This is a genomic window from Nocardioides pinisoli (genome assembly GCF_024199985.1).
Classification (GTDB): Bacteria; Actinomycetota; Actinomycetes; order Propionibacteriales; family Nocardioidaceae; genus Nocardioides; species Nocardioides pinisoli.
Map to the genome: position 1 here is coordinate 1 of NZ_JANARS010000009.1, position 113,750 is coordinate 113,750.

108 protein-coding genes and 1 riboswitch (1 of these 109 running past the window's edge) are annotated in these 113,750 nt (G+C 71.6%); of the genes, 66 read left to right on the plus strand and 42 right to left on the minus strand.

Going from position 1 to position 113,750, the window contains the following annotated elements; all coding sequences use genetic code 11:
* Positions 1-315 precede the first annotated feature (315 nt).
* Positions 316-4,026 (plus strand): methionine synthase, encoded by a 3,711-nt coding sequence (metH, locus tag NCI01_RS18100; protein ID WP_254183035.1) that lies wholly within the window; start codon positions 316-318, stop codon positions 4,024-4,026.
* Positions 4,027-4,061: 35 nt separating this feature from the next.
* Entirely contained in the window at positions 4,062-4,841 is a 780-nt protein-coding gene (locus tag NCI01_RS18105; protein ID WP_254182892.1) for a class I SAM-dependent methyltransferase, read from the plus strand.
* A 102-nt stretch (positions 4,842-4,943) separates the two neighbouring features.
* Here the strand turns inward: NCI01_RS18105 and NCI01_RS18110 are convergent, their stop codons facing one another.
* Together NCI01_RS18110 and NCI01_RS18115 are read right to left on the minus strand one after the other, a co-directional pair.
* Positions 4,944-5,141 (minus strand): hypothetical protein, encoded by a 198-nt coding sequence (locus tag NCI01_RS18110; protein WP_254182893.1) that lies wholly within the window; start codon positions 5,139-5,141, stop codon positions 4,944-4,946.
* Positions 5,122-5,577 (minus strand): class I SAM-dependent methyltransferase, encoded by a 456-nt coding sequence (locus tag NCI01_RS18115; protein ID WP_254182894.1) that lies wholly within the window; start codon positions 5,575-5,577, stop codon positions 5,122-5,124. Before NCI01_RS18115 ends, NCI01_RS18110 begins: the two co-directional genes overlap by 20 nt.
* An 86-nt stretch (positions 5,578-5,663) precedes the next feature.
* Between NCI01_RS18115 and NCI01_RS18120 the strand changes: the two genes are divergently transcribed.
* On the plus strand, positions 5,664-6,035 hold the full coding sequence (locus NCI01_RS18120; protein WP_254182895.1) for a hypothetical protein: 372 nt from the start codon (positions 5,664-5,666) through the stop codon (positions 6,033-6,035).
* Between the two features lie 20 nt (positions 6,036-6,055).
* Here NCI01_RS18120 and NCI01_RS18125 read toward each other — a convergent pair whose 3' ends face one another.
* From NCI01_RS18125 to NCI01_RS18135, 3 genes are all read right to left on the minus strand, one after another.
* Positions 6,056-7,477 (minus strand): GntP family permease, encoded by a 1,422-nt coding sequence (locus tag NCI01_RS18125; protein ID WP_254182896.1) that lies wholly within the window; start codon positions 7,475-7,477, stop codon positions 6,056-6,058.
* A 136-nt stretch (positions 7,478-7,613) separates the two neighbouring features.
* On the minus strand, positions 7,614-7,976 hold the full coding sequence (locus NCI01_RS18130; protein WP_254182897.1) for a phage holin family protein: 363 nt from the start codon (positions 7,974-7,976) through the stop codon (positions 7,614-7,616).
* Between the two features lie 138 nt (positions 7,977-8,114).
* Positions 8,115-9,776 (minus strand): alpha/beta-hydrolase family protein, encoded by a 1,662-nt coding sequence (locus NCI01_RS18135; RefSeq protein WP_254182898.1) that lies wholly within the window; start codon positions 9,774-9,776, stop codon positions 8,115-8,117.
* Between the two features lie 249 nt (positions 9,777-10,025).
* Between NCI01_RS18135 and NCI01_RS18140 the strand changes: the two genes are divergently transcribed.
* Positions 10,026-10,517: a DUF1269 domain-containing protein gene (locus tag NCI01_RS18140; protein WP_254182899.1), complete on the plus strand. Its 492-nt coding sequence runs from the start codon at positions 10,026-10,028 to the stop codon at positions 10,515-10,517.
* A gap of 23 nt (positions 10,518-10,540) precedes the next feature.
* Here the strand turns inward: NCI01_RS18140 and NCI01_RS18145 are convergent, their stop codons facing one another.
* Positions 10,541-13,222, minus strand: a complete 2,682-nt coding sequence (locus NCI01_RS18145; protein WP_254182900.1) for a helix-turn-helix transcriptional regulator — start codon at positions 13,220-13,222, stop codon at positions 10,541-10,543.
* A gap of 101 nt (positions 13,223-13,323) precedes the next feature.
* Complete coding sequence (locus NCI01_RS18150; protein WP_504928447.1) at positions 13,324-13,554, minus strand: DUF8691 family protein; 231 nt, start codon at positions 13,552-13,554, stop codon at positions 13,324-13,326.
* A gap of 178 nt (positions 13,555-13,732) precedes the next feature.
* On the opposite strand from NCI01_RS18150, the gene NCI01_RS18155 reads away from it, so the two are divergent.
* The 6 genes from NCI01_RS18155 (at position 13,733) to NCI01_RS18180 (ending at position 20,476) form a co-directional block, all read left to right on the plus strand.
* Complete coding sequence (locus tag NCI01_RS18155; RefSeq protein ID WP_254182902.1) at positions 13,733-14,434, plus strand: HAD family hydrolase; 702 nt, start codon at positions 13,733-13,735, stop codon at positions 14,432-14,434.
* 95 nt (positions 14,435-14,529) lie between these two features.
* Positions 14,530-16,200 carry an ABC transporter substrate-binding protein gene (locus NCI01_RS18160; protein ID WP_254182903.1) on the plus strand — a complete coding sequence of 557 codons (1,671 nt, stop codon included), beginning with the start codon at positions 14,530-14,532 and terminating at the stop codon, positions 16,198-16,200.
* 88 nt (positions 16,201-16,288) lie between these two features.
* Entirely contained in the window at positions 16,289-17,299 is a 1,011-nt protein-coding gene (locus NCI01_RS18165; protein ID WP_254182904.1) for an ABC transporter permease, read from the plus strand.
* A gap of 4 nt (positions 17,300-17,303) precedes the next feature.
* Positions 17,304-18,290 carry an ABC transporter permease gene (locus NCI01_RS18170; RefSeq protein WP_254182905.1) on the plus strand — a complete coding sequence of 329 codons (987 nt, stop codon included), beginning with the start codon at positions 17,304-17,306 and terminating at the stop codon, positions 18,288-18,290.
* A gap of 3 nt (positions 18,291-18,293) precedes the next feature.
* Positions 18,294-19,310, plus strand: a complete 1,017-nt coding sequence (locus NCI01_RS18175; protein WP_254182906.1) for an ABC transporter ATP-binding protein — start codon at positions 18,294-18,296, stop codon at positions 19,308-19,310.
* Complete coding sequence (locus NCI01_RS18180) at positions 19,307-20,476, plus strand: ABC transporter ATP-binding protein (RefSeq protein WP_254182907.1); 1,170 nt, start codon at positions 19,307-19,309, stop codon at positions 20,474-20,476. Before NCI01_RS18175 ends, NCI01_RS18180 begins: the two co-directional genes overlap by 4 nt.
* A 46-nt stretch (positions 20,477-20,522) precedes the next feature.
* Here the strand turns inward: NCI01_RS18180 and NCI01_RS18185 are convergent, their stop codons facing one another.
* Entirely contained in the window at positions 20,523-22,502 is a 1,980-nt protein-coding gene (locus tag NCI01_RS18185) for a RecB family exonuclease (RefSeq protein ID WP_254182908.1), read from the minus strand.
* 190 nt (positions 22,503-22,692) lie between these two features.
* Here NCI01_RS18185 and NCI01_RS18190 point away from each other — a divergent pair, with 190 nt between their 5' ends.
* The 5 genes from NCI01_RS18190 to NCI01_RS18210 all read left to right on the plus strand — a co-directional run bounded on the left by NCI01_RS18190 (position 22,693) and on the right by NCI01_RS18210 (position 27,639).
* Complete coding sequence (locus tag NCI01_RS18190) at positions 22,693-23,862, plus strand: site-2 protease family protein (protein ID WP_254182909.1); 1,170 nt, start codon at positions 22,693-22,695, stop codon at positions 23,860-23,862.
* A gap of 35 nt (positions 23,863-23,897) precedes the next feature.
* Positions 23,898-24,890 carry a tRNA (adenine-N1)-methyltransferase gene (locus NCI01_RS18195; RefSeq protein ID WP_254182910.1) on the plus strand — a complete coding sequence of 331 codons (993 nt, stop codon included), beginning with the start codon at positions 23,898-23,900 and terminating at the stop codon, positions 24,888-24,890.
* Positions 24,887-25,426, plus strand: coding sequence for a GrpB family protein (locus NCI01_RS18200; RefSeq protein ID WP_254182911.1), 540 nt, complete (start codon positions 24,887-24,889; stop codon positions 25,424-25,426). The genes NCI01_RS18195 and NCI01_RS18200 overlap by 4 nt, the downstream gene beginning before the upstream one ends.
* A gap of 102 nt (positions 25,427-25,528) precedes the next feature.
* Positions 25,529-27,274, plus strand: a complete 1,746-nt coding sequence (arc, locus tag NCI01_RS18205) for a proteasome ATPase (protein ID WP_254182912.1) — start codon at positions 25,529-25,531, stop codon at positions 27,272-27,274.
* Positions 27,271-27,639, plus strand: a complete 369-nt coding sequence (locus NCI01_RS18210; RefSeq protein WP_254182913.1) for a hypothetical protein — start codon at positions 27,271-27,273, stop codon at positions 27,637-27,639. The genes arc and NCI01_RS18210 overlap by 4 nt, the downstream gene beginning before the upstream one ends.
* Positions 27,640-27,802: 163 nt before the next feature.
* Here the strand turns inward: NCI01_RS18210 and NCI01_RS18215 are convergent, their stop codons facing one another.
* Complete coding sequence (locus NCI01_RS18215) at positions 27,803-28,426, minus strand: class I SAM-dependent methyltransferase (RefSeq protein WP_254182914.1); 624 nt, start codon at positions 28,424-28,426, stop codon at positions 27,803-27,805.
* Between the two features lie 3 nt (positions 28,427-28,429).
* Here NCI01_RS18215 and dop point away from each other — a divergent pair, with 3 nt between their 5' ends.
* The 4 genes from dop (at position 28,430) to prcA (ending at position 32,232) form a co-directional block, all read left to right on the plus strand.
* Positions 28,430-29,950 carry a depupylase/deamidase Dop gene (gene dop / locus NCI01_RS18220; RefSeq protein WP_254182915.1) on the plus strand — a complete coding sequence of 507 codons (1,521 nt, stop codon included), beginning with the start codon at positions 28,430-28,432 and terminating at the stop codon, positions 29,948-29,950.
* 246 nt (positions 29,951-30,196) lie between these two features.
* Positions 30,197-30,394, plus strand: a complete 198-nt coding sequence (locus tag NCI01_RS18225; RefSeq protein WP_129453979.1) for a ubiquitin-like protein Pup — start codon at positions 30,197-30,199, stop codon at positions 30,392-30,394.
* A gap of 6 nt (positions 30,395-30,400) precedes the next feature.
* Positions 30,401-31,231 carry a proteasome subunit beta gene (gene prcB, locus NCI01_RS18230; protein ID WP_254182916.1) on the plus strand — a complete coding sequence of 277 codons (831 nt, stop codon included), beginning with the start codon at positions 30,401-30,403 and terminating at the stop codon, positions 31,229-31,231.
* Positions 31,232-31,248: 17 nt separating this feature from the next.
* Positions 31,249-32,232 carry a proteasome subunit alpha gene (prcA, locus tag NCI01_RS18235; protein WP_254182917.1) on the plus strand — a complete coding sequence of 328 codons (984 nt, stop codon included), beginning with the start codon at positions 31,249-31,251 and terminating at the stop codon, positions 32,230-32,232.
* 149 nt (positions 32,233-32,381) lie between these two features.
* Here prcA and NCI01_RS18240 read toward each other — a convergent pair whose 3' ends face one another.
* Positions 32,382-32,792: a hypothetical protein gene (locus NCI01_RS18240; RefSeq protein ID WP_254182918.1), complete on the minus strand. Its 411-nt coding sequence runs from the start codon at positions 32,790-32,792 to the stop codon at positions 32,382-32,384.
* Positions 32,793-32,953: 161 nt separating this feature from the next.
* Between NCI01_RS18240 and pafA the strand changes: the two genes are divergently transcribed.
* From pafA to NCI01_RS18300, 12 genes are all read left to right on the plus strand, one after another.
* A complete protein-coding gene (gene pafA, locus NCI01_RS18245) occupies positions 32,954-34,315 on the plus strand; it encodes a Pup--protein ligase (RefSeq protein WP_172261247.1) in 1,362 nt (453 codons plus the stop codon).
* A gap of 110 nt (positions 34,316-34,425) precedes the next feature.
* Entirely contained in the window at positions 34,426-35,385 is a 960-nt protein-coding gene (locus NCI01_RS18250; protein WP_254182919.1) for an FKBP-type peptidyl-prolyl cis-trans isomerase, read from the plus strand.
* A 49-nt stretch (positions 35,386-35,434) separates the two neighbouring features.
* On the plus strand, positions 35,435-36,418 hold the full coding sequence (locus NCI01_RS18255) for a helix-turn-helix transcriptional regulator (protein WP_254182920.1): 984 nt from the start codon (positions 35,435-35,437) through the stop codon (positions 36,416-36,418).
* Positions 36,415-37,410 carry a helix-turn-helix transcriptional regulator gene (locus NCI01_RS22840; RefSeq protein WP_254182921.1) on the plus strand — a complete coding sequence of 332 codons (996 nt, stop codon included), beginning with the start codon at positions 36,415-36,417 and terminating at the stop codon, positions 37,408-37,410. The genes NCI01_RS18255 and NCI01_RS22840 overlap by 4 nt, the downstream gene beginning before the upstream one ends.
* A gap of 46 nt (positions 37,411-37,456) precedes the next feature.
* Entirely contained in the window at positions 37,457-37,750 is a 294-nt protein-coding gene (gene tatA / locus NCI01_RS18265) for a Sec-independent protein translocase subunit TatA (RefSeq protein ID WP_302182287.1), read from the plus strand.
* A gap of 20 nt (positions 37,751-37,770) precedes the next feature.
* Positions 37,771-38,607, plus strand: a complete 837-nt coding sequence (tatC, locus tag NCI01_RS18270) for a twin-arginine translocase subunit TatC (protein ID WP_254182922.1) — start codon at positions 37,771-37,773, stop codon at positions 38,605-38,607.
* A 46-nt stretch (positions 38,608-38,653) separates the two neighbouring features.
* Positions 38,654-39,073 (plus strand): hypothetical protein, encoded by a 420-nt coding sequence (locus tag NCI01_RS18275; RefSeq protein ID WP_254182923.1) that lies wholly within the window; start codon positions 38,654-38,656, stop codon positions 39,071-39,073.
* A 105-nt stretch (positions 39,074-39,178) separates the two neighbouring features.
* Complete coding sequence (locus NCI01_RS18280) at positions 39,179-40,084, plus strand: diacylglycerol kinase (protein WP_254182924.1); 906 nt, start codon at positions 39,179-39,181, stop codon at positions 40,082-40,084.
* Complete coding sequence (locus NCI01_RS18285) at positions 40,081-42,885, plus strand: DEAD/DEAH box helicase (RefSeq protein WP_254182925.1); 2,805 nt, start codon at positions 40,081-40,083, stop codon at positions 42,883-42,885. Before NCI01_RS18280 ends, NCI01_RS18285 begins: the two co-directional genes overlap by 4 nt.
* A 19-nt stretch (positions 42,886-42,904) precedes the next feature.
* Positions 42,905-43,846 (plus strand): 5'-3' exonuclease, encoded by a 942-nt coding sequence (locus tag NCI01_RS18290; protein WP_254182926.1) that lies wholly within the window; start codon positions 42,905-42,907, stop codon positions 43,844-43,846.
* A gap of 10 nt (positions 43,847-43,856) precedes the next feature.
* Positions 43,857-44,309, plus strand: a complete 453-nt coding sequence (locus tag NCI01_RS18295) for an Lrp/AsnC family transcriptional regulator (protein ID WP_254182927.1) — start codon at positions 43,857-43,859, stop codon at positions 44,307-44,309.
* A gap of 145 nt (positions 44,310-44,454) precedes the next feature.
* Positions 44,455-45,099, plus strand: coding sequence for a maleylpyruvate isomerase family mycothiol-dependent enzyme (locus tag NCI01_RS18300; protein WP_254182928.1), 645 nt, complete (start codon positions 44,455-44,457; stop codon positions 45,097-45,099).
* A gap of 170 nt (positions 45,100-45,269) precedes the next feature.
* On the opposite strand, the gene NCI01_RS18305 is transcribed toward NCI01_RS18300, so the two are convergent.
* Both NCI01_RS18305 and NCI01_RS18310 read right to left on the minus strand, forming a co-directional pair.
* Positions 45,270-46,220, minus strand: coding sequence for a type IV toxin-antitoxin system AbiEi family antitoxin domain-containing protein (locus tag NCI01_RS18305; protein ID WP_254182929.1), 951 nt, complete (start codon positions 46,218-46,220; stop codon positions 45,270-45,272).
* 250 nt (positions 46,221-46,470) lie between these two features.
* On the minus strand, positions 46,471-47,937 hold the full coding sequence (locus tag NCI01_RS18310; protein ID WP_254182930.1) for a KamA family radical SAM protein: 1,467 nt from the start codon (positions 47,935-47,937) through the stop codon (positions 46,471-46,473).
* Between the two features lie 173 nt (positions 47,938-48,110).
* Here NCI01_RS18310 and kdd point away from each other — a divergent pair, with 173 nt between their 5' ends.
* From kdd to NCI01_RS18345, 7 genes are all read left to right on the plus strand, one after another.
* A complete protein-coding gene (gene kdd, locus NCI01_RS18315) occupies positions 48,111-49,190 on the plus strand; it encodes an L-erythro-3,5-diaminohexanoate dehydrogenase (RefSeq protein WP_254182931.1) in 1,080 nt (359 codons plus the stop codon).
* Complete coding sequence (gene kamD, locus NCI01_RS18320; RefSeq protein ID WP_254182932.1) at positions 49,190-50,785, plus strand: lysine 5,6-aminomutase subunit alpha; 1,596 nt, start codon at positions 49,190-49,192, stop codon at positions 50,783-50,785. The genes kdd and kamD overlap by 1 nt, the downstream gene beginning before the upstream one ends.
* Before the next feature lie 76 nt (positions 50,786-50,861).
* Complete coding sequence (gene kamE / locus NCI01_RS18325) at positions 50,862-51,617, plus strand: lysine 5,6-aminomutase subunit beta (protein ID WP_254182933.1); 756 nt, start codon at positions 50,862-50,864, stop codon at positions 51,615-51,617.
* Positions 51,614-52,015 (plus strand): 3-aminobutyryl-CoA ammonia lyase, encoded by a 402-nt coding sequence (gene kal / locus NCI01_RS18330; protein WP_254182934.1) that lies wholly within the window; start codon positions 51,614-51,616, stop codon positions 52,013-52,015. Before kamE ends, kal begins: the two co-directional genes overlap by 4 nt.
* Before the next feature lie 443 nt (positions 52,016-52,458).
* Positions 52,459-54,033, plus strand: coding sequence for an apolipoprotein N-acyltransferase (gene lnt, locus NCI01_RS18335; protein WP_254182935.1), 1,575 nt, complete (start codon positions 52,459-52,461; stop codon positions 54,031-54,033).
* A gap of 6 nt (positions 54,034-54,039) precedes the next feature.
* Positions 54,040-54,792: a polyprenol monophosphomannose synthase gene (locus tag NCI01_RS18340; RefSeq protein ID WP_372495206.1), complete on the plus strand. Its 753-nt coding sequence runs from the start codon at positions 54,040-54,042 to the stop codon at positions 54,790-54,792.
* On the plus strand, positions 54,789-55,349 hold the full coding sequence (locus NCI01_RS18345) for an FxsA family protein (protein ID WP_254182936.1): 561 nt from the start codon (positions 54,789-54,791) through the stop codon (positions 55,347-55,349). Before NCI01_RS18340 ends, NCI01_RS18345 begins: the two co-directional genes overlap by 4 nt.
* Positions 55,350-55,382: 33 nt before the next feature.
* Here NCI01_RS18345 and NCI01_RS18350 read toward each other — a convergent pair whose 3' ends face one another.
* From NCI01_RS18350 to NCI01_RS18360, 3 genes are all read right to left on the minus strand, one after another.
* Positions 55,383-55,763, minus strand: coding sequence for an RNA polymerase-binding protein RbpA (locus NCI01_RS18350; RefSeq protein ID WP_254182937.1), 381 nt, complete (start codon positions 55,761-55,763; stop codon positions 55,383-55,385).
* A gap of 262 nt (positions 55,764-56,025) precedes the next feature.
* Entirely contained in the window at positions 56,026-57,378 is a 1,353-nt protein-coding gene (locus NCI01_RS18355) for an MFS transporter (RefSeq protein WP_254182938.1), read from the minus strand.
* Positions 57,375-58,187: a glycerophosphodiester phosphodiesterase family protein gene (locus tag NCI01_RS18360; RefSeq protein WP_254182939.1), complete on the minus strand. Its 813-nt coding sequence runs from the start codon at positions 58,185-58,187 to the stop codon at positions 57,375-57,377. The genes NCI01_RS18355 and NCI01_RS18360 overlap by 4 nt, the downstream gene beginning before the upstream one ends.
* 44 nt (positions 58,188-58,231) lie before the next feature.
* On the opposite strand from NCI01_RS18360, the gene NCI01_RS18365 reads away from it, so the two are divergent.
* Positions 58,232-58,483, plus strand: coding sequence for a TFIIB-type zinc ribbon-containing protein (locus NCI01_RS18365; protein ID WP_302182292.1), 252 nt, complete (start codon positions 58,232-58,234; stop codon positions 58,481-58,483).
* A gap of 166 nt (positions 58,484-58,649) precedes the next feature.
* Here the strand turns inward: NCI01_RS18365 and NCI01_RS18370 are convergent, their stop codons facing one another.
* On the minus strand, positions 58,650-60,173 hold the full coding sequence (locus tag NCI01_RS18370; RefSeq protein ID WP_254182941.1) for a helix-turn-helix domain-containing protein: 1,524 nt from the start codon (positions 60,171-60,173) through the stop codon (positions 58,650-58,652).
* Positions 60,174-60,228: 55 nt separating this feature from the next.
* A complete protein-coding gene (locus NCI01_RS18375) occupies positions 60,229-61,746 on the minus strand; it encodes a hypothetical protein (protein ID WP_254182942.1) in 1,518 nt (505 codons plus the stop codon).
* Between the two features lie 86 nt (positions 61,747-61,832).
* Here NCI01_RS18375 and NCI01_RS18380 point away from each other — a divergent pair, with 86 nt between their 5' ends.
* Positions 61,833-62,849: a zinc-dependent alcohol dehydrogenase family protein gene (locus tag NCI01_RS18380; RefSeq protein ID WP_254182943.1), complete on the plus strand. Its 1,017-nt coding sequence runs from the start codon at positions 61,833-61,835 to the stop codon at positions 62,847-62,849.
* Positions 62,846-64,642, plus strand: a complete 1,797-nt coding sequence (locus NCI01_RS18385; protein WP_254182944.1) for an alkaline phosphatase D family protein — start codon at positions 62,846-62,848, stop codon at positions 64,640-64,642. The genes NCI01_RS18380 and NCI01_RS18385 overlap by 4 nt, the downstream gene beginning before the upstream one ends.
* Before the next feature lie 15 nt (positions 64,643-64,657).
* Here NCI01_RS18385 and NCI01_RS18390 read toward each other — a convergent pair whose 3' ends face one another.
* Positions 64,658-64,804: a hypothetical protein gene (locus tag NCI01_RS18390; RefSeq protein ID WP_254182945.1), complete on the minus strand. Its 147-nt coding sequence runs from the start codon at positions 64,802-64,804 to the stop codon at positions 64,658-64,660.
* Positions 64,805-64,939: 135 nt separating this feature from the next.
* On the opposite strand from NCI01_RS18390, the gene NCI01_RS18395 reads away from it, so the two are divergent.
* Positions 64,940-66,055 (plus strand): DNA glycosylase AlkZ-like family protein, encoded by a 1,116-nt coding sequence (locus NCI01_RS18395; RefSeq protein ID WP_254182946.1) that lies wholly within the window; start codon positions 64,940-64,942, stop codon positions 66,053-66,055.
* 42 nt (positions 66,056-66,097) lie between these two features.
* Here NCI01_RS18395 and NCI01_RS18400 read toward each other — a convergent pair whose 3' ends face one another.
* The 3 genes from NCI01_RS18400 to NCI01_RS18410 all read right to left on the minus strand — a co-directional run bounded on the left by NCI01_RS18400 (position 66,098) and on the right by NCI01_RS18410 (position 68,321).
* Complete coding sequence (locus NCI01_RS18400; protein ID WP_254182947.1) at positions 66,098-66,823, minus strand: 4a-hydroxytetrahydrobiopterin dehydratase; 726 nt, start codon at positions 66,821-66,823, stop codon at positions 66,098-66,100.
* 202 nt (positions 66,824-67,025) lie between these two features.
* A complete protein-coding gene (locus NCI01_RS18405; RefSeq protein ID WP_254182948.1) occupies positions 67,026-67,826 on the minus strand; it encodes an SRPBCC family protein in 801 nt (266 codons plus the stop codon).
* Positions 67,827-67,838: 12 nt separating this feature from the next.
* Entirely contained in the window at positions 67,839-68,321 is a 483-nt protein-coding gene (locus NCI01_RS18410) for a pyridoxamine 5'-phosphate oxidase family protein (RefSeq protein WP_254182949.1), read from the minus strand.
* Positions 68,322-68,484: 163 nt separating this feature from the next.
* Here NCI01_RS18410 and NCI01_RS18415 point away from each other — a divergent pair, with 163 nt between their 5' ends.
* On the plus strand, positions 68,485-70,848 hold the full coding sequence (locus NCI01_RS18415; protein ID WP_254182950.1) for an ATP-binding cassette domain-containing protein: 2,364 nt from the start codon (positions 68,485-68,487) through the stop codon (positions 70,846-70,848).
* On the plus strand, positions 70,848-71,555 hold the full coding sequence (locus NCI01_RS18420; RefSeq protein ID WP_254182951.1) for an alpha/beta fold hydrolase: 708 nt from the start codon (positions 70,848-70,850) through the stop codon (positions 71,553-71,555). The genes NCI01_RS18415 and NCI01_RS18420 overlap by 1 nt, the downstream gene beginning before the upstream one ends.
* 10 nt (positions 71,556-71,565) lie before the next feature.
* On the opposite strand, the gene NCI01_RS18425 is transcribed toward NCI01_RS18420, so the two are convergent.
* Positions 71,566-72,357, minus strand: a complete 792-nt coding sequence (locus tag NCI01_RS18425; RefSeq protein ID WP_254182952.1) for an Fpg/Nei family DNA glycosylase — start codon at positions 72,355-72,357, stop codon at positions 71,566-71,568.
* Positions 72,358-72,431: 74 nt separating this feature from the next.
* On the opposite strand from NCI01_RS18425, the gene mmuM reads away from it, so the two are divergent.
* Positions 72,432-73,334, plus strand: a complete 903-nt coding sequence (gene mmuM / locus NCI01_RS18430) for a homocysteine S-methyltransferase (protein ID WP_254182953.1) — start codon at positions 72,432-72,434, stop codon at positions 73,332-73,334.
* Positions 73,335-73,367: 33 nt separating this feature from the next.
* Here the strand turns inward: mmuM and helR are convergent, their stop codons facing one another.
* Positions 73,368-75,545, minus strand: a complete 2,178-nt coding sequence (helR, locus tag NCI01_RS18435; protein ID WP_254182954.1) for an RNA polymerase recycling motor ATPase HelR — start codon at positions 75,543-75,545, stop codon at positions 73,368-73,370.
* Between the two features lie 64 nt (positions 75,546-75,609).
* On the opposite strand from helR, the gene NCI01_RS18440 reads away from it, so the two are divergent.
* From NCI01_RS18440 to mnhG, 12 genes are all read left to right on the plus strand, one after another.
* A complete protein-coding gene (locus NCI01_RS18440; RefSeq protein ID WP_254182955.1) occupies positions 75,610-76,056 on the plus strand; it encodes a PaaI family thioesterase in 447 nt (148 codons plus the stop codon).
* Positions 76,053-76,409 (plus strand): DNA polymerase ligase N-terminal domain-containing protein, encoded by a 357-nt coding sequence (locus tag NCI01_RS18445; RefSeq protein ID WP_254182956.1) that lies wholly within the window; start codon positions 76,053-76,055, stop codon positions 76,407-76,409. Before NCI01_RS18440 ends, NCI01_RS18445 begins: the two co-directional genes overlap by 4 nt.
* A 62-nt stretch (positions 76,410-76,471) precedes the next feature.
* Positions 76,472-76,681, plus strand: a complete 210-nt coding sequence (locus NCI01_RS18450; protein ID WP_254182957.1) for a helix-turn-helix domain-containing protein — start codon at positions 76,472-76,474, stop codon at positions 76,679-76,681.
* A gap of 32 nt (positions 76,682-76,713) precedes the next feature.
* Complete coding sequence (locus tag NCI01_RS18455) at positions 76,714-77,634, plus strand: methylenetetrahydrofolate reductase (RefSeq protein WP_254182958.1); 921 nt, start codon at positions 76,714-76,716, stop codon at positions 77,632-77,634.
* 634 nt (positions 77,635-78,268) lie between these two features.
* Positions 78,269-79,261, plus strand: coding sequence for a transposase (locus NCI01_RS18460; protein WP_254182959.1), 993 nt, complete (start codon positions 78,269-78,271; stop codon positions 79,259-79,261).
* Positions 79,262-79,328: 67 nt separating this feature from the next.
* The gene (locus NCI01_RS18465) at positions 79,329-79,703 is read left to right on the plus strand and encodes a hypothetical protein (RefSeq protein ID WP_254182960.1); all 375 of its coding nucleotides are present in this window, start codon (positions 79,329-79,331) and stop codon (positions 79,701-79,703) included.
* Between the two features lie 289 nt (positions 79,704-79,992).
* Positions 79,993-82,866, plus strand: a complete 2,874-nt coding sequence (locus tag NCI01_RS18470) for a Na+/H+ antiporter subunit A (RefSeq protein ID WP_254182961.1) — start codon at positions 79,993-79,995, stop codon at positions 82,864-82,866.
* The gene (locus NCI01_RS18475; protein WP_172261324.1) at positions 82,863-83,369 is read left to right on the plus strand and encodes a Na(+)/H(+) antiporter subunit C; all 507 of its coding nucleotides are present in this window, start codon (positions 82,863-82,865) and stop codon (positions 83,367-83,369) included. The genes NCI01_RS18470 and NCI01_RS18475 overlap by 4 nt, the downstream gene beginning before the upstream one ends.
* Entirely contained in the window at positions 83,366-85,060 is a 1,695-nt protein-coding gene (locus NCI01_RS18480) for a Na+/H+ antiporter subunit D (protein ID WP_254182962.1), read from the plus strand. The genes NCI01_RS18475 and NCI01_RS18480 overlap by 4 nt, the downstream gene beginning before the upstream one ends.
* The gene (locus tag NCI01_RS18485) at positions 85,057-85,617 is read left to right on the plus strand and encodes a Na+/H+ antiporter subunit E (protein WP_216659141.1); all 561 of its coding nucleotides are present in this window, start codon (positions 85,057-85,059) and stop codon (positions 85,615-85,617) included. Before NCI01_RS18480 ends, NCI01_RS18485 begins: the two co-directional genes overlap by 4 nt.
* Positions 85,614-85,919 (plus strand): monovalent cation/H+ antiporter complex subunit F, encoded by a 306-nt coding sequence (locus NCI01_RS18490; RefSeq protein WP_172261326.1) that lies wholly within the window; start codon positions 85,614-85,616, stop codon positions 85,917-85,919. Before NCI01_RS18485 ends, NCI01_RS18490 begins: the two co-directional genes overlap by 4 nt.
* Complete coding sequence (gene mnhG, locus NCI01_RS18495; RefSeq protein ID WP_172261327.1) at positions 85,916-86,281, plus strand: monovalent cation/H(+) antiporter subunit G; 366 nt, start codon at positions 85,916-85,918, stop codon at positions 86,279-86,281. The genes NCI01_RS18490 and mnhG overlap by 4 nt, the downstream gene beginning before the upstream one ends.
* A gap of 24 nt (positions 86,282-86,305) precedes the next feature.
* Here the strand turns inward: mnhG and NCI01_RS18500 are convergent, their stop codons facing one another.
* Complete coding sequence (locus tag NCI01_RS18500) at positions 86,306-87,640, minus strand: calcium-binding protein (RefSeq protein ID WP_254182963.1); 1,335 nt, start codon at positions 87,638-87,640, stop codon at positions 86,306-86,308.
* A 116-nt stretch (positions 87,641-87,756) separates the two neighbouring features.
* Between NCI01_RS18500 and NCI01_RS18505 the strand changes: the two genes are divergently transcribed.
* From NCI01_RS18505 to NCI01_RS18515, 3 genes are all read left to right on the plus strand, one after another.
* A complete protein-coding gene (locus tag NCI01_RS18505) occupies positions 87,757-88,596 on the plus strand; it encodes an aldo/keto reductase (protein WP_254182964.1) in 840 nt (279 codons plus the stop codon).
* A 38-nt stretch (positions 88,597-88,634) separates the two neighbouring features.
* Positions 88,635-89,339, plus strand: a complete 705-nt coding sequence (locus NCI01_RS18510) for a peptidylprolyl isomerase (RefSeq protein ID WP_302182277.1) — start codon at positions 88,635-88,637, stop codon at positions 89,337-89,339.
* Between the two features lie 150 nt (positions 89,340-89,489).
* The gene (locus NCI01_RS18515) at positions 89,490-89,939 is read left to right on the plus strand and encodes a GyrI-like domain-containing protein (RefSeq protein WP_254182965.1); all 450 of its coding nucleotides are present in this window, start codon (positions 89,490-89,492) and stop codon (positions 89,937-89,939) included.
* Between the two features lie 9 nt (positions 89,940-89,948).
* On the opposite strand, the gene NCI01_RS18520 is transcribed toward NCI01_RS18515, so the two are convergent.
* Together NCI01_RS18520 and NCI01_RS18525 are read right to left on the minus strand one after the other, a co-directional pair.
* A complete protein-coding gene (locus tag NCI01_RS18520) occupies positions 89,949-90,395 on the minus strand; it encodes an OsmC family protein (RefSeq protein ID WP_254182966.1) in 447 nt (148 codons plus the stop codon).
* Between the two features lie 85 nt (positions 90,396-90,480).
* Positions 90,481-90,624: a hypothetical protein gene (locus NCI01_RS18525; protein WP_254182967.1), complete on the minus strand. Its 144-nt coding sequence runs from the start codon at positions 90,622-90,624 to the stop codon at positions 90,481-90,483.
* A gap of 172 nt (positions 90,625-90,796) precedes the next feature.
* Between NCI01_RS18525 and NCI01_RS18530 the strand changes: the two genes are divergently transcribed.
* The 5 genes from NCI01_RS18530 (at position 90,797) to NCI01_RS18550 (ending at position 98,917) form a co-directional block, all read left to right on the plus strand.
* Positions 90,797-91,621, plus strand: coding sequence for a formate dehydrogenase accessory sulfurtransferase FdhD (locus NCI01_RS18530; protein ID WP_254182968.1), 825 nt, complete (start codon positions 90,797-90,799; stop codon positions 91,619-91,621).
* A 59-nt stretch (positions 91,622-91,680) separates the two neighbouring features.
* A complete protein-coding gene (locus NCI01_RS22845; protein ID WP_254182969.1) occupies positions 91,681-92,865 on the plus strand; it encodes an exonuclease SbcCD subunit D in 1,185 nt (394 codons plus the stop codon).
* Positions 92,862-95,846: an AAA family ATPase gene (locus NCI01_RS18540; protein ID WP_254182970.1), complete on the plus strand. Its 2,985-nt coding sequence runs from the start codon at positions 92,862-92,864 to the stop codon at positions 95,844-95,846. Before NCI01_RS22845 ends, NCI01_RS18540 begins: the two co-directional genes overlap by 4 nt.
* Positions 95,847-96,008: 162 nt before the next feature.
* Positions 96,009-97,529, plus strand: coding sequence for a TldD/PmbA family protein (locus NCI01_RS18545; RefSeq protein ID WP_254182971.1), 1,521 nt, complete (start codon positions 96,009-96,011; stop codon positions 97,527-97,529).
* A complete protein-coding gene (locus tag NCI01_RS18550) occupies positions 97,529-98,917 on the plus strand; it encodes a metallopeptidase TldD-related protein (RefSeq protein ID WP_254182972.1) in 1,389 nt (462 codons plus the stop codon). Before NCI01_RS18545 ends, NCI01_RS18550 begins: the two co-directional genes overlap by 1 nt.
* A 13-nt stretch (positions 98,918-98,930) precedes the next feature.
* Here the strand turns inward: NCI01_RS18550 and NCI01_RS18555 are convergent, their stop codons facing one another.
* The 6 genes from NCI01_RS18555 to NCI01_RS18580 form a co-directional block, all read right to left on the minus strand.
* Positions 98,931-100,217, minus strand: coding sequence for a serine hydrolase domain-containing protein (locus NCI01_RS18555; protein ID WP_254182973.1), 1,287 nt, complete (start codon positions 100,215-100,217; stop codon positions 98,931-98,933).
* A 34-nt stretch (positions 100,218-100,251) separates the two neighbouring features.
* Positions 100,252-103,119 (minus strand): aminomethyl-transferring glycine dehydrogenase, encoded by a 2,868-nt coding sequence (gene gcvP / locus NCI01_RS18560; protein WP_372495207.1) that lies wholly within the window; start codon positions 103,117-103,119, stop codon positions 100,252-100,254.
* 64 nt (positions 103,120-103,183) lie between these two features.
* Positions 103,184-103,290: riboswitch (glycine riboswitch) on the minus strand.
* 469 nt (positions 103,291-103,759) lie between these two features.
* Complete coding sequence (locus NCI01_RS18565; RefSeq protein WP_254182974.1) at positions 103,760-104,053, minus strand: hypothetical protein; 294 nt, start codon at positions 104,051-104,053, stop codon at positions 103,760-103,762.
* Positions 104,053-104,343 carry a hypothetical protein gene (locus NCI01_RS18570; RefSeq protein WP_254182975.1) on the minus strand — a complete coding sequence of 97 codons (291 nt, stop codon included), beginning with the start codon at positions 104,341-104,343 and terminating at the stop codon, positions 104,053-104,055. Before NCI01_RS18570 ends, NCI01_RS18565 begins: the two co-directional genes overlap by 1 nt.
* A 34-nt stretch (positions 104,344-104,377) precedes the next feature.
* On the minus strand, positions 104,378-104,743 hold the full coding sequence (locus NCI01_RS18575) for an Ltp family lipoprotein (protein WP_254182976.1): 366 nt from the start codon (positions 104,741-104,743) through the stop codon (positions 104,378-104,380).
* Between the two features lie 616 nt (positions 104,744-105,359).
* On the minus strand, positions 105,360-105,803 hold the full coding sequence (locus NCI01_RS18580) for an OB-fold protein (RefSeq protein ID WP_254182977.1): 444 nt from the start codon (positions 105,801-105,803) through the stop codon (positions 105,360-105,362).
* 806 nt (positions 105,804-106,609) lie between these two features.
* Here NCI01_RS18580 and NCI01_RS18585 point away from each other — a divergent pair.
* Positions 106,610-107,266 (plus strand): hypothetical protein, encoded by a 657-nt coding sequence (locus NCI01_RS18585; RefSeq protein WP_254182978.1) that lies wholly within the window; start codon positions 106,610-106,612, stop codon positions 107,264-107,266.
* A gap of 120 nt (positions 107,267-107,386) precedes the next feature.
* On the opposite strand, the gene NCI01_RS18590 is transcribed toward NCI01_RS18585, so the two are convergent.
* The 10 genes from NCI01_RS18590 to clsA form a co-directional block, all read right to left on the minus strand.
* A complete protein-coding gene (locus NCI01_RS18590) occupies positions 107,387-107,986 on the minus strand; it encodes a TIGR02391 family protein (protein WP_254182979.1) in 600 nt (199 codons plus the stop codon).
* A 477-nt stretch (positions 107,987-108,463) separates the two neighbouring features.
* Entirely contained in the window at positions 108,464-109,030 is a 567-nt protein-coding gene (locus NCI01_RS18595) for a MerR family transcriptional regulator (RefSeq protein WP_254183040.1), read from the minus strand.
* A gap of 241 nt (positions 109,031-109,271) precedes the next feature.
* Entirely contained in the window at positions 109,272-109,739 is a 468-nt protein-coding gene (locus NCI01_RS18600) for a bifunctional nuclease family protein (RefSeq protein ID WP_254182980.1), read from the minus strand.
* A 53-nt stretch (positions 109,740-109,792) separates the two neighbouring features.
* Entirely contained in the window at positions 109,793-110,533 is a 741-nt protein-coding gene (gene ftsR / locus NCI01_RS18605; protein WP_254182981.1) for a transcriptional regulator FtsR, read from the minus strand.
* A 3-nt stretch (positions 110,534-110,536) separates the two neighbouring features.
* Positions 110,537-111,049, minus strand: a complete 513-nt coding sequence (locus NCI01_RS18610) for a zinc-ribbon and FHA domain-containing protein (RefSeq protein WP_254182982.1) — start codon at positions 111,047-111,049, stop codon at positions 110,537-110,539.
* Positions 111,050-111,168: 119 nt separating this feature from the next.
* Complete coding sequence (gene gcvH / locus NCI01_RS18615) at positions 111,169-111,555, minus strand: glycine cleavage system protein GcvH (RefSeq protein ID WP_254182983.1); 387 nt, start codon at positions 111,553-111,555, stop codon at positions 111,169-111,171.
* A 61-nt stretch (positions 111,556-111,616) separates the two neighbouring features.
* Positions 111,617-112,369 (minus strand): DUF881 domain-containing protein, encoded by a 753-nt coding sequence (locus NCI01_RS18620; protein ID WP_254182984.1) that lies wholly within the window; start codon positions 112,367-112,369, stop codon positions 111,617-111,619.
* A complete protein-coding gene (locus NCI01_RS18625) occupies positions 112,362-112,694 on the minus strand; it encodes a small basic family protein (RefSeq protein ID WP_254182985.1) in 333 nt (110 codons plus the stop codon). The genes NCI01_RS18620 and NCI01_RS18625 overlap by 8 nt, the downstream gene beginning before the upstream one ends.
* The gene (locus tag NCI01_RS18630) at positions 112,691-113,578 is read right to left on the minus strand and encodes a DUF881 domain-containing protein (protein ID WP_254182986.1); all 888 of its coding nucleotides are present in this window, start codon (positions 113,576-113,578) and stop codon (positions 112,691-112,693) included. Before NCI01_RS18630 ends, NCI01_RS18625 begins: the two co-directional genes overlap by 4 nt.
* Positions 113,571-113,750, minus strand: partial view of a cardiolipin synthase ClsA gene (clsA, locus tag NCI01_RS18635; RefSeq protein ID WP_372495208.1) — the 3' end only. Its footprint extends 420 nt past the window's final position; the window shows 180 of its 600 coding nt (coding positions 421-600); its start codon lies beyond the right edge, outside the window — the gene reads right to left on this strand; its stop codon occupies positions 113,571-113,573. Before clsA ends, NCI01_RS18630 begins: the two co-directional genes overlap by 8 nt.

Below are 113,750 nucleotides of genomic sequence, written 5' to 3' on the forward strand. Positions count from 1 at the left end.
TGGGACATGAAGGCCTCCGTTGGTGAGACGTGGTTGCGTGGTAGCTCCACACCTCACCCGGAGGTCTTCGTCATCGTCCACCCGACCCGCCGTGCTCAACGTCCGTGGTCAGAACACCTAGGGCGCGACGCCCAGCCTTCCGTCCTGATTTCGCCGCCCGACGCGCCGAGTGCCACCATGTGGGAATCCAGTCCGCCTGTCGGACGACGTTCCTAGGCTGGCAGCACCGCCACCCGAGAGGAGCCACCACCCGTGGAGCCGCAGCACCGACCAGACGCCACCGCCGCCCTCACGGCGATCCTCGCTGAGCGGATCATGGTGCTGGACGGCGCGATGGGCACCGCGATCCAGCGCGACCGTCCCGACGAGGCGGGCTACCGCGGCGAGCGCTTCGCCGACCACCCCAGCGACCTGGTCGGCAACAACGACCTCCTCACGATCACGCAGCCGCACATCATCCGCACGATCCACGAGGAATACCTCCGTGCCGGCGCCGACGTCATCGAGACCAACACGTTCAACGCCAACGCGATCTCCCTGTCCGACTACGGCCTCGAGGACCTCGCCTACGAGCTCAACTACGAGTCGGCGCGGCTCGCCCGCCAGGCCGCCGACGCGGTGGCCACCGCCGAGCGGCCGCGCTGGGTCGCCGGCGCCCTCGGCCCGACGACCCGTACGGCCTCCATCTCGCCCGACGTCAACGACCCGGGCGCGCGCAACGTGACGTTCGACCAGCTCGCCGACGCCTACCTCGTCGCCGCGCGGGGCCTCGTCGACGGCGGGTCCGACCTGCTGATGATCGAGACGATCTTCGACACCCTCAACGCCAAGGCCGCGATCTTCGCGGTCGAGACGCTCTTCGAGGAGCAGGGCCGACGGTGGCCGGTCATCATCTCCGGCACCATCACCGACGCGTCCGGTCGCACGCTCTCGGGCCAGGTCACCGAGGCGTTCTGGGACTCCGTACGCCACGCCCGCCCGCTCGCGGTCGGCCTCAACTGCGCGCTGGGCGCCCGTGACATGCGGCCCTACGTCGCCGAGCTGTCGCGGCTCGCCGACTCGTTCGTCAGCGTCTACCCCAACGCGGGCCTGCCCAACGCGTTCGGCGAGTACGACGAGACCCCCGACCAGACGGCCGCGGTGCTCGCGGAGTTCGCCGAGGCCGGGTTCCTCAACCTCGTCGGCGGCTGCTGCGGCACGACGCCCGACCACATCGCCGCCATCGCGGGCGCGGTCGAGGGCAAGGTCCGCCGCGAGCCGGTCGACCACCAGCCGGTCATGCGGCTGTCCGGCCTCGAGCCGCTGACCATCACCGACGAGAGCCTGTTCGTCAACGTCGGCGAGCGCACCAACATCACCGGCTCCGCGCGCTTCCGCAAGCTCATCAAGGACGGCGACTACGACACCGCTGTCAGCGTCGCCGCCCAGCAGGTCGAGGCAGGCGCGCAGGTCATCGACGTCAACATGGACGAGGGCATGATCGACGGGGTCGCGGCGATGGACCGCTTCCTCAAGCTCGTCGCCTCCGAGCCCGACATCAGCCGCGTGCCGGTCATGGTCGACTCCTCCAAGTGGGAGGTCATCGAGGCCGGTCTCAAGTGCGTGCAGGGCAAGGCGATCGTCAACTCGATCTCGATGAAGGAGGGCGAGGAGGCGTTCCGCCACCACGCGCGCCTGTGCCGCAAGTACGGCGCCGCGGTCGTGGTGATGGCGTTCGACGAGGACGGCCAGGCCGACAACCTCGAGCGACGCAAGGCCATCTGCGAGCGCGCCTACCGCATCCTCGTCGACGAGGTCGGCTTCCCGCCCGAGGACATCATCTTCGACCCCAACGTCTTCGCCGTCGCGACCGGCATCGACGAGCACGCCACCTACGGCCAGGACTTCATCGAGGCCACGCGGTGGATCAAGCAGAACCTCCCGGGCGCCAAGGTCAGCGGCGGCATCTCCAACGTCTCCTTCTCCTTCCGCGGCAACAACCCCGTCCGCGAGGCGATCCACGCCGTCTTCCTCTTCCACGCCATCCGGGCGGGGCTCGACATGGGCATCGTCAACGCCGGGGCGCTCGTGGTCTACGACGAGGTCGACCCCGAGCTGCGCGACCGCATCGAGGACGTCATCCTCAACCGACGTCCCGACGCTGCCGAGCGTCTGCTCGAGATCGCCGAGGCACACAACCGCTCGGCCGAGGCGGCCGAGGTCGCCGAGGACGAGTGGCGTGGGCTGCCCATCAAGGAGCGGATCACCCACGCCCTGGTGAAGGGCATCGACGCCCACGTCGAGGCCGACACGGAGATCCTGCGCCAGGAGATCGCCGCCCGCGGTGGGCGCCCCATCGAGGTCATCGAGGGACCGCTGATGGACGGCATGAACGTCGTCGGCGACCTCTTCGGCGCCGGCAAGATGTTCCTGCCCCAGGTCGTGAAGAGCGCGCGCGTGATGAAGAAGGCCGTGGCCTACCTCATCCCCTTCATCGAGCAGGAGAAGCTCGACAACCCCGAGTACGCCACCGCCAAGGACACCAACGGCACCATCGTCATGGCGACGGTGAAGGGCGACGTCCACGACATCGGCAAGAACATCGTCGGTGTGGTGCTGCAGTGCAACAACTACGAGGTGATCGACCTCGGCGTCATGGTGCCAGCGCAGAAGATCCTCGACACCGCGGCCGAGGTGGGCGCCGACATCATCGGCCTGTCCGGGCTGATCACGCCGTCGCTCGACGAGATGGTCAACTTCGCCACCGAGATGCAGCGTCAGGGGCTCACCATCCCACTGCTCATCGGCGGCGCCACCACTTCGCGGGCCCACACGGCGGTGAAGGTCGACCCGAAGTACGACGGCCCGGTGGTCTGGGTCAAGGACGCCTCACGCTCCGTGCCCACGGCCGCCGCACTGCTGCACGAGACCGGGCGCGCGACGCTGATGGCGGACGTGAAGGCCGACTTCGACTCGCTGCGCACGCGGCACTCGGCCAAGAACGACCGGCCGATGGTCCCGTTCGAGCAGGCCCGTGCCAACGCCACCCCGATCGACTGGGCCGGCTACCAGCCGCCCACGCCCCGGGTGCTCCAGCAGGACCACGAGTCGTCGACGGTCGCCGGCACCCCGGTGTCACGGCACGTGCGCGTCCTGCGCGACCACGACCTGACGGTCCTGCGCGGCTACATCGACTGGCAGCCGTTCTTCAACGCCTGGGAGATGAAGGGCGCGTTCCCCGACATCCTCAACAACCCGAGCTCGGGTCCCGCCGCGCGCAAGCTCTACGACGACGCGCAGGAGATGCTCGACCGGATCGTGGAGGAGAAGTGGATCCGCGCCCACGGCGTGGTCGGCTTCTTCGGGGCCAGCTCGGTCGGAGACGACGTCGAGCTCTACCTCGACGGCGACCGGACGAGCGTGCACGCGCGCCTGCACCACCTGCGTCAGCAGGGCGCTCACCGCGAGGGCGTGCCCAACCGCTCCCTCGCCGACTACGTCGCCCCCAGGGACACCGGCCTGCCCGACCACGTCGGTGCCTTCGCGGTCACGGCGGGCGACGGCGTGCAGGAGCGGGTGGCCGCGTTCCGCGCCGACCTCGACGACTACAACGCGATCCTGCTCGAGTCGCTTGCCGACCGCCTGGCCGAGGCGTTCGCGGAGCACCTCCACGAGCTGGTGCGCAAGGAGCTGTGGGGCTACGCCCCCGACGAGGACCTCGACAACGTCGGGCTCATCAAGGAGCAGTACGACGGGATCCGGCCCGCACCGGGCTACCCCGCCTGCCCGGAGCACACCGAGAAGCAGACCCTGTGGGAGCTCCTCGACGTCGAGGAGCACACCGGCATCAAGCTCACCGAGTCGATGGCGATGTGGCCCGGTGCGTCCGTCAGCGGCTTCTACTACTCCCACCCGCAGTCGCAGTACTTCGTGGTGGGCCGGCTGGCCCGCGACCAGGTCGCTGACTACGCCGAGCGCAAGGGCTGGACCTTCGCCGAGGCCGAGCGGTGGCTCTCACCCAACCTCGGTTACGACCCCGAGGACTGAGGAGGGCCGGGCTCGGCAACTACGCTCGTGCCACGATGGCGACCGACGACTCCGAGCGCACGACGGCCCTCCACAGCCCCGATGGCGGCGACGCGAGCGGACCGTGGACCGAGCTCGCGACCGGCTATGAGCAAGCCCGAGCCAGGGAGGACTCGCTCGACCGGCTGGTCGAGTGGCCCGCGCAGCGCGACGTGCTCGGGGACGTCACCGGCCTGTCCGTGCTCGATGCCGGGTGCGGCAGTGGTGCGAAGCTCGCGCAACTGGTCCAGGACGGCGCGGTCGCCTCGGTCGGGATCGACATCAGTGGCAACTTCGTGAGTGAGTCACCCGACCTGCGACTCCTGCAGGGCGATCTCTCCGACCTGGCGGCCGTGCCTGACCTCGTCGGTCGGAGGTTCGACCGGATCCTGTTTCTCCAGTCGTTCGGCTATGCAAAGGATCCCGTCCACGCGCTCAGGTCGGCGCGGGCCCTGCTCGAGGACGACGGGTTCGTGCTGCTGACCCGGACCCAGCCGATCCGGTACGCCATCGAGCGCGCCGAGGAGAACGGAACCACGCTCGGTGAGGAGTACTTCTCCACCAGCTCGTTCTCCTACCGCCACCGCAGCTGGAACGACGGCGTCACGCTGACCAAGCGGCCCTACACGATGTCGGACCTGCTCAACATCTTCAGCGCAGCGGGGATGTGGGTCGAGAAGGCCGTGGAGCCGCAGATGTCCCGCGAGATCGCTCAGCGGTATCCCCACAAGCAGGCCGTGCTGGACAAGTACCTCGGCATCCTCGTGTTCAGGTTGCGACCGCTGCCGGGCCGGTAGCCCTGGCGAGGACGACAGCCTCCATCCACCGTCGTGTGGCGGCAGGGGGCCGCCCACGTGCCGCGGCAGGTGCGCGTGGATCGCGGCCCGGGCCACGCAGTGCTAGGCGCGTGCCGTGACGAGCAGGCGGTCCGGGGTGCGCCGCCCGGCTCCGTCGCGCATCTCGATCCGGCCGTAACCCGCGCGGGTGAGTCGACGGTGCATCTCGTCGCGTGTCCAGGGGCGCATCTCGAACAGGAACTCACTCACCTCCGATGTCTCATCGCGGTCGCTGTCGAGCTCATGGCGCTCCTCCACCACGATGCGTCCGTCGTTCCACGTCCAGAGCGCCCTCCCTCTCGTCATCCGTCAGCAGGTCGTTGAGCACGCCCCGAGCGACCACGGCGTCGAACGCTCCGGTGATGGCGGGTGCACAGAGGTCTGTCACGACAGCGGGCGCGCCGGGGCAGCGCTTGCGGGCGATCCTGATCAGCGCCTCCGAGGCGTCGAGCAAGGTGACGTCGTGCCCGCGTTCGACGAGTGCCGCAGCGTGGCGCCCCGTGCCGCAACCGGCGTCCAGCACGCGTGCGTCGCGGAGCCCAGCGTCCCGCAGTGCTTCGTCCACGGCCGCGACCCACGGTTCGACCGGGTCCGAGACCAGGGCGTCGTAGGCGTCGGCATGGCGGTGGTAGAACGGCCGCTCACGGGCCACGTCAGCGGAACGAGATGCCACCCCGACAGCCTGCCACGCGGCCATCGGCACGTGTCTCCCAGGATGGGTGTCCGGCCAGTCGCTACCCTGATCCGCACCACGGCAACGGGCCGGTTCTGCGGGGGGATCTCATGAGTGACGTGACAACGACCACGCGAGCTGCCGCAACGGTGCACGAGGGCGCCCGCTTCCGTGCCTTCACGGCCCTGGGCCTGGCCCTGGCCGCGCTCATGGGTGGCGGCGTCGTCGCGAACGGGCTGCAGTGGCTGCTCACCTACCGGCTCCCGGCCCAGTTCCCGGCCGGCCCCGGAGACCCGTTGTACGGGTTGGTGATCGGAGGCGTTCCTGTGGCGATGAGCCTGGTCGCCCTGTGGTTGGCGTCCGGCGCCACGTCGTCGGCCGACGCCCTCGCGAAGCCGATCGCCCGTTCCAGCCAGGTGCTGTCGGTCATTGCCGTCCTGGGTGCCGTCGTGCTGGTGATCGCGGTGTCGACGCAACCCTGAGGGAGCGGGGGACACCCCCGTCAGAGGACGACGGCCGCCAGCATCACGAGCGGCAACGAGACGACGGAGGCCACCGACGTCACCAGCGTCAGCGTCTTGAGCGTGCCCTTGGTCGACAGGCCGAGCAGCGACTTGAACATCCAGAAGAAGTTGCTGTTGACCTGCAGCGCGAACATCGCGCCCGACGCGATCGCCAGGCCGATCACGATGGGGGAGACGGTCAGCGAGTCGAGGATCGGGGCGATGATGCCGGCGGCGGTGATGGCGGCCACGGACACCGACCCGATGGCGAGGTGCAGGACCGCGGCGATGAACCACGCCAGCAGGATGCTGAGCACGACGGGAGCGCCCGCGTCGGCCTGGAACAGGTCGCCCAGTACGCTGTCGAGACCGGTGGCCTCGATGACCGCGCCAAGCGAGCCACCGACACCGGTGATGAGGAGGATCTCGCCGGTGGTGTGGAAGCCGTCCTCCATCGCCTCGTTGGTGTGCTCGCGTCCGGACGAGGCGCGGGAGAGGCCGTACGCCCCGAGCAGGCCGATGAAGAGCGCGATGTTGGCGTCGCCCAGGAAGGCGATGAAGGCGTTGGACCAGCCACCGAGCTCGGCGAAGGCCCCGAAGGCGATCAGCAGGAGCGGCACCAGGATGGGCAGCATCAGGGTGACCAGCGGGAGCTGGCGTACGCCCTCCTGCTGCTTGACGGCGACGGCCTGCGACTCGCTGCGGGCGACCGCCTCCTCCGAGGAGGCCACCTCGCCCGTCAGGTAGGCGCGATCGGCCGCCTCCTGCTCCGCCATGGCCTCGTCGACCTCCTCGTCGGTCTCGGGGTCCCAGAACCCGCCGGCCGAGAAGAGCAGCCGCATGAGGAGCGTGGAGACGAGGGCGGTGAGCAGGCCGATGACGACGCCGTGGACCAGCCAGTCCCCGAGGCGGATGTCGAGCAGGCCGGCGATGGAGATCGCGGCCAGGCCGGGGATCACGAAGACGTAGCCGGCGAAGATCCCGCAGCCGAGCGCGGAGGCGAGGACGGGGAGGCCGACCTTGCCGATGAAGGGCGACGCGGACCGGGCGACCGGTGCGGCGAGCACGACCTGCACGTCGACGTAGATCGACGGCATGACGACGGCGAGCATCGAGGTCAGGGCGTAGGGCAGCCGCGCGGAGCCGACCCGCTGGACCAGCAGCGCCACCAGGCGCCGGAAGGCCCCGGTGGCGTGCAGCAACGACCCGATGAGCACACCGAAGCCGATCAGCAGACCGACCTCGGCCATGATCCCGCCGAAGCCCGTGGTGATCGCCTCGACCGTCCCCGCGAACCCGACGCCGGCGGCGATGCCGAGGTAGAGCGACCCGAGGATCAGCGAGATGACCGGATCGATGCGTCCCTTGATGATCAGCGCGATCACCAGGACGATCGCGACGGCGGTGTGCAGGGCGACCATGGTCTCTCTCCCAGGGCAGGCGGCATCCCCGAGAGGCCTCCCGAGGGGCCCTCTGTCTACCGGTGCGGGAGGGGCGTTGGCCAGCGGGCGCGCTCGTGGTCCCGCCAGGCGGAACGTCCGGGGGCGCGGTCGGCCCTCAGCGTGCGACGAGCCGCTCGCCCGCCCAGCCGAGTGCCACCGAGAAGACGGTCACCATCAGGGCGAACGTGATCGCAGCGAGGAGGCCGTCGATGTCGAGGCGCGTGGTGAACGCCGAGGCCAGCCACACGATGCACCCGTTGACCACGAGCGTGGTGGCTGCGAGCACCAGCACCCGGTCCGACGTCGGCAACCACCGGATGAGCAGCTGGGCCACGACGTTGGCGGCAGCGACGAGGACGGCCACCACGAGTGCCGAGAGCGGACCACCCGAGAAGTCGACGTCGGGTGTCACCCAGGCGGCCAGGACCACGGCCAGGGCGAGGAGGGACCACCGCAGCAGGAACATCACGATGACCACGCGTCCTCCTCCTGGCCGGGTCGCTGTCCGGCCACCCCGTCCGGCACCCCGCACTCTGCCGCTCACCGACCGGGCGACCTTCACCCGAACCGGGGGAGATGAACCCGCTCCGGTTGGCCCCGCGCCGGTCGACCCCGCTCACCGGGAAATGGTGGCCAGGCGCTCGCGCAGCAGCGCGACCCGCTCCTCGTCCCAGCCCGGTGGTCGCACCACGGCGTACCACGCGCTCAGTGGCTGGGTGCCGTACTTGTGGCCGTGGTCCTCGTCGAAGTCGTTGCTCACCGCCATGTCGACGGCGAGCTGGAGGAAGGTCGTCACCGGCGCCCACCGGATGGCCGGGTTGACCGACGGGTCGAGCGGCTCCTCGAGCCAGTCGGGCTCGTCGGCCAGGGTGTCCCAGTCCCACCACACGATCGGGTCGTCGCCGTGCTGCAGGAACACCGAGTGGGCGGTCCTGCCCTCCACGTCGCCGACCCGGTTGGCGAAGAGGAACGCCTCGCCGTCGCCGACGACAGGACGCACCTGCGGCGAGCCCGGCTCACGCACCCGCTCGGCCTCGCGTCGCAGCCGCATCGTCTCGGGCGGCCCGACCCAGACGGCTCCGTCGACCCGGTCCTGGCTGTCGGCGAGGGAGTCGAAGACCTGCGACCCGCCGAAGGAGCCCAGGCTCTCCCCGGCGATGTAGAGGTCGGGGCGCTCGGAGCCCTGAGCCGCGAGCCGGTCCTCGACCGCCTCGAAGAGGGCGACGGCGGTGTCGCCTGCCGCGGCCGACTCGGAGATGAACGCGAGCGGGCTGGGCAGGTGCGAGTACTGCACGGTGACCGTGGCGATGTCGCCGGCGTGGAAGTACTCCAGCGGCTGCACGAGCTGCTCATTGATCCAGCCCGTCCCCGTCGGGACCACCACCAGCAGCGCGCTGCGCTCGAACCCGCCGAAGCGCTCCAGCTCGCGCACGGCCAGGTCGACCCGCTCCTCGACGGTGTCGGCGGAGGCGCGTCCGACGAACACCCGGACGGGTTCGACGACCTCACCGGTGGCGAGTCCCTCGAGGTCGTCGGTGGTCGGTCCTCGGGTGAGGAAGCGTCGGCCCTCCCGTCCCGCCTCCGCCCAGTCCACGTCCGACGCCGGCCCGCCCGATCGCAGCCGCGACGTCGGAGGGTTGGGCGCGCCCTCGAGGTCCCGGTCGCCGAGCGCGAACCCGGCGTTGAGCCCGTCGAGCGTGCGCTCCAGCACGAAGGTGTTGAGCGAGGCCAGCAGCGCCCAGCCGACCAGGACGAGGGCGAGGCCGCCGGCGATCCAGGCGGGCAGCACCCGGGTCCCCACCCGGGTGACCGCGCGCCAGACGAGCTTCAGCAGGCGGGCCACCACGAACAGGGCGAGGGCCACGACGACGGCCAGCACGAGCGTGCCACCGAAGACGACGCCGTACGACGACCGCGCGTAGCCGAGCCGCTCCCAGGTCCACCGGTGGGCGTCGACCGCGTCGAGCGCCGCCCACGTCGCGTAGGCCAGGCAGAGGCCGAGCACCGTCAGGCGCACCCACCGGTCCGCCGACGGGGTGAAGGGTCGCCTCGGCCACCCGAACCGGACCCACAGGCCCCGGACGAGCCGGGTGAGGCCGAGTCCCACTCCGTAGCCGAGGGCGAACGAGAGGCCGGCCAGCACGCCCTGGAAGACCCACGACCGGACGAGCAGCGACGGCGCCAGCGACTGGGCCGCGAGCCAGGTCGCCAGCACGAGGCCCAGCAGGCTGGGCCGTCGGAGCAGGCGCGACCAGCGGGACTCCACCTGGTTCGCCACCTCAACCCGCCTCGCGCACCCGGACGAGCCCGCACAGCGGGAAGTCGATCACGTCGGGTCCTCCGATCCTCGCCGGTCGGTGCGACCGCACGAACCACGATGACGCGCGCAGGGACCCGTGCATACCCCTGATCCGGGCGAGGTCGACCGCTCACGCCTGCCACGGAGTCGCTCACCCGGATCGGGGGAGCCAGTGGGCTCCCGGCGCGCGCAGCATCGGCGTACACCACGGACGAAAGGGACGCACCCATGGGAACGCTCACGGTCTGGAAGTTCGACACCGCCTCGGGAGCCGATGACGCGACGGAGACGCTGCGGGAGCTGTCCTCGCAGCACCTGATCACCATCCACGACGCAGCCACCGTGCGGTGGGACGAGGGGAAGCGCAAGCCGAAGACCAAGCAGCTGCACAACCTCGCCGGCGAGGGTGCCCTGGGCGGCGCCTTCTGGGGCATGTTGTTCGGCCTGATCTTCTTCGTCCCCCTGCTGGGCGCCGCCATAGGCGCGGCGTCGGGAGCGCTGGCCGGCTCGCTGCGGGACGTCGGCATCGACGACAGCTTCATCGACCGGGTCCGTGACGAGGTGACACCCGGGACCTCGGCGCTCTTCGTGATGAGCTCCGACGCCGTGATGGACAAGGTGCGCGAGGCCTTCTCCACCAACCGGCCCGAGCTGATCTTCACCAACCTGACCAACGAGCAGGAAGACGCGATCCGGCACGCGTTCGCCGACGAGGCCTGATCTTCTCCGCTCCTGCGTGCGGGTCAGATGAGGCGCAGGCGGCGGGCGGTGGAGAGCGCCTCGCTCCGTCGGCCTGCGCCGAGCTTGTTGTAGAGGCTCGACACGTGGGTCTTCACGGTGTTCTCGGAGACGTAGAGCCCGGCAGCGATGTCGGCGTAGGTCGCTCCCCGGGCGAGCTCGCGCAGCACGTCGCGCTCGCGTGGGCTCAAGCGCGTCGTGACGAGCGCGTCGGTGGCTGACGCCCACTCCCTGGTCGTGGCCGTGGACGGCGCGAGGTCGGCCGTGATGTCGGAGTGCTCGCGGGTGAGCTCGCGCAGCGCGCCGAGCCAGGTCGTGGGATCGGCGTCGCCCAGCTCGGTGAGGATGGTGTGGACGGGCGTGCCGTGACGGGACCAGCCGAGGAAGGGCACGTAGTTGCCGCGGCTCTCGGTCGCGCGGACGGCCTCGAGCACGACCTCGCGAGCGGGCCCGTGCTCCCCGAGGGCGTGGAGGAGCTGCCCGCGCCCCACGAGGGCCAGCGCCCGGCACGGAGGCTGGTCGAGCATGCGGTGGCCGACCGCGGCCGCGAGGTGCTCGGCGGCGTGGCGGAGGTCGCCGACCAGGTCGGCCTCGACACCGCGCAGGAGCAGGGCCTCGCCCGTCGAGCCGTGGGCGTCGAGCTCGTCGGCGAGGCTCCTGACGGTCGGGCGGTCGTCGCACAGGGCGGCGAGGTAGGCGCGCTCGACCAGGACGGTGGCCCGCAGGTGGCGGGGCAGGCCGGGCACGTCCATGATCCCCTGGAGGGTCTGCTCGGCGCCGATCACCGATCGTCCGGTCAGGTGCACCCGCGCGTCGTGGACCTGTTGCCAGAACCGTGTCGTGGTGTCGGCGGGGTGGAGGACCGCGGCGGTCGGGATCTGTCCCCCTGGCGACTGGTCCGGCCCGGTGGGGACGGGCAGCGTCGACATGCGCGCGAGCGCGCCGTAGAGCTCGGCCCGGTGGCGGATCACGGGGAACACGGTCGCCAGGTGCTTCATCGCGTGCAGGCTGCGCTCCGCCAGGCGCTGGGCGACGTGCTCGCGCCCGCGCATGTAGTAGAGGCCGGCCAGGTGGGTGAACGCCGATGCCGCATGAGCAGGCATGTCCAGCTCGTCGCCGAGCTGCGCCGCGCGGAGCAGGTTGGCCTCGGCAGGGACCGCCAGGCCGAGCTTGAGCTGGGCGATGCCGAGCTCGGCGAGGACGTGGGGCTGCAGGTCGGACGGCGTGCGGGAGAACGCCGTGGAGCCCACGACCTGCTGCGCCTCCTGCACCACCGGTGCGAGGTCCTCGAATCCGGCGCGTGCGCGCATCAGGTGGGCACACAGCACCTGTGCCGTCAGGCGCGGGCTGGCCGCGACGTCGTCCGCCGACCGCGCGACCAGGCGGTCCAGCCAGTGCATGGTCGAGGTGATGTCGCCGTGGGTCCATCGCTCGACCGCCAGGACGAACCAGCACTCGGGATGTGCGTCGACGACGTCCGGCCACCGGTGGGCGAAGGTGACGACGTCCTTGCCGTGGCCCCGGGTGAGGAGCCGGGTGCCGTCCTCGACCAGCTGGCGCACGGCCGGCTCGGCGAGCCCGATGTCGGCCAGCCGCCCGAAGGCGTCGTCGCGGGCGCCCCTGCTCGCGTCGAGCTGAACGGCTCGCAGGACGCTTGAGCGGGCCCGCTCGACGTCGACCCCGCCGGCGCTGATGCGACGTCGTACGACCTCGGCGAGGAGCGGGTGGATCCGGAAGCGGGGCGTCTCCGCGGGCCGGGGTCCGGTGCGCGGTGGTGCGGCGAGCGGACTGTGCTCGGACCGCGTGACCAGCAGGCCGGTCGACTCGAGGCCGTCGAGGACGAGCCCGGCACCGCGGTCGTGGGTCAGGTGCGCTGCCCGCTCCGCGGACACCTCGTGCTCGCTCGCGGTGCACAGCAGCAGGTGGCGCTCACGGGAGCTGAGCGTGGAGAAGACCTCGTTGACGACCTGGTCGGCGACGGTCGAGCCGCCCTGCGCCAGCCGTCGTACGGCGCCCTGCTGGTCCGGGGACGCCGCCACCAGCCTCGAGGCCAGGACCGCGACCGCACACCAACCGTCGGCGTGGGCGGCGATCGCCGAGACCACCTCGGGCGAGGACGGCCCGACGTGCCGCTCGATCAGCTGCGAGCTCTCGTCGGCCGAGAGGCGCAGCACGTCGCCCCGCAGCTCGGTCAGGTGGCCGCGCAGCTGGGGTGCGATCCGGGTCAGCGGCAGGTCCCAGCGGCTCAGGAGCAGGAGCCGCATGGTGTGCGGTGCGCCGGTGAGCCGGTCGTCGATGAGGCGCACGGCCGACGAGGGCAGGGCGTGGGCGTCGTCGACGACCAGCAGGCGAGGCGGACCTCCGCCGGCGCGCTCCGGGTCACCGAGGGCGGTCTCGACGACCGCGTGGTCCAGGCCGCGCCCCGCGTCGAGCCACAGCACGTCGCCGCGCGACGCGCGCGGCCGCGCGTTGCGGAGCCACCCCGCCACGCCGAGGGTCTTGCCCGCACCGGCCGGCGCGACCAGGGTCACGATCGTCGACCCGGCCGCGGCATCGAGGCGGCGCCACAGGTCGAACCGCGCCACGAAGGTCTGCGGCAGGTGGGGGACACCCGCCTCGTCGTCCCGGACCCCGTCGTCGTGCCGGCCCGGAGCACGGTCCCGAGCCGACCGTGCCGTCTCCCCCATGGCGTCGGGCCTCTCGCCGCAGCAGCGTCGACGCCCGTCCCGCTCGCCCTCGCACCCTCCCGAGTGCCCGATCCCCGGCGACGGCAGGTCGTCCCCGCGCCTCACCCGTTCGGGTGAGACGGGGTCGAGCCTAGTCCAGCAGGCTCGGGCATCGTCAACACGTCGACCACGCCGATGCCGAGGCTGGTCAGCAGGCTGATGACACCCTGGAGCTCCTCCTGGTCGGCGACCTCGCCCGAGAGCACCGTCTGCGGGCGCTGCGGCACGGCGACGAGGTGCGGGAACGCCGTGAGGGCGTCCGGCGACAGCTCGGCATCGACGCGGATCATCATCCTCGGCACCCGGACCCTCCTCGCACCGTCGGGGACCCGGGAGTGGCGGGTCCTCAGCTGGACCGTAGGCCGACGAGTCCCCGGCTGCCTCCCACGGATCGGGCGAGGCACGTCGGCCCCGGCGACGCACCCGAGGGGGCGTCGGAGGCCGCCGACCCGCCTCGGTAGGGTCTCGCGGGTGACTTCTCCGGCGCTGTCGTCCTTGCCCGCCGCGGTCCTCTGGGACATGGACGGGACGCTCGTCGACACCGAGCCCTACTGGATCGCCACCGAGTACGCGATGGCGGAGAAGTACGGCGGCACCTGGTCGCACGAGCACGCGATGAACCTCGTGGGCAACGCGCTGCTGGCGTCCGGCGACTACATCCGGGTCCACATGGGCATCGACCGCACGCCGCAGCAGATCGTCGACGAGCTGCTCGACGGGGTGGTCGCGCGCGTCGAGGTCGAGGTGCCGTGGCGCCCGGGCGCGCGCGAGCTGCTCGCGGACCTGGTGCGGTCGGGGGTTCCCTGCGCCCTCGTCACCATGTCGTGGCAGCGCTTCGTCGACCCGATCCTGGCGCAGCTGCCCGAGGGCGCGTTCGCCAGCGTCGTCACCGGTGACCGCGTCGAGCTCGGCAAGCCCCACCCCGAGCCGTACCTCACCGCGGCCGCCGAGCTCGGCCACGCGCCGGGCGACTGCGTCGCCATCGAGGACTCCAACACCGGTGCCACGTCGGCCGTGGCCGCCGGCTGCACCGTCCTGTGCGTGCCGCACCACGTGCCGATCCTCGAGGGCGAGCGACGGGTCTTCGTCGACACGCTGAGCGGGTTGGACACGGCCGGCCTGGCCCGGCTGGTGAGTGGTGGCGCGCGGGACGTCGAGGTGGCCAACACGTGATCGGACCGTGACCGTGTCGGTGTGGCCCGGGTCACACGAGCCGGTCTAGGGTGCGGGGACGACCCTGATCGGATAACGGACGGAAGGACCTCGGCATGTCTGTGAAACGCACCGTGGCGACCTGGACCACGGCGGTCCTGGCAGCAGCCACCCTCGCGAGCTGCGCCGAGAGCGAGCGCGACGGTGGCGGTGAGGGAGGGGGCAGCGAGGACGCCGGTACCTTCGTGTTCGGCGCCGCCGGCGCTCCCGAGATGTTCGACCCGTTCTACGCCACGGACGGCGAGACCTTCCGTGTGACCCGTCAGATGTTCGAGGGCCTCCTCGGCATCGAGCCCGGCAGCGCCGAGGTCGTCCCCGAGCTCGCCACGGAGTGGGAGCCCAACGAGGACGGCACGGAGTGGACGTTCACGCTCCGCGACGACGTCACCTTCCACGACGGCGAGCCCTTCAACGCCGAGGCGGTCTGCTACAACTTCGAGCGGATGTTCGACCAGAACGAGGCCGGCCAGACCGCGGGCGAGTACTGGGGCTACGTCATGGGCGCCTTCGCCAACGACGCGGAGAACTCGCTCTACCAGGGCTGCGAGGCGACCGACGAGTTCGAGGCCGTCATCACGATCAGCGGCCCCACGTCCGGGTTCCCGACCATGCTGACGCTCGAGTCGCTCTCCATGCAGTCGCCCAAGGCCCTCGAGGAGGGCGACGCCAACGGCATCGCCGCCGAGGGCGAGGGCTTCAGCTTCCCGGCCTACGCCGACGCCCCCGTCGGCACCGGTCCGTTCACTTTCGGCGAGTACGACGAGGCCAACGGCGAGATCACCCTCGCCCGCAACGACGACTACTGGGGCGACACGGCCAAGGTCAGCGAGCTCGTCTTCCGGGTGATCCCCGACGAGAGCACCCGCCGCCAGGAGCTGGAGGCCGGCAGCATCAACGGCTACGACCTCCCCAACCCGGTCGACTGGGCCGGTCTCGAGGAGGACGGCAACAGCGTCGAGGTGCGCGACCCGTTCAACATCCTCTACCTCGGGCTCAACCCCGAGGCCAACCCCCAGCTCAAGGACCTCAAGGTCCGCCAGGCCCTCTACCACGCCCTCAACCGTGAGCAGCTCGTCCAGACCCAGCTGCCCGAGGGCGCCGCGGTGGCCACGCAGTTCATGCCGGACACGGTGAGCGGCTACAACACCGAGCTCGAGCCCTACCCCTACGACCCGGACGAGGCGAAGCGCCTGCTCCAGGAGGCCGGGGCGGAGGGCATGGAGCTCACCTTCGCCTACCCGACCGAGGTGAGCCGGCCCTACATGCCGGACCCGGAGAAGATCTTCGAGGCCCTGCGCACCGACCTCGAGGCCGTGGGCGTCAAGGTCGACGTGAAGACCGCCTCCTGGAACGGCGGCTACCTCGACAACGTCACCGCCGGGCGCTACGACGCCTACATCCTCGGCTGGACCGGCGACTACGACTCGGCCTACAACTTCATCGGCACGTTCTTCGGCAACCTCAAGGAGAACGACTTCGGCACGTCTGCCTATCCCTGGGGCAAGCAGCTCGCCGACGACCTGAAGGCGGCCGACGCCGTCGTGGACGAGGACGAGCGCGGCGCCGCCTTCGAGGAGATCAACGGCCAGATCATGGAGGAGTACCTCCCCGGCCTGCCGATCAGCCACTCGCCTCCTGCCCTCGTCGTCGGTCCCGGGGTCGAGGGCGTGGTGCCCAGCCCGCTCACGGCCGAGGAGTTCGACACGGTCACCGTCGGAGGGGAGTGACTCCCGCCCGTCGCTGACCGACCTGCGCCAGGTCCGGGGGTCGTCGTGACCGACGGCCCCCGACCGGCGCGGGCGTGGGAGGAGATCGATGCTTCGCTTTGTCCTTCGACGACTGCTCCAGATGTGCGTGGTCGTCCTCGTGCTGTCCATGCTGCTGTTCGCGTGGCTGCGCTCCCTGCCGGGCGGGCCGGTCTCGGCCATCCTGGGCGAGCGCCAGACGCCCGAGCGGCGCGCCGCCCTCGAGGCCGCCCTGGGCCTCGACGAGCCGCTGCCGGTCCAGTACCAGAAGTTCCTGCAACGGGTGCTCCAGGGCGAGTTCGGCGTGTCCACGAAGGTGCTGCCCGGCACCGACGCGCTCGACGTCTTCCTCACCAGGCTCCCTGCGACGATCGAGCTGGCGGTCCTGGCGCTGCTGCTGGCCGTCGTGATCGGCATCCCGCTCGGCTACTTCGCGGCGCGACGCGCCGGATCGGCCGTCGACACCACCACCGTGATCTTCTCGCTGATCGGAGTCGCCGTCCCGGTGTTCTTCACCGCATTCCTGCTGAAGTACTTCTTCGCCGTGGAGTGGAACCTGTTGCCGGTCTCCGGACGGCAGAGCACCGGGATCGACGCCACCCGGGTGACCGGCCTGTTCGTCCTCGACGGCATCCTCACGCGCGAGTGGGACGCGGCGTGGGACGCCCTCAAGCACCTGATCCTGCCGGCGCTGGCACTGGCCACGATCCCGTTCGCGGTGATCTTCCGCATCACCCGCGCGTCGGTCCTCGACGTGCTCGACGAGGACTACGTGCGCACGGCCGAGGCCAAGGGACTGAGCACCGGGGTCATCCGGTCCCGTCACGTGCTGCGCAACGCCATGCTGCCCGTCCTCACCACCATCGGCCTCCAGGCCGGCGGTCTCCTGGCCGGAGCGGTGCTGACCGAGACCGTCTTCTCCTACCGCGGGGTGGGGGAGGCGCTGGCCACCTCGTTCCGTGAGAAGGACTACGCCGTGCTGCAGGTCCTGATCCTGGCGGCGGCCGTGATCTACGTCGTGATCAACCTGCTGGTCGACATCGCGTACGCCGTCATCGACCCGCGGATCCGGACGAGGTGAGGGCATGAGCGACCCCATCGACCCAGCCGTCGCCGAGGACGTCCGCCGTCCGTCCTACGGCCAGCGGCGCCGCGACCGGATCGACGCCCTCGCCCAGGCCGGCGCGGTCGACGACACCCCCGGCGTCTCGCTGATCCGCGGAGCGTGGCTCCGCCTGCGCCGCAACCCGGTCTTCCTGACCGGCGCAGCGATCACCGTGTGCTTCGTCGTGCTGGCGATCATCGCGCCGTGGATCGCACCGTGGGACGTCACTGCCCGCCCCCTGCTCGACGAGGTGCGGCCCCAGACCAACCCGGTGCCCGGCCCGCAGCCGGGGCACCCGCTCGGCGGCGACGACCGGGGACGCGACCTGCTGTCCCGCCTCATCGTGGGCAGCCGACAGACGCTGATCGTGGGCGTCTTCGCGACCCTGTTCGGCCTGATCGGCGGCGTCATCCTGGGGACCATCGCCGGCGCCATCGGCGGCGCGGTCGACTCGCTGGTCATGCGCATCGTCGACGTGATGCTGTCGATCCCCTCGCTGCTCCTCGCGTTCACCGTCGCCTCGCTGGCACGCAGCCCCAGCCAGTGGACGCTGATCGTGTCGATCGCGATCATCCAGATACCGATCTTCGCGCGGCTGCTCCGCGGGTCGATGCTGGCCCAGAGGAGCAGCGACCACGTCCTCGCCGCACGCTCGCTGGGCGTCAAGAAACGCGCGATCGTGTTCCGGCACATGCTGCCCAACTCGATCGGTCCGGTGATCGTCCAGGCGACGCTCTCCCTCGCGGTGGCGATCATCGATGCCGCCGCACTCTCCTTCCTGGGCCTCGGCAACCCCGACCAGAGACAACCCGAGTGGGGACAGATGCTCGGCCTGGCACAGCGCTACATCTCCGAGGCGCCGCACCTGGCGTTCTACCCGGCCGGGTGCATCATCGTCGTCGCGCTCGGGTTCACGCTGATGGGCGAGTCGCTCCGCGAGGCCCTCGACCCCAAGACGAGGAGGTGACCTGTGACCCAGCACCAGACGATCCGCAGCTCGCCGCGATCGACCGAGCCCCTGCTGTCCGTGCGCGACCTGCGGGTCACCTTCCAGCGCCGCGACGAGCGGGCGTTCAAAGCCGTGGACGGTGTCAGCTTCGACGTACGCCCGGGGCAGACCGTCGGCCTGGTCGGTGAGTCCGGCTGCGGCAAGTCCGTCACCTCCCTCGCGATCATGGGGCTGCTGCCCAAGCGCGGCAACACCGTGGAGGGAGAGGCGGTCTTCGACGGCGATGACCTGCTGTCACTGTCGCCGTCGCAGATGCGCGACCGCCGGGGTGCCGACATCGCGATGATCTTCCAGGACCCGCTGTCCTCGCTCAACCCCGTCATCACGATCGGCCGCCAGGTCACCGAGGTCATGGAGCGGCACCAGGGCCTCAGCCGCAAGGAGGCGACGCCGAAGGCCGCCGAGCTGCTCGACCGCGTCGGCATCCCGGATCCGAAGGCCCGACTGGCCAACTACCCCCACCAGCTCAGCGGCGGCATGCGGCAACGCGCGCTGATCGCCATGGCGCTCGCCTGCAGTCCGCGTCTGCTGATCGCCGACGAGCCGACGACGGCCCTCGACGTGACGATCCAGGCCCAGATCCTGGCGCTGCTCAAGGAGCTGGTCGTCGACACCGGCACCGCGTTGGTGATGATCACCCACGACCTCGGTGTCGTGGCCGGGCTGTGCGACGAGGTCAACGTCCTCTACGGCGGCAAGATCGTCGAGCGCGGTGGGCGCCACGGGCTGTTCCGGCAGCCGCGGCACCCCTACACGGTCGGCCTGCTCGACTCGATCCCGCGCCTCGACGCGCCGCGCGGGGAGAAGCTCAACCCGGTGCCGGGGTCGGTGGCCGACAACCTGCCCTGGGACTCGGCGTGCGCGTTCGCCCCGCGGTGCTCGCACCGGGTGGATGTCTGCACCCGGGAGATGCCCCGGTGGGACGGCGACGACGTCGTCGGGTTCCGCTGCTTCAACCCGGTGGGAGGACCACGATGACCGACCACGCCGACCACGCCGGCCACGCTGACCACGCGGGCCGCGACGGCGACTCCGACGTCCTCCTCGAGGTCCGCGGCCTCGAGGTCCACTTCCCGATCAAGAGCGGGCTCATCTTCGACCGCACGGTCGGCCACGTCCGGGCCGTCGACGGCGTCGACCTCCGCATCCGGCGCGGTGAGACCTACGGGCTCGTGGGGGAGTCCGGCTGCGGCAAGTCCACGCTCGGCAAGGCCATCCTCAAGCTCGAGCCCCCGACCGCAGGGTCGGTCGTCTTCGACGGCACCGACATCGCCTCGCTCGAGGGCGAGGAGCTGCGACGTGCGCGCAAGCGCTTCCAGATGGTCTTCCAGGACCCGCTGTCCAGCCTCGACCCGCGGCAGACCGTCGAGTCGATCCTGATCGAGGGCATGCGCGCCCACGGCCTCGACACCGACAAGGCGACGACCCAGGCCCGGCTGCGCGAGCTGATGTCGGCCGTCGGGCTGCCCCCGGCCGGCCTGTCCAAGTACCCCCACGAGTTCTCCGGCGGCCAGCGCCAGCGCATCGGCATCGCCCGCGCGCTGTCGGTCGGGCCCGACCTCATCGTGGCCGACGAGCCGGTCAGCGCGCTGGACGTCTCGATCCAGGCCCAGGTGATCAACCTGTTGCAGGACCTCCAGGACGAGCTCGGTCTCACCTACCTCGTCGTCGCCCACGACCTGGCCGTCGTGCGCCACATCAGCGACCGGATCGGCGTGATGTACCTCGGCGGGCTGGTCGAGGAGTCCGGCGCCGCCGAGCTCTACGACCTGCCGCTGCACCCCTACACGCGGGCCCTGATGTCCGCGGTGCCCGTCCCGGACCCGCTGGTGGAGGACTCGCGCGAGCAGATCCTGCTGTCGGGCGACCTGCCCTCACCGGCCAACCCGCCGACCGGCTGCCGCTTCCACACGCGCTGCCCCTGGCGGCAGGAGACGCGGTGCGACACCGAGCGGCCCGAGCTGCGCGTCGTGGAGGTCGAGGGCGCCTCGCCCGGGCACCGGGTGGCCTGCCACTTCGCCGAGGAGATCGCCTCCGGGGCGATCCAGCCGCACGACGTCGAGCCCGTGCTCGTCGCCGAGGGCTTCAGTGGGCCGGTCACCGGGCCCGCGCCACCGCCTCCGGACGCCTACTCCACCCCCTAGCGTCCGGCCCAACGTCCGGGCGGAAGTGCGGCGGCACGAGCGGGTGTCAGTCGGAGGACTCGTCCACAGAGGCATCGGCGGCGGGCGGCACGGCCTCCGGCAGGGGCGGGACGGTGCCGCCCTTCGTGGGGCAGTACTGGTGGAACGAGCACCAGTCGCACAGGCGCGACGGGCTCGGCCGCCAGTCGCCCGACTCGTGGGCGAGGCGGATCGCCCGCCACACCGCCTCGACCTTGCGCTCCGTCGCGCGGAGGTCGTCCTCGTCGGGCTCGTAGCGGAGGATCTCGCCGTTGCCGAGGTAGATCAGCTGGAGCACCGACGGCACGACGCCGCGCAGCCGCCAGAGGACGAGGGCGTAGAAACGCATCTGGAACAGCGCCTTGGCCTCATAGCCCTCGGCGGGCGCCTTGCCCGTGTTGTGCGTCGGAATGAAGCCGGTGCCGCACAGGTACATGGCGTCGGCAGCGTCGACCGACACGCACTGTGTGGGAACCGAGGGAACTCGCGCCACGGAGGCGATGACTCTCCTCGACGCGAGTGCATGCTGTAGCGGCGTGGTGGCGCCCCGACAGGCATTCGCCTTCCTCGGCAGGGAGAACGGGTTGAACCAGGTCGGGGTGAACTCGATGACGTGCCAGATGCGGTCGTCCCGCACAGCATTCACGTAAGGCTTCTGGAAGTGACACGGGTTAATGCCCAATGTGTGCAGAAGCTCGACCACGCCAGCGGCCAGTCGATCGTCTGTCGTGGTGAAGCCCGCCCGTCGACGAACCTTGTTCCACCAACCATCGGTGTCCATCAGTCCGCGTAGCAGCTCGATCCGCTGGTGGGTCCCACTTCGGAGGTAGCGGAGGGGGATGTGCTTGTGATGCAGAAGCCCCTCACGACGCAGCAGCCCTGTGAGCGAGAGGTTGGACTGAGTCTGGTCGGCATGTCGAGACTCACTCGCGCACCGGCGACTGGGGTGGCCGGACGTGGGCGGCTTGAACTCATCGTGCCCGTAGGTGCACTGGTCGGGGCGCTTGCCCGGCGTGATCCGATGAGCACTGCTGTCCTCACGGACCCGCGCAGATCCGTGCCAATTGTCCTTGACCAGGACCGTCATGTCGTGGACGTCGTCGCGTCCAACCGTCAACGAACCAGCGCGGCAGTCACCGTCGCCCAGCCACGCTCCCAGCAGCCACGGCGGGATGGGCAAGTCGATCCGGTCCGTGAGCTCGAGTGCGTGGGCTGCGGTCACCCACATAGAGCTCGGGCGACCCTGATCCCGTAGTGCCGTCAGCTCTGAGAGCAGTCCTTCGGTGTCCATGATCTGTTCGGTCTGCTCTTGCCTGCGGGTGACGGTCACCCGCCACAGATGAACGTTGTCAGCAACGACCGACGACCCGTCGCGGAACGTCACTCGGTAGCAGGGGCGATCGTGGACCGACGACTTCAACGTGACTGTGGTCGGACGGCCGTCCGACCCGATGAGCTGGTCGCCGACCTCTACCTCTGCCATGGTCGTCCAGCCGGTCGGCGTCGGCAGCGGTGTGTCGATGGCCAGCCCCTTGTAGTCCACCACCCTGATCCGACCGTCGGGCGCCACGTCGACGCGGTCGACGAACCCACGCAGCAACAGCTTGGACTCGAGCAGCGCCTCGACGTAGAGCTCGCGCTCGGCGGGCTCGAGGCGGCGCGGGTCCTCGAGGTCGAAGTAGCGGTCGAGCACGGTGCGGCAGGAGGCGAGCCAGGCAGCGAGGTCGGGCCCCTCGGCGCCGAACATCTCGGCCAGCCCCGGCTCCGCCTCCAGCAGGGCTTCCCACGCCGGCACGAGCATGTCACCGGCGCGCTCGGGCGTGCGGTCGGCGGCGGGGACGTCGAAGAGGTCCTCGAGCACCTTGTGCACGACCGTCCCGCGGACGGCGTCGGGAGACGGCGGCTCGGGCAGGCGGTCGATCGTGCGGAAGCGGTAGAGCAGGGGACAGGCCAGGAAGTCACCGGCCCGGCTCGGCGAGATCGCCCCCAGGACCTCGACGCCGTCCACCGGTGTCGAGACCCGCTCGGCGGGGGACTCGGGCGCACCGGCAGACGCGGCGGCCGGTGCCGCGGCGGACGGGGTGGGGAGGGGGATCGTCATGGCGCGCTTCACCCTAGGCGAGGCGTACGACAGTCCCGCGGGCGCCGCCGCCCGCGCGGCCACCGCTCGCGGCGGGCCCCTTGGCTAGGGTTGTGACGTGGCAGACCCGACCGATCCAGCCCGCGACGACGGACCGCGGCATTCGGCTCCGCGCGCCCCGGGCACGCTGCGGATCGGGTCCATCGCCGGCATCGACGTGCTCATCACGACCTCGTGGTTCGTGGTCGCCGCGCTCATCTCGCTGACGTTCGGGCCCCGCATCGAGGCCGCGCAGCCCGGCCTCGGCTTCTGGAGGTACGTCGCCGGCTTCGCCTTCGCAGTCGTGCTCTACCTCTCGGTACTGCTCCACGAGGCCTCCCACGCGGTCGTCGCCAAGCGGCTGGGCTACGGCGTCAACTCGATCACGCTGCACTTCCTCGGCGGCATGACCGAGGTCGACGGCCAGTCGAAGCGCCCGCGCCACGAGTTCTGGATCGCCGTGGTCGGTCCGCTGACCTCCATCGCCGTCGGCGTTGTGGCCGGCCTCCTGGTCCGGGTGACGCCGGACGGGTTGCTCGACGAGGCGCTGTTCCTGCTGGCCGGCGCCAACCTGCTCATCGGCGTGCTCAACCTGGTGCCCGGACTGCCGCTCGACGGCGGACGCGTGCTCAAGGCGCTCGTCTGGGGTGCCTCCGGAAACCAGCACCGCGCCACCATCGTGGCCGGGTGGGGCGGCCGCCTCACTGCGCTCGCGCTGCTGGCGTGGCCGCTGGTGCAGGAGCAGGTCACCGACGAGCCGCCCACCATCCTCGACCTCGTCCTCGTGTTCATCCTCGGGCTGTTCCTGTGGACCGGAGCGACCGCCGCGATGGCCCACGCGCGGCTCCGGCAGCGGCTCCCTGCCCTGGTCGCGCGTCCGCTCGCGCGTCGTACGCTCACCGTCCCCGAGGACCTGCCGCTGGCCGAGGCCGTCCGGCGGGCGCAGGAGGCCCAGGCCGGCAGCATCGTCACCGTCACGCCCGACGGCACCCCCGTGGGCATCGTCAGCGAGGCGGCCGTGACCGCCATGCCGGCCGAGCGTCGTCCGTGGGTGGCCGTCTCGGCCGTGGCCCGCACGATGGAGGAGGGCCTCACCCTGCCCGCCGGGGTCGCCGGCGAGGACCTCATCCTGGCCATCAGCCGGCGTCCGGCGGAGGAGTACCTCCTCGTCGAGGCCGACGGGCAGATCTACGGCGTGCTGTCGACCGCCGACGTCGACCGGGCCTTCCGCGACAACGCTCGCCGCTGAGGGAAATCCGCCCTCGCGATACTAGGGTTCGCGCCATGTCCGAGCCCCTCCCTCATGACAGAGCCGACGTCCCCGCCGAGGCCTGGTCCGGCGTCCACCGCGGCCCCCTGCGCGAGGGCGAGTGGGTGCGCCTGACCGACCAGAAGGGTCGCAAGCACAACTTCGAGCTGGTCGCCGGCAAGCGGTTCTTCTCCAACAAGGGCCACCTCGACCACGACGAGATGATCGGCCGCGACGAGGGGTTCACCGTCACCTCCTCGGCCGGCGGGCAGTACCTCGTCTTCCGGCCCCTGCTCAACGAGTTCGTCGTGTCGATGCCGCGCGGCGCCGCGGTGGTCTACCCCAAGGACGCGGCACAGATCGTCGCGCTGGCCGACATCTACCCCGGCGCCCGGGTCGTGGAGGCCGGCGCCGGGTCGGGAGCGCTGACCTGCTCGCTGCTGCGCGCCGTGGGCCCGTGGGGACGCGTGACGTCGTTCGAGCTGCGCGAGGAGTTCGCCGAGGTCGCCCGCCGCAACGTGCACCAGTTCTTCTCCGCCCCCGAGGGCGCCACGCACCCGGCCTGGGACCTGCGCCTGGGTGACCTGAAGGAGGGCCTGCCCCGGCTGGGCGGCCAGGTCGACCGGGTCATCCTCGACATGCTCGACCCGTGGAACTGCGTCGACGCCGTCGCCGACGCGCTGGTCCCCGGCGGCATCGTCTGCGCCTACGTGGCCACGACCACGCAGCTGTCACGGGTGGTCGAGACCCTCCGCGCCCACGGCGGCTTCACCGAGCCCCAGCCGTGGGAGTCGCTGGTGCGGGACTGGCACGTCGAGGGCCTCGCCGTGCGCCCGGGCCACAAGATGATCGGCCACACCGCCTTCCTCGTCACCGCGCGCCGGATGGCGCCGGGGGAGAAGCCGCCGCGCAAGACCCGGCGACCCGCCCCGGGCGCCTACGGCCCCGACTACACCGGCCCCAGGCCGGCCGACGTACCCGCCCTCGACGTCGTCCCCGAGGTGACCGGGCCCGACCTCGACGCATGAGCATCGAGGTCGTCGACTGGTCCCCGCGTTGGGCCGAGCAGTTCGAGGAGGTGGCCGCCGTGCTGCGCACCGCCCTCTCCGGGGTGGCCTCCGCCCGGGTCGAGCACGTCGGCTCGACGTCGGTGCCCGGGCTGGCGGCCAAGCCGATCCTCGACGTCGACGTCATCGTCGACGCACACGAGGTGCCCGACGCGGTCGCCGCGCTGGAGTCTGTCGGCTACGTCCACCGCGGCGACCTGGGCGTCTCGGGCCGCGAGGCGTTCCGCGCCCCTGGCCCGCCCGCGCGCAACGTCTACGTCTGCACCGCCGGCACCACCGCCGTGCGCAACCACCTCGCCGTGCGCGACGTGCTGAGGGTGCGCGACGACCTGCGCGAGGCCTACGCGACCGTGAAGCGTGCGCTGGCCGACGACCCCGGGATGGACATCGACACCTACCTCGCCGGGAAGTCCGCGGTGCTGCAGCAGGTGCTCGAGGCATCGGGTGAGATGACGCCGGAGGAGCTGGACGCCATCCGGCGGCTCAACGGCGCCTGACCCCACGGCGACGCCGGTGTTGCGAAACGGTGACCAACACAGCGAGATATCCACTTCCGTCCCACGCATCCATGGGTAGTGTCATGTGGCAGGAGGTGCGAGATGTCTGAGCCGACACGCGAGCAACTTGCCACTCAGGTGCGCTACCTGGAGGCAGAGGTCACCGACCTGCGCCGCCGTCTCGAGGACCTGCCCGGTCAGTCGCGCGGTCTGGAGACCCGCCTGGCCGATGCGCAGCGCTCCCTCGCGGCCGTCTCGAGCCAGAACGAGCGGCTCGCCCAGACGCTGCGCGACGCGCGGGACCAGATCACCACGCTCAAGGAGGAGGTCGACCGCCTGGCACAGCCACCGGCGGGGTTCGGCACCTTCCTGGGCCGCAACGACGACGACTCCGTCGACGTCTTCACCGGGGGGCGCAAGCTGCGCGTCAGCGTGAGCCCCGCCGTGGAGCTCGACGGCCTCGTGCGCGGGCAGGAGGTCATGCTCAACGAGGCCCTCAACGTGGTCGCCGCGCTCGACTTCGAGCAGGTCGGCGAGGTCGTCATGCTCAAGGAGATCCTCGCCGACGGCGAGCGGGCGCTGGTGATCGCCAACGCCGACGAGGAGCGCGTCGTACGCCTCGCGGAGCCGCTGTGCGCCGAGGACGTCACCATCCGGGCGGGCGACTCGCTGCTGCTCGACACCCGCGCCGGCTACGTCTACGAGGTCGTGCCGAAGTCGGAGGTCGAGGAGCTCGTCCTGGAGGAGGTGCCCGACATCGACTACACGCAGATCGGCGGCCTCACCACCCAGATCGACGCCATCCGCGACGCCGTCGAGCTGCCCTACCTCCACCCCGAGCTCTTCAAGGACCACGAGCTGAAGCCGCCGAAGGGCGTGCTGCTCTACGGCCCGCCCGGCTGCGGCAAGACGCTGATCGCCAAGGCCGTCGCCAACTCGCTGGCCAAGAAGGTCTCCGAGCGCACCGGCGCGTCGGGGAAGTCCTACTTCCTCAACATCAAGGGCCCCGAGCTGCTCAACAAGTACGTCGGCGAGACCGAGCGCCACATCCGGCTGGTCTTCCAGCGGGCGCGCGAGAAGGCGTCGCTCGGCACCCCGGTCATCGTGTTCTTCGACGAGATGGACTCGCTCTTCCGCACCCGCGGGTCGGGCGTGTCCTCCGACGTCGAGAACACGATCGTCCCCCAGCTGCTCAGCGAGATCGACGGCGTCGAGGCGCTGGAGAACGTGCTCGTGATCGGTGCCTCCAACCGTGAGGACATGATCGACCCCGCCATCCTCAGGCCCGGTCGTCTCGACGTGAAGATCAAGATCGAGCGGCCCGACGCGGAGTCGGCGCGCGACATCTTCTCCAAGTACCTCACCACGCGCCTGCCGCTGCACGCCGAGGACCTCGCCGAGTTCGGCCAGGACCGCACCGCCACGGTCAACGCGATGATCCGCGCCACCGTGGAGCGGATGTACACCGAGTCGGAGGAGAACCGCTTCCTCGAGGTGACCTACGCCAACGGCGACAAGGAGGTCCTCTACTTCAAGGACTTCAACTCCGGCGCGATGATCCAGAACATCGTCGACCGCGCCAAGAAGATGGCGATCAAGGACTTCCTCGACAGCGACCTCAACCCCGCCCAGCGAGGCCTGCGGGTCCAGCACATGCTCCAGGCGTGCGTGGACGAGTTCAAGGAGAACGAGGACCTGCCCAACACCACCAACCCCGACGACTGGGCGCGGATCTCGGGCAAGAAGGGCGAGCGGATCGTGTTCATCCGCACGCTCATCACGGGCAAGCAGGGCACCGAGCCGGGAAGGTCGATCGACACGGTGGCCAACACCGGTCAGTACCTGTGACCGACCCGGAGCGCGCGGTGGCCCGCGAGGACGACCTCGGCCACGGCGACATCGAGGCCGCCCTCGCGGCTCGCCGCGAGCTCGGGGCCCGCTACGACGCCGAGCTGGTCGAGGGCTTCGCCGAGCGGATCGAGCGCGCGGTCGACCGCCGCGTCGCCGACCAGGTCGCCCTGCAGCAGCGGCGTACGGCGGCAGTCGCGGGTGCCGGGGCGCGTCAGCTGGCCCTCGGCATCGTCTCGCTCGTCGTCTTCATCCCGATCAGCATCGCGCTCGGCGTCAACGACCAGCTCCTCGCGCTGCTCGTCACGCTTGCCGGGATCGTGGGGGTCAACGTCGCCCACGCCTGGCAGTCCCGCCCGCGTTGATCCCCGACACGCTCGCGACACCCCTCCGGAGGAGTTGCCGCCGCACCCGCGGGCACTAGGTTGAGCAGATGCGAACCATTCTGATCATCGTCGTCATCGTCGTCATCGTCCTGTTCCTCGCCGGGTTCCTCCGCCGCGGACGCTGACGGCCCACCAGGTCCGCTCACCCGGCCACCAGCCGGTACACGTAGGTCCACGGCCGCGCGGGACCGGTTCCCGCGACGTAGGCCTGATCCAGGTCCTCGACGTGCCACCCGGCGGCCTCGACCAGGCCGGGAACGTCCCGCGTGAGGTGGCAGCCCGCGAAGACCGCGCGCTGCACCGGCTCGAGGCGGCGCTGCCAGCGGCGTACGGACTCCTCGGGAGCGGCGCCGTGCTCGAGCGCGTGGAGCCGACCCCCGGCGCGCACCACCCGCCGCGCCTCGCGGAGCGCGAGGAGCGGGTCGGGCACGGTGCACAGGGTGAAGGTGACCAGCGCGCTGTCGTGCGAGTCGTCCGGGAGGTCGAGGCGCTGTCCGTCGAGCCCGGCGCGCTCGACGGGCGTCCCGGCGCGCTCGCGCCGCTCCTCCGACAGCCCCCACGCGCGGTCGGACGGCTCGATCGCTGTCACCGAGGTGACCTCCGGGGGACACCAGCGGAGGTTGAGCCCGCTGCCGAAGCCGATCTCGAGCACCCGCCCGGTCAGGCCGGCGCAGGTGACCGCGCGCAGCTCGTGCAGCTCGGGAGCGCGCAGGCAGAGCTCGGTCAGCCGTGGCACCACCTGCTCGTCCCACACACGTAGGCTCATCACATGAGCGTACGTCGGGTGATGGGCACCGAGGTCGAGTACGGCATCTCCGTGCAGGGGCAGCCGTCGGCCAACCCGATGGTCGCGTCCTCGCAGATCGTCAACGCCTACGCCAGCTCGACCGTGAAGGCCAGGCGGGCGCGCTGGGACTTCGAGGAGGAGTCGCCCCTGCGCGACGCCCGCGGGTTCGACATGGCCCGGCAGGTGGCCGACGCGAGCCAGCTCACCGACGAGGACCTCGGCCTGGCCAACGTCATCCTGACCAACGGCGCCCGGCTCTACGTCGACCACGCGCACCCCGAGTACTCCTCGCCCGAGGTGACGACGCCGCTCGACGTCGTGCGCTGGGAGAAGGCGGGGGAGCAGGTGATGCTCGACGCGTCGCGGATGGCCGCGCAGGTCCCGGGCAGCACACCGATCGTGCTCTACAAGAACAACACCGACAACAAGGGCGCCTCCTACGGCGCCCACGAGAACTACCTGATGCGGCGCTCGACGCCGTTCGCCGAGATCGTGCGCCACCTCACCCCGTTCTTCGTCTCGCGCCAGGTCGTCACGGGCGCAGGGCGCGTCGGCATCGGTCAGGACGGACGCGACACCACCCCGGAGCGCGGCTTCCAGATCAGCCAGCGCTCCGACTACTTCGAGGTCGAGGTCGGTCTGGAGACCACCCTCAAGCGCCCGATCATCAACACCCGCGACGAGCCGCACGCCGACCCGGCCGTCTACCGCCGGCTCCACGTCATCCTCGGCGACGCCAACCTCGCCGAGGTCTCGATCTACCTGAAGGCCGGCACCACCTCGCTGGTGCTCGCGATGATCGAGGCCGGGTTCATCGACCGCGACCTCAGCGTCGAGGGGGCCGTCAAGGCGCTGCGCGACGTCTCCCACGACCCGACGCTGCGACACCTCGTCACGCTGCGCGACGGACGGCGGCTGACCGCCGTGCAGCTGCAGCTGGAGTACCTCGACCTGGCCCGCAAGTTCGTCGAGGACCGCTACGGCTCCGACGCCGACGAGCAGACCGTCGACATCCTCGCGCGCTGGGAGTCGGTGCTGACCCGCCTCGAGCGCGACCCGATGGAGTGCGCCGGCGAGCTCGACTGGGTCGCCAAGCTCCGGCTGCTCAGCCAGTACCGCGACCGCGACGACCTCGACTGGGACGACGCCAAGCTGCACCTCATCGACCTGCAGTACGCCGACGTACGTCCCGACAAGGGGCTCTACCACCGCCTCGCGGCGGCCGGGCGCATCGAGCGGCTGCTCGACGACGCCACCATCGAGGCGGCCATGCACGACCCGCCGGTGGACACCCGCGCCTACTTCCGCGGCCGGTGCCTCGACAAGTACGCCGACTCGGTGGCCGCGGCGTCGTGGGACTCCGTGATCTTCGACCTCCCCGGCCGCGAGTCGCTCCAGCGGGTCCCGACCATCGACCCGCTCCGCGGCACGCGGTCGCACGTCGGCGAGCTGATCGACCGCAGCGACTCCGCCCAGGCGCTGGTCGCGGCCATCACCCGCTGAGCCGGACCTGCCGGCCCTTCCCGGTGGCGGCCGTGCGGCCGTGGTGGACTCCCCGCTCGAGCGGGGAGTTCGTCACCTGGTGGCCGTTGCAACCCCCTCGAAGTGTCGGACTTCCCCTCCAGGTCGGCCTCCGGAGCCCCCGAGCCCGGCGCGGCGGCGCGCGGCGCCCGGTCGCGGCGTACGACTCGCCCGTCCGCCGAGCGTGAACGACCTTGTGGCGTCGGTGGGAGTGGATAGGGTCGTGGCATGGCCCAGGAGCAGAAGCAGCCGCGCAAGTCCTCGCAGGAGGAGACGGCGACCGAGGAGGTCGTGGAGACCGACGTCGCCGAGCGCAAGGAGATGATCGACGAGGACGTCGACGCGATCCTCGACGAGATCGACGAGGTCCTCGAGACCAACGCCGAGGACTTCGTGAAGTCCTTCATCCAGAAGGGCGGCGAGTGACTCCGCATGGGTGACTCCCGCCTCCCCGCGTCGTTCATGACGCCGGGCACGTCGAGCTTCGCCGACTTCCTCGGCGTCCAGGCCCCCGACCTGCTGCCGTCGCGTCGCGCCGTCCCCGCCGGTGCCGCCGGTGACCTCGCCCCGCACGGCACCACGATCGTCGCGGCCACCTTCGAGGGTGGCGTCGTCATGGCCGGCGACCGCCGCGCGACGATGGGCAACATCATCGCCCAGCGCGACATCCAGAAGGTCTTCCCCGCCGACGAGTACTCCGTGGTCGGCATCGCCGGGACCGCGGGTCTCGCGGTCGAGATGGTGCGGCTGTTCCAGACCGAGCTCGAGCACTACGAGAAGATCGAGGGCACCACGCTGTCGATGGACGGCAAGGCCAACCGCCTCGCCGCCCTCATCCGGGCCAACCTCGGCCTGGCGATGCAGGGCCTCGCGGTCGTGCCCCTGTTCGCGGGCTACGACCTCGCCGCCGACCAGGGCCGGATCTTCAGCTACGACGTGACCGGCGGGCGCTACGAGGAGACCGCGTTCCACTCGGTCGGCTCCGGCTCCCTGTTCGCGCGCGGCTCGCTCAAGAAGCTCTACCGCGACGACCTCGACGCGGAGGGTGCCGTGACCGCTGTCATCCAGGCGCTCTACGACGCCGCGGACGACGACTCCGCCACCGGCGGCCCCGACATCACGCGGCGCATCTTCCCGGTCGTCCACGTGATCACGGCCGACGGGGGAGTCCACATGCCCGACGACCAGGTTGCCGCCATCGCCGACCGCATCCTGGCCGCCCGCATGGAGCGTCCCGACGGTCCCGCCGCCTCCCTCACCTGACGTAGGAGCAAGTCCCCATGAGCATGCCGTTCTACGTCTCTCCCGAGCAGCTGATGAAGGACCGCGCCGACTTCGCCCGCAAGGGCATCGCGCGCGGTCGCTCCGTCATCGCCATCCAGTACGCCGACGGGATCCTGTTCGTCTCCGAGAACCCGTCCCAGGCGCTGCACAAGGTCAGCGAGATCTACGACCGGATCGCCTTCGCGGCGGTCGGGCGCTACAACGAGTTCGAGAACCTCCGCATCGCCGGCGTACGCCTCGCCGACATGCGCGGCTACGCCTACGACCGGCGCGACGTCACCGGTCGCGGCCTCGCCAACGCCTACGCCCAGACGCTCGGAACGATCTTCTCCTCCGGGGGCGAGAAGCCCTACGAGGTCGAGATCTTCGTCGCCGAGGTCGGCGACACGCCCGAGTCCGACCAGCTCTACCGGCTGACCTACGACGGCCAGGTGGCCGACGAGCACGGCTACGCGGTGATGGGTGGAGCCGCCGACGTGGTTGCCGGCCACCTCGCCGAGCACTACGTCGCCGGGGCCTCGCTGGCGGACGCGCTGCGCGTCGCGGTCGCGGCCCTGGGCCACAGCGAGTCCGAGGACCGCGTGATCCCGGCCGGCGACCTCGAGGTCGCCGCGCTCGACCGCACGCGCTCCCAGCCCCGCAAGTTCCTCCGACTGCGCGAGGCCCGGCTCACCGAGATCCTCGGCGGTCGCGGCAGCGAGCAGGCCGACGCCCCCGCGCCCGAGGACGCCCTCGCCGGCTCCGGGCCGCGGCACTCCGGCCAGGACGACCCCGCCGACCCCACCGACCAGGTCTCCGGCGCGACGCCGCCCCTCGAGGACCCGGTCACGGGTGAGCCTCCCGTCGCCCCGCCGGCCACGCCCCCGGCCAGCGAGCCACCGGTGGCCCCGCCGCCGCCCCAGCCCGGTCAGCCGGGAGCGCCGGGCCAGCCCACTGCTCCGGGCACCCCTCCGCCGCCGACGGAGCCCGGTCAGGTCTGAGGCGGCTGCCGAACCGCGGTGTGCTGTCAACCTCCAGCACAGCGGTGTCCCGACGGCGTGGGCCGAGGACCTGACGGCGCTCTGGACCTGGCACCTGGTGGCCCGCTCACAGGTCTGAAGCCCGGCCGGGCCCGAGCAGACGCCGGGCGTCAGCGCAGGTTGAGCCCCGGCCACTCCGCCGTCGGCCGGGTCGGGATGCCGCTGAGGCGGCGCCGGTAGCGCACGGACGGGCCGAACTCGCCGAGCGCGGCCCACAACCGCTGGTGGGCGGCCCAGGGGAGGGGGCCTGACGGGCGCGCGTTGCCGTCCGGGCCGAACTCGTGCCAGGCGTCGCCGAAGCCGATCCAGGCCGGTGTCCACCCCGCGGCGTCGTCCCACGCGCCGCGCCGCTGCTCGACGAGACGCCGGCGCAGCTGGAACTCCATCCGGGCCCCGTCGACCACGACGGGAGCGGTGCGCACCGGCCACAGCCACATGTCGTCGGTCATCACCCGCAGCTCGAGGTCCGCCACCACGCTCGGCTCGACCAGCACGGTCGCGACGAGGTGGCGGGGTCCCATGACGGAAACGCTCACCCGGGCGAGGTCGGTGCGTCAAGGCCGGGGTCAGGCCCGGCCCACCCCGGGGGCGGGGTCGGGCGGTCGGCACCGAGGTGGCTCGCGGGGCGGGATTCGGGGCGCGGCGTGGCCCACGACGTGGTCCCCGGACCTAGGGTGGGGACATGGACCGGCGGATCTTCGGCATCGAGAACGAGTACGGCGTCACGTGCACGTTCAAGGGGCAGCGTCGCCTGAGCCCCGACGAGGTCGCCCGCTACCTCTTCCGCAAGGTCGTCAGCTGGGGCCGCTCGTCCAACGTGTTCCTCCGCAACGGGGCGCGGCTCTACCTCGACGTCGGCAGCCACCCGGAGTACGCCACCCCGGAGTGCGACGACATCGTCGACCTCGTCACGCACGACAAGGCGGGCGAGCGCATCCTCGAGGGCCTGCTGCTCGACGCCGAGGCCCGTCTGCACGAGGAGGGCATCGCCGGCGACATCTACCTGTTCAAGAACAACACCGACTCGGCCGGCAACTCCTACGGCTGCCACGAGAACTACCTGGTCGGCCGAGCGGGGGAGTTCAGCAGGCTCGCCGACATCCTGATCCCGTTCCTGGTGACGCGGCAGATCGTCGTCGGCGCGGGCAAGGTCGTGATGACCCCGCGCGGGGCGTCGTACAGCGTGAGCCAGCGCGCCGAGCACATCTGGGAGGGCGTCAGCAGCGCCACCACCCGGAGCCGGCCCATCATCAACACCCGCGACGAGCCGCACGCGGACGCCGAGCGGTTCCGCCGGCTGCACGTGATCGTCGGCGACTCCAACATGAGCGAGACGACGACGTTGCTCAAGGTGGCGTCGTGCGACCTCGTCCTGCGGATGATCGAGGAGGGGGTGGTGATGCGCGACCTCACGATGGAGAACCCGATCCGCGCCATCCGGGAGATCAGCCACGACCCCACCGGACGCCGCAAGGTCCGCCTGGCCAACGGTCGCGAGGCGAGCGCCCTGGAGATCCAGGCCGAGTACCTCGCCAAGGCCCGCGACTTCGTCGACCGCCGGCAGATCTCCACCCCGACCATCGAGCGCGCGCTCGACCTGTGGGAGCGCGGCCTCAAGGCCGTCGAGTCCGACGACCTCGGCCTGGTGGACCGGGAGATCGACTGGGTCATCAAGCTCAAGCTCATCGAGCGCTACCGCGCCAAGCACGGCCTCTCCCTCGGCGACGCCCGCATCGCGCAGCTCGACCTTGCCTACCACGACATCCACCGCGGTCGCGGCCTCTACTACCTGCTCGAGAAGCGGGGCGCCGTCGCCCGGGTGAGCAGCGACCTCAAGATCTTCGAGGCCAAGAGCGTCCCGCCGCAGAACACCCGCGCGCGCCTGCGTGGCGAGTTCATCCGCCGGGCCCAGGAGCGCCGCCGCGACTTCACCGTCGACTGGGTGCACCTCAAGCTCAACGACCAGGCGCAGCGCACCGTGCTGTGCAAGGACCCCTTCAAGGCCTACGACGAGCGCGTCCAGCGACTCATCGACGGCATGTGAGCCCGACGCGCACCGGCACGCGCCGGTGTCGAGGCGGTGTCGTGGCGAGGCGGGTGGGGTCTGCTGGATAGGGTGTCCGGGCAACGCCGACCGATCGAACAGGTGAATCCGTGTCTCGTGTACGTTCCGCTGCCCTCAGCGGTGTCCTCTCCCTCAGCATGCTCGGACTGGCCGCCTGCGGCTCCGGGGCCAGCGACGCCGACGAGGGTGGCGCGCCCCTCAGCTCGGTGACCATCGAGGGCGAGCAGGGATCGGAGCCCAAGGTCACCTTCGACGGCCGTCTCGACCCCTCGCAGGAGGAGACCGAGATCCTCGTGGAGGGCGACGGCGAGGAGGTCGCCGACGGCGACACCGTCAAGGCCAACTGGTGGATCGGCAACGGCTTCACCGAGGAGGAGGCGCAGAGCACCTGGACCAAGGACGGCGCGCCGCAGTCGGTCGAGATGTCCGAGGAGGTCCTGCCGTTCCTGCGCGAGGCCGTCATCGGCAACCAGGTGGGCGACCGGGTCGTGCTCCTCACGAGCGCCGAGGACGCGTTCGGTGAGGGCGGACGACCCGACATCGGCATCGGCAACCGCGACGCCGTGCTCGCCGTCGTGGACATCCTCGGCCGCTCGGAGACCGTTCCGCCGCTCGACGGCCCCCAGGGCGAGGAGAAGAAGCCCGCGGGCTGGGCTCCCGAGCTGATCGAGAAGGACGGCGTGATCACCGGCCTCGACTTCAGCACCGCCCACAAGCCGACCGGCAAGCTGATCGCCACCACCCTGGTGAAGGGTGACGGTGCCAAGGTGAAGTCCGGACAGACCCTGACCGTCGACTACCTCGGCCAGGTCTACAACGCCGACAAGCCCTTCGACGAGTCCTACAGCAAGGAGCCGGCCGAGTTCCCCATCGGCGTCGGCCAGGTCATCGCCGGCTGGGACGAGCGGCTCGTGGGTCGCACCGTCGGCTCGCGCGTGATCCTGGAGATCCCGCCCGCCCAGGGCTACGGCGAGCAGGGCAACGAGCAGGCCGGCATCAAGGGCACCGACACGCTGTTCTTCGTCGTCGACATCCTCGCCGCCTCCTGAGCCGACCGACGACACGCGCGGACCAACCAGGGGAGAGGCGGGGGCCAGCATGGTGCAGCCACGGGCAGAGCGGCTGATGAACCTCCACATCCTGCTGCTCGGCGCCAAGCGTTTCATCGGCAAGGACGCGATCCGCGAGGCGTGCTATCCCGAGCACGCCCGCGGACCGGCCGGCGACGAGGCCTTCGAGCGCGCCTTCGAGCGTGACAAGGACGCGCTGCGGCAGATCGGCGCCGTCATCGAGGTCGGCAGCGCCGACGCCTTCTTCGACGACGAGATCGGCTACCGCATCCCGACCGAGCAGACCTCGCTGCCCGAGATCCGGTTCGAGTCCGACGAGGCAGCCGTGCTCGGGCTGGCCGCCCAGGTGTGGCAGCAGGCGACCCTCGCCAAGGCGACCGGTCGCGCGCTGGCCAAGCTCAAGGGCCAGGGCGTCGAGATCGACCCCTCGCGCCTCGAGGTCGTCGCACCGGCCATCACGGCCGACGAGCCGGCCTTCGAGCCGCTGTGGGACGCCATCAGCAAGCGCCGCCAGGTCAGCTTCCCCTACCAGCGAGCCGACGAGACCCAGCCGACCACCCGTCGCGTCCAGCCGTGGGGCCTCGCCCGCTCCTCCGGCCGGTGGTACGTCGTCGGCTTCGACGTCGACCGTGGCGCCGAGCGGGTCTTCCGGCTCTCGCGCATCGTCGGCACGGTCCGCCTGACCGGCAAGTCAGGGGCGTACGACGTCCCGGCCGGAACCGACGTGCGTGAGGTCGCCCGGCGGCTGTCGCCGTCGTACCCCTCGGTCCGGGCGCAGGTCCGGGTCCGTCAGGGCACCGGCGTGGGTCTGCGACGCCGCGCCGAGTCGGTGACCCCGATCGCGGACCACCCCGGCTGGGACGCGCTCGTCGTCGAGGGCCCCGTCCACGAGCTGTCCGACGAGGTCCTCACCTACGGCGCCGACGTGGTCGTGGAGGCCCCGCGGTCGCTGCGCGACGACGTCGTCGACCGGCTCCGCGCCGTGGTCGCGGCAGGGGAGGAGGCGCGGTGAGCGCGCAGACCGGCGACACCGCCCCCGACCAGGTGGCACGCCTGCTCGCGCTGGTTCCCTACCTGCTCGCCAGGGGCGAGGTGCGGCTCGAGGACGCTGCCGCCCACTTCGGCACCGACGCCGACCAGATCGAGCGCGACCTCCGACTGCTCTTCATGACCGGCGTCTCACCGGGCCTGCCCGGCGACCTCATCGAGGTCGACCTCGAGGCGCTGGAGGGCGACCGGATCATCCGGGTCGACAACGCCGACTACCTCGCCCGCCCCGTGCGCTTCTCGCCCGCCGAGGCCACCTCGCTCGTGGTGGCGCTGCGGACGATGGTCGACACCGCACCCACGGAGGCCCGCGAGGTCATCGAGCGCACGCTGGCCAAGCTCGAGGAGGCCGCCGGCCAGGACGGCGAGGGCCTGCTCCGCCTGCACGTGACACCCACGCCGCTCGAGAGCAGCGCCGTCGTGCCGGTGCTGGAGTCCGCGCTCGCCCACGGGCACCAGGTCGAGATCACTTACCACGTGCCCTCGCGCGACCAGGAGTCGCGCCGCGTCGTCGATCCCCGCGGCCTCGCGCGGGTGGAGGACCTGCTCTACCTCGACGCCTGGTGCCACACCGCCGGCGGCGACCGCGCCTTCCGCGTGGACCGCATCGTGGCCGCCACGGAGCTCGACAGCCCCGTCGCCGACCCGGGCGCCCGTGCGCGCGACCTCACCGGCGGCTGGTTCACCGACGCCGAGACCACGACCGTGACCCTGCGCCTGGCGCCGCCGGCGCGCTGGGTGGTCGAGTACTACCCCGTGACCGGCCAGCGGCCGGGACCCGACGGCACGATCGACGTGGACCTCGAGGTCGCGAGCGAGGAGTGGGTCAAGTCCCTCCTGCTCCGCCTGGCACCGCACGCCCGGCTGCTCGCCCCCGCCGCCTACGCCGATGCCTTCGTGACCGCCGCGCGGGCGGCGCTCCGCCTCTACGAGGCAGACGGCGTAGACTCGCAATGACCCCCCGGACGCGATCCACCACATCACGAATGACGGAGTGAGCAACATGATCAACACGATGATCGGCATGCCGCAGGGCCTGGAGTGGCTCGTGATCCTGGCGATCGTGGTGCTGGTGTTCGGTGCCGCCAAGCTGCCCGACCTCGCCCGCAGCTCCGGCCAGGCGCTGCGCATCTTCAAGACCGAGACCAAGGGGCTCCGCGACGACGAGAAGGCCGAATCGGAGACGACCGAGGCCCAGCGTGAGATCGAGGCCCGCAACGAGGCCCAGGCCGTCGACCAGCGCACCGAGACCTCGGGCGAGGTGCTGCGCGAGCGGCGCGACGACACCACCGCCTGATCGACGGAGTTCCGAACAGCGTGAGGATCGCCGGTCTCGTCGGCCTGTTCAAGGGGCCGCCGCAGGACGCCGTGGGTCCGGACGGGCGGATGGCCCTCGCCGACCACTTCCGCGAGTTCCGGGCCCGGCTGCTGCGCTGCCTGCTCGTCTTCGTCGTGGCGCTGGCCGTCGCGCTGGTGTTCCGGCACTTCCTCCTCGACCTGGTCTACGGGCCCTACGAGGACGCGCGGGCCAAGCTGCCCGAGGGCACCACCACCGCCACGACGAGCGGCGCCGGTGCCGGCCTGCTGCTCTGGCTGACCCTGTGCGGGTTCGCCGCCGCCATCGCGACCGCGCCCTACTGGCTCTACCAGATCTGGGCGTTCGTGCTGCCCGGGCTCTACGCCCAGGAGCGCAAGATGAGCCGCATCTTCGTGGCCGTGGCCGGACCGCTGTTCCTGGCCGGCATCGTCCTGGGCTACGTCACGCTCCCGGTCGCGCTGGAGGTGCTCATCGGCTTCAACCCCGAGGGCGTCACCAACCTGATCGACTTCAACGACTACCTGCAGTTCTTCACCCGCACGCTGTTCGTGTTCGGCCTGGCCTTCAACATCCCCGTCTTCGTGGTCCTGCTCAACTTCGCCGGCGTCGTCAAGGGATCGTCCCTCAAGGCCTACCGGCCGTGGATCATCATCGGCACCTTCATCTTCGCGGCCGTCGCGACACCGTCGGCCGATCCCTTCTCGATGACCCTCATGGCGGTGCCGATGGTGGTGCTCTTCTTCGCCTCGGAGGCGATCGCGCGGTTCAACGACCGCCGTCGGGCCCGCCGGGCCCCCAACGCGGGCCTCTCGCCCGACGAGCTGTCCTCCATCTGACGTCGGCCCTGGGTCGGCCATGGTCCCGCTCTGACAGGGTGGACCCATGCAGGCCACGATCACCGACATCGACCCGTTCGACCTGCCCGAGTGGCTCGGCACCGGCGACGTCGTCTGGCGCGCCGACGCCGGCCTGCAGACCGGCCACCTCGTCCGCGGGCGGCTGACCGCCGGCACGACGCCCGCCGATGCGTCGTACCCGGAGGGTGCGGGGGAGATCGTGTGCGACCTCCTCGCCGTCGACGAGGCCTACCCCGCCCCCGTCGTCGACGACGCGACCCGGCTGCGGGTTCACCAGGCCTGGCGGCACGGCCAGGTCGTGATCGGTGAGCACGGCTCGCGGATGGTCCTCGCCGTCCCGGGGACCCGCTTCGGCCCCGAGCTGGTCCTGGAGGCCCTCAGTCGGCTGGCACGCGCGGTGGGCGCCCGCGCCGAGCGGTACGCCGCCCTGCTGCGGCTGGGCTGACCACCGCGACTCCCGACGCGACTCCCGACGCGACTCCCGACGCGACTCCGACGCGACTCCGACGACTCGGACACCACCGTCGGCGCCGGAGGATAGGGTCGCGCCATGCACGACCCGGCATGGCCCGACCGCCACGTGCGGGGGCGCGAGATCGCCCTGCTGACCAATCCCACCTCGGGCGGTGGCCGGGGAGCTCGCTACCGTGACGCCGCCCTGGCCCGGCTGCGCGAGAGCGGCTTCGTGGTCCGCAACCTGCAGGGTCGAGACGCCGACGAGGCGGCCGACCTGGCCCGGGGGTGCGTCGCCGACGGGGTCGAGGCCCTCGTGCTGTGCGGCGGCGACGGGCTGGTCCACCTCGGCGTGCAGGCCGTCGCCGGCACCGGCACGCCCCTCGGCCTCATCCCCAGCGGCACCGGTAACGACGTCGCCCGCTACCTCGGCCTCCCGCGCACCGACCCGGTCGCGGCCGCCGACCGGATCATCGCCTCGCGGCGACGCACGATCGACCTCGCCCGCAGCGGTGAGCGGTGGTTCGTCACCGTGCTGGCAGCGGGGTTCGACGCGATCGTCAACGAGCGCGCCAACGCGATGACGTGGCCCCGCGGCCAGATGCGCTACAACCTCGCCACGCTCGCGGAGCTGCGGACGTTCCACCCGATCCCCTACGTGCTCCAGCTCGACGACGAGACGATGGAGCGCGAGGCCATGCTCGTGGCCGTGGGCAACGGGCCGTCCTTCGGCGGAGGGCTGCGCATCACGGAGGGCGCCTTGCTCGACGATGGTTTGCTCGACGTCGTGGTCATCACCCGCATGAGCAAGTCCAAGCTGGTCCGCTCCTACCCGCGACTGTTCACCGGGAGGATCGACGGTGTCGCGGAGTACGTCCACCGCCGGGTCCGTACGGTGACGGTGGCGGCGCCCGGCATCGTGACCTACGCCGACGGCGAGCGCTTCGGTCCGCTTCCCCTGACGATCGAGTGCGTCCCCGGCGCGCTGGAGGTCATCGCATGAGCACCCCCGACGACGAGTTGACGCCCGCCGAGCGCTACGCGGCGTTCCAGCGCGACAGGCCCTACCCGATGCTCAAGGACTTCGAGGGCCTCTACGGCTTCGAGCTCGACGACTTCCAGCTGCGTGCGTGCCGGGAGATCGAGGACGGCCGCGGCGTGCTGGTCGCGGCGCCCACCGGGTCGGGCAAGACCATCGTCGGCGAGTTCGCCATCCACCTCGCCCTGCAGACCGGGCGCAAGGCGTTCTACACCACGCCGATCAAGGCGCTGTCCAACCAGAAGTACCACGACCTGGTCAAGCGCTACGGCGCCGACAAGGTCGGTCTGCTCACCGGCGACAACGTGGTCAACGGCGAGGCCCCCGTGGTCGTGATGACGACCGAGGTGCTGCGCAACATGCTCTACGCCGGGTCGCGCACGCTGCTCGGCCTCGGCTTCGTGGTGATGGACGAGGTGCACTACCTCGCCGACCGGATGCGTGGCGCGGTGTGGGAGGAGGTCATCATCCACCTCCCGGAGTCGGTGACGCTCGTGTCCTTGTCGGCGACCGTCTCCAACGCCGAGGAGTTCGGTGAGTGGCTGGCCACCGTCCGCGGGGAGACCACCACGATCCTCGAGGAGAAGCGTCCCGTCCCGCTGTTCCAGCACGTGATGGTCGGCCGCCGGCTGCTCGACCTCTTCGCCTCCTCCGACGTCGACGCGAGCGCGGGCTTCGTCAAGGAGGGGGCGCCGGTCAACGACGAGCTCACCCGCATCGCCCGCGACGACTGGGCCAGCTCCCGGCTGATGCGCGACCGCCGCTCGCCGCGCAAGGGCAAGCCCGGGTCGTCGAAGAACCCCCGCGCCGTCGGCAACGGGCGTCGGGTGTGGATCCCGAGCCGCGTCGACGTCGTCGAGCGGCTCGACCGCGAGGGCCTGCTGCCCGCCATCGTGTTCATCTTCAGCCGGGCCGGCTGCGACGCCGCGGTCACCCAGCTCGTCCAGGCCAACACCCGCCTCACGACCGCCGCGGAGCGCGACGAGATCTTCGCCCGCGTCGAGGAGGCCTCCCGCACGCTGCCCGAGGAGGACCTGCACGTCCTCGGCTACCACGAGTTCCTCGACGGCCTCACCCGCGGCATCGCCGCCCACCACGCGGGCCTGCTGCCGGCGTTCAAGCAGGTGGTCGAGGAGCTGTTCCAGGAGGGACTGGTCAAGGTCGTCTTCGCGACCGAGACGCTCGCCCTCGGCATCAACATGCCCGCGCGCACCGTCGTGATCGAGAAGCTGTCGAAGTGGAACGGCGAGACCCACGCCGACCTGACGCCGGGGGAGTACACCCAGCTCACCGGCCGCGCCGGGCGGCGCGGCCTCGACATCGAGGGCCACGGTGTCGTGCTCTACCAGCCGGGGATGAACCCGCGCGAGGTCGCAGGCCTCGCCTCGACGCGTACCTATCCGCTCCGCTCGTCGTTCCGGCCGTCCTACAACATGGCGGTCAACCTCGTGCACCAGTTCGGCCGCGCCACGTCGCGGGAGCTGCTGGAGCAGTCCTTCGCCCAGTTCCAGGCCGACAAGGCCGTGGTCGGGCTCGCCCGGCAGGTGCACAAGGCCGAGGAGGCCCTCGCCGGCTACCGCGAGGCCGCGACGTGCCACGTCGGCGACTTCATGGAGTACGCCGGACTGCGGCGGCGGATCTCCGACCTCGAGAAGGGGGCGGCGCGCGAGCGGCGCATGGACCGTCGCGAGGAGGCGATGAGGTCGCTCGGCAAGCTGCGACCCGGCGACGTCATCCACGTGCCCGCCGGCAAGTTCAGCGGCCTCGCCGTGGTGATCGACCCGGGCCACTCCGGCGACGAGCCGCGTCCCTACGTCCTCACCGCCGACCGGCAGGCCCGCCGGCTCGCCCCGATGGACTTCCCGACGCCCGTGGAGGCCGTCGGTCGGCTGCGGATCCCCAAGTCGTTCAACGGGCGCAACCCGGCGATGCGCCGCGACCTCGCGACCGCCCTGCGCGCCAAGGCCCACGGGCTCGACGCCCCGGGTCCGCGGCGGGCCGCGCAGCGCGACTCCTTCAGCGACACCCCGACGGACCGGGAGATCGGCCGCCTGCGCGCCGAGCTCAAGGCCCACCCGTGCCACCAGTGTCCCGAGCGTGAGGACCACGCTCGCTGGGCCGAGCGCTACTTCAAGCTCGAGCGCGACACCGAGACCCTCAAGCGGCGGGTGGAGAACCGCACCAACACCGTCGCCCGCACCTTCGACCGCGTCTGCGACGTGCTGACCGCGCTCGGCTACCTCGAGGGCGACACCGTCACCGAGAAGGGCTCCCACCTGCGTCGGATCTACACCGACATGGACCTCGTCGCCGCCGAGGCGATCCGGGCCGGGCTGTTCGACGACCTCGCCCCCTCCGAGCTCGCGGCCGTGCTGTCGGCCCTCGTCTTCGAGGCCCGGCGCGCCGACGACGCGTCCTCGCCCAAGATGCCGGGCGGCCAGGTGCGCCCGGTCCTCGCCGAGCTCGTACGGCTCTGGGGCGACCTCGACGCGCTCGAGCGCGAGCACCGCCTCGACTTCCTCCGCGAGCCCGACGTCGGGTTCGCGTGGGCGGCGTGGCGCTGGGCCGAGGGCGACGACCTCGACGACGTGCTCATGGTCACCGGCCTTTCCGCCGGTGACTTCGTGCGGTGGATGAAGCAGCTGCTCGACCTGTGCGGCCAGGTGGCCGACGCGGCAGGGGAGCAGGGGCTGCGCGACACGGCGCGGGCGACCGCGAGGCTGCTCAAGCGCGGTGTGATCGCCTACAGCGTCCTGGCGGAATGACTGTGGCAGGCTCAGCCGCGTGACCGACTCCACCGGCGAGCGCCTCCTGCTGCTCGACACCGCCTCGCTCTACTTCCGCGCGTTCTTCGGCGTGCCCGACTCGGTGCAGGCGCCCGACGGCACGCCCGTCAACGCGGTGCGCGGGTTGATGGACTTCATCAGCCGCCTGGTGGGGGAGTACGACCCCACGCACCTGGCCTGCTGCTGGGACGACGACTGGCGACCGCAGTGGCGCGTCGACCTGCTGCCCTCCTACAAGGCGCATCGCGTGGTGCGGGAGGTGCCGGGCCCCAGGCCCGACGTGGAGGAGGTCCCGGACCCGCTGGAGGCGCAGGTCCCGATCATCCTGTCGGTGCTCGAGGCCTACGGCATCCCGGTCGTCGGGCACGCCGAGATGGAGGCCGACGACGTGATCGGCACCCTCGCCACCGGTGCCGGCATGCCGGTCGACATCGTCACCGGCGACCGCGACCTGTTCCAGCTCGTCGACGACGACGCCGGGGTCCGCGTGCTCTACGTCGCCCGGGGCGTGAGCAAGCACGAGCGTGTCGACAACGCCTGGGTCCGGGGCAAGTACGGCGTCGACGCCCACCAGTACGCCGACCTCGCGACCCTGCGCGGCGACGCCTCCGACGGGCTCCCCGGGGTCGCCGGCGTCGGCGACAAGACCGCGGCGACGCTGCTCAACCGCTTCGGCACGATCGACGCGATCATCGCAGCGGCCGGCGACCCCGACTCCGACATGGGCCCCGGGCCGCGCGGCAAGATCAAGGCCGCCGCCGACTACCTGACCGTCGCGCCCCGCGTGGTCGCCGTACGTCGCGACCTCGACCTCGGGGGGCACGACCTGAGCCGTCCGCGCACGCCCGCCGACCACGAGGCCGTCGTCGCGCTGGATGCCCAGTGGGGGCTCGGCTCGTCTGCCGTGCGCCTGGTGGAGGCGCTGTCCGGCTCCCACTAGAGTGTCGCGCGTGAGCTCCTCCGAGGTCGAGTCCAAGGACCGGCAGATCCTCGCGCTGCTGGCCGTCGACGGACGCATGTCGTTCACCGACCTCGGCAAGGCGACCGACCTGTCGACGTCAGCGGTGCACCAGCGGGTCAAGCGGCTCGAGCAGCGCGGGCTGATCACGGGCTACGGCGCGACCGTCGACCACGACCAGCTCGGTCGGCCGCTGACCGCCTTCATCTCCATCACGCCGATCGACCCGTCCCAGCCCGACGACTACCCCGACCGGCTCAAGGGCATCAAGGAGATCGAGTCGTGCTGGTCGGTCGCCGGCGAGGAGTCCTACATCCTCAAGATCCGCGTCGCGACGCCACTGGCGCTGGAGGAGCTGCTGGCCCGGATCCGCGGAGCGGCGAGCGTCTCCACGCGCACCACGATCGTGCTCTCGACGCCCTTCGAGAACCGTCCCGTCGACTGACGGGTCCGCGGACCTGACCGTCTCCCGCGGCGGTTCCTGCTCGCTCCGGCTCGCGCTTCCGCCCGGACCCGCGAGCGGTCTACCGTGGAACGGAGTCGACCGCACCGGCGATCCGGGTCGCCCCAGGCCACGGACGGAGCTGCCCATGCCCGCGCCCACCGACGTCCTCCGGTCCGAGCGCCGAGCCTTCCTCGACACCCTCCGACGGCTCGACGACGACCAGTGGCAGGTCCCGTCGCTCTGCACGGGCTGGCGCGTGGTCGACGTCGCGGCACACCTCGCGTGGGCGCCGGTCCTCGGCCCCGGTGCCGCGACCGCGGCCCTGGCGCGCCACGGCTTCTCGATGAACCGGATGATCGCTCGGTCGGCCGTCGAGTGGTCCGACCGCGGGCGTCCGGCCATCCTCGAGCAGCTCGAGCGCAACCTGGCGTCCGGCGCCAAGCCGGTCGGGATGCCCGCGGTCGCCGCGCTCGCCGACGCGGTCGTGCACGGGCTCGACGTACGCCGCCCCCTCGGCCTCGCCCGTCAGGTCCCGCTCGACGCGCTTGCCCCGGTGGCCGCCTTCGCCCTCCGGACCCCCTGGCCGTTGACCGCCGTCGTCGGGGGCAGCGCGCGACGTCGCGTCGCCGGCGTACGACTCGTCGCGACCGACGCGGACTGGACCCACGGCTCGGGCCCCGAGGCCCGCGCCTCCGCCGAGACCCTCCTGCTGCTGCTCTACGGGCGGCCGGTGAGCCCCGACGAGCTCGCCGGCGAGGGCTCCGCCCTCCTCAGCGCGCGCCTCCGCTGACCCGCGGTGCTGCCCGACAAGTTCAGGAATCCCCGGCCAGCCGGCAGTTCCTGACGTTGTCAGGCCGTGCACGGGCCGACAAGTTCAGTGATCCCCGTCGCAACCCGTCACGGGACGAACGCGCGGGCACTCTCACCGTGAGCGAGCGGCCGCCGGTCAGCTGACGCTACTCACGCTGCCGCGGGTGCGAAGAGCGCGCGGATCCGGGCTGCGACCTCGGCCGGCCGGTAGAGGTCGGCCCAGGTGATGCGGATGCAGCGCCACCCGGTGATCTCGCAGATGAGCGACTCCCGCTGCTTCTCACGCAGCACGCAGTCCACGACGGACTCACCCTTGCGGCGCCGGCCCTCGTACTTGACCCTGCCGTCGAACTCGAGGAAGACGCGGAGCGCGGGCCATGCGAGGTCCACGCGAGCAATCTCCACGCCGAGCGCGTTGTGGATCGGGAAGTTGGGGACCGGGGCCGGCAGGTGCTGACTCCAGCAGAGAAATCTCGTCCTGGTCTCGCCGACCGACTCGCTGCGGCCGTCGGCCATCCGCAGGACCAGGTCGGTTGCCAGCGTGCGCGGCCAGTGCGTCATGGCCGCGTAGCGCGCGTGGAGATCCTTGATCGTGGTCAAGCCTTCGTGGAGCAGGAAGTCGATCTCCACGAGCGCGTGCTCGACATCGAGCAGTGTCGTCAGCTCAAGCGCAGTGCGGGTCGCCGACATCCGCCTGGTGCCGTCCTCGGCCGTCACCACGTCACCCTCGGTGACGACGCCTCGGTGCTGGACGATGCCGGCCTCGGCGCGACCGGCTCGCGCGTCGAGGCGCGTGAGGTGCACCTTGGTGAGGTCGCACTCCCAAAGCGGGGTGGCGTACTCGTTGGCCGAGCTGAGGTGACTGAGGACGACCTCGGTGCGCGATTGGCGCAACGCGGCGCGGCACAGCGCGGCGTACCGCTCGCTCTGGGTCATGGCGGCCCACTGGGAGCCGAGGACGTAGGCGCCGCGGCGCACGCGTACCCAGTCGCCTGCCTTCACCAGCTCTGCGATGGCGTGGTCGTGATATCCGAGCGCAATGGCGTCCTTGCGGGTGAAGACGCCATGGGCGGCGACGAGCGCACGAAGTCGGGCTTCCATGCCGCTACAGCCTGCTCGGAGCACCGTCACGGTGCGATCAGCTTGCGATATACCTGTGGAGAACGGGCTGCGAGAGCGCTGTGTGGACGCCTGGAGGTCAAGCCCCGCCAGCCGCGACGGCCGGTACCTGAACTTGTTGGGCCATGCACGGGCCGACATGTTCAGGAATCCCCGGCCGTCCGGGGATCCCTGAAGATGTCAGGCAGTTCTGCCGACGCGGGGCGCCGGGGGAGCGGGGGAGGAGGCGAGGTCAGTACGCCTGGAGGGCAGCCGTACGGCGGGAGGCCTCGGCCATCTCGGCGGCCTTGAGGGAGGCCTCGTCGAGGCGGCCGTGCTGCTCCCACCACTGCTGGCCGGACTCGGGGAGGGTGTGGATCGGGTCGTAGTACTCGTAGTAGCGGGTCAGGGCCTCGACGTCGTCGGCCTCGATGGACGTGCGGTAGTTCTTCGTCCAGTAGGAGATGCCGTGCTCGGTGTCGTAGTCGGCGTTCTGGTGGACCCAGCGCTTGCCGACGAACGGCACGTCGCACACGATGCGCGGCGTCGCGAAGCCCGGCAGGTAGCCCATGACGTGGTGCTGGAGCCGCTGCGCGTCGGCGAGCGAGACCCGCCAGTGCTCCGAGAACGGGATCATGTCGCACATGTAGAAGTAGTAGGGCATGATCTGCGCGCCGTCGAGGAGGCGGAAGCACAGGTCGAGCAGCGCGTGCGGGTCGGCGTTGACGCCGTTGAGCAGCACCCCCTGGTTGCGTACGTCGCGCAGGCCGGCGTCGAGCATCGCGCGGGAGGCCTCGGCCACGATCGGCGTCACGGAGTTCGCGTGGTTGGCGTGGGTGTGCATCGCCAGCGAGACGCCGCGCGACCGTGCGACCGCCGCGACGCGGGACACGCCCTCGACGACGTCGGGCTGCAGCCAGTGCTGCGGCAGGCCGATGAGGGCCTTGGTGGCGAGCCGGATGTCTCGGATGTTGTCGACCTCGAGGACCGACATGAGGAACGCCTCGAGGCGGGGCCACGGCATGTTGGCCACGTCGCCGCCGGAGACGACGACGTCGCGCACCGACGGCGTACGACGCAGGTAGTCGAGCATGTCGCCGAGCCGGTCGTTGGGCTTGCCGGCGAACTTGAGCTTGTCGATGACCGGCGTCGAGTTGCCCACGAGGTCCATCCGGGTGCAGTGGCCGCAGTACTGCGGGCACGTCGGCAGCAGCTCGGCGAGCACCTTGGTGGGGTAGCGGTGGGTGAGCCCCTCGGTGGCCCACATGTCGTGCTCGTGGAGCGAGTCGCGGGCGGCGTGGGGGTGCGAGGGCCAGTCGGTGCGGCGGTCGCTGAAGACGGGCACCATGTAGTGGCGGACCGGGTCGGCGTAGAACGCCTCGGTCATCGACCCGGCGCCGGCCGGCTCGAAGGTCGGCACCATCGTGTTCATCATCTGCGGCGGCACGAGCATCGACATCGTTGCCCGCTCGGCCTGGTCGCGCTCGAGGTCGGCGTAGAAGCGCTCGTCGAGGAGGTCTCCCATCAGCTCACGGAGCTGCTTGACGTTCTTGATGCAGTGGGCGCGCTGCCACTGGACCGAGGCCCAGTCCTGGGCGGTCACGTCGGACCAGCCGGGGAACCGGGTCCAGTCGGGCTCGACGAGCTCGACCCGCTGGTAGGGGTAGGGCTGGCCGGTGGCGAGGGCCCCCTCCAGCGAGGTGGCGGTCTCGATGCTCATGAGGTCTCCTTGCGATGGCCCCGGTCCGCTCGGACGGAGGGGTCAGGTCTGACGGCGCGCCGGTTGTGTGTGCGGCGCCACATCTGGGAGAGTACGTGGAGAACATGCGGCCAGTCCAATGCCACGCCGCAAGATTTGCGGTTCAACACGAAGAACCTAGAAGGATGCCCTGCATGAACACCTCCTCGGACATCCAGGCGGACGTCCGCACCAGCGACCCGACCGGCCTGCACCGCGTCCTCGACGAGCGTGCGGTCCTGCCCCAGGCCGCCCAGCGGCTCGACACCCGCGCCGAGCTGTGGCCCGACGAGGTGCGCATCCGCGTCGAGCGGCTCAACCTCGACGCGGCGTCCTTCCGCCAGCTCGAGCGCAAGCACACGAAGTACGGCGAGAAGCACGGTGACGCCGTCCGCGCCGAGGTGCTCGACATCGTCGCCACCCGCGGCAAGATGCAGAACCCGGAGACCGGCTCCGGCGGCATGCTCGTCGGCACCGTCGAGGAGGTCGGCCCCGAGTCGCCGCTCGGTCTCGCGGTGGGGGACCGGGTCGCGACCCTGGTGAGCCTGACCCTGACCCCGCTCGTCATCGAGGACGCCCTGGCCCGCTGGGACGGCCTCAGCGAGCAGGTGCCGTGCGACGGCTACGCCGTCCTCTTCGGCCGCTCCATCGCAGCCGTGATCCCCGACGACCTCGACCCCGCGCTCTCGCTCAGCGTGATGGACGTCTGCGGCGCCCCGGCGCTCACCGCCCGCGTCGTGGAGGACCACGTCGCCCGCGGCAAGGCCCCCGTCGTCGCCGTCATCGGCGGGGCGGGCAAGTCCGGCTCCCTCAGCCTGGCCGCCGCCCGGCAGGCCGGCGCCGCCCGCACCATCGGCGTCGTACCCCACCAGGGTGAGCACGACCTGCTGACCGGGGCGGGTCTCGCCGACGCCGTCGCAGTGGCCGACGCCCGCGACCCGATCGCGCTGCGTGACGCCGTCACCGCCGTCGGCGGTCCGGCCGACGTCACCGTGGTCTGCGTCGACGTCCCCGGCTGCGAGGGCGGCGCGATCCTCGTCACCGCCGAGGGCGGCACGGTGGTCTTCTTCTCCATGGCCACCAGCTTCAGCGCCGCGGCGCTCGGTGCGGAGGGCCTGGCCGCCGACGTGCGGATGCTCGTCGGCAACGGCTACGTCCCGGGGCACGCCGCCTACGCGATGGAGCTGCTGCGCACCGACGCGGGCGTGCGCGGCCTGTTCGAGCGGAGGCTCTGATGGCCGGCCGGAAGCCCGTCAGCCAGCTCGGTCTCGACCGCGCCGACGTACGACGTGCGCGCACCCTCGCGCGCCAGGTCGGCAAGCCGATCGTCGACCTCGCCCAGCGCCACACCACCGTCAGCGTCGAGCGGGCCACCCTGCGCCTCGCCGGCCTGGGCGGGTCCGACCCCGACGGCACGCCGTGGGTCAACCGGCTCGCCGACGTCGTCCGTGCCGACGTCGGGCTCGAGCACGGCGTCAGCCTGCCCGTGTGGGACGCCCTGGTCCGCGGCGAGGGCGACGACCTGCTCACCCTGGCGCAGAAGGCAGCCGCCGGCTCGGTCACCTTCCGGGTGCCCGAGGGCAAGGACGCGAAGCGCGCGAGCGCCGCCGCTTGCAAGGCCGTCGGCGCCGGCATCAAGCAGATCGACCGCCAGCGCGTCGCGCGCGAGAGGATGATCGCGAAGGTCGGCGACGCTCCCAGCAAGCCGTGGATCTACCTCATCGTCGCCACCGGCGACATCCACGAGGACATCCCGCAGGCGCAGGCCGCCGCCCGCGAGGGCGCCGACGTCATCGCCGTCATCCGCTCCACCGGACAGTCGCTGCTCGACTTCGTGCCCGAGGGGGCGACCCGCGAGGGGTTCGCCGGCACCTACGCCACGCAGGAGAACTTCCGCCTGATGCGCGCCGCCCTCGACGAGACGTCGAAGGAGCTCGGCCGCTACGTCCGGCTCACCAACTACGCCTCCGGCCTCTGCATGCCGGAGATCGCCGCGCTGGCCGGCCTCGAGCGCCTCGACATGATGCTCAACGACTCGATGTACGGCATCCTCTTCCGCGACATCAACCCGATCCGCACCTTCGTGGACCAGCGCTTCAGCCGCCAGGTCCACGCCCGCGCCGGCATCATCATCAACACCGGCGAGGACAACTACCTGACCACCGCCGACGCCATCGAGGCCGCCCACACGGTGACCACGAGCCAGCTCCTCAACGAGTACTTCGCCAAGGAGGCCGGTCTGGAGGACTGGCAGCTCGGCCTGGGCCACGCCTTCGAGATCGACCCCGAGGTGCCCGACTCGTTCCGTCTCGAGCTGGCCCATGCCATGCTCGCCCGCGAGCTCTTCCCCGACGCGCCGCTGAAGTGGATGCCGCCGACCCGGCACATGACCGGCGACATCTTCAAGGGCTACCTGCTCGACGGCTTCTTCAACCTCGTCGGCGCGATGACCGGTCAGGGGATCCTGCTGGTCGGCATGATGACCGAGGCGGTCGTCACGCCGTGGATCTCCGACCGCGACCTCGCCCTGCAGAACGTCCGCTACGTGATGAACGCGGCCGGCAACCTGCGCGAGGACTTCCACCCGTCGCCCGACGGCTTCATCGCGACCCGCGCCCGCGAGGTGCTCGGCGAGGCCATCGGCCTGCTGCAGGAGATCAAGGACGACTCCGACGCCGCCGGCGACCCGCCGCTCCTGGCCGCGATCGCGGACGGCACGTTCGGCCTGATGAAGCGCCCCGCAGACAAGGGCAAGGGCCTCGACGGCGTGGCCCGCAAGGCCGCCGACTACTACAACCCCGCGATCGAGATCCTGGAGGGGGACCAGTGAGCGAGCGAAGCGAGCGCACCATCCAACACTGCGCCCCTCGTGCCTCGTGCGCGCACGGAGCGAAGCGAGTACGCGCATGAGCCTGATCCGTCCCTACGGCGACACCACTGGCGACGGCATGGTGCAGCTGTCCTTCACCCTGCCCATCGAGCACTCCAAGGTCGCCGAGGGCGCCGCGGTTCAGCTCGCCAACAAGATGGGGATGGACCCGGCGCTGGTCGTGCACGCCAAGGCGATGGGTGACGGGTTCACGTTCTTCGTCGTCTACGGGCGGGTCAACCACCTCGTCGACCCCAGCACGGTCGAGGTCGTCGAGCGTGACTACCCGCTGCTGACCCCGAAGGAGGCCAACGCCGCGATCAAGCGCTCGCTGCGTCGCCGCCTGGTCGTGGTCGGTGGCTGCATCGGCACCGACGCGCACACGGTCGGCATCGACGCGATCCTCAACATCAAGGGCTTCGCGGGGGAGAAGGGCCTGGAGTACTACCGCGAGCTCAAGGTGGTCAACCTCGGCGCGCAGGTCTCGGTGCCGCAGCTGGTCGAGGCGGCGCGCGAGGAGAAGGCCGACGCCGTCCTCGTGTCGCAGGTCGTCACCCAGCGCGACGCCCACCTGCTCAACACCCGCGAGATGTCGGCCGCCTTCCGGGAGGCCTACCCGGCGGCCAAGCGGCCGCTGCTCGTCGTCGGCGGGCCCCGCTTCGACGAGACGATGGCCGACGAGCTCGGCGTCGACCGCGTCTTCAGCAGGGGTACGACGCCCGGCGAGGTGGCGTCGTTCATCGTCCACCGACTCACGCGACCCGCCGGGTCGGGCAAGGAGATGGCCTCATGAGCGACAGCCGCGTCGGCACCACGGTCACGCACCGCCGCTACGTCCCCTACTCCCACGCCCACTACGCCGGCAACCTGGTCGACGGCGCCTACAGCCTGGGGCTCTTCGGCGACGTCGCCACCGAGATGTGCATCGTCCTCGACGGCGACGAGGGCCTGTTCGCGTCCTACTCCGACGTCCAGTTCCGGGCGCCCGTCCGCGCCGGAGACGTCCTCGAGATCACCGCGACCCTGGTCAAGGAGGGCACCCGCAGCCGCGTCCTGGACTTCGCGGTGCACGTCGTCGGCAGGGGCGCCGCGACCGACGACGCGCCGGGCCGGGCTGAGGTCCTCGACCCGCCCGTCGTGGCGACGACCGCCACCGGCACGGTCGTCGTACCGCCTGCGTCGCACGACTGATGCCCCGTCCTCGGCGTGTCATGCGCCGACACGCCGACGGGCCCGAGATTTGTCGCAGGAGTTTCCCCGCGGAGGCATGCCGTTGACCTGCGACAACGTGCGTCGTCGCAGGTCAGGGACGTGTTGACACCGCACCCGTCGGGAGGGAAGGTTCCCGGGTCCGCCTGTGCAGCTCGCGGGTGGCGCCTTCGACAGAGCGGAGACGAACGTGGGGTACGCGGTGCCAGCGGTGCCCACCGTGCGTCGACCGGTCGGCGGTGCCCCGCGGGGGCCGGATGCGGGAGGGACCCCGCGGCCGTAGACAACTTCGCGTGCTCGTCAGCCAGACGGGTGCGCGTCGGTCCGAAGCCACGTGGTCCCTCTCGCACCGCTGCAGGCGCGTGACCCGTCCGCCTGCCCGCACGGCTGCCCCTCCGACTGGGCCCGTCGGCTACGGTCTGTGCGTGTTGGTCCGCTGCCTCCTCGCCCTCGTCGGCGGGCTCGTGCTGGCGGCGGCGTTCGAGCCGGTCGGACACTCCTGGGTGATGCCGCCCGCGATCGCGGTCCTGGTGCTGACCGTGCGGGGCCTCGAGCCGCGGCGCGCGTGGCTGCCGAGCCTGGTGTTCGGGGTGGCCTTCATCTTCGCCGTGATGGTCTGGATGCGTGCGGTGGGCACGGACGCGTGGTTGGCGATGTGCACGCTCGAGGCGGCCTTCTTCGTCCCCCTCGGCATCGGGCTGTCGTGGAGCATGCGCGTGCGTGCGTGGCCGGTCCTCGCCGCGCTGTGGTGGGTCGGGATCGAGACGCTGCGCAGCGGTTTCCCCTTCAGCGGCATGCCGTTCGGCCGGCTCGTCTTCGCGACCGCGGACACCCCGTGGGCCGACGCCCTGCCGTGGATCGGCATGACGGGGGTGAGCTTCCTGGTGGCGCTCACCGGCACGACCCTGGCGTGGCTGGTGCTGCAGGTGCGCTCGCCCTCGCGCACGACGTACGCCGCCGTGGCGGGGGTCGCCGTGGCCACTCTCGCGCCCGCCGTGGCGCCGTTCCCGCTCGAGCGCAGCGGGACCGCCACGGTCGCCGCGGTGCAGGGCGACGTCCCCGGCACCGGCCTCAACGTGCCCGCGGTCCACCGCGAGGTGACGGCCGCCCACGTGCGCCTCACCGAGGAGCTCGCCGACGCGGTGGCGGCGGGGGAGCAGCCACGACCCGACTTCGTGGTGTGGCCGGAGAACTCCACTGCGGTCGACCCCTTCCTCGACACCGAGGTGCACGCCGGCATCGTCGCGGCGTCCGACGCGATCGGCGTGCCGATCCTCGTCGGCGGCACCAACAGCAACCCGCTCGACGACACCCAGGTGCTCAACCAGGGCATCGTCTTCCAGCCGGGCCTGGGCAGCGGCGACCGCTACACCAAGCGCCACCCGGTGCCCTACGGCGAGTACATCCCCTTCCGCGGCAGCAGCTGGATGCCGTCGACCTACGGGAGGCTCACCGAGGTCCCGCGCGACATGGTCCGCGGCACGAGCCTCGAGCCCATCCGGGTGGGCGACCTGAGGGTCGCCGACGCCATCTGCTTCGACGTCGCCTACGACGAGGGCATCGCCGGGCAGGTGGCACGCGGCGCCGAGCTGGTCACGGTGCAGACGAGCAACGCCATGTTCAGCCGCACCGGCCAGCTCGCGCAGCAGTTCGAGATCAGCCGGCTGCGGGCGCAGGAGACCGGCCGCTGGGTGGTCGTCGCCGCCATCAACGGCATCTCAGGCGTCGTACGCCCCGACGGCACGGTGGTCGCGTCGGTGCCGGCCCGCGGGCAGGAGGTCCTCGTGGAGTCCGTCGGGCTCAGCACCACCCGCACGCTCGCCGTGCGGCTCGGCGTCTGGCCCGCGCGACTCGCGATGATCTTCCTCGTCGTGCACACGGCGGTCGTGCTCATCACCTATCGTCGTCGCCGGCAGCGCGACCGCGCCGGCCACCACGACCTGCAGCCCCCGGCCTCGCCCGCGGTCGCTGCAGCCCCGGCAGCCCCTGGAACGAGGTAGTCCCGCGTGAGTGTCGAAGGACTCGGCCGCTGTGTGATGGTCATCCCGACCTACGACGAGTCCCAGAACCTCGAGTGGATCGTCGGCCGGCTGCGGGCCGCCCAGCCCGGCGTCGACGTGCTGGTCGTCGACGACAACAGCCCCGACGGCACCGGTGACATCGCCGACCGCCTCGCTGCCGCCGACCCCGCGATCAGCGTCGTGCACCGCACGGAGAAGGCCGGGCTCGGCGCCGCCTACCTGCACGGGTTCGACGTCGCGCTCCGGGCGGGCTACGACGTCATCGGTGAGATGGACGCCGACGGGTCCCACCAGCCCGAGCAGCTCCACCGCCTCCTCGACGCCCTGCGCACGGCCGACCTCGTGATCGGCTCGCGCTACGTCCCCGGCGGCTCGGTCGTCAACTGGCCGCTCCAGCGGCTCCTGCTCTCGCGCGGCGGCAACCTCTACGTCCGCCTCCTGCTCGGCATCCGGGTCAAGGACGCCACCGCCGGCTACCGCGTGTTCCGGCGCTCGACGCTGGAGGCCATCGACCTTGCCTCGGTGAGGTCTACTGGATACGTGTTCCAGACCGACCTCGCCTACCGCACGGTCAGCCGCGGCCTCCGGGTCGCGGAGGTGCCGATCGACTTCGTCGAGCGCGAGCGCGGCGACTCCAAGATGAGCGGCCAGGTCGCCAGCGAGTCGCTGCGCCGGATTACCCGGTGGGGGCTCGCCGAGCGGCGGCAGCGACTGCGGGGGAGCAGGGGTCGCGCGTGACGACCTCCACCCCGCCAGCAGGACCGCGCCGCCGGCGACGGTGGGTGCGTCCGGTCCTGGCGGCCTCGTTCGTCGTCGTGCCGCTCGTCGAGATCTGGGCCATCCTCCAGGTCGGCCAGCTGGTCGGGCCGTGGTGGACCATCGTCCTGCTCGTGCTCGACAGCCTGCTCGGCGCATGGCTCATCAAGCGCGAGGGGGGCCGCGCGTGGAGCGCCCTGCGCACCGCGCTGCAGCAGGGGCGGATGCCGGCGCGGGAGATCGCCGACGGCGCCCTGATCCTCATCGGCGGCACGCTGATGCTGAGCCCCGGCTTCGTCCTCGACATCGCAGGCATCCTGCTGATCCTGCCCTTCACCCGCCCGGTGGCACGGCGGCTGCTGACAACGGTCGTGGAGCGCCGTCTCATGGTCGGACCCGGCTTCGGCGCCGGGCCCTTCGGCGCGGGCTTCGGTCCCGGCTTCGGTCCCGGCTTCGGCCCCGGCTCGGGCCCCGGGGACGACGAACGCCCCGGACCTGGGCCCGGGGGCCCGGTGGTCCGGGGCGACGTCGTCGAATGATGCTCGGCCGGGTCGGCCGGCTCGCTCAGCCGATCAGCTGACGCGCTTCTTCTTGTTGGCGCGGTGCAGGTGCGCGGGGCCGATCTCGCCGCCGCGCAGCAGCTCCAGCCGCTCCTTGAGGATGTCCTCGAGCTCCTTCTCCGAGCGACGCTCCAGGAGCATGTCCCAGTGCGTGCGAGCAGGCTTCTCGGCCTTCTCCTCGGGGAGGATGCCCGCCGTGCTCAGCGCCTCGGCGCCGCAGCGCGGGCACTCCCACACTGCCGGGATGTCGGCCTCGACCGACATCGTGACCTCGAACTCGTGGCCCTGCTTGCACCGGTAACCGACCTGCTGGCGAGCTGCGAACTCGATGCCGCGCTCGTCCTCGAAACTCTGGCCGCCGAGCCTTGCGCCACGTAGTGTGCGCTCCGCCACCGTGCCCACCTCCATTGGGTTGCTGATACCCGTTGCGTTGTGTTCGGGTTCTCCAGTGCAACGAGCCGGATCGTGGTTCGTGACGCCGCTCGTGGCGACGCGGCTCGGCTGCACCGGGACTTGTACGATCTTCAACGGTAGCGGGGACGGCGCAATTCCGCGGATCGTGGTGTCGTCGGCCACGCTCAGCCGAGACGAATTTCACCCGGATGGGTGGGCTGCTGCGGCCGTGCCGCCCCACCTGACGCCGCGGCCCCGGTGGTCAGATGACGGCCGGCACCTCGTTGCCGGCGTCCCGGATGCCCTTGGCGGTGTCGACCTTGGCGAGCAGAAGACCGCCCACGACGAAGAACACGATCAGGGCGAAGATCGCCGGCCGGTAGGAGTCGGTGAACGTGTAGACGAGGCCGAACACCAGGGTGCCGAACCAGGACGTGCCGCGCTCCATCGCGTGGTAGAAGCTGAAGAATTCTGCTTCCTTGCCGCGGGGGATCAGCAGGGAGAAGTACGACCGGGCCAGTGCCTGGGTCCCGCCGAGGACGAGACCGATCGCGGCGCCGAGCACGAGCAGTGGTACCAACGACTTCTCGGGCATGACGAGCCCGGCCGTCACGATGGCCGCCCAGACCACGAGGCCGCCCAGGATCGTGTTCTTGGCCCCCCGGGTGGCTGCGATCCGGCCGAAGAGGAGCGCCCCGCCCACCGCGACGAACTGCACCAGCAGGTAGACCCCCAGCATGGTGCCCTGCGCGAAGCCGAGCTCCTCGACGCCGTAGACCGACGCCTGGCTGATCACGGTCTGGATGCCGTCGTTGAAGAAGAGGTAGGCCAGCAGGAACGTCAGCGCCACGGGGTAGTTGCGCAGCTCCTTCAGGGTGATCCACAGCTGGCCGAAGCTCCGCTGGAGCACCCCGCCCTCGACCTGCTCGACGTCGGCCGGCGGATGGTTGCGCAGCCCGCGGAACGGGATGAAGGTGAAGGCGGCCCACCACACCGCCGCCGAGAGCAGCGAGATCCGCACCGCCATGCCCTCGGTGAGCCCGAAGGTGTCGTGGAAGCTCACCAGCACGAAGTTGAGGGCCAGCAGCAGGCCGCCGCCGGCGTAGCCGTAGGCCCAGCCGCGGGAGGAGACGCGGTCGCGGTCGGACTCCGAGGAGATGAGCGGCAGGATCGAGTCGTTGACCACCGCGGACGCCGCGAAGCACAGGTTGGCGAGGATGAAGGTCACCGCGCCGAGCTGCCAGTTGTCGCCGGTCATGAAGAAGAGCAGGGCCGCGAAGAACGCGCCGCTCCACGCGAAGCCGGCCAGGAGGTCCTTCTTGCGCGCCGTGCGGTCCGCGACGGCACCGAGGACCGGGAGGACGAGCGCCGAGATCAGCGTCGAGAAGGTGATGACGTAGGCCGGCAGCGCGCCCGGGGCGATCGACAGGCCGAGCACCGAGACGCGGTCGTCGACCGCGGCCTCCTCGGCGATGGCGATCAGGTAGGGACCGAACAGGACACCGGAGACGGTCGTCGCGAAGGCGCTGTTGGCCCAGTCGTAGAAGTACCAGGCACGCTGCTCCTTGGCCTGCGCCAACGGCGTCAGGTCGGCGATCCCACCTACCTCGGTCATGCCTCATCCTCCACGGGGCCGTTCCATTGTCCGCGGGCGCGGAGCACGTCCCTGAGTATGTCCGTGCGATCGGTCATGATGCCGTCGACACCACGGTCGAGGAGGGCGTTCATCTCGACCGGGTCGTCGATCGTCCACACGTGCACCTGCACGCCGGCCGCCTGCGCCCGTCGTACGAGCCCGCGCGAGACCACGAGGAGGCGTCCGCGCCGGTGGGGGACCTGCAGCGCCACCGGCTGCCCGCGGGTGAGCCAGCGCGCCAGCCGGCCGCTGGGCGAGAGCACGAAGGCGACGACCTCGAGGGGGTGCGCCGAGGTGGCCACCCGGCCCCGGGTGCGCCGCCGGAAGGCGTGCATCCGGCGTGCGGAGAACGAGCCGACCAGCACCCGGTCCCACGCGTCGCGCTCCTCGATGAAGCGGGCCAAGGCCTCGACCGCACCCTCCGACTTGAGGTCGATGTTGAAGCGCGCCTGCGGGAAGGCGTCGAAGAGCTCGGCGAGGGTCGGCACCCGTTCGCGACCGCCGATCACGGCCTGTCGCGCCTCGGCGTACGTCGCCTCGGCAAGGCTGCCGGTCCGGTCGGTCACCCGGTCCAGGACGGTGTCGTGGAAGGCCAGGAGCACGCCGTCACTGGTGACGTGCACGTCGGTCTCGAGATAGGTGTAGCCGAGCTCGACCGCGTGCGTGAACGCCGCCAGCGTGTTCTCGAGCCCCTCGATGTCGGGGTGGTAGGCGCCACCGCGATGGGCGAAGGCGAGCGGGCGTCCTCCGTCGAGGTAGGCCGGGAGGGAACGCTGCGGAGTTTCCACGGGAGAAGTATGGAGGTCGGCGGTACCGTCGAGGGATGGAGAGCATGACGTGTCCCCGGTGCGGTGTGGAGATGGACCAGCGGACCCACGGCGAGGCGACGGTCAGCTCGTGCCCCGAGGGGCACGGGGTGTTCCTCGCGCGCGCCGACCTGGGCATGCTGGTCGAGGCGGAGAACGACTGGCACCGCAACGCCGGTCAGCACACCGCGCCCCTGCCGCGCATCACCGCCGACATGACCGCCCCGCCCACGACCGGCAAGGTGTCGCGGGCCTGGGTGGAGACGCTGTTTGGCTGAGAGGTCCCTCGCCGGTCGAGTAGCGGCAAGGAACGAGTGAGGCGTATCGAGACCTACCTCGTGGGTGAGATCTCGACACGGCCTTGCGCACCTTCGTCCCTCAGGCGCGGGCCTGCTCGATCTGGCCGCGCGACGCCGTGCGCGCGAGCGCGCACGGCTGCGCGTCTCAGATGTCGCGGAAGGTCTCGATGTTGGCGCCGAGCTCGTTGAGGCGCTCGGCGAGGTCCTCGTAGCCGCGGTGGATGACGTACGTCGAGCGCAGCACGCTGCGGCCCTTCGAGGCGAGCATCGCGATGAGCAGCACGACGGCGGGGCGCAGGGCGGGTGGGCACACGATCTCCGCGCCGGAGAAGTGCGTCGGACCTTCGATCAGCACCCGGTGCGGGTCGAGGAGCTTGACCTGGGCACCCAGCTTGTTGAGCTCGGTGAGGTAGATCGCGCGGTTCTCGTAGACCCAGTCGTGCAGCAGCGTCTGGCCTTCTGCGACGGCCGCGATGACGGCGAAGAACGGCAGGTTGTCGATGTTGAGGCCGGGGAACGGCATCGGGTGGATCTTGTCGAGCGGCGCCCGCAGCTCCGAGGGGTGGGTGGTGATGTCGACCAGCCGGGTCTCACCGTTGAGGGCGGGGTACTCGGGGGAGCGGTCGTAGCGGAAGCCCATCTCCTCCAGCGTCGCGAGCTCGATCTCGAGGAACTCGATGGGCACCCGGCGGATGGTGATGGAGGACTTGGTGACGATGGCGGCCGCGAGGAGCGACATCGCCTCGATCGGGTCCTCGGCCGGTGCGTAGTCGACGTCGACGTCGATGGACGACCTGCCGGTGACCTTGAGCGTCGTGGTGCCGATGCCCTCGACCTCCACGCCGAGGCGCTGGAGGTAGAAGCACAGGTCCTGGACCATGTAGTTGGACGAGGCGTTGCGGATCACGGTGGTGCCGGGGTGCAGCGCGGCGGCCATCAGCGCGTTCTCGGTGACCGTGTCGCCGCGCTCGGTCAGCACGATCGGCCGGGCCGGCTCGATGGTGCGGTTGACGCTGGCGTGATAGCTGCCGTCGCTCGCCTTCACCTCGAGGCCGAAGGGACGCAGCGCCGACATGTGCGGCTCGACCGTCCGCTCGCCCAGGTTGCAACCGCCGGCGTAGGGCAGGTCGAACTCGTCGTAGCGGTGCAGCAGCGGGCCGAGGAACATGATCACCGAGCGGGTGCGGCGTGCTGCCGTCTCGTCGATCGCGGCCAGGTTGAGGTCCGCGGGCGGGATGATCTCCAGGTCGTTGTCGTCGCCCACCCAGCGGGTGGCCACGCCCAGCGAGTTGAGCACCTCGAGGAGCCGGTTGACCTCCTCGATGCGCGCGACCTTGCGCAGCGTCGTACGTCCCTTGTTGAGCAGCGAGGCGCACAGCAGTGCGACGCCGGCGTTCTTGGAGGTCTTGACGTCGATCGAGCCGGACAGCGTGGTCGGGCCGTCGACCCGCAGGTGGGTGGGCCCGGCGCCGAGCGCGACGATCTCGGAGTCGAGGGCCGCGCCGATGCGGGCGAGCATCTCGAGGGAGAGGTTCTGGTGGCCCTTCTCGATCCGGTTGATCGCGCTCTGGCTCGTGCCGAGCAGCTCGGCCAGCTGGTGCTGGGTGAGCCCGCGGTGCTTGCGGGCGTCGCGGATGAGGTTGCCGATGCGACCCTTGTAGTCAGCCATGGCGACAACGGTATCTCAGATATGAGATAACGCTAGTCTCGGTGCTCCCGGCGCGTCAGGGCCGTTCGCACCGCAGCCTGACCTCCGCGTCGCAGAAGTCGCGACGCCCCTTGCGGCCGTCGGCCCGGTCCTTGCCGAGGCCTCCGACGAGGCGCTCGCGACGCGTGTCTCTCGAGCCCACCAGGACGTCGTCGCCCGCGCCGCCGAGTGCGACGCGCTGGCGCCGGTCCGCCGGGCGGGGGTCGGTGGACGCCGCGACCTCGATGCGATCGCGTCCGCCCTGCCCCATCGCCACGAGGTCGTCGGCGTAGCCGACCACGTCGTCGGCTCCGGTGCCTGCGTGGACCCGAGCCGACGCGAGCCCGTCGGCGACGATCGTGTCCGCACCGGCGCGACCACGTACGACGACGTGGACACCGCGCGCGGACAGCCGCTCGCCGCGCCCGGTGCCCCTCAGGGTCGCGGTGCTGCCGGTCACCTCGGTGGCGACCGCGACGCTGCTGAAGTCCGACACGTCGCCGGTGACGTCGTCGCACGCCGAACCGGCGCCGAGCCGCACGGTGAGCGAGCGGCACACGGCGAAGACGACGAACCAGTCGCGGCCGGGGCCACCGTCGGCCGTGCGAGGGATGTAGGGACTGTTGAGCGAGTTGACGAAGAGCTTGTCGCGACCGTCCCCGAGGCTGATCCGCCCGATGGGCAGGTCGGTGACGTTGACGGTCTCGGACGCGTCCGTCCCGGTGAACGACACTGCGGGCTCGTCGGGACGGAGCTGGGGGCGGCCGAGGTTGACGATGTCGAAGTCACCGGTCCACGTCAGGACGGACGCGCCGGCGACCGTCACGGCGCGCGCCCCGTTGTCCACCGTCACGTCGGCCGGCGCGGAGGGGCGCAGGCCGCTGGGCCGGCGGATCTCCAGCGTCGCGGAGGCGGCCGCCGACACGTCGACCCGGCCCTCGGGAGCGAGCGTGCCGCCGATGACCATCCTCGCGTCGGCGGACCCGAAGGTGATCTGGTCCTGGTTGGCCCCGTCATTGGGGGCGGCGCTGTACACGGTCGCCGCGCTGGTGATGACGTCGGTCTGCGACCCGGTGAAGGCGGGGTCGACGGCGTAGGGGTCGTCGTAGTCGGCCGTGCGGGTCTCCGCGAACACCTCCTCGCCGATGTCGGAGCCCTGGAAGCTGTCGTCGCCGAGGCCGAGGACCACGGTGGTGAAGATCATCCCCGTCGTGTCGGAGGGGGTCAGGTTGACGACAGTGTCGTCCCCGGTCCCGGCGTCCAGGAACCCGGCCGGCGGGCGCGAGTCGCGGTCGTTGATGTCCGCCCTGCCCGCCGCGAGGCAGACGGTGTCGTCGCCGGCCCCGGCGTCGAAGGTGTTCCACTGGCCCGGCTCCATGGCGACGACGTCGTCGCCCTCGGTGCCATGGGTGACCGTGGTCGTCGCGACGATCGTGACCGGCTTCCCGGCGCAGGTGGTGGGCGCGGCGGCGGCGCTGCCGGGCGCGGCGGCGACGAGCCACGCCGGGCCGGCGAGGGCGAGGACTGCGAGCAGGACTGACGAGCGGTGCGTCACGGCGGTTCCCCCGGTGGTCGATGGTCTGCTGCTGGTGACGCCCGTGCGGGCGAGAAGGTTGTCAGTATGCGTGGCAGGATCGCCGCATGCGTGCCACCACCATCCATGCGCCCGGCGACATCCGCTTCGAGGACGTCGCCGACCCGCGGATCGAGAAGCCCACCGATGCGATCGTCAAGGTGGTCGCGGGCTGCATCTGCGGCTCCGACCTCTGGCCCTACCGCGGCGAGAACGACGTCACCGCCGGAGCGACGATCGGCCACGAGTGCGTGGGCGTGGTCGAGGAGGTCGGCTCCGAGGTGTCCGCGACCCGGGTGGGCGACTTCGTCATCGTGCCGTTCTGCCACAGCGACAACACCTGCGCGCACTGCCGCGCGGGCGTGCAGTCGGCGTGCGTCAACCTCGGGATGACCCAGAGCGGGCAGGGGGAGTACGCGCGCGTCACCCAGGCCGACGGCAGCCTCGTGGCGACCGACGGGATGCCCGACGACCACCTGGTCCCCTCGCTGCTCGCCCTCACCGACGTGATGGCCACCGGCTGGCACGCCGCGGTCGCCGCCGGCGTGCAGCCCGGCCACACCGTGGTGGTGGTCGGGGACGGCGCCGTCGGGCTCAGCGGCGTCCTCGCGGCGTCCCAGATGGGTGCGGAGCGGGTGATCGCGATGTCGCGCCACGAGCCCCGCCAGGAGATCGCGCGGGCCTTCGGCGCGACCGACGTCGTCGCCGAGCGCGGCAAGGAGGGCGAGGCCCGCATCGCCGACCTGACCGACGGGGTGGGCGCCGACGCGGTGCTCGAGTGCGTCGGCACCGACGGCGCGATGAGGACGGCGTTCACGGTCGCGCGACCCGGGTCGACGGTGGGCTTCGTGGGCGTCCCGCACGGTGTCGAGCTGCCGGTGCGCCGGATGTTCCAGAAGAACGTCGGCCTCGCCGGTGGCATGGCGCCCGTGCGCCGCTACCTCCCCGACCTGCTCGACCGGGTGCTGTCCGGCGCGATCGACCCGGGCCGGGTGTTCGACCTGACGCTGCCGATGGCGGAGTCGGCCGAGGGCTACCGGGCCATGGACGAGCGTCGCGCGATCAAGGTGCTTCTCCGCCCATGACGGCGCCCGAGGACGCGCTGCTGCTCGGTCCGCTGCTGCGCTACGTCGACGAGACCTCGGCGGCCGTCTGGGTCGAGACCGCCGCCCCCGGCACCGTGACGGTGACCCGCGGGACGGCGAGCGCCAGCGCGTCGACGTTCGTGGTCCACGACCACCACTACGCCCTCGTCGAGCTCGACGGCCTGGCGCCGGGCTCGACGGAGTCCTACTCCGTGGCGATCGACGGAGACCGGGTGTGGCCGCCGGCCGGGTCACCGTTCCCGGACCCCGTCATCGCCACGCTCGAGGCAGGACGCCCCCTGCACCTGGCCTTCGGCTCGTGCCGCACATCGGTCTCCCACGACGAGAAGGGCAACCGGACCCACGGCGTCGACGCCCTGCGCGCCTGGGCGCTCCGGGTCGCCGGGCAGGTCGACCCCGCCGACCCGTCGGACCCCGACCTGGCCCCGGACCGCCTCCCCGACCTGATGCTCTTCCTGGGCGACCAGGTCTACGCCGACGAGACCACCGACGCGATGCGCGAGTTCATCGAGGCGCGCCGCGACATCGAGCAGCCGCCGTGGACCGAGCTCCAGGACTACGAGGAGTACGCCCACCTCTACAAGCTCGCCTGGTCCGATCCCGCCAACCGGTGGCTGCTCTCGACCGTGCCGAGCGCGATGATCTTCGACGACCACGACATCCGTGACGACTGGAACACCTCGATGGACTGGCGCCGGCAGATGGAGGCCACGTCGTGGTGGCACGGTCGCATCGTCGCCGGCCTGGCGTCCTACTGGGTCTACCAGCACCTCGGCAACATGTCGCCGGCCGAGCGTGACACCGACGAAGTATGGGCCCGGGTGCGGGCGCACAGCGGTGACGCAGAGCACGACCTCGGACCGTTCCTCGACGACTTCGCGGCCCGCGTCGACCAGCAGCCGCAGACCTACCGCTGGAGCTACACCCGCGAGTTCGACATGCAGGCGCGCCTCGTCGTCGTCGACTCACGCGCGGCGCGCAAGCTCGACCCCGACGACCGGGCGATGCTCGACGACGACGAGGCCGCCTGGCTCGACGAGCAGCTGCACGGCGACGTCGACCACCTGCTGGTGGGCACGTCCCTGCCCTTCCTGCTGGCGCGCGGCCTCCACCACCTCGAGGCGTTCAGCGAGGCGCTGGCCCAGGGCGCGTGGGGCGACCGGGGCGGCCGGATGGGGGAGAAGCTCCGCCAGCTCGTCGACCTCGAGCACTGGGGCGCGTTCCAGGCCAGCTTCCAGGAGGTCGCCCGGCAGGTCATGGAGGTGGCCGCCGGCGAGCGCGGCCGGGCGCCGTCGACCGTGACGTTCCTGTCCGGCGACGTGCACCACAGCTATGTCAGCGAGGCGCACCCGACCCACGGTGGCCCGGTGCTGCGCTCGACCATCCTCCAGGCCGTCTGCTCACCGATGCGCAACCCGCTCTCGCGCAACATGCGGTTCGCGACGGCGGTGCTCTCCTACGGCGTCGCCGGTCCCATGGGTCGCCTGGCGTCGAAGTCGGCGCGGGTGCCGGATGCGCCGCTGAGGTGGACCTACGCCGAAGGTCCGTGGTTCGACAACAACCTGGCGTTCCTGCGTCTGGCCGGGCCGAGCCTGCGCATGTGGTGGGTCACCGGCGAGGTGGTCGACGACCACGACCGGCCGCGGCTGGCGAAGGTCGAGTCCTACGAGCTCGACGAGGCGGGCAACCCGTCGCCGCACGAGAGCTTCGCCTCCAAGGTGCGCCGCCGGGTCAGGCGACGGGCGAAGGACGACGCGGTGCGCGAGCGCTGAGGCCCCGCCGGGGTCTCAGGCGTTGCTCAGCACCCGGTCGCGCCCGTGGACGCAGGCGCACGTGTCGGAGCACGGCAGGTAGGTGTGCCGACCGTGACCGCACTCGCTGCACGGCAGGTCGTGAGAGAGGTGGACCGAGCTGGTCTCGACGGTGTCCCACATGACGTCCACGGTGGCACCCGATCGCCGGCGACGGGCCGGAACCGGCCCGGAATGCCCGATACGGGGCAGGAATGACCCGTTCGGGCCATGCCCAGGTGGCCCCGACACACCGGGTGACGGTCCTAGGATCCCGACATGGCCGCCCCACCGAGTCCCGTCCTGGCTCCCCGGCAGGCCCGGCGCATCGCCGTACGAGCCCAGCTGCTCGCCGCGCCACGTCCCGCCGACGTGCTCGAGGTGGTGCGCCACCTCGGCTTCCTCCAGGTCGACCTCACCCGCGTCGTCGCCGAGCACGCCGACCTCGCCCTGTGGACCCGCCTCGGGGCCGCCTACGAGCCCGAGGACCTCGAGGAGCTCGTGGGTGACGGTGCCCTCGTCGAGCTCCGGGCGAGGCTGCTGCCGAGCGAGGACATCGCGCTGCACCGCGCCGACATGGACGCCTGGCCCGGCGAGCCGCCGCTCAAGGAGTGGCAGGAGGACCTCGCCGACTGGGTGGCCGCCAACGACGGGTGTCGCCGCGACATCCTCGCGCTGCTGCGGGCCGAGGGGCCGACCGCCGCCCGCGACCTGCCGGACACCTGCGAGGTGCCGTGGCGCTCGACGGGGTGGACCAACGACAAGAACGTCATGAAGCTCCTCGAATGCATGGAGGCTCGCGGCGAGGTCGCGGTCGCGTCGCGCGAGGGCCGCGAGCGACGCTGGGACCTCGCCGAGCGGGTCCACCCCGGTGACCCGGCGGTGCCCGCCGAGGAGGCACACCACGCGCTCGCCGCCCGGCGGCTGCGGTCGCTGGGGATCGCGCGGCCGCGGGCACTGGAGGCGTGGGACGAGCGGTACGACGTCCGCGACACCGGCGCGGCGGCCCGCGTCGACGGCGTACGCGGGACGTGGCGGGTGGACCCCGACCGGCTCGCCGACCTCGACGACTTCGAGGGCCGCACGGCGATCCTCTCGCCGCTCGACCGGCTCGTCTTCGACCGCAAGCGGATGGAGGACCTGTTCACCTTCGACTACCAGCTCGAGATGTACAAGCCCGCAGCGAAGCGGCAGTGGGGCTACTGGGCGATGCCGGTCCTCGACGGCGACGAGCTGGTCGGCAAGGTCGACGCGACGGCCGATCGCGAGGCCGGCGTGCTGATCGTCGACGCCGTCCACGAGGACGGTGACTGGTCGGCCGCGCGTCGCCGCCGGGTGCACGCCGAGCTCGACGCGCTGGGGGAGTGGTTGGGGCTCGAGGTGGCGCGGCCCTGAGGGCACCGCACACGGCACGCCGACGTCGTACGACGTCCCGGGTCAGTCGGCGGCCACGGCGGACGTGTCGACGCAGAGGACGCCGCGGTTGCCGTCCTGGTCGGCGATCACCGTGAGGCCGGGGGCGTTGCTGTCGTCGACGACGGTGGCACCTGCGGCGACCGCGGCGGCGATCCGCTGCTCGGCGGCCTCGGCCGCCACGTAGACCTCGACGTGGAGGCGCTGGCGCGGCGGCGCGCCCTCGCCGGCCTCGTCGGCCGCGCCGGCGTCGTCGAACCACAGGTTGGGGACCCGGCCTGTGGCGTCGCGGACCTCGTCGCTGGGTGACCCACGGCCCTGGGACTCGGGGTCACCCGTCAGCAGCGCCGCCCACACCGGCGCGACGGTCGCAGGTGTCGCCGTGTCGAGGCCGAGCTCGACCTCGCTGACCGCAGCGGGGTCGGCGGCGAGCCCGAGGTCGGCGGCGAGGTGCGTGATCCGTCGCGCCAGGTCGACGTCCTGCTGGGTCACCCACTCGACGACGTGCTCGGTGCCCTCGTCGTCGCGGTAGATCGCGTCGTCGGTGACCAGCTCGAGGTCGACGTGCCCGCGCCCGATCACGACCCGCGGGTGGTGGCCGAGCGCGTCGCCCGCCTCGCCCACCGCGGTGACGAACCGCGCGCCCGCGCCGAAGTCGTCGACCAGGTAGCGCGCGTGCAGGCCCTGGGCCAGCTTGCGCCACTCGGTCAGGCCCGCCTCGGCGATCTGCTGCCCCCGCATCATGTCCATGCCGGTGACCCTAGCCGTGCTCGGTCCCGCAGCACCTCCATCCGCGGACGACGATCGCACGACGTCATGACAGGTGGTCGTCGGTCCGACCGCCCGCCATGACGCAAGCGGCGTACGTCATGGGCGCGGGTCGTCCGGCCGACCGCGAGCCATGACGTCCCCCAGGGAGGTGGGCCGCACGACGGACGACGACCGCCGGGGGTCAGGCATCCACCTCGAGGCCCAGCGCCGAGGCCAGTCGGCGCGGGTCGGCCACCGCGAGGGTCGCGCCGGGGTGGGTGATGGTCCCCGTCGGGTCGATCGCCGGGACGGGCTCGTGGAAGGTCACGCAGAGGGCGCGGTCGCCGTTGGTCGTGAACGAGACACCCCGGTCGGTGAACGACAGGTGCGGGGGTCCTGCGGTCTTCACCCACGAGAAGCCGCCGGTGAGCTCGGCCGAGGCGATGTTGGAGCGTGGCGTCACCAGTCGCCACGGGCCGTAGCGCACGAACAGCCAGTCCGGGCCGACCTCCACCGTGGTCGTCGCGGGGGTGACGCCGAAGGCGCGGGCCGGGGCGACGTAGGTCGGCGCGAAGGCGAAGTCGAACGACTCGACCGCCTCGTGGGCACCCTCGCCACCGGGCTCGCGGACGAGTCCGCGCAGCGCAGCGGCGGCGGGGATCCGGTAGGGCTGCAGCACGGCGGCCGCGGGAGCCGGAACGCGGAGCATCGCGCGGCTGCCGCCGCCGGCTGCGGGCAGGACGTGGTGGTCCATCGACACCGCAGCCGGTCCGCGGCCGGCGCGCCAGGTCCACGACCGCAGGACGGGATCCACGCGGGTGACCTCGAAGTCGACGGCCACCCCGGCCGGGCCGTGCACGCGGCCGGTCGTGCCGACGGCGAGCACGTCGGCGGTGGCCTCGACGTCACGGATCAGCGGTGCCCACGACGACCACGTCGCGGGCGTGGTGAAGCGGCGCCACGCCTCGTCGGCAGTGGCGGGACCGTGGGCGTCGACGAGCACGAGGCCTCCCGGTCAGAGCTGGACGGTGTCGTTGTCGCCGAGGTCGGGCCTGTCGTCGCTCAGCAGCCCCTTCGCCATCTGCACGACGACGGCGACCTTGCCCGGCGACTCCCAGTACTCCGCGGTGTCGCCGTCGATGCGCAGCAGCACGTTGTCGGGGTCGTCGGGGCCGCCGGACATGAAGGCACCGGCCGAGGCGTCCCACAGCTCGCGGAGCTTGGCCCGGTCGTCGCTGACGTGCGCGGTGCCCGTCAGCGAGACCCAGCCGGCCTTGCTCGAGTACGACACGTTGACGCGCGGGTCGGCCTCGATCGCCCGCACCTTGTCGCTGCTGCGCTCGGTGAGGAACCAGGTGGTGCCCGGGTCGTCGAAGTCCTGGGTGGCCATCGGGGTGGAGACCAGTCGGCCGTCGGTCGAGACGTAGGTCAGCACGGCGATGTCGGTCTCCTCCATGATCTCTGTGACGGGCGCGGTCCGGGAGTCGTGGGTGGTCATGCCACGACACTGGCACGGTGGACAAACCCTGCACCCCACCCGAGGGGCGGGGCCGGTCACGACAGCGGCGCGCGGGCCGTCGTACTGGCAGGATTGCCCCTGCCACGGGAGGGGCTCGGACCCGGCTCGGCCGGTCCGTCACACGACAGGGGAGATGCGCAGCATGACGACCACACACCCAGCCGACGACCACGCATTGATCCGGGTCGAGGGGGCGCGGGAGAACAACCTCAAGAACGTCAGCGTCGAGCTGCCCAAGCGACGGCTGACCGTCTTCACCGGCGTCTCCGGCTCGGGCAAGAGCTCGCTCGTCTTCGCCACCATCGCGGCGGAGTCGCAGCGGATGATCAACGAGACCTACAGCGCCTTCGTGCAGGGCTTCATGCCGACCCTGTCCCGCCCGGACGTCGACCACCTCGAGGGCCTGACGACGGCGATCATCGTCGACCAGGAGCGCATGGGCGCCAACCCGCGCTCGACGGTCGGCACCGCCACCGACGCCAACGCGATGCTGCGGATCCTCTTCAGCCGCCTCGGCGACCCCTACGTCGGTCCGCCCACGGCGTACTCCTTCAACGTGCCGACCCGCAAGGCGAGCGGGATGATGACCACCGAGAAGGGTGGCCGCACCGAGCGCCGGATCGCCAAGCAGGAGGTCTACCTCGGCGGGATGTGCCCGCGCTGCGAGGGCATGGGCAAGGTCAACGACATCGACCGGACGGCGCTCTACGACGAGGACAAGTCGCTGTCCGAGGGTGCCCTGACGGTGCCCGGCTACTCGATGGACGGGTGGTACGGCCGGCTGTTCGAGGGCATGGGCCTGCCGATGGACAAGCCGATCAAGGCGTTCACCAAGAAGCAGCTCGAGACGATGCTGTGGGCCGAGCCGACCAAGATCAAGGTCGAGGGCGTCAACCTGACCTTCAACGGGATCATCCCGCAGATCCAGAAGTCGATGCTGTCGAAGGACCCCGAGGCGATGCAGCCGCACATCCGGCGCTTCGTGGAGCGGGCGGTGACCTTCCAGACCTGCCCCGACTGCGACGGCACCCGGCTGACTCCCGAGGCGCGGAAGTCGAAGATCAACGACAAGTCGGTCGCCGACCTCTGCGAGATGCAGATCAGCGACCTCGCCGACTGGGTGCGCGACCTCGACGAGCCGTCGGTGGCGCCGTTGCTGAAGGGGCTGCAGCACCTGCTCGACTCGTTCTCGGAGATCGGGCTGGGCTACCTGTCGCTCGACCGGCCGGCCGGCACCCTGTCGGGCGGCGAGGCCCAGCGCACCAAGATGATCCGCCACCTCGGGTCGTCGCTCACCGACGTCACCTACGTCTTCGACGAGCCGACGATCGGGCTGCACCCGCACGACATCGAGCGGATGAACCACCTGCTCCTGCAGCTGCGCGACAAGGGCAACACCGTGCTCGTCGTGGAGCACAAGCCCGAGACGATCGGCATCGCCGACCACGTCGTCGACATCGGCCCCGCGGCCGGGGCGGCGGGCGGGAGCATCTGCTTCGAGGGCGACGTCGACGGCCTGCGCAGGAGCGACACCATCACCGGCAGGCACCTCGACGACCGCGCCACGCTCAAGGAGTCGGTGCGCGAGGCGACCGGCGTGATGGAGGTGCGCGGCGCGAGCACGCACAACCTGCGCGACGTGGACGTCGACGTGCCGCTCGGCGTCCTGACCGTCGTCACCGGCGTGGCCGGGTCGGGCAAGAGCTCCCTCATCCACGGCTCGCTGGCCGGGCGCGACGAGGTGATCGTGATCGACCAGGGTGCGATCAAGGGGTCCCGGCGCAGCAACCCGGCGACCTACACCGGCCTGCTCGAGCCGATCCGCAAGGCGTTCGCCAAGGCCAACGGCGTCAAGCCCGCGCTCTTCAGCTCCAACTCCGAGGGTGCGTGCCCGACCTGCAACGGTGCCGGCGTGATCTTCACCGAGCTCGGGCCGATGGCGACGGTCGAGTCGCCGTGCGAGGAGTGCGAGGGCCGCCGCTTCAAGGCCGAGGTGCTCGAGCACACCCTGGGCGGCAAGGACATCGCCGAGGTGCACGAGATGTCGGTCGTCGACGCCCTGGCCCTGTTCAGCGACGGCGAGTCCAGGATCCCGGCCGCGGTGAAGATCCTCGAGCGGCTCGTCGACGTGGGCCTCGGCTACCTCTCGCTCGGCCAGCCGCTGACCACGCTGTCCGGCGGCGAGCGGCAGCGCCTCAAGCTGGCCACGCAGATGGGGGAGAAGGGCGACGTCTACATCCTCGACGAGCCCACCACCGGCCTGCACCTCGCCGACGTGCAGAACCTCCTCGGCCTGCTCGACCGCCTCGTCGACAGCGGCAAGTCCGTCATCGTCATCGAGCACCACCAGGCCGTGATGGCCCACGCCGACTGGATCATCGACCTCGGCCCGGGGGCGGGACACGACGGCGGCCTGGTCGTCTTCGAGGGTCCACCCGCGGACATGGTGGCGGCCGGGGAGCCGACACTGACCGGCAAGCACCTCGCGGCCTACGTCGGGGCCTGATGCTGCTCCTGCACGGGCTCGGCGCCACCGGCGCGGTGTGGCACGGCGCGCTCGACGCGGCTCGTACGACGGACCTGCCGGGCGCGCTCGCCCCCGACCTGCCCGGCCACGGCGCGGCGGCCTGGGCGTCGTCGTACTCCTTCGGGACGCACGCCGAGGTGGTGCTTCCCCTGCTGGAGGCGTTCGACCGTCCGGTGCCCGTGGTCGGGCACTCGATGGGCGGCGTGGTCGCCCTCGAGCTGGCGGTGCTGGCGCCCGAGCGGGTCTCGCGCGTGGTCGGGCTCGGCATCAAGGTGTCCTGGCCGCCGGACGACGCCGCACGCGCGCTCGCGATGGCCGACCGGCCGGTGACGTCGTACGACACCCGCGACGCGGCGGTGGAGCGGTTCCTCCGGGTCTCCGGCCTGGCCGGGCTCGTGCCGACCGACGACCCGATGGTCGACGGCGCGGTCGTCGACCGCGAGGCCGTGGGGGAGGGGAGTGGCTGGCGGCTGGCACAGGACCCGCGCACGTTCGGCGTCGGCGTGCCCGACATGGCGGGGCTGCTGGCCGGGGCGTCGTGCCCGGTGGTGCTGGCCCGTGGCGAGCACGACGCGATGGTCAGCCACCGACAGCTCGCCGAGCTCGTGGCGGACCCGGTGACGCTGCCGGGGCTCGGGCACAACGCGCACGTGGAGGACCCGGCCGCGGTGCTGGCGCTCGTCTGAGGACGCTGGGTCAGGCCTGGCAGACCGGGCACCAGAACAGGCGCCGGGCGGCGATCTGGGTGTCCTGGACGGGCGTCCGGCAGATCCGGCACGGGAGTCCGGCCCGCCCGTAGACGTAGTGCGCGTCCACCCGGCGGGGCCGGCCGGAGGGACGCTCCCGGTCCTCCGGCCTGGTCGTGACGATGCGTCCGGCGCGGACGCCGGCGCGCAGCAGGACCACCAGGTCGTCCCACAGGGCGTGCAGCACGGCCGCGTCGTGGAGGCGCCCGGGCCGCAGCGGGTCGAGGCGTTGCCGGAACAGCACCTCGGCGCGGTAGACGTTGCCGACGCCGGCCACGACCGCCTGGTCCATGAGGAGGGTCGCGATCGGCGCGCGGCTGCGCAGCACACGGGCCACGAACGCGTCGGCGTCCGGTCGCCTGCGGAGCGGGTCGGGACCGAGCCGGGCCAGGACGACCTTGCGCTCCGCGTCGGTGAGCACCTCGCAGGCGGTCGGCCCCCGCAGCTCCAGCCAGTGACCGCCGCCGACCAGCCGCAGCCGGAGGGCGCCCCGCGCGGCCGGCGCCGGGAGGGTGCCGTCGCGGAACTTGCCGTAGAGGCCGAGGTGCACGTGCAGCCACAGGTCGTCGTAGCGGTGGAAGAGGTGCTTGCCCCACGCGTCGGTCCCGTCGAGCACGCGACCGTCGAGCAGGCGGGCGCCGTCCTCGAAGCGGCCCTGGGGGCTGTCGGCGGACACGGGCTGCCCGGCCAGCAGGCGCGCGTGGCGGCGGGCGAGTCGGTGGATGGTGTGTCCCTCTGGCACGCCCTGATCGTCGCCGACCGCTCCAACCCCGACGCCGTCCGTGCGGGTGGGGCCGCACCTGCGAGCATGGAGCCATGAGTCCACGCGACCTGCGCGAGAGCGTCGCCCGGCGTCCCGTCGTCCTCGACGGCGGCCTCGCCACCCTGCTCGAGGAGCACGGCCACGACCTGTCCAGCGACCTGTGGTCGGCGCGACTGCTGCGCGACGACCCGGCCGCGATCGAGCGTGCGCACCGCGAGTTCTTCACCGCGGGGGCGGAGGTCGCGACCACGGCGTCCTACCAGGTGTCCTTCGAGGGCTTCGGCGCCGAGGGGGCCGACCGCGCCGAGGTCGAGCACCTGCTGCGCCGGAGCGTCGAGCTCGCCGCGGCCGCTCGCGACGACGTCGCGCCCGACGGGTGGGTGGCCGCGTCGGTCGGACCCTACGGCGCCGTCCTGGCCGACGGGTCGGAGTACCGCGGCGACTACGCCCTCGGCGTGGCCGGCCTGAGGGAGTTCCACCGCCCGCGGCTCGACGTCCTGGCCTCGACCGTCGGTGAGCACGCCGACGTGCTCGCGGTGGAGACGATCCCGTGCCTCGCCGAGGTCGAGGCCGTGCTCGCCGAGCTCGACGGCAGCGGCGTGCCGGCGTGGCTGTCGCTGTCCACCGCCGACGGCCTGACCCGCGCCGGCGAGCCCATCGGTGAGGCGTTCGCGATGGCGGCCGACGTCGCCGAGGTCATCGCCGTCGGCGTCAACTGCACCTCGCCCGCCGACGCGGGTGCCGCGGTGGCCGTCGCCGGCGCGCACGGCCCCGCGGTCGTCTACCCCAACTCGGGGCAGGGCTGGAACGCCGCGACCCGGTCGTGGGAGGGACGATCGGCGTTCGACCCGGCCGACGTCGCCGACTGGGTGGCCGCGGGGGCCCGGCTCGTCGGTGGCTGCTGCCGGGTCGGCACCGCCGACATCACCGCCCTGCGGGCGACGCTCGTCCGGTGACCCGCGGCACGACGACGTACGCCGTCGCGGGCCTCACGTGAGCACGACCAGACGCTGGGTGGCCCGCGTCATCGCGACGTAGCGGTCGACCGCCCCGGCCACGCCGTCGCCGAAGCGGTCGGGGTCGACCAGCACCACGAGGTCGAACTCGAGCCCCTTGACCAGCTCGGGCGCGAGCGAGCGGACCCGCGCCGTGTCGGCGCAGGTCGGGTCGCCGACGACCACCGCCGTCCCCTCGGCGTGCTCGGAGAGCCAGGCGGCGACGATCGCGTCGCGCTCCGCGACCCGGGCGTGCAGCACCGGGACGCCGCTCTCGCGGACCGACGTGGGCACGTTGGCCTCGGGGAGCGCTGCGCGGATCACCGGCTCCGCCTCGGCCATCACCTCGGCCGGCGTGCGGTAGTTGACCGTGAGCGGCGAGACCGTGACGTCGTCCAGCCCGACGCGCGCCAGCCGCTCGGACCACGACTCCGCGAAGCCGTGACGGGCCTGCGCCCGGTCGCCGACCACGGTGAGGCTGCGGGAGGGGCAGCGCCGCAGCAGCATCGCCCACTCGGCGTCACTCAGCTCCTGCGCCTCGTCGACGACGACGTGCGCGAACGGACCCGCGAGCCGGTCGACGTCCGACGTCGGGAGCGCGGCGTCGTCCACCAGGGCGGTCTGCAGGTCGTCGTGGACGAGCATCGACACCAGGCCCTCACCGAGCCCGTCGGCGCCCGTCTCGAGGGCCGTGGTGCGCAGGTCGTCGATGACCTCGCCCATCCGCGCGCGCTCGCGGGCCTCGGCCGCGTGCGTACGACGCCTCCGTCGCGAGGCCTCGGGGTCGCCGAGCCGAAGCCGCGCGGCGTCGAGCAGGGGGAGGTCGGCCCACGTCCACGCCTCGGGGTCCTCACGACGCAGCGCGCGGACCTCGTCCGGCTCGAGCCACGGCGCGCAGTGGCGCAGGTAGGCCGGCACCGTCCAGAGGTCGCCCACGAGGTCGGTGTGCTCGATCAGCGGCCACGCGCGGTCGAACGTGCCGCGCAGTCCGGCGTGGTGGTCGAGGACGCGGCGGAGGTCGTCGGGGGAGAGGTCCTCCACGACGTCCGCGGCCTTGTCGACGAGGATGGTGAGCACCTCGTCCCAGACGTCGTCGCGGGCGAGGTTGTGCGGCGTGCCGGGGTCGGGGGAGTCGAAGGCCTCCGCCCACTCGGCTGCGGTGATGCGGACGTCGCCCCAGGCGGTCTCGACGAGGTAGGACTCGGTGGGCGGCTCCTCGTAGAGCGCGACGGCCGGCTCGATCGCCTCGACCATCCGCAGGTCCGCCTTGAGCGCGGCCACCCGCTCATCGACCTCAGCCGCCCTGGCCACCTCGGGCACGAGGTCTCGCAGCGTGCACGTCTGCACGCCCTCCTCGCCGAGGCTCGGCAGCACGTCGCCGACGTAGGCGAGGTAGGGCTGGTGCGGCCCGACGAACAGCACGCCGCCGCGGCGGTGCCCGAGCCGGGGATCGGCGTAGAGGAGGTAGGCGGTGCGGTGCAGCGCGACGACCGTCTTGCCGGTGCCGGGTCCGCCGTCGACCACCAAGGTGCCGCGCGAGCCGGCCCGGACGATGGCGTCCTGGTCGGCCTGGATGGTGCCCAGCACGTCGCGCATCCGGGGCGTGCGGCTCGCGCCGAGGGTGGCGATGAAGGCGGACTGGTCGTCGAGGGCCGCGGTGTGGGTCAGCCCCTCCTCGGTGAACGCCTCGTCCCAGTAGTCGACGATGCGTCCGCGGACCCAGCGGTAGCGCCGGCGGCTCACCAGCCCCTGCGGGTGCGCGTGGGTGGCGGCGAAGAACGGCTCGGCGGCGGGGGAGCGCCAGTCGACGAGCAGGCGCCGGCCGTCGGGGTCGGCGAGGCCGAAGCGGCCGACGTACGTCGTCCCGCCCTCCTCTCCGTCGCCGCCGGCGTGCACGATGCGTCCGAGGCAGAGGTCGAGGTCGTAGCGGCGCAGCGCCCGCAGCCGGGCGGTGAGCCGGTGCACCTCCTGGTCGCGCTCGAGGGCGGCCGTGCCGTGCCGGGCACCGGTCCTCCTGGTCTCCGCCAGGCGCTGCTCGAGGTCGGCGACGGCGCGCTCCAGACCGGTGGCGATCCGGGTGAAGTGCTCACGGTCGCGGTCGATCAGGGCGGGATCGGCCTTGGCGGCGAGGGCGTCGGGGAGGGCGAAGGGTGCGGTGTCCTGCTGCGTCACGCCGTGCAGTGTGAGCGTCGACCGGGGCCTTGCGGCAAGCCCCCTGATGGCCTATACGTTGAGAGTGGAGGCAGTGCAGGCCGTCGGATCGGTCCCGATCCTGGAGGCCATGGGCGTCCGCGTCGTCGAGGTCGGTCCCGGTCGGGCCGTGGCCGAGCTGCCGCCGGAGCGCAACGTCAACCACTTCGGCGTCACCTATGCCGGCTCGCTGTTCAGCGTCGCCGAGATGCTCGGCGGCCTCCTGAGCCTGGGCACCTTCGACCTCACCGGTGACGGCGAGCTCGCCGGCTTCGTGCCGCTCGTCAAGGAGTCCACGATCCGGTTCCGGCGACCGGCGGTCGGCGTCGTACGAGCCTCGGCGTCGCTCTCCGACGACGAGGTCGCCCGGGTGCGGGCCGACGCGCTCGCCACCGGCAAGGGGGAGTTCGTGCTGGAGGCGACGCTGACCGACGCGGCCGGCGAGGTCGTCGCGACGACGGTCGGGACCTACCAGGTCAGACGGCTCGGGTGAGCGGGGCGGAGGCGGCCCGGTTCGTCCTGCACGACCACCGGCGCCCGAGCCCGCACTTCGACCTGAGGCTCGAGGAGGACGGCGTCCTGCGGAGCTGGGCGGTGCCCAAGGGACTGCCGGACGACAGCCGGCGCGACCGGCTGGCCATCGCTGTCGACGACCACGACCTCGACCACGTCGCGTACGAGGAGGAGCACAAGTCCATCGCCGACACCGGGACGTGGGAGGAGCACTCGCGCGACGTGCGCCGGCTGGTGTTCTCGCTGCACGGTCGCGACGGCACGCGCCGCTACGCACTGATCCACACCGGCGGCACCCAGTGGCTCCTGCACCTGACCAAGGACCAGTCCTGACCGTCGTTCCACGGTCGTCAACAAGGGTTGACATCAGCCGTGTTGTCAACGACAGTTGACGCATGTTGACAGCCGTGGACGCCGAGGACCCGGGGGAGCAGGACCCGCTCGAGGAGCTGATGCGCATCGCGCGCGCCAAGCACGACCTCGCGGCCGCCGAGGCCGTCGCGGTGCGGCGGGCCCGGATCCACGGCTTCTCCTGGGCCGAGATCGGCACCATGCTCGGCGTCTCGAAACAGGCGATGCACAAGAAGTACGGGAAGTTCGCCTGAACGGGGTCGGCGGCGTCGGCTACCTTCGCCCGGTGGACCTGGCACAACGGATCGCAGCACGGGGGAGCGAGTTCCTGCTCTTCGCGCTGACTCCCCCTCGGACGACGGTGACGCGCGAGCGTGCCCAGGAGATCGCCGACGTGACGCGCAAGCGCTTGGGCGCCGTGGCACTCGACGGCCTCGTCCTCTACGACATCGACGACGAGAGCGACCGCAACCCGCAGGAGCGGCCGTTCCCGTTCCTGCCCACGATCGATCCTGCGACCTTCCTGGCCGAGCACCTCGCGGACTGGAGCACGCCGGTCGTGGTCTACCGGGCCGTCGGCAAGTACGAGGAGGACGACCTCCGCGGGTGGCTGGAGGCCCAGGACGCCGGACAGGCGCTCACGGTGTTCGTCGGCGCCTCGTCGCGGCACAAGCGGTCCGCGACGTCACTCGTCCGCGCCCAGGAGCTGTGGGCCCAGGCCCGGCCCGACCTGCCGCTCGGAGGCGTCGCGATCCCGGAGCGGCACACGCGCCGGGGCGAGGAGCACCTGCGCCTCGTCGCCAAGCAGGAGGCCGGGTGCTCGTTCTTCGTCACCCAGGTCGTCTACGACGTCAACGCTGCGAAGAACATGGTGTCGGACTACCGCTACGAGTGCGCCGCGCGCGACATCGAGCCCGTGCCGATCGTGTTCACGTTCTCGGTGTGCGGCTCCCTGAGGACCCTGGAGTTCCTGGACTGGCTCGGCGTCGACGTGCCGCGCTGGATCCAGAACGACCTGCGCCACGCGGACGACACCCTGCAGGCGTCCTACGAGCACTCGCTGGGCGCGGCACGCGAGCTGATCGCCTACTGCCGGCGCCTCGGTGTTCCGTTCGGCCTCAACGTCGAGAGCGTCTCGATCCGTCTGGCGGAGATCGAGGCCTCGGTGGAGCTGGCCCGGGAGCTGGAGCGGGAGCTGCACCGCTGACGTCCCAATTCGCCGATAATTGACATTATGTCAGATAGCGTGGATCGCCGAACCACACCGATGTCATGCTTCCGTCCCCTGCGGGACTACGGCCCCCTCGCGCCGTCCGCAGGTCGCACCAGCGCCGCCGAGACCCACGACTGCGACATCAGCACCTCGGACCCGACACCCGTCGGGTACGACTCGACGCGCACGACCCATGCCTCCCAGCCGCGACGATCGGAATGCCGCCAGGCCAGCAGGACTCCCGGCGCCGGCGCCGACCACCTGCCCGTTAGGTCCACCCACACGTGGAACGGAGGCTGGCGCGGCACCGATGAACAATAGAACACGTGTCCTATGTCGCCTAGCGTGGATGTGGCACGCTGGAGTTTCTATGGAAACTCCCGCTTGCCCCGACAAGAGGCACAGGAACTCGACGGTCGTGCGCGCCGGTTGGTACGGACGAGAGGGCCAGCGTCGTCAACGGTGGTGGTGTCAGCCGAAGACGGGTGAGCGCCACCGGTTCACCGAGACCCTGCCTCGCATCACGGCCGGTCCTGGGGAGGCGCATTCGTGTGCCGAGTGCCAGACGACGCTCCAGCCGTGGGAGGGACAGCCGGCGCCTCGGCTGTACGGCTTCTCCGCTCGGGACGTGGCGTGGGCGCTGACCCAGGTCGCGGTCGGCGCGAGCTACCGCGGAACGGCGGCTGCGGTGCGCGAGCGAGCCGGCCGGCCGCTGGAGAAGCGGGCGGGCGTGGGCTCGAACGGGAAGACGAAGCTGCCGCCAGCGACCCAGCACGGCCAGCTCGTGTCGGACTGGGTGGACGTCTTCGCTCCGGTGATCTGGTCGGCGCACGCACCCAAGGCCTGGCCCAGCGCGGTTCTCCTCGACGAGGACACGTTCAAGCACCGCCTTGGCGACGGCTCCTCCGCACTGGCTTTCTACGTCCTGGGCGTCATGGCCCGCGACGACCGCGGCCGTTCCATCGTGGCCGCCGTCGAAGCCGTCCCGAAGCTCAACATCGCGGCCTGGGACCGCCTCCTTCGGACGCTGGATGGACAACCGCAGTGGGTGGTCACCGACGGCGGCGGGCCCGTCGTGAAGGGCGCCGCCAAGGCGTGGCCGGACGCTGAGAAGTGGCGCTGTGAGTGGCACCTGCGGCGGAACCTGGCCGACAACCTGCCCGCACCTGTGCAGCGCGACCCCAGCGACCCGCTCCTAGGCAAGCTGCAGTACGCGCAGCTGTCCGAGGAGAACTGGGACGCCTACCGCAGCGCCCTCCGCAAGCGCGCTGCGGCAGAGCCCGGGTTCAGGACCGCGGAGATGTCCGCCGTGCGCCTGGACGGCCTGATCCGGACGCAGGCCGCTTCGCGGCCGGACCCGTCCGACGGGTTCCCGGTGTCCACCGGGCCGCTCGAGCAGTTCTTCCGGACCCTCGAGCTCAGCCTGGGCGACCGGGCGGCCAGGCTGACGAACAAGCGCCGTGCCGACGCCCTCCTCAAGCTCCTGGCAGCGAACCGGAACGGATGGGTCGACCACGACGCGTGGACGGCCATCCTGCGCGAACACCTCGACGCACGCCGCGGCCACGCCGCCGAGCAGCGCAAGCATGTCGACTCGCGCAGCGCTCCCAGCCTGCGCTGACCGCCAACACGGGTCTGCCGACCCCAGGGTGTTCCATCAACCGGTTGAGCAGACGTACCGTGCCGACGTGGATAGACGAGAGCGTGTCCTTGCGATTACGGCGGCGGTCGAAGCGATGTTGCTCGTGTACGGAGCAGTGGTCGCCTTCCTCACGGCGTCGCCCCAGAGCGGGCACGACATGCTCTTGGGTGCTGCGCTTCTCTGCCTCGCAGCACCTCTCGCCTGGCACGCCGTGCCCAAGCGGGTCCCACAGGCTGACCCGCTTCGACTTCTAGTCATCGTCCCCAACGCTGTGCTGATGATGCTGTGCTTCAGCGGCATGCTCGGGGCGGCCAGCGGCGACACCCCCTGGCCTGCGCTCGTCGCGGTCCTTGCGGCCGGCGTCATCGTCGTCGCCGTCCGGTTGAGCCACCGCAAGGTGCGTGCGGTCGCTCAACCCTGATCGCACGGCGACCCGTCGCTCGAGCATCAGCGTTGAGCCGTCATGCCTGCGCGTTCTCGACACGATCGGCTTGCGGGAGCGTAAGGGGACGGCGGCAAGATCTCGAGCGTGGCGTATCCACGCTAGGCGACATAGGACACGTGTTCGACTCACCCGCCAGCCCGCCGGTCCACATATGGGGTCCGTCCCCCATCTTTCGTCCAGGAGCGCTCGCACGGCCGGATCGCGCTCCGCGCGCCTGTAGATTCGCAGCGACCCCCATCGATGACGAGGACCCCCGCCTGTGCTGATGCTGATCGCTGCGCTCGTCGCGGCGGCGGTGCTGTCCCCGTGGCTGCTGCTGCGCACCGGACCGCGGGCGTTCCTGGCCATCGCGCTCGTCCCGCTGGTCGGCACGGTGTGGGTCGCCGCGCAGGGCGCCGCCGTCCGCGACGGCGAGACGCTGGTCGAGGTCCACCCGTGGGTCGGCAGCCTCGGCATGGACCTGGCGCTCGCGATGGGCACCCTCCAGTGGGTGATGGCGCTCGTGGTGCTGGGCATCGGCACGCTCGTCCTGGCCTACTGCGCGTCGTACTTCCACGACGACGAGCCGGGAGTCCCCCGGTTCGCGGGCGTCCTCGTCGCCTTCATCGCCTCGATGCTGGGGCTGGTCCTGGCCGACGACCTGCTCCTGCTCTACGTATTCTGGGAGCTGACGACGGTCTTCTCGTTCCTGCTCATCGGCCACGACTCCGAGCGACGGGCCAGCCGGCGTGCCGCCATCCAGGCGCTGGTGGTGACGACCTTCGGCGGCCTCGTCCTGCTTGTCGGCGCCATCGTCGTCGGCCGCGCCGCCGGGACGTTCCGCATCACCGAGATCCTGGCCGATCCCCCGGGCGGCACCGCCGTGACCGTCGGGGTCCACCTGCTCCTCGTCGGAGCCCTCAGCAAGTCCGCGCTGCTGCCCTTCCACTTCTGGCTGCCGTCGGCCATGGCCGCCCCGACCCCCGTCAGCGCCTACCTCCACGCCGCCTCGATGGTGAAGGCCGGCGTCTACCTCGTCGCGCTCCTGGCCCCCGCGTTCGCCGGCGTCGCCGGGTGGCGCACGGTCCTGCTGGTGCTCGGCCTCGCGACGATGGTCCTCGGCGGCGTGCGTGCCCTGCGCCAGCACGACCTCAAGCTGCTGCTGGCCTACGGCACCGTGAGCCAGCTCGGCTTCCTCGTGCTCGTCCTCGGCACCGGCACCCGCAGCGCGATGCTCGCCGGGCTCGCCCTGCTGCTGGCGCACGCGCTCTTCAAGGCGACCCTCTTCCTCGTCGTCGGCGTGGTCGACCACAGCACCGGCACCCGCGACCTGCGCGAGCTGTCGGGCCTCGGCCGTCGCCTGCCCGTCCTCGCCGTGGCAGCCACGCTCGCCGCCGCGTCGATGGCGGGCCTTCCCCCGCTCCTGGGTTATGTCGCCAAGGAGAGCGTGCTCGTCGCGCTCGTCGACGTCGCGCGTGAGGGTGACGGCACCGAGATCGGTACGACGACCGGGTGGCTGCTCGTCGCCGGCGTGGTGGTCGGCTCGATCCTCACCGCCGCCTACTCGGCCCGGTTCGTCTGGGGCGCCTTCGGCACCCGGGAGGTCGAGGAGCCGGTGTCGGTCCACTCCCCCTCCCCTGCGTTCGTCGCCGCCCCGGTCGCCCTCGCAGCGCTCTCGCTCGTCCTCGGTGTGCTCGGTGGTCCGCTGACGGCGCTGCTCGGTCGCCAGGCGGAGGCCTTCCCGGCCGGTGTGCACGAGCCGGAGCTGTCGCTGTGGCACGGCGTCGGGCTCCCGCTGGCCCTGACCCTGGTCACGCTCGCGGCGGGTGCTGCGTTGTTCGTCGCTCGCGAGCCCGTGGCCCGGGCGCAGGCCGCCCTGGCCCACGACTGGAGCCTGGAGCGGGCCTACCGCGGCGGCATGCGCCGGCTCGACCGCACGGCCGTGGAGGTGACCGGTGTCGTGCAGCGCGGATCGGCGGCGGCCTACCTCGCCATCATCCTGGTCGTCCTCGTCGTGCTGCCGGGATCCACCCTGGTCGGCAACGTCGACGTACGGGTGACGGCCTGGGACAGCCCCGCGCAGGCCGTCGTCGGCGTCGTCGTCGTCGCGGCGGCCGTGCTGACCGCGCGGTCACGTCGCCGCATCCGGGCCGTCCTGCTCGTCGGCGTCACCGGCTACGGCACGGCCTTCCTGTTCGTCCTGCAGGGCGCACCCGACCTCGCGCTGACCCAGGCGCTGGTCGAGACCCTGACCGTGGTGGTGTTCGTCCTCGCGCTGCGGCGGCTCCCGGAGTACTTCACCGACCGCCCGCTGAGCCGCCAGCGCTACCTGCGGATCGCGCTCGGCGTCGCCGTGGCTGTCGTGACCGCCGGCTTCCTGCTCGTGGCGGGCGCTGCGCGCACCGCCGACCCCGTCTCGCTGTCGCTGCCCGAGCAGGCGCTGGAGTTCGGTGGGGGCGGCAACATCGTCAACGTCGTCCTCGTCGACACGCGCGCCTGGGACACCCTCGGTGAGCTCGCGGTGCTCGTGGCCGCGGCCACCGGCGTGGCCAGCCTGGTCTACGTCAACGCGCGCGGCGCCGACATCCGCCGCGTGCACGACATCCCCTACCCCGCAGGCGTGGAGAAGGTCGCCACCGGTCCCGGGCGCCGGGCCTGGCTGCCCGGCTCGCGCACACTGCCGCCCGACAAGCGCTCGATCGTCTTCGAGGTGATCGTCCGCCTGCTCTTCCACACGCTGGTCGTCATCTCGATCTACCTGCTGCTGGTCGGTCACAACGAGCCCGGCGGCGGGTTCGCCGCCGGCATGACCACCGGGCTCGCCCTCGTCGTGCGCTACCTCGCCGGCGGCCGCTACGAGCTCGACGAGGCCGCACCCGTCGACGCCGGTCGACTCATCGGGGCCGGGCTGGCCGTGGCGGCACTGGCCGCCCTCCTGCCGATGGCCTTCGGAGGCGTGGTCCTGCAGTCGGCGGTCGTCGACCTGCACCTGCCACTGCTCGGCGACCTGCACCTGGTCTCGTCCGTCCTCTTCGACGTCGGTGTCTACCTCGTCGTCGTCGGGCTGGTGCTCGACCTGCTGCGCGCCCTCGGCTCCCACATCGACCGCGACATCCAGCGCTCCCGGCGCGAGGCCCGGACCGAGGCGGAGGCCGCATGACCGTCAACCTGACCCTCGTCCTCGTCGCCGCGTCGCTGCTCGGCTGCGGTGTCTACCTCGTGCTCGAGCGCAGCCTGTCGCGCGTGCTGGTCGGCATCGTCATGATCGGCAACGGCGTCAGCCTCTCCTTCATGGTCGCCGGCGGGCCCGCCGGGCGCGCCCCGATCGTGTCGAAGGGCGGCGACACCACCGGCCTCACCGACCCGCTCCCCCAGGCGATGGTGCTGACCGCCATCGTCATCACCCTCGCCACCACGGCGTTCGTGCTGGCCATGGCCTACCGCAGCTGGCAGCTCAACGGCCACGACGACGTGCAGGACGACATCGAGGACGACATCGTCCGCCGGCTGGCGCTTCGCGACGTGACGTCGGAGGCCTACTCCGCGACGACCTCCGACTACCCGGGTGACGACTCGAGCGGCGACCCCGGTCAGGGACCGGACGACGACCCGCTGGTCGCCGACGCCGCCGAGACGGCCGAGAGGGAGGCGAGGTCGACGTGAACGCCCTGGTCCCCCTCCCGGTGCTGCTGCCGATCCTCGGCGCCGGCGCGTCGCTGGCGTTGCTGCACCACCCGCGGATCCAGCGCTGGCTCAGCCTGACCGTCCTCGGCTCGGTCGTCGTCGTGGCCGCGGTGCTGCTGGTCCAGGCCGACCGCCACGGCCCCCAGACCGTCTGGATCGGCGCCTGGCCCGAGACGCTCGGCATCGTCCTGGTGGCCGACCGGCTCGCCGCCCTGATGCTGCTGGTCAGTGCGGTCGTGACGCTCGCGGTGCTCGCCTACTCCGTCGGACAGGGCATGACCGAGGACGAGGAGGGCGCACCGATCTCGGTCTACCACCCGACCTTCCTCGTGCTCGTGGCCGGCGTCGCCAACGCGTTCCTCGCCGGCGACCTGTTCAACCTGTTCGTCAGCTTCGAGATGCTGCTGTTCGCCAGCTACGTCCTGCTCACCCTCGGCGGGACGGCCGCCCGGGTCCGCGCCGGCACCATCTACGTGCTGGTCAACCTGCTGTCCTCGACCCTCTTCCTCATCAGCCTGGCGGTGACCTACGCCGCCACCGGCACGCTCACCCTGGCCCACCTGGCCCAGCGGCTCGCCGAGCTGCCCGACCACGTGTCGCTGATGATCCAGCTCCTCCTGCTGACGACGTTTGCCATCAAGGCGGCCGTCTTCCCGTTGTCGCTGTGGCTGCCGGACAGCTATCCCACCGCGCCCGCGCCGGTGACGGCGGTCTTCGCCGGCCTGCTCACCAAGGTCGGCGTCTACGCCATCCTGCGGGTGCAGACCCTGCTGTTCCCCGACAGCCCGCTCACCGACCTGCTGCTGTGGGCGGCGCTGCTGACGATGATCATCGGCATCCTCGGCGCGATCGCCCAGTCCGACATCAAGCGCATGCTGTCCTTCACGCTCGTCAGCCACATCGGCTACCTGATCCTCGGCATCGCGCTCGACAGCCGCACGGGCACCGCGGGCACGACCTTCTACGTCGTGCACCACATCACCATCCAGACCGCGCTCTTCCTCGTCCTGGGCCTCGTGGAGCGACGCGCCGGGAGCACCGCGCTGATGCGCATCGGCGGGCTGGCGCGGATCGCCCCGCTGCTGGCCGTGCTGTTCTTCGTGCCGGCGATGAACCTCGCCGGGATCCCCCCGTTCTCCGGCTTCATCGGCAAGGTCGGCCTGTTCCAGGCCGCACAGCTCGACAGCAGCCCGCTCGCCTGGACCCTGGTCGTCGCCGGCGCGGCGACCAGCCTGCTGACGCTGTACGCCGTCGCGAAGACGTGGGCCGTCGTCTTCTGGCGCACGCCGCTGGAGGCCCACGAGGCGCTCGAGGCGATCGGCACCAGCTCCGCGGAGCCGGTCCCCGGGCACGACACCGGCGCCGTACGCGTCCACCGCGGGCACGTCCACACCGCAGCCGGCACCGTGTCGCGCAGCGACATCGAGGAGGCCCGCCGGCTCGGCGACGACAACGAGCCCGAGCGTGACTTCCACACCCTGATCGAGGCAGGCGACGACAACCGTCACGCCCCCCTCGGCATGCTGCTCCCGGCCGCCGGGCTGGTCACGGCCAGCGTGCTCCTGACGGTCGTCGCCGGGCCGCTCTACGCCTTGGGCGACCGCGCGGCCGACGACCTGCACGAGCGCACCCCCTACCTCTCCTCCGTCCTGACCGAGGAGCACCCGTGAGCCCGGTCATGCGCACCCGTCGCGACGGGTCCACGCGTCCCGCCCGGCACCGGGCCGTCCAGCCGCTCGCGGTGGCGTGGCTGCTCGTGGTCTGGCTGGCGCTCTGGGGCGACGTGACGCCGATGCTCCTCGTCGGCGGCGTGCTGGTGGCCGTGCTGGTCTGCCTGACCTTCCCGCTCCCACCGATCGACCTCGGGTCCTCGGTGCGCGTGCTGCCACTCCTGGGCGTCGTCGCGCGCTTCCACCTCGACGTCGTGCGCGCCAGCGTCCAGGTGGCCGGCGTGGTGCTGCGGCGCCGACCCGTGCGCAACGCGGTGGTCGCGGTCGACCTCGAGACGACGTCCGACTTCCTGATGACCCTCGTGGCCTCCATGCTGTCGCTGATCCCCGGGTCGGTCGTCGTCGAGGCCCGCCGGTCCACCCACACCCTCTACCTCCACGTCCTCGACGTGCCGGACGCCGCGGCCGCCGAAGAGTTCCGCCGCACCGCCCTGGCCCTCGAGCAGCGCCTGCTGCGGGCGCTGCCGCCGCGACCCACCGCCCCGGAGGCCCGATGACCGTCGTGCTCGTGCTCGGCGCCGCGATGCTCACGGCCGCCGCCGCCCTCCTCCTCGTACGCCTCACCGTCGGCCCGACCATCCTCGACCGGAGCGTCGCGCTCGACGTCCTGGTCGCGGTCACCGTCTGCGCGACGGGCCTCCACGTCGCCCACTCCGGCGTGACCTACGCGCTGCCGATGCTCGTCGTGCTGGCCGGCTGCGGCATGGTCGGCGCGGTCAGCGTCGCCCGCTACACCAGCCGGAGCGACGACCTCGAGGCCGGGGACCGCGACGACCCGGGCACCGGTGGTCTGCGATGAGCTGGACCGTCGTGGCCGACCTCGCCGCTGCCGTGTGCATCCTCCTCGGCGCGCTGCTCGCCCTCGTCGCCGCCATCGGCGTCGTCCGCATGCCCGACCTGCTGAGCCGCATGCACGCGGCCACCAAGCCCCAGGTCCTCGGCACGGTGCTGGTGATGACCGGCGTCGCCCTCCGCCTGCGCGAGCCGGGCGTCGTCGGGGTGCTCGTCCTCATCGTGCTGCTGCAGATGGCCACGAGCGTGGTGTCGAGCCACATGGTGGGCCGTGCCTCGTTCCGTGCGGGGCAGGTCCGTCGCGACCTGCTCGTCGTCGACGAGCTCAGCGACGGACCTGCCCACGAGGAGCCCCGCGGCGCCCCGTGAGGCCGGCTGACGCAACCCCGGGCGTCAGCGGCGCACCTCGCACTGGCGCAGCTGCTCCCCGTCGACGCACCGGTCGCGGCCCGCGCCCCCCACGAGCGCGTCGCGGCCGGGACCACCGTCGAGGAGGTCCGCCTTCCGGCCACCCACCAGCTCGTCGCGTCCGCCGCGACCGAACGCCGTGATCCGCATCGAGCCGTTCGCCGACAGCCCGTCGCGTCCGGCGCCGCCGCGGTAGGTCAGACGACCGCGCGGCCCGGAGAACGACAGGCCCTCCGCGCGCTCGTAGGCGAGCCGCTTGCGGCCGTCGGCGGTGATCTTGCCGCGGGGCACGTCGACGACCCATCGGGTGCCGGGGTCGAACTCCGCCTTGCGTGCCGTCAGCCGGACCACGTCGCGTCCGGGACCGCCGTCGACCTCGTGCCCCTTGCGCCGCCCGATCTGGGCGTCGATCTCGTCACCGGCAGCGCCGCCGTGGGCACTGACACCGATCCCGGCCTCGACGTAGTCCCGTCCCCGGCCGCCGCCCAGGCTGCTGCCCCGCCCCGTTCCGAAAAGCGCGTCCTTGCCACGGTCGCCGAAGACCCGGTCGCGGCCCAGGACCGACAGGACGTAGTCGTCGTCGCCACCGGCACGCACGACGTCGTCTCCGGGCGCGACGCTCCGGTCGTAGACCTGCATCGTCTGCGGGCCGACCCGGTCGGGCTCCAGCACGTCCTCGCCGCCGCGGCCGACGATGGTGTCGTCACCGCCGCCGCCCTGGATGGTGTCGCGCACGTCCGACCCGACGAGCACGTCGTCGAAGGCCGAGCCGATCACGCCCCCGGACCACCGCGGCACCACGATCGTGTCGGTGCCCTCCCCGGTCGCCCGGCCGGTGGAGAGGTCCACCGAGACCGGACCGGCGGCGCCGCGGTAGGACACCCGGTCGTACTCGCCCGGCCCGTCCCACGACCCGTCCTCGGACTGCGGGTCGTCGCCGAGGTCGACGAAGTCGTCCCCGGGCCCGGGGACGAGGAGGTCGCCCTGGTAGGAGTCCTCCGGGAAGTACTCCCCGTCGAGGCCGCCGAGGAGCCGGTCGTCGCCGGGGCCGCCGACGAGCGTGTCGCGGCCGTCGAGGCCGCAGATCGTGTCGTTGCCCGCTCCCCCGTCGATGACGTCACCGGCGTCCGTCCCGAGGATCACGTCGTCACCGGCGGTGCCGGTGGTGGCGACGCCGGCGACGGCGACGATCGTCGGCACCTTGCCGTCGCACGTGGCGGCGGCAGCGGCCGGCGTACCCGCTGCGGCGGCGATGCCGAGCGGCGCGACGAGGACGAGGGCCGGGACGAGTGCGGTGCTGAGGCGTGTTGCGCGTGACAAGGAGATCCCCTCGAGGTCGGTGTCGTGGCCACGATGGGCCCGGTCACCGAGTGTGATGCGGCCGGCCGTCGAAAGGTTGCCGCGGGTCATCACCCGGGTGCGCCTACGGTGAGGGCATGGCCCACATCCCGACGTACGACCTCAACGACGGCACCAGCATCCCCGCCATCGGCTTCGGCACCTATCCCCTGCGCGGCGACGACGGCACCGAGGCGATCCGCACCGCCATCGAGGCCGGCTACCGCCTGGTCGACACCGCGGTGAACTACGACAACGAGGTGGAGGTCGGCGAGGCCATCCGCCGCTCGGGCGTGCCGCGCGGCGATCTGGTCGTGGCCAGCAAGATCCCGGGTCGCCACCACGCCTACGACGACGCGATCCGGTCCGTGCGCGAGTCGCTCGAGCGCCTCGGGCTCGAGCGCACCGACCTCCACCTGATCCACTGGCCCAACCCGAGCCAGGGGAAGTACGTCGAGGCGTGGCGCGCGCTCGTGCAGCTGCAGAAGGACGGACTGGTGCGCTCCATCGGCGTCTCCAACTTCACCGAGGAGCACCTGACCCGGATCATCGACGACACGGGCGTCACGCCGGCCGTCAACCAGGTCGAGCTGCACCCCCGCTTCCCGCAGGAGCACATGCGCGAGGTGCACGAGCGCCTCGGCATCCGCACCGAGGCGTGGAGCCCGATGGGCAAGCGGCGCGCGCCGCTCGAGGAGGACGCGGTCACGGCGGCCGCCGACGCGCACGGCGTGTCCCCCGGCCAGGTCATCCTGCGCTGGCACGTCCAGCTGGGCTCGCTGCCCATCCCCAAGTCCGCCGATCCCGCCCGCCAGGCCCAGAACCTCGACGTGTTCGGCTTCGAGCTCACCGCCGACGAGATGGCCGCGGTCTCCGGGCTCGCCGAGCCCGACGGGCGGCTCTTCGGCGGCGACCCTGACACCCACGAGGAGATGTGACGCAGGACGGTGGAGGGCCGCTGGCTACCATCACCCGCATGCTGAAGCGACTGGCCACCGTGGCCGCCTGCCTGTCCGTCCTCGCCCTGTCCGCCTGCGGCAACGAAGCCGACGGGTCGGACACCGCGTCGGACCCCTCGGCCGAGACGTCGAGCGAGTCGTCCGACGCCGCCGGCGAGACGACCACCTGCGACTACCCCGAGGACGGCCAGGAGCCGGCGCGCGAGGTCGAGGCGCCGGACGCCGAGGCACCGTCGGAGGGCACGGTGCCCGCGACGATCACCACCAACTTCGGCGACATCGGGCTCACCCTCGACGCGGCCGCCGCGCCGTGCACCGTGAACTCCTTCGTCTCGCTCGCCGAGCAGGGCTTCTACGACGACACGCCGTGCCCCCGCATCGGCGACCAGGAGGGCTTCGGCATCCTGCAGTGCGGCGACCCGACCGGCACCGGCTCCGGTGGCGCCGGGTACTCCTTCGCCGACGAGCTCAGCGGCGACGAGACGTACCCCGCCGGCACGCTCGCCATGGCCAACGCGGGCCCCGACACCAACGGCTCGCAGTTCTTCCTGGTGTTCCGCGACTCGCAGTTCGCTCCGAACTACACCGTCTTCGGCACCATCGACGAGACCGGCCTGGAGACGATCGACGCGATCGCGGCCGAGGGCAACGACGGTGCCCACCCGGCCGGTGGCGGCACCCCCAACAAGGACGTCACCATCGAGAGCGTCACCGTCGGCTGACCTCGCTCGCTGACCTCGCTCGCTGACCTCGCTCGCCGGTCGGGCGCCGGCACGTCTCCCCGGCGGGCGAGGGGCCCGGGCGGCAGTCCCCGGGCGGGTGGGACCTTGGGCCCTCCCGTGCCGGCGCGAGCCCGCGGGAGGGTCGGTGCCATGGAGCACGAGATCACCGTGGTGGACCTGCCCGAGCAGCCGACAGCCGTCATCCGGGGCCGGGCGTCGCCGGACAGCATCTCCGACGTCCTCGGCCACACCTTCGAGGCCGTCGCCCGGGCGGCCGCCGGTCAGGGACGGCAGATCGCCGGACCCCCGTTCGCCCGCTACTGGACGATGGACGAATCGGGCTGGGACCTCGAGGCGGGCTTCCCAGTGGACGCCCCCGTCGTCCCGGACGGCGAGGTCGAGCCGTCCAGCCTGCCAGCGTGCCGGGCGGCGCGCCTCGTGCACACCGGGCCCTACGACACGATCGGCGAGGCCCTGGGCGAGGCGTCGCACTGGCTGCAGGAGCACGGCTACGTCGCCACCGACGTGCATTGGGAGAGCTACCTCGACGGGCCGGAGGTGCAGCCTCCGTCCACGCTCGTCGTCGTGCCGTGCGCCTGACGGCAGACCTCAGGACGGCGGTCCTGCGTCCGACACCGGCTCGTAGGTGACGGGCTCGCCGAGCTGCACGGTGCGCGAGACCGTGCACAGCCGATCGCGCGACATCTCGATGGCGGCCTGCACGCGGTCGCGGGCGGCCTCGCCCTCGGGGCCCTCGGGGAACGCGACGTCGAACGACACCCGGATCCCGGTCAGGTGGTTGCCGTCGGCGTCACGGACCTTCTGGCCCTCCGCGTGCACGTCGAAGGTCGTGCTCGACACGCGCTTGTGGGTGATGGCCTCGACGTCGAGCGCGCTACAGCCGGCGATGGCGGCGAGCAGCAGCTCGACCGGGGTGAAGTCCGGGTCCTCTCCCCCGGTCCCGAAGAAGGTCTCGCCGCCCCGGGCGTTGGTCGCCTTGAACCGCGCCCGCCCGATCCGGGTGAGCTCGACGCTGCGCAGCGTGTCGTCCGTCATGACGAACACCCTGCCAGAGCGCAGGCTCCGACAGGGTGCTCGGTCCCCGACGGTGGGGTCGCCGCGAACGCCTGCTGAGGGGGTGTCAGCGGTTGGTACGACGCGCGGCGCGCCGGGCACGGCGCTCCTCACGGCGGGCGATCTCCACGTTGCGCAGGAGTGCGCGGTCCTCACCGGAGCGCGCTCGCGAGTCGACGAGGCTGAGAGCCAGGTGCAGCTGCGGGTTCATGGAGGTCTGTCCTTCCGATGGCGTCCGGCCCTCACGTGATGAGCAAGCGGTGTAAGAAGTAGCCGCCCCATTGCGGCTCTTACATCCTAGGGACGGCTAGCACGCCGTCCGGCATCCTCGAAGGGGTGATCTCGGCCACCAGGCGGACCCCTCACCGGGCTAGTGTCGAGGGGTGACGACCCAACGAGCGCGACGTCCCGGCCCGTCGGTCCGGACGCGCGTGGTGGAGCACACGGACGGCTCCGAGGTGCGGCGCGAGGACCGGCTCATCACCGAGGAGCCGCTCGAGATCCGGGTGCGCTCCGCGTCGGTCGAGCCGCGCCGGGCCTGGGTGACCATGCGCACCCCCGGCAACGACTTCGAGCTCGCCGCCGGCTGGCTGGTCGGCGAGGGGCTCGCCGTGCCCACGGGGATCGCCCAGGTCGCCTACTGCACCGACGCCGACCTGGCTCCCGAGCAGGAGTTCAACGTCGTCACCGTGACCGTCGCCGGTCCGCTCGCGCTCCCCCACCGGCACGAGGCCTCGTCGGCGGGGACCTCGGCCTGCGGCGTCTGCGGCAAGGACAGCGTGGTCGAGGCGCTCGCCACCCGGACGGCGCGTCCGTGGTCGGGTCCGCGCCCCGACGCGTCCGTCGTACGACGCCTGCCGGAGGCGCTGCGGGAGCGCCAGACGCTCTTCGCCCGCACCGGCGGCGTGCACGCGGCCGGGCTGGCCGACGCCGACGGCGCGGTGTCGATCGTGCGCGAGGACGTCGGTCGGCACAACGCCGTCGACAAGGTCGTCGGGGCCAGGGTGCTCGCCGGCGAGCCGGTCGCCTCCGCGTGCCTGGTGCTCAGCGGGCGCGTCGGCTTCGAGCTGGTGCAGAAGGCCGCCGCGGCCGGGATCGGGGCGATCGTCGCCGTCGGCGCGCCGACCAGCCTGGCCGCCCGGCTCGCCGCCGAGGCGTCCATCGACCTGTGGGGCTTCACCTCCGCGGGCCGCACCGTGCGCTACTGACCCGTCCCGGGCGGCGTGGTGGACCCGTCGGTGTCGGTGCGGCGATCTAACGTCGTCCCGTGCGCATCCTCCACACCTCCGACTGGCACCTGGGGAGGTCCTTCCACCGCGAGGACCTGCTCGGCCACCAGGGTGCGTTCGTCGACCACCTGCTGGAGGTGGTCGAGGAGGAGCAGGTCGACGTGGTCGTCGTCTCGGGTGACGTCTACGACCGCGCCCTCCCCCACGTCGACGCGGTCGCGCTGGCCGACGACGCCTTCGCCCGCCTCGCCGCCTCCCGCGCGCGGGTCGTGGTCAGCAGCGGCAACCACGACAGTGCCCGGCGCCTCGGCTTCGGCTCGCGCCTGATGGACGCGGCGGGCGTCTTCGTCCGCACCGACGCGTCCTCGGTCGGCGTCCCCGTCCTGATCCCCGACCGCCACGGCGACGTCGCGATCCATGCCATCCCCTATCTCGACCCGTCGGCGCTGCTCGAGCCCTGGAGCCTGCCCCGACGCAGCCACGAGGCGGCGCTGTCCGTGGCCATGGCGCGGGTCCGCGCCGACCTCGCCACCCGTCCGGCGACCACCCGCAGCGTGGTGCTCGCCCACGCCTTCGTGGCGGGTGCGACACCGTCGGAGTCCGAGCGCGACATCAGCGTCGGCGGCGTCTCCCGCGTCGCGACCAGCCTGTTCGACGGCGTCGACTACACCGCTCTCGGCCACCTCCACGGCCCCCACGTCCTCGACGACCGGCTGCGCTACTCCGGGTCGCCGCTGGCCTACTCGTTCTCCGAGGCCGACCAGGTCAAGGGGTCGTGGCTCGTCGACCTCGACGCCACCGGCTTCGCGTCGGCGACCTGGGTCGACGCCCCGGTGCCGCGCCGCCTGGCCCGCCTCTCCGGCACGCTGGAGCAGCTGCTGGGCGACCACGCGCTGGCCGCTCACGAGCGCGACTGGCTGCAGGTGACCCTCACCGACGAGCGACGTCCGGTCCGCGCGATGGAGCTGCTGCGACGGCGCTTCCCCCACACGCTCGTGCTGCAGTTCCCGTCGCCCGCCCTCGACGCCCGCACGCCGCCGCGGCCCGCCGCCGGCACGAGTGACCACGCGATCGCGCTCGACTTCGTGCGGCACGTGCGCGGGTCGCGGGCCACGCCGCAGGAGTCCGCCCTGCTGCGTGAGGCGATCGACGCCTGCTGCCACGACCCCGACCAGGACGTGCTCGTCGGTGCCGCGCCCGACACCCCGGGCGGTGTCACGTGAGGCTGCACCACCTCCGCGTCGTCGGCTTCGGGCCGTTCGCCGACCCGGTCTCGATCGACTTCGACGCGCTGTCCGACGCCGGGCTCTTCCTGCTCAGCGGACCCACGGGGGCAGGCAAGTCGAGCGTCCTCGACGCCGTCTGCTTCGCGCTCTACGGCGACGTCCCGGGCGACCGCGCGGCAGCCAAGCGACTGCGCTCCGACCACGCCGCCGACGACGTCGCGCCCCGGGTCGTGCTCGAGGCGACGCTGTCCGGGCGTCGGTTCCGCATCGACCGTTCGCCTGCATGGACCCGGCCCAAGAAGCGCGGCACCGGCACCACCACCGAGCAGGCCCGCGTCGTCATCTCCGAGCGCCGCCCCGCCGACGACGGCCAGCACCTCTGGCACCCCCTCAGCACCCGCCTCGACGAGACCGGCCACCTCGTCACCCGCCTGGTCGGCATGACGCTCCCGCAGTTCTGCCAGGTCGCGATGCTGCCGCAGGGCCGGTTCCAGGCGTTCCTGCGCGCTCGTTCCGAGGAGCGCCACGCCCTCCTCCAGCAGGTCTTCCAGACGGGCCGCTTCGACCGCACCGAGCGCTGGCTGCGCGACCGCCGGGTGGCACTGCGGCGTGAGTCGGAAGTCCACCGCACTGCGGTCGCCGACCTGGTCAGCCGGGTCAGCGAGGTCGGCGACGACCGGGCGCCCGACGACTGGCCCACCGACCCCGACGTGCTCGGCGACTGGGTCGTCGGGCTGGGTGACGCGGCGGAGGCGACGTCGCGCGAGCAGGCGGTGCTGACGGAGGCCGCGGCCGCAGCCGAGAAGGATGCCGCCGCCGGGAGCGCCGCCGGCGGGCGGCTCGCCGAGCTGCAGGCCACCCACGCCGCCGCACGACGCGACCGCGACGCGCTGGAGGCCGCCGCCACCGAGCACGCCGACCGCGTCCGGCGCGCCGACCGCGCGCAGCGCGCCGCCGCTGCCATGTCCCTCCACGACCTCGCATCCGCCTCGCGCGCCGAGGTCGCCGACCTCGACCAGCGACTCCTCGCGGCCGTCACCTCGCTCGGCGAGCTCGCCGGAGCGCCGGCGGCCGACCACGCAGCGGTCGCCGAGCACCACCGCGCGGCCACGCGTGCGCTCGACGACCTCGCCCGGGTGCGCCCGCTCCGACGCCAGGCCGCCGAGCTGCAGTCACAGCTCGACCTGACGACCGCCGACCGTGAGGACGCCGCCGCCCAGCTCGCCCGCCTGGCGGTCCGGGAGGAGCAGGTGCCGCTGTCCCTCGCCGAGCTCGCTCCGCGGCTCGTGGCCGCCCGAGACGCGGCCGCGGAGGTGCCGACGCTCGACCGCGAGCTCGAGGTCCTCCGGACGCGGGTGGGCGCCGCCCGCACCGCGGAGCAGCTGGCGACCGAGCTGTCGACGGCACGGCTCGACCTCGCCGCCGCCACCCAGACGCGGCTGCTCGCCCGCGAGGCGCTCGTGGAGATCCGCGAGCAGCGGCTCGACGGCATGGCTGCGGAGATCGCGCGCAAGCTCGCCGTCGGCGCCTGCTGCCCCGTCTGCGGCTCGGCCGAGCACCCCTCCCCCGCCTCCCCCGCGTCGGGCGCCCCCGACGAGGCGGCCGAGCGCGAGGCGCGTCGCGAGGTGGACGACCTCGAGGTCGTCGTGGAGGCCCACGCCCAGCAGGTGCGTGGGCTCGAGACCAGGCTCGCCACCGCCCTCGCCGAGGCCGGTGACACGACCGACCGCCTGCTCGCCGCAGAGGCCGACCTGCGGGCCCGCGTCCAGGACGCCCGTGCCGCAACGGCCTCCGTCGAGTCCCTCACCACCCGGCACGACGCCCTGCTCGCCGAGCGCGACGACCTCGCGCGTCAGCGCGAGGCGCTCGCCTCGTCCGCGTCCCGGCTCGGCACCGAGGCAGCAGTGCTCGACGCCCGCCTCCACGCGCTGCGCGAGCAGGTCCGCGCGGTCGTGCCCGACGGGGCCGACCTCGACGCGCTGACCGCGCACCACCGGCAGGTCGAGGCCCTCGCCCGGCGCTGCACCGACATCGCCGCAGACCTCGAGCGCGCCCGAGCCACGGCCCACAGCACCCAGCAGGCCGCCGACCGGGCGGCGGGTGACGCCGGCTTCGCCTCGTCCGCCGAGGCAGCCGCCGCCTGGCTCTCGGAGGCCGACCTCGCCGCGCTGGTCGCGACGATCGAGCAGCACGAGCGCGAGCTCGCCCGCACCGGCGCGCTGCTGGCCGACGACGACCTGGTCCGGGCGGCCGCAGCCGAGGCGCCCGACCTCGACCGGCTCGCCGAGGCGCACCGCCGCGCGAGGGAGGCGGCCGCGGCGGCGCGCCACCGCGACCTCGTCCTCCGCGAGCGCACCCGCCGCCTGCGCGACCTCGCCGGCGAGATCCGCACCGCCCTCGCCGCGTGGGCGCCGGTCCGTTCCGACCTCGACCTGGTCGCCGACCTCGCGGCCCTCGTCGAGGGCAAGCACCCCGACAACCGCCACCAGATGCGCCTGTCGGCCTACGTGCTGGCCCACCGACTCGGCCAGGTCGTCGACGCCGCCAACCTGCGCCTGTCCACGATGAGCGACAGCCGCTACTCCCTCGTCCACACCGGCCGACGCGGCGCCGGGGAGACGCGCGGCGGACTCAGCCTGCTGGTGCGCGACGACTGGACCGGTGAGAGCCGCGACCCGGCGACCCTGTCGGGCGGCGAGACCTTCGTCGTCTCGCTGGCGCTCGCTCTCGGGCTCGCCGACGTGATCACCCAGGAGGCGTGCGGCGCCGACCTCGACACCCTCTTCGTCGACGAGGGGTTCGGCTCGCTCGATGCCGAGACCCTCGAGGACGTCATGGACACCCTCGACACCCTGCGCGACGGCGGGCGGGTGGTGGGCGTGGTGAGCCACGTGCCCGAGCTGCAGACGCGCATCCCCACCCAGCTGCGTGTCCACCGCGGGCGCACCGGCAGCCGCACCTCGCTCTCCCTCGCCTAGGCAGCCGTCCCCACCCGCCGCCGGCGGCAGACCGCCGCGCCGGTCGCGTCAACGGCGTACGTCATGGCCACCGGCAGCCCCACGACCACCACCCCTGACGTCGACGCCGTACGTCGGTGAGCCGGGCGTGACCCGCCTGCGGCCTCGGCTAGGTTCGTCCCCATGAGTGCGCCCGGGCTCGACCCGACCTTCAACGACCTGCCGCACCGCCGGCTCGGCGAGGTGGCCCTCGCGCGGGCCCAGGAGCTCGGTGCCAGCCATGCCGACTTCCGCCTCGAGCGCAACCGCTACCAGTACCTCGGTGCCCGCGACGGCGTCCTCCAGACCGCCAGCGACGCCGAGGACCTGGGGTTCGCCGTCCGCGTCGTCCACCAGGGCGCCTGGGGCTTCGCCTCCGGGGTCGTCCTGACCGACGACGAGGCGCGCCGGGTCGCCGAGACGGCCGTCGCCGTCGCCAAGGTGGCCGCAGCGATGACCACGACCCCGGTCGAGCTCGCCCCGGAGCCGGTGCACGACGACGTCACCTGGGTCTCGGGCTACGACGTCAACCCCCTCGACGTACCGACGCCGGAGAAGGCAGCCCTGCTCGTCGACTGGACCGACCGGCTGCGCACGGGCGCCGCCGTCGCCCACGCCACCGCCTTCCTGCAGCAGGTGCAGGAGAACAAGTACTACGCCGACCTGTCCGGCACCCGCACCACCCAGCAGCGCGTACGCCTCCAGCCGGGGTTCGAGGCCACCGGCGAGGACGAGCAGTCCGGCATCTTCGACTCGATGGCGTCCATCGCGCCGCCCGTGGGACGCGGCTGGGAGTACCTCACCGGTTCCCACTGGGACTGGGACGCCGAGCTGGCCGAGGTCCCCGAGCTCCTCGCCGAGAAGCTCAAGGCCCCCAGCGTCGAGGCCGGCACCTACGACCTCGTCGTCGACCCCTCCAACCTGTGGCTCACCATCCACGAGTCGATCGGCCACGCGACCGAGCTGGACCGGGCCCTGGGCTACGAGGCCAACTACGCCGGCACGTCGTTCGCCACCTACGACAAGCTCGGCACCCTGCGCTACGGCTCCCCCGTGATGAACGTGCAGGGCGACCGCACGCAGGAGCACGGCCTCGCGACCGTCGGCTACGACGACGAGGGGGTCCAGACCCAGAGCTGGGACATCGTCCGCGACGGCGTGCTCGTGGGCTACCAGCTCGACCGCTCGATGGGGCACCTCAAGCCCGAGCTCAACGGGGGCCGGTCCAACGGCTGCGCCTACGCCGACTCACCCGGTCACATCCCGATCCAGCGCATGGCCAATGTCTCGCTGATGCCCGGCACCGACGACCTCGGCACCGACGACCTCATCGGTCGGGTGGAGCGCGGGATCTACGTCGTGGGCGACAAGTCGTGGTCCATCGACATGCAGCGCTTCAACTTCCAGTTCACCGGTCAGCGGTTCTACAAGATCACCGACGGCAAGCTGGACGGCATGCTCCGCGACGTGGCATACCAGGCCACCACGACCGACTTCTGGGGCTCCATGGAGGCGGTCGGCGGCCCGGACACCTGGGTCCTCGGCGGTGCGTTCAATTGCGGCAAGGCCCAGCCCGGGCAGGTCGCCGCGGTGAGCCACGGCTGTCCCACCGCGCTCTTCCGCGGGGTCAACATCCTCAACACCATCGACGAGGCAGGCCACTGATGACCTCCACTCCCCAGCAGCTGGTCGAGCACGCACTCGCGACCTCGACCGCCGACGACTGCATCGCGATCGTCCGCGACGTCACCAGCGCCAACCTGCGCTGGGCCAACAACACGCTGACCACCAACGGCGTGATGACCGAGGTGTCGGTCACCGTGGTCAGCTTCGCCGGCGTCCCGGGCGGCACCGCGACGGGCTCGGTCTCCGGCAGCGCCGCGACGCCCGAGCAGGTCACCGCGATCGTGCAGGCCGCCGACGCCGCCGCGCGCGCCGGCTCCCCCGCCGAGGACGCCGCCGACCTCGTCGCCGACGCGACCTCGCCCGACTGGGACACCGAGGCCGAGACCACCGACATCGGGGTGTACGACGCCTTCGCACCCGCCCTCGGCGAGGCGTTCGCCCAGGCCACCGCCGAGGACCGGCTGCTCTACGGCTTCGTCAACCACGACGTCGCCACCACCTACCTCGGGTCGAGCCGCGGCCTGCGGCTGCGGCACGTGCAGCCGACCGGTCACTACGCGTGCACCGGCAAGGACACCTCCCTGACCCGCAGCGCCTGGACCGGCGGGGCCACCCGCGACTTCCGCGACGTCGACGCCGCGGCGATGGCCGCCACGGTGGCGCAGCGCCTCGCGTGGGCCGAGCGCCGCATCGACCTGCCCGCCGGGCGCTACGACACGATCCTGCCGCCCTCGTCGGTCGCCGACCTGATGATCGACGCCTACTGGGGCGCCGGCGCCCGCGTGGCCCACGAGGGCGAGTCGGTCTACAGCCGTCGCGGCGGGGGCACCCGCATCGGCGACAAGGTGGCGGCCCCCGGCGTCAGCCTCTTCTCCGACCCGGCCCACCCCGGCCTGGAGTGCGCTCCGTTCGTCATCGCCGGCGCGTCCGACAACACCGACTCGGTCTTCGACAACGGACTGGCGCTCGAGCGCACCGACTGGATCCGCGACGGCCTCCTGACCGGCCTGCTCCAGACCCGCCACTCCGCCGGCATGACCGGTCAGCCGGTGACCCCGATGATCGACAACCTCGTCCTCGAGGTGGGCGACGGCGCCGGCTCGGTGGAGGAGATGGTCGCCGGCACCCAGCGCGGGCTGCTGCTCACCTGCCTGTGGTACATCCGCGAGGTCGACCCGCAGACGATGCTCCTCACCGGCCTCACGCGCGACGGCGTCTACGTCGTCGAGGACGGCGAGATCGTCGGTGCGGCCAACAACTTCCGCTGGAACGAGAGCCCCATCGACCTGCTCAACCGCTTCAGCGGCGCGACCGAGACGGTGCCGAGCTTCAGCCGCGAGTGGGGCGACGACTACTTCTCCCGCACCGCGACCCCCGCCCTGCGCATCCCCGACTTCAACATGTCGAGCGTGTCGCAGGGCGTCTGAGCAGGGCGCCCGCTCAGCGGGGGTGGCCGCCCGGGATGTCGACGTCCGGGTCGTAGGGCGTGCGGGTGTAGACGAACGTCGCGCACTCGAGGTGGTGGACCGAGCCGTCCGGGCGACGTACGACGTCGAGCCGCTCGCCGCGGTGGTAGCCCGAGACGCCCACCAGCGTCCCGCGAACCGGCTCGAAGCGGTCGGTGACGACGTTGCCGCGCGCCATGGCGCGCAGCTCGAGCCCCTCGTTGTGCCAGCGCACGTCGTAGGCGGTGTTGCCCCAGAACCACAGGCCCGGCACGCCGTGCGCCTCCGGTGGGACGGCGACGGTCGGGCGCCACGGTGCCGGCCGGGCGTCCTCGGCGTCGGGGTCGCCGTCGATGAGCGAGACGGCGAGCTCGCGCGGGTCGATGCCCGTGGTGGCGTTGGCGAGCACCACCGCACCGATGCCGCTGTCGGGGTCGACGTGGAGCGCGGCGAGGAAGCCCGGCATCGAGCCGTTGTGGCCCACCAACCGTCCGCCGGGGTGGATGCCCAGCATCAGGCCGAGCCCGTAGTCGGGCGTGACGGGTCGCTGCATCTCCTCAAGAGACGACGGCGACAGCACGTCCGGTCGCGCGCCGCCGAGCACCTGGCCCCAGGTCACGAGGTCGACCAGCGTGGACCACAGCTGGCCGGCCGGGGCCATGGCGCCCGTGTCGGTGAGCGGCTCGTGGACGCGGATCCCGGTGAAGTGGTCCACGCTCCACCCCGGCTGCGCGCCGGGACGCGGCAGGTAGGAGGTCGCCCGCATCCCCAGCGGCTGGAGCAGGCGCTCGGCCACGAGCGCCCGCCACGGCGCCCCGAGCCGGCGGGCCACGACCTCGCCGAGCAGGCCGTAGCCGAGGTTGGAGTAGTGGAACCACGCGCCGGGCGGCGCCACCCGCCCACTACCGTCGTTGGCCGCTGCCAGCGCGGCGAAGTCGGTCCCCCGGGTGCGCTCCCACCACGGCCCGCGGGGCTCGCTCTGCATCCCCGAGGAGTGCGCCAGCGCGTCTCGGACCGTCACCTCGCCGTAGCCGACGTCGCCCAGGTGGACGGCAAGCGGGTCGTCGAGGTCGAGCAGGCCCTCGTCGCGCGCCTGCACGACCAGGACGGCCGTCATCGTCTTGGTGATCGAACCGATCCGGTACTGGCCGTCCAGCCCGGGCGCCTGGCCGGCTCCGCCCGCCCAGACCGCGCCGTAGCGGTCGAGGACGGCACCGACCACCGACGTCAGCCGGCCCTCGGCCTGCGCGACGTCGAGCAGGCGCTGGCGCTGGTCGCTCACGCGGACGACCCTAGGCCCCCGACCGCCGAGATGCTCAGTCCTGCGCGAACGCCTCCGGCGGCGGGCAGGCGCACACGAGGTTGCGGTCGCCGTAGGCCTGGTCGATGCGTGCCACCGGCGGCCAGTACTTGTCGGGGTCGATCCCACCGGGGAAGACGCCGACCTCGCGCGAGTAGGGGCGGTCCCAGTCACCGACGAGCGCACGCGCCGTGTGGGGTGCGTGGCGCAGCGGCGAGTCCTCCGGGGTCCACTCCCCCGCCTCGACGCGCGCGATCTCGCCCCGGATGGCGATCATCGCGTCGCAGAAGCGGTCGATCTCGGCGAGGTCCTCGGACTCGGTGGGCTCCACCATCAGCGTGCCCGCGACCGGGAACGACATCGTGGGTGCGTGGAAGCCGTGGTCGACGAGCCGCTTGGCGACGTCGTCGACGCTCACACCGCTGGCCTTGGTGATGCCGCGCAGGTCGAGGATGCACTCGTGCGCGACGAGGTCGCCGTGGCCGCGGTAGAGCACCGGGAAGTGGTCCTCGAGGCGCTTGGCGATGTAGTTGGCGGAGAGGACGGCGACCGCGGTCGCGCGGGTCAGCCCCTGGGCGCCCATCATCCGGATGTAGGCCCACGTGATCGGCAGGATGCCGGCCGACCCGTAGGGCGCAGCGCTGATGGGGCCGATGCCGTGGCGCTTCTCGGCCTCCGGGTGCCAGCCGTGCGAGGGCAGGTAGGGCGCCAGGTGGGCGCGCACGGCCACCGGCCCCACGCCCGGGCCGCCGCCGCCGTGGGGGATGCAGAACGTCTTGTGGAGGTTGAGGTGGGAGACGTCGCCGCCGAACTCGCCCGGACGCGCCCAGCCGAGCAGCGCGTTGAGGTTGGCCCCGTCGACGTAGACCTGGCCGCCGTGGTCGTGGACGATCTTGCACAGGTCGGTGATGGTGTCCTCGTAGGCGCCGTGCGTCGAGGGGTACGTCACCATGATCGCGGCGAGCGTGTCGGCGTGCTGGTCGCACTTGGCGAGCAGGTCGTCGAGGTCGACGGAGCCGTCGTCGGACGCCTTGACCACGACGACCTTCATCCCGGCCATCACCGCGGACGCGGCGTTGGTGCCGTGCGCCGACGACGGGATCAGGCACACGTTGCGGCCGACGTCGCCATTGGCCAGGTGGTAGCCGCGGATCGCCAGCAGGCCGGCCAGCTCGCCCTGCGAGCCGGCGTTGGGCTGCACCGAGACCTTGTCGTAGCCGGTGACCTCGGCCAGCCACCGCTCGACGTCGTCGACGAGCTCGCGGTAGCCGGTGGCGTCCTGGGCGGGCGCGAAGGGGTGCAGGTCGGCGAAGCCGGGCAGGCTGACCGGCTCCATCTCGGTGGTCGCGTTGAGCTTCATCGTGCACGACCCGAGGGGGATCATGCCGCGGTCGAGGGCGTAGTCGCGCGAGGAGAGCCGGTGCAGGTAGCGCAGCATCTGCGTCTCGCTGTGGTGGGAGTTGAAGACCTCGTGGGTGAGGAACTCGGTGGTGCGGCGCAGGTCCTCGGGCAGGCCCGACGGGGCGTCGTCGCCACCGGGCGCGACACCGAAGGCGCGCAGCACGGCCGCCACCGTCGACGGGCTGGTGCGCTCGGACGTCGACAGGCCGACGTGGTCGACGTCGACCAGCCGCAGGTGCAGCCCGACCTGGCGGGCCGCCGCCACGACCTCGCCGGCACGGCCCGGCACGGCCACGGTCAGCGTGTCGAACCAGGTGGCGTTGACGACGTCGACTCCCCCGGCGCGCAGCGCCTCGGCGATGCGGCTGGCGTGGTCGTGGGTGCGCTGCGCGATCCGCCGCAGCCCGGCGGGGCCGTGGTAGACGGCGTACATCGATGCGACCACGGCGAGGAGCACCTGCGCGGTGCAGATGTTGGACGTCGCCTTGTCCCGGCGGATGTGCTGCTCGCGCGTCTGCAGGGCGAGGCGGTAGGCCGGACGACCCTCCGCGTCGATGGACACCCCCACCAGCCGACCGGGCAGGTGCCGCTCGAGACCGGCCGAGACCGACATGAAACCGGCGTGCGGGCCGCCGTAGAAGAGGGGTACGCCGAAGCGCTGGGACGACCCGACCACGACGTCGGCGCCGAAGGTGCCGGGCGCCTCGAGCAGGGCGAGCGACAGGATGTCGGCGGCCACGACGGCCAGGCCACCTCGCTCGTGGGCGGCGTCGATGACCGGCCGCGGGTCGCGGACCTCCCCGGAGGCGCCGGGGTACTGGACCAGCACGCCGCAGAGGTCGCCGTCGGGCAGGCCATCGGCCAGGTCGGCGACGACGACCTCGATGCCCATCCCCTCGGCTCGCGTGCGCACCACGTCGATCGTCTGCGGCAGTGCGTCGGCGTCCACCACGAACGGGCCGGTGGCGGTGCGCTGGGCGCGGCGTACGAGCGTCATCGCCTCCGCGGCAGCGGTGCCCTCGTCGAGGAGCGAGGCGTTGGCCGTGGGCAGGCCGGTCAGGTCGGCCACGACGGTCTGGAAGTTGAGCAGCGCCTCGAGGCGGCCCTGCGAGATCTCCGGCTGGTAGGGGGTGTAGGCGGTGTACCAGGACGGGTCCTCGAGCACGTTGCGCCGGATCACCGGGGGCGTGATGGTCGCGTGGTAGCCCAGGCCGATCATCGCCTCCGCCGGGCGGTTCTGCGAGGCCAGGGTCCGCAGGGCCCGGGCAGTGGCCTCCTCGTCGAGCGGGTCGGGCAGGTCGAGCGCGGAGGCCGACCGGATCCCTCCCGGGACGGCGGCCGTCATCAGCGACTCGAGCGACTCGTGGCCGATGGCCTCCAGCATGCGGGCGACGGCGGCGTCGTCAGGGCCGATGTGGCGGGCGACGAACTCGCCCAGCCCGTCGGTCGGGTCGGCGGCGGAGGTCGGGGTGGAGTCGGGCACGAGGGCTCCCTGAGGTCACATCGCTGGACCTCCCCCTCTGTCAGCCCGGTGACCTCCAGAGTGCCAACCCAGTGCGGTCCGGGTGCCTGAGAGGTTCCGGGGAGGAATTGCCCCTTCGGCGCGCCTTAACCGGTCGTGGTCCGGTCGCGGTGACTCTCCCGCATGGGATGTCGGCGTGAGAAGTCTAGCCCCCGCTCGCTGCACCGCCCTGCCGAAGGTCGGGAAGTGGGACTGCTCGTTCGTCCCGCGTCCCAGCCGACCTGGCTCTCCGTCGCCTCTCAGCAGGCCCTGCAGCGGTCCGATCGAGGGTCCGCGTGACGGTGCATCTCAAGCCCGCCGCACAGCTGGAAGGAGGGTTTCCGCCATGCCCAAACAGCCAATTGTCGTCGCTCCCTACGACCTCACTCAGACTCAGATGGTGCGCATTGCGGTTGCACTCGCCATCTTCAAGGCTGAGTGCGCCGCGCTGGACGAGGGCATGCCACTCGCAAAGTGCAGGCGCAGAAATGGCTCGTCCGGCTCGACGCGGCGGATGAAACTGGTCCCCCCGTCCTCCTGAGCAGGTTGGCCCCGAGTGCCGAGCCAATCGGAGCGCTGCTACTGGAGAGGCGGGGCCCCACCTGACCTCTCCCGGGATGGTCTAGTCGGCCCTGATACCTAGGCGTACGCCGGTCGCGATGATCGCGATGAACAGCAGGATCTGCCCGACGCCGGCCATGAGAGCGCCGACGATGGCGCCACCTTCGTTTCCGGTCTCGCGGGGGCCGAAGTATCCGGGCTCCACGCCCGGCCAGTTGCCGACCATGAGGCCGAGACCGAACACCAGCAGCAGGATGCCGAGGGCGAACAGCGCGGTGATGTCGTTCTTCGGGGTCCGGGATGCGCGGGCCGCGCTAAGCGTGCCCTTCTCGGGAACGGGCGTTGCGGCGCTCATCAGGGCCGCTTCGCCAGTCGGTAGATGGCGTAGCCGACGCCGAGGAGGAAGTCGACGACCATCCAGAGACCGACGACGAGGGCGACTCCGATGCCGGTGCCGACGTCACGGGCGTCGTTGCAGGTCTCCTGCGACAGCGACCCGCAGTCGGTGGCGTCGCCCCCAGCGCTGCCGATGCCGGCGATGATCCAGATGATGAACAGCACCTGCACGGCGAGGAAGAACCACAGGAAAATGCGGCGCTTCTTCTTGGGCTGGGTGTCGGGCGTGACGGTGGCGTCGGTGCTCATGTGGGCTCTCTTTCGGTTGTAGGTGCGGGACGGGTCAGCAGGCGCGGGTCTGGTTGGCGCCGTAGGAGGCGTTGGCGTAGGAGAACTGCTCGAACACGAGCTGGTCGATCAGACCGGAGCAGGAGAAGGGCATCGTGCGCAGGTAGTTCTTCGCCATCCGTGCCGCCTGCTTGCGCCAGTTGACCCGGATGTTACTGACGGCCCAGTTGGCGACGGCGGGGCTGAACCCCTCGTACTCAAGCTGGTCGGCCAGCCCACCCTTGGAGAAGGGCATGGTCTGGAGGTAGCCGTACGCCATGCTGACGGCCTGCGAGCGGGGCGAGGCCGAGGCCGGCGACGCGGTCGTGACAGGGACGACCACGGCGAACAGGGTGGTCAGGGCGATGATGATCTTCTTCATGAGTCTCTCTTCGTTCATGTCATGAGCGCGCCAAAGAAGACCCAAGATCGAGCCCCCGTTTGCATGCCGGTGTGTGCGACTGGCCCCAGTGTCTCTACGGACACCGGGGCATGTCTTTGCTTTCGAGAGATCTAAGCGAAATTCGGCTAACTACATTCGGATTTACGACTCCGCCTCCTTCTCCAGCCTGCACAGCACTGTGAGCATCGCGCCGCAAAGGTCGCCGACCGGAATGCCGAGGTCGCTAAGGAGCTTCCGACAGACGATGTCCTTCGCGACTCCCGGATGCCAACGTCTAAAAGGTGCCGTCGTCCGCCTAGTTCTTGCCCCGTAACGAGCGTGCGCGTCGTAGGTGGTGGTCCCTGTGCGGTCCTAGGTGCCGTCCAGGTTAAGGTCGGCCACGGTCGCCTTGCTCCGCCGGAGCGTCCCACGAGACGGCAAGCGCCCCGCAGGAGGCTGAGGTGGCGGGTGAGCCGATCAGTGATCATCACTTGCTCGCACTGGCATCTGACTCCTGGTGGCCGACCTATAACAACTATTCGACCGAAGCGTCGGGTCCGGTTTCCGCGAGCAGGCCGCGAGTCAGCGACCGGCGGCCCGCTGCGCGTTGATGGACCTACTTGACGACGCAGTTCTCCAATTCGACGCCGAGGTCTCCACCGTCCTCGAAGTCACCGACGACGGTGATCTTCTGGCCCTTCTTCATGCTGGAGACCGTCTTGGCCTTCTGGTCGTCGCAGTTGACCGTGAAGATCTCGTACTGGCCACCGCCGCCGATATTGATGACGTACTGCTCGTCGTCGATGAACTCGGTGTCAATCTTGTCGATGACGCCCGAGACCTGCAACGTCTTGCCCTTGTACTTGCCGTCAGCAGCGGCTTCGTTTTCCTCATACTCCTTCATGATCGCGGCGGCCTGGACCTTGACGTCCGGCTTCGCGGCCTTGCCACTCTTCGACTTCTCGCCGCTGCCGCTGTCGGCGCCCTCGTCCGGAACGGCACAACTGGATGCCGTGAATCCGAGCGCGACAATGGACAGCGCGATGATGCTGCGCTTCATGGTGATCCCCTTGTTTGGCGGTGAGCCGCGACCGTAACAACGCGGCGCTGCCGTGTCCGCGAAACAAGGTAAAGGGGATGAAACTGACGGGTACGTTCGGTCAGCGGTGCGGGGCTTCGGTCTACCGGGCTCTCGGTGTGCCGAGAGCCAGCTCACAGCCCAAACAACCGATCACGACGCGTCGTACGAGCTGCCCCCGCGCAAAGCGTGCGCATTGCTAATGCACGAGCGTTCTTGAAGGCCGAGTGCGTCGCGCTGGATGAGGGCATGTCCCTCGAGAAAGTGCAGTCGCAGCACTGGCTCGCCCTTGTCAAGGGGGATGAGGCTGGCTCGGTCGAACGTAGGTGGTGAAGCTCCTGGGCGACGGCAACCAGGGGATCAGTACCGCCAGCAGCATCTACACGACTGGCCGCCAGGTGCTCGTCGTCCGTTGCGATCGGCCTGATCTCCAAGCCTGTACTGCCTGCAAGTCACGGCATCAACTTCGCCGGCGCGCAGTCAGGCCCCGCATCTTGCGCTCCGCGTTTCACCAAACGGCCCACAAGACCTGCCCAGCCGGGTGAAGATCAGACGCCGTAGATGCGGCCAGCATTCATCCGCTCAGCTCGACAGACACACACCTGCAGTTCAGCATCACCGTTCGGGGGACATCCATGCCAGACCAGTGCGCCCAGGGCCACGAAAACACGCCGGGGTCGGCGTTCTGCAGTACATGCGGAGCCCCGCTCACGCAAGCACAGACAACCGCCAAAGAGGCCGAATCCAGGCCGGCGTTCACCAGCGCGGACGCCCCGACAGTCGCCCCTTTGGGGTACCCCGAGCACGCCGCGCCTACCGCGCCGGCACCAAGCCCCCGCGCCGGTGCCCACGTCGCCGCTGCCACGGATGAGGAGTCCTCAAACCGCAACGTCCTTGTCGGCGCAGGCGTAGGCGCACTGCTCCTCATCCTCGTCGTCGGCGGTGTCCTCTTCTCCGTCCTCGGCGACGACGGCGATGGCTCCACCGCCGCCGCGAAGTCGGGAAAAACGCTGCGTGGCATCGCTGTCCTTTTCGATACGGACGGGTCCGTCGAAGGATCCTGGGACGACTGCGAAGGCACCGACGGGTACGACGACTTCACATCCGGCATGTCCCTGAAGATCACCGGCACCAACGACGAGATCGTCGGATCCGGTGACGTCGTCAACGTCACCGAGAGCAACATCGACGACGTCGCCCAAGCCGAGCTCGACGGTGACAACGCCCTCGGCATGGACGCCACCACCCACGAAGAGGCCACCGCCGAGCTCCGCGACATGCTTGAGACCGGTGAAGGCATGTCCTGCATCCTCTACTTCGAAGCAGCCATTGAACCGTCCGACTACTACTCCGTGGAACTCGGCTCTCGAGGGGCACTCAACTTCTCGAAGGCCGACCTAGAGGAAAGCGGCTACGTCGTCGGTTACAGCCTCGGAGACTTGTGACCCCAACCGGGCGTGTCCTCCGCTCCGCTGGTCAGTCAGATCACTCACAACTAGATCTTTCGACCAGCCATCCGCATCTCGTCTTCCGGCAACTGGCGTTGCCAGTAGTGACACACCTAACTAGCCGTCTGACCTAGCCGCAAGCGCAAGCCGCAATTCGCCGAGAAGCAGGCTTCCGAGTCCGATCACGCCCCACGCCAGCTGCTCGGCGTCTTCTCGGTTCTCGATATTGTGCCGGTGGAGGTTGCCGATCGCCTGTGCCAGCCCCATGCCCAAGAACCTCCATCCTGCCCGCTCGCTCTCCTGGCCGCCCAAGGGATAGTCGCGCAGGACACGTTTGAAGAGGTCGCCTCCTACAAGCTTGGCACCACTCTCGTGGCGCGGGTCGCCTCCGCGCTTCCGGAACCAGTCTTCGACGAATGTCGCGACAGCCGCAGGGATTTTCGACCATGCCTCGATGCGCACGAGTTCCTCGATGTGTTCCCAGAGGTCAGGGTCGCAGATGGGCGGGTGAGGGGACGAGCGCCCGTACGTCACATCGAGCAAGTTGATGGCCGCGTTGACGAGCCCAACGAACTCGTCCGTGACCGAGTCAGTCTGCATCGCCAGCGGGATTGCCGCTGCGAACCGGCTCGGAACCTGAAGCTCGCCGAGCTTCGTGACTAAGTAGTGCTGGGCGCCCAAATAGCTGGCGACAATGCCTGCCGCCTCAAACTTCATTTGGGCGAACGTCGAAGGATTGCCTCCGTCAAACACCTTCCGACGGAGCTCGGCGTAGTCGACTAGATAGTGAAGTCGTTGCACAGCTTGAGCTTGAGTCACGGCACCCCGCACCCATGGTCTAAGCAGGCTGCCCTGGCGCGGTCCATCATGCATCTAAGAATGCCGCGCTAGACCGCGGGAGTTCGACGAGACACGCTGCATGGCGCATCAGCGAGGCGGTGGTCACGAAGGACGAAGCACTTTCCACGCCAATACAGCTGGAATGTTCAATACGGGGGAGGTAGGAGGAATTGCCCCTTCGGCGCACGACGTCCGGTCCGGGGACCGTGCGCCGCGACTCTCCCGCATGGGATGTCGGCGGAACCGAGTCTAGCGGGACCGGGCCGAAATGACCGAGGCCGCCCGGTGCGCGGGCGGCCTCGTCGAGATCCTGGAGAAGATGCGGGTGGAGCCGGTGGAGGGTCGGAGCGAGCGTCAGCCGGTCTGCCGGGCGGCGCGCCGGGCGGCGAGCTCGTCGTTGGCCGACGGCGCCGCCTGCTCCGCGGTGCGCTCGGAGGGCAGCTCGGCGAGCGTTCCCTCGATCTCGCGCCACACCCCGCCGATCGCGATGCCGAAGACGCCCTGTCCGCCCTGGAGCAGGTCGATGACCTCGTCGTTGCTGGTGCACTCGTAGACCGAGGCGCCGTCGCTCATCAGCGTCACGCGGGTCAGGTCGTCGGTGCCCCGCTCGCGCAGGTGGGCGGTCGCGGTGCGGATCTGCTGCAGCGAGATGCCGGCGTCGAGGAGCCGCTTGACGACCTTGAGGATCAGGATGTCGCGGAAGGAGTACAGCCGCTGCGACCCGGAGCCGGCGGCGCCGCGGACGCTCGGCTCGACGAGCCCGGTGCGGGCCCAGTAGTCGAGCTGGCGGTAGGTGATGCCGGCGGCGTTGCACGCCGTAGGACCGCGGTAGCCGGTGTCGCTCGGCAGCGGCGAGACGTCGTCGGCGAAGAGCAGGCCCTGCTCCTCGGCGAGGTCGGCGGCGGCGGCCGCAGCCTTCATGCCGGCGGTGTCGGCGCCGTTCTCGTTCTCGTTGCTAGCCACAGTGACCCTCCAGGTCAGTTCCTCCGCTGAGCGGTAACTCCTGGGGGAAGGGCCCGCCCGGCGCCGGAGGACCGACAACCACAACGGTGGAGTTACAACAGAGACAGTTCAAACTAAGCCCGATGCGTCGGGTTGTCCATCCACGCAGCGGCGTGTCGTAACCCTCAACCTCAACTTGAGGGTGAGGGTCCGGCTGGGGTCAGTGCGACTCGAAGTCGTCGGGCGAGACGTGGTCGAGGAACTCGCGGAACCGCTCGACCTCGTCCTCCTGCTCGGCGGGCACTGCCAGGCCGGCCTCGTCCAGCACGGCCTCGGCACACACGATGCGGGTGCCGGTGCGCAGGGCGAGCGCGATGGAGTCGGACGGACGGGCACCGACCTCGGCGCCGCCGTCGAAGACCAGCTGGGCGAAGAACACCCCGTCCTTCATGTCGATGATGCGCACCTCGTCGAGGTGCTGACCCGTGGCCTCGAGCACGTCGCGCATCAGGTCGTGGGTGAGCGGCCGCGGCGGCGTCACGCCCTGCTGGGCGAAGGCGATGGCCGTGGCCTCGACCGCCCCGATCCAGATCGGGAGGTAGCGCTCCCCCGTGACCTCGCGCAGCAGCACGATCGGCTGGTTGGAGGGCATCTCGACGCGGACACCCACGACGTCCATTTCGCGCATGCGTCCAGACTACTCACGCGTCCTGATCGCCCCGCGAGGGCGGGGCCGCCGGATCAGCCGCGGTCCAGACCGACCTTCACCAAGGTCGCGTGCAGGCGGACCGAGAGCGCCGCGATCTCGGACGTGGCGTCCTCGGCGCGCCCGCGGGCGGCAGCGTCGCGGCCACGGGCGAGGGGAGCGACCACCTGCTGGACCAGGCCGACCTCGCGGTCGGCGGCCGTCTTGAACGCGCGCAGGTGGCGCGGCTCGAACCCGAAGTCGGCCAGCTCGCGCGCGGTCTGTGCCACCACCAGCGCGTCGCTGTCGAAGTGACCGGTGCCGCTGCGAGCGCTCACGAGGCCGTACTGCTCGAGCTCGGTGAGCAGGTCCTCCGAGATGTCGGCCACCTTGATCAGCTCACGGCGCGAGAGGCGCAGGTCGCTGCTGCGGCGGAACGACTCGGGGCTCGGCAGGCCGTCGGCGCTCAGCGCGACCTTGGGCACGGTCGGCACGACCGACTCGATCGCCGGCGGCTCCAGGCCGCGGTCGATCGCGTCGAGGTGGTCGCCGATCACCTTCAGCGGCAGGTAGTGGTCGCGCTGCATGGTCAGGATGTAGCGCAGTCGCGACACGTCGTCCGCTGAGAACTTGCGGTAGCCGGCAGCGGTCCGCTCGGGCTTGACGAGACCCTGGTCCTCGAGGAAGCGGATCTTGGGGATGGTCACCCCGGGGAAGTCGCCTCGCAGCTGGTCGAGCACCTGACCGATGTTGTAGCGGGCGCCGCGACTCGCACCCGAGGCCGTCGAGGCACTCACGGCTCAGCTGGCCGGGTGGGAGGAGAAGAACACCAGGCGGTACTTGCCGATCTGGACCTCGTCACCGTCGTTGAGCTCGACGGAGTCGATCCGGTCACGGTTGACGTAGGTGCCGTTGAGGCTGCCGACGTCGCTCACGGTGTAGCCCGAGCCCGAGCGGCGGAACTCCGCGTGCCGGCGCGAGACGGTGACGTCGTCGAGGAAGATCTCGCTGTCCGGGTGGCGGCCGGCGCCCACGACGTCGACGTCGAGGAGGAACCTGCTGCCGGCGCTCGGTCCGCGCTGCACGACCAGCAGCGCGTGGCCCTCGGGGAGGGCGTCGACCGCCGCCGCGTCGACCGGGCTGAGCTGGCGGTCGGAGGACTCCCGCTGGTCGGGGACCCCGAAGGTGATCGTCGCAGTGGACTCGACCGGGCTCGCGCCCGTGTCCTCCCCAGCGAGCAGCTTGGTGCCGCACTGGGCACAGAAGCGCGCATCGTCAGGGTTCTGCTTGCCACAGGCGGTGCAGAACGGCATTTGGAAGCTCCTCGACGGATCGACGCTGAACCCTCAGGCGAGGGTTGAGGTTGACGGTTTCCCCGAACCTACCAGCCCGGCGGTGCCGCTGCCGGGCGGTCGGACCACACCGGTCGGGCTCAGCCGTCCAGCCCGGCCTGGTAGGCGGCGGCGTCCATGAGCCCGTCGACCTGGGCGGCGTCGGCGACGCCGACCTCGAACAGCCAGCCCGCCTCGTAGGGGTCGCTGTTGACCAGCTCGGGGGTGGAGTCCAGGGCCGGGTTGGTGGCCACCACCTCACCCGTCACCGGGGCGTAGATGTCGCTGACCGACTTGGTGGACTCGAGCTCCCCGCAGGTCTCCCCCGCCGTCACCTGGTCGCCGACCTGCGGCAGGGAGACGTACACGATGTCGCCGAGGGCGTCCTGGGCGAAGTCGGTGATCCCGACACGGACCGAGCCCTCGGTGTCACCGGGGGTGCGGACCCACTCGTGCTCGCTGGTGTACTTGAGGTTCTCCGGATACACGGGGACTCCTAGGTGCGGTGGTCGTGACGTGGGACGTGCGGCTGCGGGGGTGTCCGGCAGGCTACTGGCCGGTGCCGAACTCCGCATACTCAGGTCGGGACGGCTCCCGGACGCTGGTGATCTGGACGGCTTCGAGCTCCTCCACCTCCACCGAGGCGCCGTCGTAGGTCTCCAGGGTCTCGATGGGTCCGGTGGAGAAGGACAGCGCCGTGCTGAGCACGTGCGGGTCGCCGATCACCTCGAGGACGTAGGGCGGCTCCAGCAGCTGGCCGTCGAGCTCGATGCCGCCCACCGCGGAGTCGAACGAGCTGTCCGCCCCGAGCCGGATCGAGTCGTTGAACTCCATCGCCTCGGCGCCGGCCGTCCGCAGCTCCTGCACCGTGTCGAGGAGCGACCCGACGTTGACGCGGCTCGACGACTCGGTGATGGTCACCCGCACGCCCGGGCCCGTGACGGGCACGAGCCCCGCGATGATGTTGAGGGTGCGGACCCGCTGCTCGGCCTCGTCGAGCGCCGCGAACCGTGCCTGGTTCTCGTCGGCGAGCTCGTCGCGCCGGGCCTCGAGCCGGTCGACCTCGCGCCGTGCTCGCTCGGCGGTGCCGGTGAGCCCGTCGAGCACCTCGACCAGCTCTCCCTCGCGGAGACCGGCGTAGGTGTCGTTGGCCGCGGTGTCACGCACCTGGACGACGAAGGCGAAGCCCAGGACGGCCAGCAGCGCCCCGACCACGACCTGGCGTCGCGACGGTCGTACCACCGCGCGGCGCAGCCGCTCGCGACCGGGCTCGGGCTGGGGGCGGGTGCGGTGCTCAGGCATGGAAGACGTGCCTACGGATCGCTGCGACGTTGGAGAAGATGCGGATGCCCAGCACGACGACCACGCCGGTGCTGAGCTGCGAGCCGACGCCCAGCTGGTCGCCGAGGTAGACGATGGCCGCCGCGACCACGACGTTGCTGACGAACGAGACGACGAAGACCTTGTCGTCGAAGATGCCGTCGAGGTAGGCGCGGAGCGCGCCGAAGACCGCGTCGAGGGCGGCTACCACGGCGATCGGCAGGTAGTTCTGCAGGCTGAGCGGGACGTCGGGGGCGAAGGCCAGCCCGGCGATGATGCCCAGGAGCAGGCCGAGTGCGGCGATCACGGCGAGCTCCCTTCTCGTTCAGGCCCGCTGTTGGGGTCGGCATCGAGCTCGATCACATCACGGAGGACGCGTTCGGGCGCAGCCGGCAGGCGGATGTCGTCGACATTCTCCGCGGCGTAGACAAATCCGTAGTTGTTGACGCGGGCGAACCACTGCTGCCCCTGGTAGGTCTCGACGAGCCGGGCCTGCAGGGTGCGCGGGTCGCCGATCGCCGAGACGACGTAGGGGGCGTTGACCGGGCGGCCGTTGACGTGGACGGCACGGTTGGTGTTGCGGATGCCGCCCAGTGCGTTGACCCGCTGGTCGTTGATCGCCACGGCCTCCGCGCCGGCGGCGAAGAGGCCGTCGACCAGCGTGGCGAGGTCCTCGTCGAGCACCTCGCCGTCCACCTCTCCCCCGGGCCGGTCGTCGACGGTGATCCGCACGCCGGGGCCGTGGACGGCGGAGAAGCCGGAGACGAGCTCGGCGCGGCGGACCCGCGTCTCCATGTCGTCGAGCTCCCCCTGGTTCTTCGTGCTGCTGCTCGCGAGGGCGGCGTTGGACCTGTTCAGGTCGGCGATCTGACTCTGGAGCGCGCGGACCTGGTCGCTGCGGTTGTCGATCTGCTCGACCAGCGCGGCCCTGCTCAGCTCCTCGGCCGGGGCCTCCCGGTCGGTCTGCACGGCCACGACGGCCGCCATCAGCCCGAGGACCGCCACCGCCAGCAGGCTGGACCAGTGCGGCCGAGTCGCCTGGGGACCGTCATCGCCCGCAGCGGCGCGCTTCTGGGCGACGTGGGCGTAGTCCTCGTCCATCGACCGCGTGGTGATGAGGGTCAGCAGCGGGGTCGTGACGTGCTCGGGCAACCGGGGCTCCGCCCCCGGACGGGGCTCCGGCTCAGCCATGGTCCGTCGCCGGTGATCTACGACGTGGCGTCTCGCGCAGCAGGGTGCGCACCTGCCAGGCGTAGAGGACCCCCGCCCACCAGTAGAGGCCGATCCCCCACCACGCGAACGCCCACCCGAAGTTGCGGGCGAGGGTGGCGACGATGCCGTCGCCCTCGCCGAGGAGCAGCAG

Excerpts from the sequence above, each read along its gene's own strand:
- NCI01_RS18215 (WP_254182914.1), bottom strand. The coding sequence starts at position 28,426 with ATGAGCCTACGTGTGTGGGACGAGCAGGTGGTGCCACGGCTGACCGAG.
- NCI01_RS18240 (WP_254182918.1), bottom strand. The coding sequence starts at position 32,792 with ATGGGACCCCGCCACCTCGTCGCGACCGTGCTGGTCGAGCCGAGCGTG.
- pafA (WP_172261247.1), top strand. The coding sequence starts at position 32,954 with ATGGACCGGCGGATCTTCGGCATCGAGAACGAGTACGGCGTCACGTGC.
- NCI01_RS18590 (WP_254182979.1), bottom strand. The coding sequence starts at position 107,986 with ATGAAGTTTGAGGCGGCAGGCATTGTCGCCAGCTATTTGGGCGCCCAG.
- NCI01_RS18365 (WP_302182292.1), top strand. The coding sequence starts at position 58,232 with ATGACGTGTCCCCGGTGCGGTGTGGAGATGGACCAGCGGACCCACGGC.
- NCI01_RS18380 (WP_254182943.1), top strand. The coding sequence starts at position 61,833 with ATGCGTGCCACCACCATCCATGCGCCCGGCGACATCCGCTTCGAGGAC.
- NCI01_RS18545 (WP_254182971.1), top strand. The coding sequence starts at position 96,009 with ATGAGTGCGCCCGGGCTCGACCCGACCTTCAACGACCTGCCGCACCGC.
- NCI01_RS18140 (WP_254182899.1), top strand. The coding sequence starts at position 10,026 with ATGGGAACGCTCACGGTCTGGAAGTTCGACACCGCCTCGGGAGCCGAT.
- kamD (WP_254182932.1), top strand. The coding sequence starts at position 49,190 with ATGGCCGGCCGGAAGCCCGTCAGCCAGCTCGGTCTCGACCGCGCCGAC.
- kdd (WP_254182931.1), top strand. The coding sequence starts at position 48,111 with ATGAACACCTCCTCGGACATCCAGGCGGACGTCCGCACCAGCGACCCG.
- NCI01_RS18580 (WP_254182977.1), bottom strand. The coding sequence starts at position 105,803 with ATGAAGCGCAGCATCATCGCGCTGTCCATTGTCGCGCTCGGATTCACG.
- metH (WP_254183035.1), top strand. The coding sequence starts at position 316 with ATGGTGCTGGACGGCGCGATGGGCACCGCGATCCAGCGCGACCGTCCC.
- NCI01_RS18490 (WP_172261326.1), top strand. The coding sequence starts at position 85,614 with ATGACCGTCGTGCTCGTGCTCGGCGCCGCGATGCTCACGGCCGCCGCC.
- NCI01_RS18120 (WP_254182895.1), top strand. The coding sequence starts at position 5,664 with ATGAGTGACGTGACAACGACCACGCGAGCTGCCGCAACGGTGCACGAG.
- NCI01_RS18575 (WP_254182976.1), bottom strand. The coding sequence starts at position 104,743 with ATGAAGAAGATCATCATCGCCCTGACCACCCTGTTCGCCGTGGTCGTC.
- NCI01_RS18125 (WP_254182896.1), bottom strand. The coding sequence starts at position 7,477 with ATGGTCGCCCTGCACACCGCCGTCGCGATCGTCCTGGTGATCGCGCTG.
- NCI01_RS18395 (WP_254182946.1), top strand. The coding sequence starts at position 64,940 with ATGGCCGCCCCACCGAGTCCCGTCCTGGCTCCCCGGCAGGCCCGGCGC.
- NCI01_RS18390 (WP_254182945.1), bottom strand. The coding sequence starts at position 64,804 with ATGTGGGACACCGTCGAGACCAGCTCGGTCCACCTCTCTCACGACCTG.
- NCI01_RS18505 (WP_254182964.1), top strand. The coding sequence starts at position 87,757 with ATGGCCCACATCCCGACGTACGACCTCAACGACGGCACCAGCATCCCC.
- NCI01_RS18180 (WP_254182907.1), top strand. The coding sequence starts at position 19,307 with ATGACCGACCACGCCGACCACGCCGGCCACGCTGACCACGCGGGCCGC.
- mnhG (WP_172261327.1), top strand. The coding sequence starts at position 85,916 with ATGAGCTGGACCGTCGTGGCCGACCTCGCCGCTGCCGTGTGCATCCTC.
- NCI01_RS18150 (WP_504928447.1), bottom strand. The coding sequence starts at position 13,554 with ATGATGATCCGCGTCGATGCCGAGCTGTCGCCGGACGCCCTCACGGCG.
- NCI01_RS18300 (WP_254182928.1), top strand. The coding sequence starts at position 44,455 with ATGCCCGCGCCCACCGACGTCCTCCGGTCCGAGCGCCGAGCCTTCCTC.
- NCI01_RS18565 (WP_254182974.1), bottom strand. The coding sequence starts at position 104,053 with ATGAGCGCCGCAACGCCCGTTCCCGAGAAGGGCACGCTTAGCGCGGCC.
- NCI01_RS18600 (WP_254182980.1), bottom strand. The coding sequence starts at position 109,739 with ATGCGCGAAATGGACGTCGTGGGTGTCCGCGTCGAGATGCCCTCCAAC.
- NCI01_RS18275 (WP_254182923.1), top strand. The coding sequence starts at position 38,654 with ATGCAGGCCACGATCACCGACATCGACCCGTTCGACCTGCCCGAGTGG.
- NCI01_RS18510 (WP_302182277.1), top strand. The coding sequence starts at position 88,635 with ATGCTGAAGCGACTGGCCACCGTGGCCGCCTGCCTGTCCGTCCTCGCC.
- NCI01_RS18355 (WP_254182938.1), bottom strand. The coding sequence starts at position 57,378 with ATGACCGAGGTAGGTGGGATCGCCGACCTGACGCCGTTGGCGCAGGCC.
- NCI01_RS18525 (WP_254182967.1), bottom strand. The coding sequence starts at position 90,624 with ATGAACCCGCAGCTGCACCTGGCTCTCAGCCTCGTCGACTCGCGAGCG.
- NCI01_RS18415 (WP_254182950.1), top strand. The coding sequence starts at position 68,485 with ATGACGACCACACACCCAGCCGACGACCACGCATTGATCCGGGTCGAG.
- NCI01_RS18630 (WP_254182986.1), bottom strand. The coding sequence starts at position 113,578 with ATGGCTGAGCCGGAGCCCCGTCCGGGGGCGGAGCCCCGGTTGCCCGAG.
- NCI01_RS18385 (WP_254182944.1), top strand. The coding sequence starts at position 62,846 with ATGACGGCGCCCGAGGACGCGCTGCTGCTCGGTCCGCTGCTGCGCTAC.
- kamE (WP_254182933.1), top strand. The coding sequence starts at position 50,862 with ATGAGCCTGATCCGTCCCTACGGCGACACCACTGGCGACGGCATGGTG.
- NCI01_RS18165 (WP_254182904.1), top strand. The coding sequence starts at position 16,289 with ATGCTTCGCTTTGTCCTTCGACGACTGCTCCAGATGTGCGTGGTCGTC.
- NCI01_RS18105 (WP_254182892.1), top strand. The coding sequence starts at position 4,062 with ATGGCGACCGACGACTCCGAGCGCACGACGGCCCTCCACAGCCCCGAT.
- NCI01_RS18200 (WP_254182911.1), top strand. The coding sequence starts at position 24,887 with ATGAGCATCGAGGTCGTCGACTGGTCCCCGCGTTGGGCCGAGCAGTTC.
- NCI01_RS18520 (WP_254182966.1), bottom strand. The coding sequence starts at position 90,395 with ATGACGGACGACACGCTGCGCAGCGTCGAGCTCACCCGGATCGGGCGG.
- kal (WP_254182934.1), top strand. The coding sequence starts at position 51,614 with ATGAGCGACAGCCGCGTCGGCACCACGGTCACGCACCGCCGCTACGTC.
- NCI01_RS18420 (WP_254182951.1), top strand. The coding sequence starts at position 70,848 with ATGCTGCTCCTGCACGGGCTCGGCGCCACCGGCGCGGTGTGGCACGGC.
- NCI01_RS18570 (WP_254182975.1), bottom strand. The coding sequence starts at position 104,343 with ATGAGCACCGACGCCACCGTCACGCCCGACACCCAGCCCAAGAAGAAG.
- NCI01_RS18370 (WP_254182941.1), bottom strand. The coding sequence starts at position 60,173 with ATGGCTGACTACAAGGGTCGCATCGGCAACCTCATCCGCGACGCCCGC.
- NCI01_RS18470 (WP_254182961.1), top strand. The coding sequence starts at position 79,993 with ATGCTGATCGCTGCGCTCGTCGCGGCGGCGGTGCTGTCCCCGTGGCTG.
- prcA (WP_254182917.1), top strand. The coding sequence starts at position 31,249 with ATGAGCATGCCGTTCTACGTCTCTCCCGAGCAGCTGATGAAGGACCGC.
- NCI01_RS18550 (WP_254182972.1), top strand. The coding sequence starts at position 97,529 with ATGACCTCCACTCCCCAGCAGCTGGTCGAGCACGCACTCGCGACCTCG.
- NCI01_RS18475 (WP_172261324.1), top strand. The coding sequence starts at position 82,863 with ATGACCGTCAACCTGACCCTCGTCCTCGTCGCCGCGTCGCTGCTCGGC.
- NCI01_RS18620 (WP_254182984.1), bottom strand. The coding sequence starts at position 112,369 with ATGCCTGAGCACCGCACCCGCCCCCAGCCCGAGCCCGGTCGCGAGCGG.
- NCI01_RS18400 (WP_254182947.1), bottom strand. The coding sequence starts at position 66,823 with ATGGACATGATGCGGGGGCAGCAGATCGCCGAGGCGGGCCTGACCGAG.
- NCI01_RS18410 (WP_254182949.1), bottom strand. The coding sequence starts at position 68,321 with ATGACCACCCACGACTCCCGGACCGCGCCCGTCACAGAGATCATGGAG.
- dop (WP_254182915.1), top strand. The coding sequence starts at position 28,430 with ATGAGCGTACGTCGGGTGATGGGCACCGAGGTCGAGTACGGCATCTCC.
- NCI01_RS18285 (WP_254182925.1), top strand. The coding sequence starts at position 40,081 with ATGAGCACCCCCGACGACGAGTTGACGCCCGCCGAGCGCTACGCGGCG.
- tatA (WP_302182287.1), top strand. The coding sequence starts at position 37,457 with ATGATCAACACGATGATCGGCATGCCGCAGGGCCTGGAGTGGCTCGTG.
- NCI01_RS18595 (WP_254183040.1), bottom strand. The coding sequence starts at position 109,030 with ATGAAGGCTGCGGCCGCCGCCGCCGACCTCGCCGAGGAGCAGGGCCTG.
- NCI01_RS18195 (WP_254182910.1), top strand. The coding sequence starts at position 23,898 with ATGTCCGAGCCCCTCCCTCATGACAGAGCCGACGTCCCCGCCGAGGCC.
- NCI01_RS18305 (WP_254182929.1), bottom strand. The coding sequence starts at position 46,220 with ATGGAAGCCCGACTTCGTGCGCTCGTCGCCGCCCATGGCGTCTTCACC.
- NCI01_RS18610 (WP_254182982.1), bottom strand. The coding sequence starts at position 111,049 with ATGCCGTTCTGCACCGCCTGTGGCAAGCAGAACCCTGACGATGCGCGC.
- mmuM (WP_254182953.1), top strand. The coding sequence starts at position 72,432 with ATGAGTCCACGCGACCTGCGCGAGAGCGTCGCCCGGCGTCCCGTCGTC.
- arc (WP_254182912.1), top strand. The coding sequence starts at position 25,529 with ATGTCTGAGCCGACACGCGAGCAACTTGCCACTCAGGTGCGCTACCTG.
- NCI01_RS18170 (WP_254182905.1), top strand. The coding sequence starts at position 17,304 with ATGAGCGACCCCATCGACCCAGCCGTCGCCGAGGACGTCCGCCGTCCG.
- NCI01_RS18515 (WP_254182965.1), top strand. The coding sequence starts at position 89,490 with ATGGAGCACGAGATCACCGTGGTGGACCTGCCCGAGCAGCCGACAGCC.
- prcB (WP_254182916.1), top strand. The coding sequence starts at position 30,401 with ATGGGTGACTCCCGCCTCCCCGCGTCGTTCATGACGCCGGGCACGTCG.
- NCI01_RS18450 (WP_254182957.1), top strand. The coding sequence starts at position 76,472 with ATGTTGACAGCCGTGGACGCCGAGGACCCGGGGGAGCAGGACCCGCTC.
- NCI01_RS18280 (WP_254182924.1), top strand. The coding sequence starts at position 39,179 with ATGCACGACCCGGCATGGCCCGACCGCCACGTGCGGGGGCGCGAGATC.
- NCI01_RS18160 (WP_254182903.1), top strand. The coding sequence starts at position 14,530 with ATGTCTGTGAAACGCACCGTGGCGACCTGGACCACGGCGGTCCTGGCA.
- NCI01_RS18225 (WP_129453979.1), top strand. The coding sequence starts at position 30,197 with ATGGCCCAGGAGCAGAAGCAGCCGCGCAAGTCCTCGCAGGAGGAGACG.
- NCI01_RS18255 (WP_254182920.1), top strand. The coding sequence starts at position 35,435 with ATGGTGCAGCCACGGGCAGAGCGGCTGATGAACCTCCACATCCTGCTG.
- NCI01_RS18145 (WP_254182900.1), bottom strand. The coding sequence starts at position 13,222 with ATGGGGGAGACGGCACGGTCGGCTCGGGACCGTGCTCCGGGCCGGCAC.
- NCI01_RS18310 (WP_254182930.1), bottom strand. The coding sequence starts at position 47,937 with ATGAGCATCGAGACCGCCACCTCGCTGGAGGGGGCCCTCGCCACCGGC.
- NCI01_RS18115 (WP_254182894.1), bottom strand. The coding sequence starts at position 5,577 with ATGGCCGCGTGGCAGGCTGTCGGGGTGGCATCTCGTTCCGCTGACGTG.